Consider the following 112,519-nt stretch of genomic DNA (forward strand, 5'->3'; position numbering starts at 1 on the left):
GCACACCGTCGCGATCACCGTGAACAGCAGCGGGACCACCTTCTACGCCGACGGGCGTCGCGTCCTCACCACGGGTCAGGCCAACTTCTTCGCCGGCGCGGCCCCCCTCACCGCGCTCAACATCGCGCGGAACGTCGACAGTGGGCATCCCGGCGGCGCCGGGTTCTACACCGGCACCATCAAGCGCGTCGCCGTCTACGACCGGGTCCTGTCGGCGAGGGAGGTGGCCGCGGTGAGTGTGCGCCTCGACCTCGTCGACTTCGGCACGCTCTCCTCGATCCTCAACTCGAGTACTCCGGCCGTCTGGTTGACCACGGGTGACAGCATCACCCATGGCGCACTCTGGACCAACGGCTGGCGCAGCTACTGCGAGCACTTCCAGGAGCGACTGCGCTACGAACTCGGCAAGCCCAAGCACAGCGACTTCGTCATCGACACCGGAGTCAGCGCGAGCACCACCAACGACCTGGTGGCGAAATTCGCCGATCGCGTCTCCGTGTTCCGGCCCAAGGTCGTGTCGATCATGCTGGGTACGAACGACGCCGCCACCGCCTCGACCGGACGCGACGTGTACCGGGCCAACCTGCGCAAGCTCGTGGCGAACGTCCGCGCACTGCCCGGCGGAGCCGTACCCCTGTTGCAGACCCCCAATCCGGTCGACCTGAACCGGTGGCCGAACCACGCCGCCCTCGCGGACTACGCCACGATCATGCGCGAGGTCGCGGAGGAGTCGGGTGTCGTGCTCATCGACCACCACGCGCACTGGCTCGCGACCAACGGCGGCACGGTCCCTCTGAACCTCCTCGGCGACGGCCTGCACCCGGACCAGCGAGGCCATCTCTTCCTCGCCAAGAAGATGATCAGGGACCTGCGCGTCTTCGACCCCGCCAGCCGCGTGTGCTCCCTGACCATTCCGTAGGCGACAGGCCGCCGATGAGCGGAGCTATCGGCGTTCGTCCGTGCCGGCCACCTTGGCGGTGCTCACGGCGATGCGGTTCCAGGTGTTGATCGCGCAGACGACCGCGAGGACGTGCCCGAGTTCGGTCTCGTCGAACTCGGCGGAGGCCCGGGCGTACACCTCGTCCGGGACTCCGCCCGCGGAGACCAGGGTGACCGCTTCGGTGAGTGCGAGTGCGGCCTGTTCCTTGGGGGTGAAGTAGTGCCCGGCCTCGCGCCAGAGCGCGACCATGTGCAGACGGAGGTCGTCCTCGCCCGCCTTCAGGGCGTCGCCGACATGCATGTGGAGGCAGTAGGCGCAGCCGTTGAGCTGGGACGAGCGGATCTGGATCAGTTCGACCAGAGCCGGATCGAGCCCCTCGCGGGCCGCGCTGTCGAAACCGATGAGCGCCTTGAACGCCTTGGGCACGGTGGCGGCGAAGTCGACTCGGGGTGCTGTGGTGTTCTGCATGGTCACTAACCTAGGGAACCCGCAGACCCCCCGAGAGGTGCATTCACGTGGCGGAATCCTGGGTCAATCTGGCCGAGCGCATCGGTGCCGACCTGCACCTCGAGCTGGCCGGAACGGGTTCGCGCCGGGCCGCCCTCGCCCGGGCTCTGCGCGAGGCGATCCAGGAGGGGCGGCTGGCCGCCGGCGTACGGCTGCCGCCCTACCGGTCGCTCGCGGCCGACCTCGGCATCTCACGGAACACCGCCGCCGACGCCTACGCGGAACTGGTCGCCGAGGGCTGGCTGACCGCCCGGCAGGGTTCCGGCACCCGGGTCGCGGAGCGCGCCGCACCCGCCAGGGCCGTACGCGTGCCGAAGAAGCCGCCCACGGGGCCGGCCGCGCCCGTACACGATTTGACGCAGGGTCAGCCGGACGCCTCGTCGTTCCCGCGGAACGCCTGGTCGACCTCGACCCGCCGGGCGCTCACCGCCGCCCCGAACGACGCCTTCGGGCCGGGTGACCCGCAGGGCCGGATCGAGCTGCGCACCGCGCTCGCGAACTACCTCGCCCGGGTACGCGGCGTACGGACCGGCCCCGAGAGGATCGTGATCTGTTCAGGCTTCTCCGACGCGCTGAGGCTGCTATTCGGCGGCGGAGGCGTGCTGCGCGGAACGCTCGCCGTCGAGGCGTACGGACTGCCGTTCCACCGCGCCCTGCTGACGGCCGACGGGGTTCGGACGGTACCGCTCGGCCTGGACGAGTTCGGCACGAGAACGGAGGACCTCGACGGGCGCCGGGGCGTGCGGTCGGTACTGCTCACTCCGGCCCACCAGTTTCCCGTCGGCGGGCCACTCGACCCCGCGCGGCGCAACGCGGCGGTCGACTGGGCGCGCGCCCGGAGCGGTGTGGTGATCGAGGACGACTACGACGGCGAGTTCCGGTACGACCGCGAACCGGTCGGCGCCGTCCAGGCCCTGGACCCCGACCACGTCCTGTACGTCGGGTCGGCCAGCAAGAGTGTGTCGCCCGCCCTGAGGCTGGGCTGGATGGTGCTGCCGGAGCATCTGGTCGGTCCGGTCCTCGCGGCGAAGGGGAGGCGGGAGCGCTGGACCGGCGTGGTGGAGCAGCTCACCTTCGCGGACCTGATCACCTCCGGTGCCTACGACCGTCACGTCCGGCAGATGCGCCAGCGCTACCGAGAGCGCCGGAACCGGCTGGTCGCGGCCCTCGCCGAGCACGCGCCGCACATCGAAGTCACCGGAGTCGCGGCCGGGTTGCACGCCGTGCTGCGGCTGCCCCCGGGAACCGAGGCCGCCGCCGTGAACGCCGCCACCTGGCTCGGCCTCGCACTCGACGGCCTCTCCGGCTTCCGGCACCCCGCGACCGGGACCGCGCTCTTCGACGGGCTCGTCGTGGGTTACGCGACCCCGCCCGACCACGCGTACGCCGCCGCCCTGGACGCGCTCTGCAGGATCCTGCCGCCCCCACCGTGACCCACGGCCGGTGCGTTCAGCGCCGGGCGAGCTCCGCCTGCCAGACGGGGCTCTCGAAGTAGTGGTTGTCGAACTGCTCGGAGCTGTCGCGGATGTCCTGGACCGTGGCCTCGCCACGGTAGACGCGCTCCAGGAGCCGGTAGTAGTCGAACCGGTCCATCCCCGGAGTGAAGACGACGAGCATCTCGGCCGCACTGCCCGGAGCCGGCGCGAAGGCATGCGGCACCGTCGGAGGGACGGTCAGGAAGTCACCCGCGCCGAGCGTGAGGACCGTGTCGTCGAGCAGGATCCGCATGGACCCGTCGAGGACGTAGAACATCTCGGTGGCCCGGGTGTGGAAGTGAGCCGGGGCGCCCGGCGAGCCCTTCTGCAGCGTCGCGCGATTGGCGGTCAGCGCACCGCCGGTGGCGTTCGCGTCGGCGAGCAGCGTGATCAGGCTGGTCGCACCGTCCTGCAGGCTCTCGGCCTCGTCGGCGCGGACGAGGACGGGCTTCGGGGCGCTGGTGAACGTCATGGTCACTCCTGGATCTCCGTGGTTCCGCCGCCCGGTGCTCCCGGCGACACCACTGAATCTAGTCTCCGGAAAGACCCATGGCTGGGTGCATTGAGGCCATGGAATCTTGGGTCAATTCGAGCGGCGGGACGGTCTGGACGCTCCGTGATTCGTCTGGCCAACGGGCCAGTTGGCCGTTCTTCGTGGCTTCTGCCAGTGCGGGCCGGATGCCATGTGTGGAGAGACTGCCGATGTCGTCCGGGGCTCCGGGCGACTCACGGGAGGAGTGTGCGATGAGCACGCAGGAGATGTACGACGAGATCGGTGAGGCCTTCGAGGGGTTCAAGGCTCTGCCGCTCGCCCGGTACGTGGAGGCGCCCAGCTTCCTCGGCATGGTCGGGGATGTCGCAGGCCGGAGGGTCATCGATCTGGCGTGTGGTACCGGCTTCTACACGCGTGAGCTGAAGCGGCGCGGTGCGGCGGACGTGTTCGGCATCGACGTGTCCGGTGAGATGATCCGCGCCGCCGAAGGCATCGAGCAGGCGGCCCCGCTGGGGGTGCGCTACGAGGTCGGTGACGTGGCCGATCTGACGCCGGCGCGGGAGCCGTTCGACGTGGCGACCGCGGTGATGTTCCTCAACTACGCGCAGACCGTCGCCGAGTTCGAGCATCTGTGCCGCAAGGTGCACGGGAGCCTGAGGAGCGGGGGCGAATTCCTCATGCTCCACCAGACACCGGACTACGACTTCTCCGGGCCGTCGCCGCGTGAGTACGGATTCCTCACCGAGCTGACGGGCGAGGAGGGCGGCACCGGCCCGCGCGTCCGGATCACCGCGTTGCTGGAGGAGGCGCCGATCACGTTCACCGCCGGCCTGGCGCGGCGCGAGGTGTTCGAGACGTGTCTGGCGAAGGCCGGGTTCGGCGAGATCGAGTGGGTGCCGACGGAGGTGTCGCCCGCCGGCGTGGCCGCGTACGGTGACGCGTTCTGGGCGGACTACCGCGCCAATCCGACGTTCGAGATGCTCCGCTGCCGCGCCTGAGGCCCTAGATCGCGCCGGGAGCGTCCGCGTCCGCGTCGGTGGAAGCGGGGTCGGGGATCGACGTGGCCCACTCGGCCATCGTTTCGAGCACGGGGCGCAGCCCTTCACCGAGGGGCGTGAGGCGGTACTCGACGCGCGGGGGGATCTCGGGGAAGGCGGTCCGGGTGACGAGGCCGTAGGTCTCGAACTGGCGCAGGCGGCTGGTGAGGGTGTGCGGGCTGATGCGGGGGAGCGCCTGGCGCAGCTCGGTGAAGCGGTGCGGGCCGTGGAGCAGCTCGCGGACGATGAGGGTCGCCCACGGTCCTTCGAGGAGGGCGAGGAACCGGGCGACACCGCATTCGGGGAGGGGTGTGATGGTCACGATGCCACGGTAGCCCATTAGTGCAGTTGAAGTAACCGGTGCAGTGTGTGCACTAATGGATTCATGAGCTACGTGATCCACGGCGCCACCGGCGCCCAAGGTGCCCCCGTCGTCGCTGTCCTCGCCGCCTCCGGCGCGTCCGTGACCGCCCTCACCCGCAACGCCGACGCCGTCGTGGCGGGCGCGCGGGTGAGGGCGGTCGGCCTCGACTCCGTCGAAGGGCTGACCGAGGCCTACCGCGGGGCCGACGGCGTCTTCGTCCACCTCCCGCTCGGTGGGGAGGAGGACCGGCTGGCGTACGCACGCAATGTCGTCGAGGCCCTGACCGCAGCCCGACCGGCGCGAGTCGTGTTCTCCACGAGCGGCGGTACGCCCGTCGAGCTGGCCGACGGCGCGGTCGTGACGGTCATCGACGGCCTGAAGGCCGCCGGCCTCTCCCACGCGGTGATCGCGCCGCGGCTGTTCCTGGAGAACCTGCTCCTGCCGCCGGTCGTCACCGGTGCCCGCGAGCAGGGCGTACTCCGCTACCCGCTCCGCGGCGACTACGCCGTCTCGTGGGCTTCGCACCTGGACGTCGCCGATGCGGCGGTGGCCCTGTTCGGGCGCCCCGAAGTCACCGGCCTGGTCGAGATCGGCCACGATCCTGGAACCACCGGTCCCGAACTCGCCGAGGCCTTCGGGACCCACCTGGGACGCGACGTCACCTACGAGGCCCTCAAGCCCGCGGCGTTCGCGGAATCCCTCGCGCCCCTGCTGGGCAGCGGCGCGGCGGCCGGCGTGGCGGGTCTGTACGACTTCCTGGCCACGCTCCCGGACAACGCCATCGCGTCCCACCGCTCCGCCCGGCACCTGCTCGGCCTGGCCCCCCGCACCACGCTCCAGTGGCTGGCGGACGCCGGACCGGCCCCCTCCGGGGGAGGGGGCCGGTTCTAGGGGGCCTACAGGTAGTCGGTGTCGGGGTCGAGTCCGACCAGGACCCGGCCGTGGGCTTCCAGGCTGCCCAGGGGCGTCATCAGGCCGTGCAGGTACAGGCCTTCGATGTCGCGGTGGACCCGCTGGAAGGGCACGGCGCGCTGGATGATCGAGGCGCCGCTCACGTCGTGGAGGACGCCGACGGCCTCCTTGGCCAGCTGGACCGCGTACCCCATCTGTCCGCGGATGGCCACCCGCTGCTCCATCGGCAGTTGCTCGCCGGCATCGGCCGCTTCCTGCATGCGGCGCAGCCAGCCGGCCGCGAGGGCCTCGGCGGCGGTGATCTTGTTCGCCGCCGTGGCGACCTGGATCTGGGTGTAGGGGTGCTCACGCTGCTCGGCCCAGTGGGTGTAGGCGATGCCCCGTCCGGGGAGCCGCTCCAGGAAGAGTTCCAGTGCGGCGCGCGCGAGTCCGATGTAGACGGGTACGGACAGTCCCATCACCAGGGCTGTGAGGCCGTAGTTCCGGCCGGTCGCGCCGGTGTTGCTCCGGCCTTCGACGAGACCTTCGAGGGCCTCGACGGCCCCGGCGACACGGTGCGCGGGGACGAACACGTCCTTCAGACGCGTGGTCGAGCTGCCCGTGCCCGATGCGGACGAGACGTGCCAGTCGTCGAGGATCTCCACCTCCGACGCGGGCACGATGGCGAAGATCTCCTCGTCCTCCTGGCCGGGCCGCTCGACCATGGCGGCGTGGACGTTCCAGTGAGAACCGCGGATGCCCGTGTTGAAGCGCCAGCTGCCGTTGAGGATGTACCCGCCCTCGGTCTCCACCGCCGTCCCGGTCGGGGTGAAGCCGCCGGAGATGCGGACGGCGCCGTCGGCGAAGATCTCTTCCTGGGCCTTGTCGGAGTACTGCGTGGCGATCCATGCGCTGGAGATCCAGGAGCACAGGATCCAGCCGGTGGAGCCGCAGCCGCGACCGACCTCCTCGATGATCCGCGCCTGGTCCGCGACCGGCAGGTCGAGCCCGCCGAATCGCCTCGGGACGGCGATCCTGAAGACGTCGGCCTTCTCGAGAAGCTCGATGTTCTCGTCCGGGATCCAGCGGTTCTCTTCGGCCTTGATGCCGTTCTCACGGAGCCGGGGGACGATTTCTCGCACTGCGTCCAGTATCGAATCCGATTCAATTGCAGGCGTGGTCATCCTGACTCCTCAACTCTCATGGGCGCCGGTGTGCGAAATGCTTGCGGGACACGCTTTCGGCGCGGCCCTTCTCCGATTATGGGAGTGCTGGGTTCATGCCGAGTAATGTCGGGGTAATCGCCTTGTCCGCCAGAGACGATGAGCATTCCGTTACCGAAGGATGTGGCCTCCGCCCGGCGGGTGGCCCGCAAGGTCCCACCGCTCACCGCTCACCGTTTCAGGGCCGGCACCGAGTTCCGCCACGCGAAATGGGCGGTTGTCCCCAGCTCCCGCTGTTCGGGAACGTGAGGGCAACCGCCCGGACGGGCAGGCCGGTCAGACGCCGCGCCGGTACTGCGCCGTGAGCCCTTCGAGAACGGACACCGTCTCGTGCGGGCCGGGTGTGGCGAGCAGATCCCGATAGATGTCCGCGGCGCCCTGGCGGAACGACGGCTCGGTCAGGACGCGGTCGATCAGCTTCTGCATGTCGGCCGCGGAATGCGCTTCACGCCTGATCACCAGGCCCGCCCCGGACTCGGTCACGAACCGGGCGCTGAGCGGGCCTTCCATGCCCTGGTAGTTGTCCATGGCGACGATCTGGGGGATGTTCGCCGCGGCGGCGGCACACATGGTGCCGTAGCCGCCGTGGTGAATCAGTGCCGAGCAGGTCGGGAGAAGCTGGGCCAGCGGCACGTAGTCGACGGTGCGCACATTGTCGGGAACGTGATCGATCCCTTCCAGCTGCGCCTGGTTCAGGGTCGCGACCACGTCGACGTCCAGTTCGCCCAGCGCCTTCAGCAGATTGGCGATGAGCTGCTCGCTGTCCTTGGAGAAGACCCGGATGGAGGCGCCCAGGGAGAGCGCCACCCGGGGGCGTTCCGGCTTCGCGTACAGCCATGGGGGCAGGACGTCCGCTCCCGAGTACGGCACCCAGCGCATCGGCACCGTCCGCAGCGCGGAGGGGAGCCGGGCAGCGGTCGGCATGGGGTCGACGGTCCACTGGCCGTTGAGGAGTTCGTCGTCGACCTCGAACCCGTACCGCTCCGCCATCGGCCGCAACGAGGCGATCTGCGGCTCCTCGTCCGTCAGCGGCGGCCCGGGCTGCCCGGCGCGCTCGGTGTAGAGGTCCCTGGCCCACGTGAAGTGGTCCAGGCCCCACAGGAACCGGGCGTGGGCCGCGCCGGAGGCACGGGCCGCCACGGGTGACGACGGCATCGTGGGGTCCCACAGCACCAGGTCGGGCTGCCAGCTCCGGCAGAACCGGACCAGCTCGTCCAGCAGCGGCTGAGGATCCTGGGCGGTGACGTCCACGGGGCTGAAGTCGCGGATCGCGGGCAGCATGTAGTCCCGGTGGAACCGCCAGGCGTGCTCATCGGCGGGGTCGATGGCCAGCGCTCGTGTGATGCGGTCCAGGACGCGCGTCGTCTCCTCCGTCGGGGGCTTGCCCGCGCCGAGCGGCGGGGGAAGGGTCGACTCGTCGCCCAGTGAGACCGCGGTCAAGCCGACCGAGTTGACGGCCGGCGCGACGGCCGGATGAGAGGCCACGCACACCTCGTGCCCCGCGGCCTGCAGGGCCCAGGCCAGGGGCACGATCGGGTAGACGTGGGCCGTCGCCGGCCAGATGGTGAACAGGACACGCATGGGGGTCTTCTCCCTGGGGTGCGTTGACGGGGCTCCACCGCCGCACGGGGACCCGGCGGAGCGGGGCCGCTCCGTGGGCCGGTGCGCGGCGTCGTCATCCGGATGTGAGGGTGATCGCCTCAGTGGGGCAGCACGCGACGAGGTCCTCCACCGCGGCGATGTCGTCGGTGTCGTCGAGCTCGGTCGCCAGGGCGACGGCGTGGCCCTCGTCGGCGAGCCGGAAGAGTTTCGGATACGTGATGGCACACAGCCCGCCGCCACCGCAGACGGTGCGATCGATCGTCAGCTTCGCGGTCACGGCGTTCACCCCCCGGCCCGGTGGGACCTGCTCGCGCCCAGATCGACGGGGAGCGAGACGAGGCCGCGCAGCAGCCAGTTCTCCGCATAGGTGACCTGGTCGCGCGGGACGGCCAGCGACAGGTCCGGGAAGCGCTCGAAGATCGCGGGAATGGCGATCTGGGCCTCCATCCGGGCGAGGGCGGCCCCGAGGCAGTTGTGCAGTCCGTGCCCGAGACCGAGGTGGCGCGGCCCGCTGCGGGTGAGGTCGAGGCGATCGGGATCGGTGAACCGGTCGGGGTCACGGTTGGCCGACTGCAGCGCGGCGACGACCGGGGCGCCGGCGGGCAGCTTCGTACCGCGGAAGTCCATGTCCTCCTTGGCGAACCGGAAGACGCCCACGCACAGGGCCCCCTCGTAGCGGAGGAACTCCTCGACGGCCGTCGCCTGGATCTCGGGCCACTTCGGCAGCAGGCGCCGCTGGTCGGGGTGGTCGAACAGGGCGAGGATCGAGGAGCCGATCAGGTTCCGCGTGGTGTCGAGACCGGCCATGATCATGAGGGCGAGCATGGCGACGAGCTCGTCCTCGTTGAACCGCTCGTCCCCGTCGCGCGCCTCGATGAAGCTCGACATCAGGTCGTCCCCGAGCATCGAGCGCTTCTCGATGATCAGGGTGCGGCCGTAGTCGGCGATCTCCTCGAACGCGCGCTGCGCGCTGTCCTTGTTGTCGTCCGGGTGGAACGCGCGCTCGATCGCGTCGAGCATCTCGTTGTACTGGCTGAGCGGAATGCCGAGAATCTCTCCCATGACGGCCGCGGGAATCGCACTCGCGTACGCGACGGCGTCAGGGCTCTCCTGCTTCTCGAGCCGGTCGAGTTCCGCCTGGACGACGCGTTCGGTGGGCTCGCGCCACTGTGCGGTCCGGCGTGGGGTGAACGATCCCATGGCCAGTTTGCGGATGCGGGTGTGGTCCGGCGGGTCGAGCACGGTCATGATGCGTGAGACGACCGTGTCGGCGCCGAGGATCATGCCGGACTCTTTGAACTCGGAACTTCCGTGGACGGGCGCGAAGTTGCTGAAGCGCGGATCGGCGAGCACGGCCTGTACGTCGTCGAAACGCGACACGATCCAGGTGCGTATGTCGCCGACGGGAAACCGGAACTCGTGAATGGGCGAGTTCTCGCGCAGCCACGCGAAAGCCTTGTACTGGTTCTGGTAATACTCCGGCGTAAAGAGCGATGGCATCGAAGAAGTCATGGATAGATCTCCTGATTCCGGACGTTCGTCTGCATGGAACGTACCCAGCGGTCTCAAGTGCGCAGTAACGGCCCGATCACTGGCTTCTCCGCGCCGAAAGCGCCCCTGCGCCGCGCGGCCGGCGGGCCGTACAGGCACCAGCGGGAGCCCGCGACGCCGGCACGGCCCGGAAGAGGCCCGCCTAGCGGGTCACCGAAAGGGAAGCCTGCGCCGCGGCCTCGATGCCCCGCTCGATGGCGCCCTCGACGAACCCGGACCACCCGGTGGCGATGTCGCTGGTGGCGAACGAGATCCGTCCGTGGGGCTGCTGGACGGCACGCAGCAGCTTGGTCATCTGCCCCTGCTGCATCCAGGACCACGCGCCCTGGGAGAACTGCTCCTGGCCCCACCGGGCCGCCTTGACCGCCGTGACGCGGGCTTCCGGCACGAGGGACTGCACGGCGGCCTGCACCTGGGTCACGTTGCCGGTGTCCAATGTCGCGTCGGCGCTGAAACCGGCCATGAGAAGGCCGTTGGCGGTCTGCGCCCAGGGAACCGCGGTCAGCAGCGGGTGGCCCTCGGGCGGCTGGGCGACGAACCGGCCCACGTCGCCCTGGACGTTCATCATGAACTTCTGGCCCGAGATGACGGACATCGTCTCCTGGGTGGCGGTGGTGTGCGCGGCCGGCAGCGAGGGCGTGAACTGGATCGACTTCCACACGTTCACCGGAACGGCGACGACCACGGCCGCCGCCGAGTAGGACTGGCCCGCACGGGTCGTGACGGTGACCTTGGACCCGTTGTCGCAGACGGACCGGACGGGGGAGGCGAGCTTCAGCTGCGCGCCGGAGCTGTCCAGCATCCGCTTGAGGAGCGGGGTCATGCCGCCTTCGGGGCGGTAGGTGTTCAGACCGAGGTAGCCCATGTAGCTGTAGCCGCACAGGGCGTGGGTCTGGCACAGGTCGGCCAGGCCGCCGCGGGCCGCCCCGCCCTCGACCGCCGTGACCGGAGTGATCCAGTCCTCCTCCTCGGCCGTCAGGCGCATCTGCTGAAGCCGGTCCCGGAGGGTGAGCTTGTCGAGTTCCGCGACCAGGTCGGCGCGGAGGAAGGGCTGTTCGGGCTGCGGGAAGGCGTCCTTGGAGCCCGCGACAAGACGCTCGAAGAGCTCGCCCTGGCGCCCGAAGGCCTCCTCCGGCGTGAACGCCCTGAACTGGCCGGAATTGCGGAAGATGACCTTCTCCGGAGCGGGATCCTCCAGGATCCGGACCCCGTGGCGCTTGATCTCGGCCTGGATCAGCGGCTGCTTGGCATCGACCCAGGTGCCGCCCATCTCCACCATCTGCCCCTGGAACGTGGTGGTCCAGGTGCGCCCGCCGATACGGTCACGCGCTTCGAGCAGCAGAGTCTTCCTGCCCGCGGCCTGCAGCTCGCGCGCCGCGGTGACACCGGCGAAGCCCGCGCCGATGACGATCACGTCGAACGTGGCGTCCGCCTTCGTGCCGGCAGCGGCCCGCGCCGTGGAGGCAGCCGCGGTCGCCGTGCCTATTCCGGCCAGCCCGGCGACTTTGAGCAGTGTCCTGCGGCGCGGTGTGTAGGCGTGGCCCGGGCGGGGAATGGTGTTCTCCGGTTGCATGGCGCTCCTTGCGCTGGGTGATCCTCTGCTGGCCTGAATTCAGCCAGATGAGCGACCAGCGCCCGTCCATCGCTTCCCCATGCCCTGGTAACGGGGCGGTAATCGGCTGTCTCCCGGAGAGGCGCGGGCATTCACGTCGCACGGCACCTGGGACGCCCGCACCACCACCACGCCACGCGCATGCTTTCCGGTGCTTTCCGATTCTTTCCGGATGCACGACGAGGGGCCGTCGGCGAACCGACGGCCCCTCGAAGAGACGTGTGTGCTCAGACGATCACGCCTTGGGGTTCTTGATCCCCTCGATCAGCCGGGCGAGGCTGTCGTCACCGTGACCCGCCTCGACCTGTCGGTCGATCAGTTCGGCGATGGGCTTCATGACATCGGTGCCGATGCCCTGGTCCTCGCTGATGTGGATGATGTGGTCCAGGCCGCCCTTGTTGAACGCCAGGCTCTGCACGTCGGTGGTGTAGTCGCCCTTGTCGATGAACTCCGCCTGGCCGGGCAGGAACGTGGTCATCGCCTTCAGCCACGGCACGGCCAGCGCGGTGAACTCCTCGGCCGTCACGCCCTGCGTGCCCACCAGCGCCGCACCGTGGAAGAACCCGGCGAACATCGAGTACATCGACGCCAGCAGGCCCGTCTCCAGGAGCGACGCACGGGCGGCGACGTCACCGAGGTACGTCGAGGTGCCCAGCAGCGCCAGCGCCGCCTTGTGCTTTTCGAACACGGTGGACGAACCGGCGTACAGCAGCGACGCCTCTTCGGGGTTCCCGATCAGGTCCGGGGTGGCCATGATGGCGCCGCCGAGGAACGCGATGTTCTCCTGGGCCGCCCACGCGGAGGTCTCGTTGGCCTCCGTGGGGGAGAGGCTGGTCAGCACGAGCAGGCCTCGGCCTGCCAGCAGGCCGGCCACCGGGTTCAGGATCTCCTGGGCCGCGTCCCGGTCCAGAACGCAGACGACGACGAGTTCGCCCGCTTCGACCGCCTCGGCGGGGGTCGTGGCGAGGGTCGCGCCCTTGGAGACGAGGGCGTCGGCCTTGGAGGCCGTCCGGTTCCAGACGGTCGTGGGGTGGCCGCCCGCGAGGAATGCCCCGGCGATCGCCTGCCCCATCGAGCCGAGGCCGATGACAGTGACAGGTGTGGCCTCAGCGGGCTGGGGGGCGTACTCGTTCATGTTCGTGGTCTCCATCTTCCGCATGGGTTCGTTCTTCGGCCAACCGGGACGTCAGCCGCACGTGGGGGGTCGGATCGACTGCCGCACCCAGGGGCTGGAACGATCCTTCCGCCGATCTGACGGGTTGCCAAGTGCGCACTAATTTGTAAGCACTTACCTGGAGGTAAGGGAGGGGCGCACTCCGGCCACCGTGGGCACGGTGACCGTCCGCCGCGTGATCGAGCAGGTCAGGACGGCTTCCTGAACTGCTCGATCATCGCTGCGTAACTGTCCTTGCCGTGGCCCGCCGCGATCGCGCGATCCGTCAACCGCGCGACGAATTCCGGCAGTTCGACGGGGACACCGGTGGCCTTGCTCTCGTGGATCAGGTGGACCATGGTGGCCCAGTGCGTGTTGATCGTGGCGTCGTGCGCGGGGTACGCGCCCTCGTCGATCTGCTCCGCGTAGGCGGACACGAAGTTCGTCACCGCGCCGATCCACTGGTTGGCCAGCGGCGAGAACGTCGTCGCCTTCACCCCTGCCGTCTCCAGTAGCGCGACCCCGTGCAGGAAGCTGTTCAGGACACCCCACATGATGCTGAGCAGGGCCACGTCGTAGAGCGACGCCAGTCCGTGGTCGGCGCCGAGGTGGGTGGCCGCGCCCAGTCGCGCGAGCGTGGCCTCATGGGCGCCGAACACGTCCTCGGGGCCGCCGTAGAGCAGGACCGCGTGCTCCGTGCCGATGACGGGCGGGATGGCCATGATCGCGCCGTCGAGGTACGAGATGCCCAGGCCGGCGGCCCATTCGGCCGTCTGCCTGCCTCCTTCGGAGTGCCCCGAGGTGAGGTTCACCAGGGTCTTGCCCCTCAGGGCCGAGGCGACGGGCTCCAGGACCTCGCGCACGGCGTCGTAGTCGGTGAGGCAGACGATCACCAGCGGGGCCGCGGCGATCGCCTCGGCGACCGAGGGGGCGAGCGTGGCGCCCTGGGCGACGAGGCCGTCCGCCTTCTGGGGGGACCGGTTCCACACGGTCGTGGCGTGCCCGGCGCCGAGGAACGCGCCGGCCAGTGCCTGGCCCATGAGCCCGAGGCCGATGACCGTGACCGGGGTGTTGTTGTCCATGGCCATCACACCGTCCCGCCTTCAGGGCAATGCGATACCGAATGACTCTGGAAATCGGCGGTGTCTGCATGGAGACGCATAGAAGAGAGGCACCATTTTCTGTAATTCGAAGGGCGCTGGCACGCGACGCTCCCCATCGGTGAGCAACCAGAAGTTATCGGCCCACCGGAATCCGCCTCTCATCGAACGGTAACCAACGAGTCATCACCCGGGGCCACTTCGTCGCGTGCGCCCACGGCAGACGAGGGCCGTAGTGTTCATCGGGCATGGGGAACGGGGGAGCGGATCGCCGAGGGGGCTGTCGTGGACTGGTCGACAGGGCTGCTCGGTTTCACCGCCGGACTGTCGATCGCCGTGGCCACGGCGCCCGTGGGCGTTTCCGGGGCGGTTTTTCTGCTGCCCGTCCAGGTCAGCGTCCTGGGCGTGCCGAGCCCCGCGGTGACACCGACGAACCTGCTCTACAACGTCGTGGCCGGCCCCGGCGCTCTCTTCCGCCACTGGCGGGCCGGTCGGCTCGGAGGGCCGCTGACGCGGCTGTTGATCGCCGGCACCCTGCCCGGGGTCGTCCTCGGCGCGCTCATCCGTGTCTTCGCCGTACCCGGGCCGCGCGTCTTCCGCCTGCTCGTCGCCGCGCTCCTCCTGCCGCTCGGGTTGTGGCTGTGGCTGCGGACCGTGCGTCCGGCGCCGGCCCGAGACCCGCTCCTGCCCTCGCCACGCACCACGAGGATGCTGGCCTTGGTCGTCGGCGTGGTCGGCGGCATCTACGGGATCGGAGGCGGCTCACTCCTCGGCCCGATCCTCGTCGGTCGCGGAACTCCGGTCGCCACCGTCGCACCCGCGGCTCTGGCCGCCACCTTCGTGACCTCCATCGTCGGGGCGGCCACCTATGCTGCGCTCTCCCTGGCCGCCACGGGTGACGTCGCTCCCGACTGGCTCCTGGGCCTGTCGTGCGGGGCCGGCGGACTCCTCGGCGGATACCTCGGCGCACACCTTCAGCCCCGATTGCCGGAAACCGCCCTGCGCCTCCTGCTTGCCGCCCTTGCGGCCGGCGTCGGCGCGCTCTACGCGGCGCAGGTGCTGGGCTGACCGATCGCGCGGCGATCAAGACACCTGGGGTGCTGTCGCACGTCGTCAGGTCGAGGGCCCTACCGGATCCGGTGCTCGGTGCAGGTCAAGCATCATGTCAGCGTGAGCACTCCAGCAGCCTTTCTCCGAACCGGCGTCGAGGATACAACCTACCGGCGCCCCTCCGGTGTCCCCCTGGGGACGACGTGCGCGTTGAGGTCGGACCACACGGTCGAGCCCCGAGAGACCCGCGAGATGAACCGTGGTGGATTCGGCAAGGCGCTGTCACCGAACTGTGAAGCACGCGCGCGAAGCTGAAGTCCACCAGAGCACCGTTTCGCGCCATCATCGGGGGAGCACTCCATGAGAACGTTCAGCAGAGCCGTCGCCGTCGTCGCCGTCGTCGCTGTATCCACGCTGACCCTGACCGCCTGCGGTCCCGACGAGGACGGCGCCGCGGGTGGGGCCGACGTGCCGACGGCGACTCCCGCCTCTCCGTCGACGCCCGCAGAGTCGTCCGCCCCCGCCAAGCCGTCCGCCCCCGCCAAGCCGTCCGCGCCCGCCAAGCCGTCGGCATCCGCCAAGCCGTCTGCGCCCTCCAAGCCGGTGTCGCCGTCGGCCGACCCGGACTTCGACGTCTTTCCCTGCAGCACGTTCGACGTGACGTTCACCGCGAGCCTGGCAGAGCCCACGACCAGCAGCTACCTGCTGAAAGTCACCAACAAGTCCGGCAAGCCGTGCCGGGTGCTCGGCCACCCCGTCGTGACCTTCGGCGACCTGGACGGGCAGGCGACCGAGCGCGGTACGGCCCCCGGCATCGAGGAGGCCATCCGGCTCGCACCGGGCCAGACCGCCTACGCCGGCCTCATGGGCGGCCTGAAGGGCGCCGGGAGCAAGACGGTCTCCTCGATCGCGATGACCATGAACACCGAGTCCGACCTGAAGCAGGTCCCGCTCAAGGCCTCGACACCCGGGTTCAACGTCTCCGACGACAACTCGGTCACCGCGTGGATGGACAACGCCGAGGATGCGCTGAGCCTGTAGCCGGTCTCCTTCTCGGGTTTCCGTCTCGGGCGCCTCCGCCGCACGGCGGAGGCGAGTCCGGGGACGGGGAGCCGTCGGAGTGCCGGCCGTCGTCGGCCCGCACGTCTCATGCCGTGCCGACGCCGTTCCGCGCGGAGGACAGCCGAGCCTCCGCGCTGTCCAGGAGCGTCTCCAGGACGACCGGATAGGCGCTGCGATTCATCCGGGCTGCCAGCAGGTGTGCGGTGGCGGCGATGTGCGGATGCGTCTCGGCGGGCAGCCGGGCGTACGTGGAGGACCACATGTCCTCGTCCGCCTCCCGGACCTCGTCCTTGATCGCCAGCGCGCCCGCGTCCAGGGAGGCGAAGGCCAGGGCCAGGTCGATGAAGGCGTGGTACGCACCGACGGCGTCCGCCTCGCCGAAGCCCGCGCCGCGCAGGATCCCGAGGATCGTCTCGTCCACCTCGATCTCCCGGGGGCGGCCGGTGACGCGGCTGGCGGTCAGCAGGGCTGCCTGGGGGTGGGCGAGGTACGAGGCGTGAATGGCCAGGCCCAGAGCACGCAGGTCGGTACGCCAGCTCCCCGTGGCCGTCCAGCTGTCCAGGGCGCGCCCCATCAGCTCCTCGCCGATGGCCCGGGTCAGACCGTCCAGGCCGGCGAAGTACCGGTACAGGGTGCTCGGGTCGGCCCCGAGAGCGGCGCCGAGCCGACGGGCGGTCAGTCCGGCGCTCCCGTGCTCGCGCAGCATCCGCAGCGCCGTCTGCACGATCAGCTTCTCCGACAGCACGGAGCCCTGGCGAGTCGGCCGCCGCCTGCGCCGTTCCGCCTCAGGAACCACCTTCTTCGGCATCGCTACACCGCCCCATCGGTCCTTATGCCAACGCTGTAGACCTTAACCGCCGGGACCGTGTTGCATCGAGGTGTGCCCAGGCGTTCGCCGGGACCGTCGAGCGAAAGTGGTGTGTGACATGCGAGTCCTTCTCGTGGGTGCGGGCGGCGTCGGAACCGCCGTCACCCGTATCGCGGCCCGTCGTGACTTTCTGACCCACATGGTCGTGGCCGACTACGATCCGGCCCGCGCCGCGGCTGCCGTGGCCGCGCTCGACGACCGGGAGGGCCGGTTCAGCGCGCACCGCCTGGACGCCTCCGACGAGGCGGCGGTCCGTCGCCTCGTCGTCGAGGAGAACTGCGACGTGCTGCTGAACGCGACCGACCCCAGGTTCGTGATGCCGCTGTTCAATGCGGCGCTCGCCGCCGGCGTGCACTACGTCGACATGGCGATGTCGCTGTCCGTTCCGCACCCCACCGCTCCCTACGAACAGTGCGGGGTCAAGCTGGGAGACGAGCAGTTCGCCCTGGCCGAGGCCTGGGAGAACGCCGACCGCCTCGCCCTGGTCGGCATGGGCGTGGAGCCTGGCCTCTCGGACGTGTTCGCCCGGTACGCCGCCGACGAGCTCTTCGACGAGATCGAGGAGATCGGCGTCCGTGACGGCGCGAACCTCACCGTGGAGGGCTACGACTTCGCACCGTCCTTCAGCATCTGGACCACCATCGAGGAGTGCCTCAACCCGCCCGTCGTCTACGAGAAGGGCCGCGGCTGGTTCACCACCGCGCCCTTCAGCGAGCCGGAGGTCTTCGACTTCCCGGAGGGCATCGGCCCCGTGGAGTGCGTCAACGTCGAGCACGAGGAGGTCCTCCTCATGCCCCGCTGGGTGGACGCACGCCGGGTGACGTTCAAGTACGGCCTCGGCGACGACTTCATCGCCAAGCTGAAGACCCTGCACGACCTGGGGCTCGACTCCACGGCCAAGGTCACCGTCCCCGGCGCGGACGGGCCGGTCCAGATCTCCCCGCGCGACGTGGTCGCCGCCTGCCTGCCCGACCCCGCCACGCTCGGTGACCGCATGAGGGGCAAGACCTGCGCGGGCACCTGGGTGAAGGGAACCAAGGACGGCACGGTGCGGGAGGTGTACCTGTACCACGTGGTCGACAACGAGTGGACGATGCGCGAGTACGGCTCCCAGGCGGTGGTCTGGCAGACCGCGCTCAACTTGGTGATCGCCCTGGAGCTGATCGCGGACGGAACGTGGAAGGGGAGCGGCGTCCTCGGCCCCGAGGCGCTTCCGCCCCGTCCGTTCCTCGACCTGCTCGGCGCGTACGGATCTCCGTGGGGGCTGCGCGAAGAGCGCTGACCCGCCTGTTCCCGCAGCGACCCGGGCGTCAGGGCTGCCGGTCCAGGACCGGACCGGCAGCGAAGCCCGTCACACGTCGCCCAGGAACCCGGGATCGGCCGGCCCCATCTGCCGGGCGAAGTCCGCCGCGACTCCCAGCACCTCGCGCATCGGCACGGGCTGCCGACGCGTGGCGGCGAGATCGGCGTGAGCTTCCTCGGACCACAGGAACGGATACACGGAAAGACCCTGCCCGAAAGCCAGGGCCGCGGCCTCCTCACGCCAGCCGGGCCAGCGCATTCCGTCGTAGAACACCTCCAGCCTGCCCGAGAGCAGCCAGGAGACCCACCCGGAGTGGCCCATCTCCATGGCCTCCCACTCCAGAGTGTCGGGAGCGAAGTAGGTCATCTGCCCCGGTGCCCCGGGGCGGCCCGCTGCCGCGGGATCGCCACCGTTCAACGCGAAGACCCCTCCGACGATGTCGTGGCCGACGACGAGACCTGTCGCCGGATGCCAGCCAGGGTCGAACTCCGTGGGGAAACGGTTGACCTGCGCCAGACTCGGGAGCCGCCCCTCCGAGGCCGAGGCCGGGACCGAGATCGAACCCCCTCCGAAGACGCGCAGCCACCCGTTGTCCACGAGCACCCCGCCGGTTCCCCACGCCAGTGCACCCAGCACCGATCGCGCGCTGACCTGCATCTGCAGAAGGCATCGGCGGCCCTCGTCGATGTCTCCGGGCAGCACCTGAACCGGCACGGAGCTCGCCCCGAACATCCCCTGGAGCTCCGGCCACGCCGGCTCGTCCACATCGACCAGCTCATCGATCCCTCGCATCCGACGATGGTCGCACCTGGGGGTATCGCCTCCTCATGCGGGTGGACCGCGCCCACTCGGAGGCCGGGGCGATGGATCGGTGAGCGACGGGGAGGTCAGCCGTCCGACGGTGGCGACGGGGAGACACCTGTGCGGATCTCGTCCAACGAGTCCTGCAGCAGGACCTTGGCGCGGGTGAACCAGTCCGTCAGTACGGCGACCTCGTCAGGGGTGTAATCCGCGAAGAGCAGGCCGAGGCGCTCGTAGAAGGGTCCGTACGCCTGGAGGATGCGCTCCAGCGCGGACTCCTCCATGACCAGCCGGACCTTCCGGCGGTCCTGCGGGTCCGCCTGGCGGCGGATGTACCGCGCCTTCTCGAGGCGGTTGAGGACGCCGGTCACCGCACCGGTGGTCAGCCGGGCCCGGTCGGCGAGATCGCCGGCCACCAGGGACTCGCCTGCCGTAGCGGCTTCGACGAGGAAGCCGAGACAGGTCAGATCTGTGACGTTGAGGCCGAGGAGCCGCGCGATGTCCTGCTGCCCGAACTGCGCGGTCGCGATCATCCGGTCCATCGCGTACAGCGCCTGCTCCGCTGTCGCCGCCGGACGTGCCTTGCCCTGCACCACATATCCCCTTAGCATCTAAGTAAATTATCTCGCGAGGTAAGACATATATGGCGAGCCATGCGGACCACGGCTCGCCACCCGAGCATCCCATTTCCCGAGGAGGCGCCCGTGAGCGCGCACGGAGACCACGACCTGGGCCACACGGTCGCCGGCTGGACAGGCACCGGCATCGCCACAGTCGGTTGTACGGGGATGGGTGTGGCGTTCGCCGTCCACTCGACCGCCGGGCTGCTGCTGGGCGGCGCCGTCGTGGTCCTCGCCGCGCTGACCACCTGGTGCCTTCATCTGGCGGGATGGGGCAAACCCACCGGACCGCGGCCGGCCGGTCAACAGCACTGGCGCGTCCGTGACACGACGGCCCGCCGGGGCCATCCCGACTGCCTCGGCTGCCGCTTGGCGGGACGCAACCCCGCCGAGGTCCCGGCGGTCGCGGTCGAGCCCGCACTCGCGGGGCGGACGACGTAGCGAGGTTCTGTCCTTGTGCGGCTGACCCTCCATCGCCAATTCTCCGGCGAGCAGCACGGTGCGTCAGCGATCCCGAACCCGACTGACCGGAAGGGAGTGCATCCGGGGGTCGCCCGTACGCGGGGCACCGACGAGCCCACTCTCCAGCCGGGACAGAGTGCTCTCCGGCACGCCCGTCGTCGCCGCGAGATCGGCGAGGGTGATGCCGCGGGCGCGGCGCAGCGTACGAAGGCGCGGCCCCACCGCGCCGAGCACGCCGTCGTCCGTCGCGTGATCCATCAGGCCATCTTGCAGTGACCGCAAGATTCCGTGAGACGGTGACGGGCCTGCCGCCCGGTGACGCGTCGGACCTCGGCTGCGGCACCCCCGTCGGCCTGGATCGGGCAGCCGTCCTCCGCTCCGCCCCGCTCGCACTGCGCCCGGGCCGGCGGCTACTGGTCGTCGACCACGGCTCGGTCCCGCCCTGGTCGTGGGACCGGGGTTCCGACGTTCGCCGTCCGACCGCGCGCGAAGCCGCGGCGGGTATCGGACTGGCCCCTCGGACGTGGACGGTCGAGCGTGCCGACGCGCCCCGGCGGATCGCGGCCGGCCCGGACGGACGCACCGCCGAGGTCACCGGCCACGTCCTCCTCGTCCGCCGCACCGACGGACAGCGTGGCCGGCGTCCTCGCCCGCTGCCGAGACGCGTCGTTCGGCCGTCAGGCCGAGGCCACGACCTCGCCGGCCGTGATCTGGGGAGGGTTGGGGAGCAGCGAGGCGAGGTTCTCCGCCACGAAGTCGGCGGCCCTCGCGATCGATTCCTCCGCGCCGGACCGGTCCTGGAAGACGCTCGTCGAGACCATCACCCCGTCCCCGGCGTCGACCCAGTAATAGGCCACGAAGCCGGAGACCTGGCGCATGAGCGGCACGAAACCCTCGTTCACGAGGCGTCCCGCCTCTGCCGCATCGGTCACCCCTTCGTACCTCCGGACGGCTGCGTACATCGCCAAAGCTCCTCAATGCAGGGTTCGTCTGGTGCTGAGGAGTCGTACCCTGCGACAACCGCCCGGACCATGAAGCATCCGACAATCACCTGAAGAGCCGACGGCCAACCGGTCGTTGCCGCCCGCCCCGCGCCACGAGCACTGTCAGACCTCGCTCCTACGATCACCGCATGCCTGATGCCTTCACCGTCCTGTGGACCCATGACACCTGCCGTGCCCTGCGCAAGGCCGGCCGCGTGGGCGAGCGTCCGCCCGTCGCCTACTCAGGTGTCCACCAGTCACTGCCGACCTGGTCGGGTGCCCGTGCCGGTGACGAGGTGTACGCACTGCACGTCAACCGGTGCGAGGTGTTCGTCGTGTCCCGCATGCGAGTCCTGGACATGGAACACGGCGCCTGCTGCGGGACGCCCGCGGTGACATGGCAGGACCCGCGCTTTCCCGGACACGACGACTGGTCGATGCTCGGCGCCGGCGGCTGCGGCGCCACCGCGGTCCACGTGGACGCGACTCCCGTACGCTTCGACACCCCTGTTCCCGGCGAACTGCTCCCGACCCTCACCTGGCGCAACGCCCGAGGCAGGACCCGTCACCTCAAGTACGTCGTGGACGGCCGCCTCGAACGCTCGGTCAGCCTCCAGGGCTTCTACCGCCTGACCCCCGAGTCCGCCCACGCACTGGCAGAGCTCGCACCCCGTACCCCGTGAACGGCAGACCTCCTGCCCGCCGGCGTGAACGTACGGCGACCGGCATCGCGCGGTGAAGGAACCGGCCAGCGTGTCCAGGTCCGCCTTGAGGCCTCCGGGCCCGGCGGACCACCAGGGCGTTTCGGGGCCGCTCGGCCAGCCGGGTGGGCTCGGCTCGACGGGCTTGCGCAATGCGGCCGGAGGGGCGGCCGGGGCGTAACCGTGTCTCCAGCCCTTCGTACACGAACGCCAAGGAGTACACAGTGGGTGACATCGACGCGGTGGTCACGGGAGCCGGAGGATTCATCGGCGGGCATCTGACCCGAGCGCTGCTCGCCGAAGGGCGCAGCGTGCGGGCCGTCGACCGCAAACCGCTCCCCGAGTGGTATCAGGTGCACGACGGTGCGGAGAACGTGGAGGGGGACGTCTCCCGGCTCGACACCTGCACGGGTGTGCTCGCGGGCGGCGCCCGCGAGGTCTACCACCTGGCCGCCGACATGGGCGGCATGGGCTTCATCGAGAGCAACAAGGCCGCCTGCATGCTCTCCGTTCTCTCCAGCACCCACATGCTCCTGGCCGCCAGGGAAGCGGGCGCCGACCGCTACTTCTACGCGTCGTCCGCGTGCGTGTACGCCGCTGACAAGCAGACCGACGTCGACGTGCTCCCCCTGCGCGAGGAGGACGCCTACCCCGCCATGCCCGAGGACGGCTACGGCTGGGAGAAGCTGTTCAGCGAGCGCATGGCGCGGCACTTCCGCGAGGACTACGCACTGGCCACGCGCACCGCTCGCTACCACAACGTCTACGGCCCCAACGGCACGTGGACGGGCGGCCGCGAGAAGGCGCCGGCGGCCGCCTGCCGCAAGGTCGCCCTCGCCCGGCTCACCGGAGAGGCCGAGATCGAGATCTGGGGTGACGGCGAGCAGACGCGCAGCTTCACCTACATCGACGACTGCGTCGAGGGCACGCTGCGGCTCACCCGCAGCGAGTGCACCGATCCCCTCAACATCGGTTCGGACCGTCTGGTGTCCATCAACCAGCTGTACGCGATCGTCGAGGACATCGCCGGCGTCAGGCTGCGGCACCGCCACGTCCCCGGTCCGCTCGGGGTGCGCGGTCGCAACAGTGACAACACCCGGATCGGCAAGGAACTCGGCTGGGCCCCGGAGTCGTCTCTCGTCCAGGGGCTGGAGACCACCTACCGCTGGGTGTACGACCAGGTGAAGGCGCAGCTCGAAGGGCGGCCCCACCAGTGCTGACGAGCGCGCCGGGCGACCCGGTGAGGGTCGACGTGCTGGGCGTGGGGGTGAGCGCGGTGAACCCGGAATCGGCAGTCGCCCGGATCTCACGCTGGATCGAGACCGGAGAGCGGTCCTATGTCTGCGTGACGGGCGTCCACGGTGTCATGGAATCGCAGCGGGACCCCGCTCTGCGCCGCATCCACAACGCCTCGGGACTCACCGTCCCCGACGGTATGCCGATGGTCTGGGCCGGTCACCGCGCCGGTGCGCCCTGGATGCGTCAGGTACGCGGTGCTGACCTGATGCTGGCCGTTCTGGAGCGGGCCGCCGAGCGCGGCTGGTCCTCGTACCTCTACGGCGGCGCGGAGGGAGTTCCCGAACTGCTCGAAGGAGCTCTGCTCCGGCGGATTCCCGGTCTGAAGATCGCCGGATGCCACTCACCGCCCTTCAGACCGCTGACGGTCGAGGAGGACGAGGCCGTCGTGCGCCGCATCAACGACAGCGGAGCCGATCTGGTCTGGGTCGGGCTGTCCACCCCGAAGCAGGAACGGTGGATGGCCGAGCACCGCGCGAGGCTGGACGCCGCCGTACTGTGCGGAGTGGGCGCCGCTTTCGACTTCCACGCGGGCCTCGTCCCCCAGGCTCCCGAATGGACGCGGCAGCGCGGGCTGGAGTGGTCGTACAGGCTGTACAAGGAGCCCCGTCGGCTCTGGCGGCGCTACCTCCGCAACAACCCTGCCTACGTGGTGCGTACGGCCTTGCGGCCGCCGAAGCTGCTCGGACGCGGCGAGGCCTGAGGGCCGACCCTCAGAGCCTCGGGGCCCCGGGCGAGGTCCGATGCCGGCCGGCGCATCCTCTCGCGCCGTCCGGTATCGCCGCGCCTCCATGACCGAGTGCCGGACCGGGCCCCGAAAGCCGGTTCAGTACGCGCCCCTGGAGCTCAGGACCGCCGCGACCGTACGGACGAGAATGGCGAGGTCCAGGGCGATGGACTGGTGCTTGACGTAGTGCAGGTCGAGCCGGACCATCTCCTCCCAGGCGAGTTTCGACCTGCCGCTCACCTGCCACAGTCCCGTCAGCCCGGGCACCACCGAGAGACGGGTGCGGGCGTCGCCCGTGTAGCCGGAGTCCGCGAGGATCAGCGGACGCGGGCCGACGAGGGACATGTCGCCCCGCAACACGTTCACCAGCTGGGGGAGTTCGTCCAGCGAGAGCCGTCGCAGCCATTTCCCCTCAGGCGTGATCCTGGGATCGTGGCGCACCTTGAAGAGATGGCCGTCCGATTCGTTGAGTGCCGCGAGAGAGTCCCTCTCGGCGTGTGCCCCGACCCGCATGGTGCGGAATTTGAACATTTCGAAGGGGCGGCCGTTCAGTCCTACACGGACCTGCCGGTAGATCACTCCGCCGGGTGAATTGAAGACGATCACGAAGGCGATGACGCACATCATGGGGGCGGCCAGCAGGAGCAGAACAATGCTGCCGATGACATCGATGATTCGCTTGGTGGGCATGCTGCATCCGTTCGCGGAAACGTGGAAGAATTCGTCACGAATGGGTTGACCGGGCGGTAGGGCTTCTCGCGATTTCCTACCTCTGTCGCCTGCCGCGATGTCTCACGCGATCGCGATGCCGCGGCGCCCCGACGGGGCGGCAGTTCTTCAGCCGGACCGTCGACGGCGCGGCCCGAGGGCGTGCAGCCCGAGGGCTGCGCCCGCGAGGAGAGCCGCCGGGCTGCGGGGCCTGAGCCAGCTTTCGTCGTGGCGGTCCTGTGCGCCGAACGACCGGTACTTGTACGTCTCGTCGCCGCGCAGGAAGTCGAAGGTCTCCACGCCCGCCCCGGCCACCGTGGCGATGGCCTCGTACAGCAGGACGGTGCCGAGACTCATCCGCGCGTACGCCGCGTCCCAGCCGCCGTTGTAATAGGCGAACGTGTTCTGCCACAGGAACCCGTAGACGGCCCCCACGGCGATGCCGTCCCGCTCGGCGAGCAGGGCCGCGGGCCCGCGACCGGGACCCGCGCGGGCCTGCAGCCGCAGATGGAAGCCCCGCCGTCCGGGCCCGAAGGCCGTCGTGGTGCCCTTCACGTCCTGTCGCTCGCGGTGGAGCCTCATCACGGTGTCGGTCACCTCGGCGGTCATCTCCTGCGGAGGGACCCAGCGGAAGGAGACACCGGCCGCGGCGAGCTGCCTTCGGCGCCGCGCCATGAGCTGCCGGAGGCTCCGGGAACCGACGGCACTGTCCGGCCCGATCGTCAGGCGCGGGCACGTCATGGTGGTGATCCGACGGGTGCCGGGCGGCAGCAGCCCGGGGTCGGCCTGCGGATCCGTCGCGGGGAACCAGCAACTGCCGTGTCCGATACGCGCTTTGAGAAAGGCCCGGACGTCGTCACGGCGGTGCGGCAGTGCGGGCAGCAGTCCGTGGTCCGCCGCGTCGGCGCCGGCTCCGAGCAGGGTCCAACAGGTCACCGGGAAGGGGAGCCGGCGGTGCAGCCGCTCGCGGACGCGTACCAGGGGGACGACCGCTTCCACGCGCCCGCCGGGCCCGGTCCACACGGCCACCTCGGCGGAGGCGGCCGGATCCATGGCCTGCCACGAGCCCAGCACCCAGTCCGGGGTGATGAAGTACGAGGAGCCGGGGACACCGCTGACCAGCTCGCGCCACGCGTCTTCCAGCGGCGCCAGGCTGCACGGGGTGCGGTGCACGTGGAAGCCGGCGGTGGCGGGCGCCCGGGGGGTCGCTGTGCGGATCATCTGTGTCTGTCCTCGAGGAGCTGGACGAGACCGTCGGCGAAACGCCGGCTCATCTCCTCGACGGTGTACCGGCCGGCGTCCTTCCGGCATTCCTCGCGCAGAGCGCCGAGCCGTCCGGATCCGGTGAGGAGCGCCGTCACGGCGTCGGCGTACTGCTCCGGGTCGTCCGGTGCGACGACGGCGTTGCGGCCGTGTTCGAGGTATTCGAACTCCGGGGCGTGCCAGGGCCACGGGGTCGTGACGATGGGCGTCTGCAGGACGAACGAGTCGACCGCGCACAGCCCCACCAGGCCCGGCATCAGCATGACGTCGGACACCGCGCCCAGCAGCGCCTTGCGGTCACCGAACGCCTGGCCGACCGGCACCACCACGGGCCGCCGTGCCGCCGCCGCGTCGACGATGTGCCGCTCCTGCCCGGTACCGGCCACCAGGAGCCGGAAGCCGGGCAGACGGTCGGCGATCCTCTCGGCCGCCTCGACGAGGAACGGGATGCGCTTGCCCGAGCTGAGCGCTCCGACGAACAGGCCGGTGCGGCCCGCCGTGAGGCCGTACGTCCGGCGCACCTCGGCGCTCTGCTGCTCGGTCACACGGCGGTACGCGTCGCCGAGCGCCTTGGTGTCGACCGCGTTCTGTACGACCGTCACCCGCTGGCGCGGGAACCGGTGCTCGGTGACGGCTCGCGCCCCACCGGCGGTGTAGGAGAAGAACCAGCGGGCACGTCGGGTGAGGGAGTACTTGAGCGACTGCTCCAGCCCGGACTGCGGCCGGGTGTACGTACGGCCGTGGTCCCACATCGCGACCGCCGGCCCGCGGCCCGTCAACTGCCGGAGCAGCAGGGGATACAGCTCCATGTTCCGAAGCGCCTGGTCGACCACCACGACGTCTGCCGACCGGGCGAGCCCGCCCAGATGCTTGTGCACGAGCGGCCGGCCGGCCACCCATGCGGTCCGCTGCTTCAGCCGCACCGCGCCTTCCATGTGGATCACGTCTCGACGTGCTTCCTGATCTCCGCTGTACGGCGCACCGTGCGCGATCAGGAGACGGACGCCACGGGCCTCCAGATCCTCTTCGAGGCGCCGATAGAAGGAGCGCCGGAACTCGGAGAGGAAGGGAACCAGGAGCACCACTCGTGGGCGGTCCGTGGGGTGGCGTGTCGATCGGGACTTTCTTTCCATGCTGGATAAATTGCCATGAACGCAGTGAAGGGCAAGTCAGACAATCGGCAGCCGAGTCGGAGAAGACTCATTAGGAGTATTCATGCAGAGCAGTGAGCTGGCCCGTCGAATCGCAGCAAGTCAGCTTGCGCACTACGCCGCATTTCCGGGACGACTCGCGAAAGTGGCCCGGCACAACGCCCGTGTCGCCAAGCAGACGGCGTCCTGGCTGGTGCGCTCTCGTGAGTACGTTCACTACACCTACGATCTCGAACCGCTGAACATGGAGCACCTGGCCTGGTTCGTCAGTACGGTCACGGGCACCCGGGTGGACGTCGTGCGCGGGTACCTGACGGAGCTTCGGGATGATGCCGAACTGCGCCGGATCATCACCGACGGCCTGGCCGCCGGCCCCCGGAGCGCCATCACCGACCGGGTGGTCCGGTACGGCCGAAGGGTCGGCTGGTACGCCATCGTCCGGGCGCTGCGTCCGGAGTTCGTGGTGGAGACCGGCACCAATCGCGGCATGGGGAGCGCGGTGATCGCCGCCGCGATGATGAAGAACGGCCGGGGCCGCCTGGCGACCGTCGACATCGACGACCGTTCGGGCGAACTGATCCTTCCTCCGTACGACCGGGTGATCGAGCACGTGGTGGGTGACTCGCTCGAATTCCTGGCGAGCCCGGTGGTACGGAGCCGGCCGATCGACCTGCTCTTCGTGGACACCGGACACACCCCGGAACACGAGCGCGCGGAACTCGCGGCGGCGACTCCTCTGCTGGCCCCCGGCGCGGTCGTGGTGGCGACGAAGACCTACTGCTGGCCGGAGCTGTCGCGCTGGGCCGAGGAGCAGCAGCGCGAGTTCCTCCACTTCAACGAGAAGCCGCACGACCACTGGTACCGGGGCGTCGGCATCGGCGCGTCGTTCCCCGCCCTGGTCCGGGCGTGAACCCGGCGGTCAGGGCCAGGCTCGCGGGCTGGTACGCGCGGTACGACTCCTGGCAGGCCCCCGACGCGGTGCTGCGCCGCTCGCCGGCCCAGACGTGGTTCCACCGCCGGGCCGCGGACCGACTGGCCGTCCTCGGCTATCACGGCGTGGACGACCCGACGACCTTCGCGGCCCACCTCGACCTGCTGCAGCGCTCGTTCGTGCCGGTCTCCCTTGAGCAGGTCGAGGAGGCCGCCCACGGCGGCCGGAGGCTCCCCGCCCACAGCGTGCTCGTCACCTTCGACGACGGTGACCGCAGCGTGTACACGCACGCCCTGCCGATGCTGACGGCGCGCGGCATCCCGGCCGTCTGCTTCGTCATTCCCGGCCTGGTGGATGCCAGAGCCCCGTTCTGGTGGGACGAGGCGGAGCACCTGGTCCGGAACGGCGGCACGACCCACCGGATCCCACCCACCCGGCCCGAGTTCACCCCGCACACCCTGAAGCTGCTGTCCGAACGTGACCGCCGGCTCGCCCTCGCGGAGCTGCGGGCCACGGCCACCGTGCCCAGCCCGCGCCCCCACCAGCTCACCGCCGCCGAGCTGCGTGCCCTGGAGGCGGGGCGCATCGTCGTCGGCAACCACACGCTGACCCACCCCTGCCTCGACCGTTGTGACGACGACCAGGTGCGTACGGAGGTACTGCAGGCGCACGAACGGCTCACGGAGCTGCTCGGCCGCCCGCCGTCCTCCTTCGCGTACCCCAACGGAAACGTCGACGAGCGGGCCCACCGCCTGCTCGCCCGGGCCGGGTACCGCTCCGGCTTCCTGTACAATCACCGTCTCGCCGCTCCGGGGGCCCGCCACCCGTTGCGGATCGACCGGCTCGTGGTCTCCAGCCGGACCAGTGTGGACCGGCTGGAGACCATTCTCTCCGGGCTGCACCCCGCCCTGTTCCGCGTCGGGCGCACGGCCGCCCGCGCCGTCGCGCGAGCGGGTCAGCCGCTCATCAGCAGGTCCTGACCGGCCGTGAGCGCTGCCGCCACCTGGCGCAGCGCCCGGTCGACACGAGCCGCGCAGACGCGCAGCTCGTGCAGGGGGCGGCCGTCGGGGTCCGCGACGTCGTCCGACTCCGCCGCCACGGGGGCGCTCCGGCCGCGGGCGGCCGCGGCGCAGGCCACCGCGTCCGCGGGGCCGCTCCCGAAACGCCGTCCATCCGTGAGGCGCACGAACTCCTCGAGCGTGAAGCACCGTCGCAGCGCCGCGGGCCGCAGCTGTACCGCGGCCTCGCGGTGCTCCCGGGCCAGCCCGAGGACCACGTCGGCCGAGCCGACCAGCTCGGCCGACAGCCGTGTGGCCGTGAACCCGGCCGCCCGCCCGCCGAGGTCCTCGATCACCGCCGCGCTCCGGGGGCTCAGCGGAGCCCCCGGCCGCGCCGCGGTTCCGGCGCTGACGATCCGGAAGCCGTCGGCGGCCGCGCCCAGGTGCACGGGGAGCAGCCGCTCGGCGATCGGCGAGCGGTAGAGGTTGCCCGTGCAGACGAACAGCACCGTGAACAGGGTCACTTCGCGGTTCCGATCGTGTGGGTCTCCGCCTTCCGCGGAGGCACGAGAAGGTCCTCCGGGCCGGAGGGGCGCTCCCCGTAGCCGTACCCGTAGCCGTACCCGTTGCTCTTCAGCTGGACCATGCTCAGGACGCTGCCGAGAACCGGTGCGCTCACCGAGTGCAGGGCGTCGACCGCGGCCCTCACGCGCTCGGCAGGAGTGCGCCGGGCTCGTACGACCAGGACCGTTCCGTCGACGACCGGGGCGAGTCCGACGGTGTCGGCGACAGGCAGCAGGGGGGCGCTGTCGACGACGACGATGTCGAAGTCCTCGGCCAGGTCCCGCAGGATCTCCCGCATGCGGTCGGAGGCGAGCAGCTCGGCCGGGTTCGGGGGGATCGGTCCCGACGTCAGCACGCTCAGGCCGTGTTCGCCGAACTGCTGCATGACCTCGGAGGCGGTCGCCGCGCCGATGAGGACGCTGGTGAGGCCGGCGCCCTGGACGAGTCCGAAGGTCTTGGCGACACACGGGTTGCGCAGGTCGGCGTCGACCAGACAGATCCTGGCGCCGGTCTCGACGAGGGAGAGCGCGAGGTTGGTGGCGGTGTTGGTCTTGCCCTCGCCCGGCAGCGGGCTCGTCACCATGATCACCCGGGGCCTCTGGTCGACCTGGGCGAACTGCAGGTTGGTCCGCACCAGCCGGAAGGCTTCCGCGCGGGCGCCGTGGGCCGCGGGGCCGGCCGCGAGTGGCTTGTCCGGCGCCTCCTTGTCGAACGGGATGGTGCCCAGTACCGCCACCCCGGTGACCTCGGCCATCGCGGGGCCGGTGTGCAGGGTCGTGTCGAGCGTGTCGCGCAGGGCAGCGAGGCCGACACCGGCGAGAAGCCCGGCGAACAGCCCGACCAAGGCGTTGAGCAGGGGCCTCGGGCTGACCGGAGCGGTCGGGGGCTCGGCATCGCGGGTGACCCCGATGCTCACGGGGGAGCGGTTCTCTCCCTGCGGTGTCTCCAGCTGCACCAGTTGCCTGCTCCCCTCGCTCGCGACGGTGTTGGCGATCCGCGCGGCCAGCGCCGGGTTGCGGTCGGTGACGGTGATGTCGATCAGCACGGTGCCGAGCTTGACCTCTGCGCTGATGCGCTCGGCGAGCTTTTCCGGTGCCATCCGCAGGCCGAGCCGCTGGACGACGAGTCCGGCGATCCGGGGGCTGGTGATGATGTCGGCGTAGGACTCCACGCGTGCCTGCGAGAACGTGTTGCCCGCGTTGAGTTCCGTGATGTCCGACGTGGTGCGGGCGGAGACGAAGATCTGACTGGTGGCTCGGTACTGGGGAGTGGAGAACGAGGTGAAGGCGATTCCGGCGCCGAGACCGACGAGAGCGAGAGCGGTGATGGAGAGCCACCGCAGTCGCAGGGCCTTGAGGAAACCACGCAGATCCAACGTGCGCCCCTTCGGAGGTGAGGAACTTGAGGGTGATTGACGGGGACCGAGGCCACTCGTGGCCCGGCCCATGCTGGTACCGATGACCACCGCGACCGGCATCATCACGAACAGGTAGACGAGCAGATTGGCGGTGGCGACGTTGAGGCTCAGCCCGACCACGGCGAGCAGGGCCGCCTGGTGGATCGCCCAGTCGTCCGCGCTCCGCGCGGCGCGCCTGCGGCGGTACACCCCGCGTCCGATCACGAGGATCGCCAGCGTCCACAGGGCGAGACCGAGCAGTCCCAGGTCGTGCCAGAGCCTCAGGTAGTCGTTGTGCGGATGGCCGACGACGCGCTCCACACTGCCGATGCCGTGGCCGAGCCACGGAGCCTCCCTGACCGAGGCCCAGGTGGTCTCCCAGAGCCACGAACGACCCGAGGTGCCGATCTCCACCCCGGCGAAGGTCTGCATGTCGTTCTGGGTGAAGCGGTCCTGCAGTGGCCGGTACCAGTCCACCACCAGGTACGCGACGACAGCCATCACCGTGCCGAGTACGACGGCCCGTCGGAACTCACCCCGGCCGCGGCCCTTGAGCACCAGCCCGAGGGTCAGGATCAGGCACACGGCCGCGGACGTACGGGACAGGGACAGGATGTCGGCGGTCACCAGCAGGCACGGCGCGAGCCAGCCCCGGCGCGAGCGCTCCGCCAGCGGCACGGCGGCGACCATCCCGATCCAGATGACCTCGCCGAACAGGCGCCCGGGATACAGCGCGCCGGTTCCCGGCCCGTACAGGACCACCGTCACCAGATAGACGAGGGCGGCCACCACGGCCGCGCCGCGCAGCCAGCGCAGGAGCTGCAGGGGTGTCTCCGTCGAGGTCCATGCGGCGGCCAGTGCCGTCACGGCGACGAAGGACACGTACACCAGGGTGTTCTGGGCGGCGGCCTGGGTCCGCTGATGGACCGCCGAGGCGAGCACATGGCCGACGAAGAGCCACAGGGGAAGCGGCACGCCTGCCGCCGGCCCGAGAACCGCCGAGCGGAGAGCGGGGGAGAGGACGGGCCGGCGCAGGACGGCGTAGGGCAGCGCGACCACGGCGGCCAGGAAGATCAGTACGGTGGCGGGGCCGTTCAGTCCGAACTGTGCGGGGATGCCTCCCAGGAGGGTCCAGAAGGCCGCCATGGCGATCAGGGTCATGCGCGGTCGTGCGTCCACCACAGACCGCATCGCAACAGCTCGTGGCATAACGGGCATTTTATCTATGGGTGGGCCCGGGGATGCGGTGGAGGGCCGTACAGCCGCGCCCGAACGTCCCACGGACGGACGAGCCCCGTGCACGTCCGCCGGACGATGCGCATCGCTGCCGCGACGATCTCGTACGTTCAGGGGATGTCCACCGACGCCGCGGCACCCGAGTCGCGCACCACCCTGGTCGCCCTGGTCTGGAATTACTCCTCGGCGATCGCCGCCGCGGTGCTCCAGCTCTGCTACACCGCCTACACCGCTCGCATGGTCCTTCCCGAGAGCTTCGGCGCGTTCGCCGCCGCTGCCGCCGCCACGACCGTACTCGGGTACGTCGCCGGAGCGGGCCTCGCGACCTACCTGATGCGGGCCGAGGAGCTGACCCGTCGGACCGTCCGGTGCGCGTACCGCGTCTCCGTGCTGAGCGGTGTGCTCTGCTGCGCCGTGAGCCAGGCGCTGGCGCCGCTCGCGGCCACCCTGTGGGGGTTGCCCGAAGTCGCTCCCATGGTGCAGCTCTACGGCGTGTACTTCCTCGCCCAGCCGGCCTCGCAGGTGGCCGTCGCGGCACTGCGCCGGCTGGATCGCGCACGGTTCTGCGCGCTCACCGAGACCGTGGCCCAGTTCGCGGGCATGGCGGTGGGCGCTGTCCTGCTGGCCCTGGGCTGGAGCCCGTACGGACTCGTGGCCGCACAGGTGGTGACCCCCGCGGTGACGCTCGTGGCGGCGGCCGTGCGGCTGGCGCGCCTGCCGCTCGCGGAGGGCCCCCCGGTGCCGCCTCGCGAGATGCTCCGCATCTCCGGAGCCTTCGCCGGCTACGGAATGATCCAGATGACGGCGGCCGACGTCACGCTCCTGGCCGTCACCCGGTTCCTCGGACCGGCCGCAGCGGGGCAGTTCTCCCGCACGACGCTCGCGGTGGGGCTGCCGGTCGCGATGCTCTGCCAGAGCCTGAGGCGTGCCGTCATGCCCTCACTGGCCCGCATCAACGCGGACGGACGGCCGCTCGGCACGGTGCTGCCCGACGTGCTCAGCGCGACGTCCGCGGTCGCGTGCGTCTCCTTCGGCGTACTGGCGGGTGTGGGCCCCGCCGCGCTGAGCCTCCTGCTCGGTCCCGGATGGGAAGCGGCGGGCGCGCTGGTTCCCGTCCTGGCGGCAGGCGCTCCACTCGTCCTGCTCTGCCAGGTCAGCTACGCCGTGGACGAGATCCGCAAGGGGATGGGCAGTCTGCTGCGGACCCAACTGCTCGTCCTGGCGGCCACGGTGGTCCTCGTGGGCCTCGCGGTCGTCGCCGGCCAGGGCATGGCCGGCCAGGGAATGGCGCTCGTCGCCCTGGCCGCGTCCGTCGCGGCCGGCATCGGTCACCTGGAGCAGCTCGTCCGCTGGCAGCGGGCCGGTCTGTGCCGCCTGACGTCGCTCGTCCGGCCGTACACCGTCCATGCGGCCGTCGGCATCGCGCTGTACGGCAGCGGCCGGCTGGCGACGGGCTACGGCACCGGCCCGCTGGAACAGGTTCTGCACGGCCTGCTGGGCATGGTTCCGGTGGCCCTGGTGTGCATCGTGTTCCGTCGCAGGCTCCCGCTGTATGCGGCGGCCGTCTCCCGCGGGATGATCACGGGGCCTGTCGGCTGATCCGCCCCCCCCGCACGTCACGGGTTGGAGGCCGGCGACCCCAGGGCCTCCCGGTAGAGCCGCTCGGCCTGCCGCAGCCAGGCGCGTTCGGTGAAGTACGTGTCGAAGACGCGGCGGGAGTGCGCGCGCAGCCCGGGGAACCGTTCGGATGCGTCGGTCAGGACGGGCGCCAGCGGTTCCTGCCAGCCGACGGTCGCACCGGTCCCGAGGGAGCGGACGGACTCGGCGACCGACGAACCGTCGAAGGCGAGGATGGGCAGCCCGGCGGCCAACGCCTCGACCTGGACCAGGGGAGCGCCTTCCAGGCAGCGGCTGGGGAAGACGAGGCCGAGGTACGACGGCAGTCGTCGGCGCAGTTCCGCGCGGTCCAGGCGGCCGAGGAACCGCACCGACGAGGGGGCCGTCGCCCGGGCGGGGTCCAGGAGTTCGCCGTCGCCGACGATGTCCAGCGGCACCGACTCCGGCCAGCGACGGAGGAGGTCCAGGACGCCCTTCTCCGCGCTGAGCCGACCGGCGAAGACCCACCGCTCGCGGGGCGGGCCGTCGGCGCAAGGGGCGGTGCACGGCCCCGGATCGTCGACGAAGTTGGGGATCAGCGCGACGCGGTCGGCATCGATCCGGGCCCGGAGGTACATCCGGCGGCTGAGCTCGGACACCACGACCAGCCGGTCGGCGCGGCGCAGCAGTGGATCGTCCGTCGCACCCCGTCGGTTGGCCCACGCCAAGGGTGCCGTGGCGAGCCTGGAGTCGCGGTAGCAGCCGTGCCGGACACCTGCCCAGCGGTCGCCGTCGAGGCAACGGGTGCACGTCGTGCCGTCACGGGAAAGGGTCGCGCCGGCGCAGAGCGGACGGTAGTTGTGCAGAGTGGCGACCAGGGGGCCGTCCCAGGCGCGCACCCAGCCGCGGCCGAAGTTCGGAAACAGGTTGTGGACGTGCACCAGATCGGGGGCGAAGTCCCGCAGCGCGGCGACCGGGCTCCGACCCCTGCCGGTGGCCACCCGCGCGGTGGCCCGTACCGCGTAGAAGCGACGCGCGGCGAGCGCATCGGTGTGGGCGGCCACCAGAGCCACTTCGTGCCCTGCGGCACGAAGGGCGCTCACCTGGTCGCGTACGGCCTCGTTCTCGCCGCTGGGCTGCCCGGAGGCGTAGAAACTGTGCACGACGGCGATGCGCAGCGGGTTCGTCCGGATCACGCCGGGTGGGGGTGGTGGTGCCGGCATCCGTGCCGCCTCCTGCTTCAGTCGGTCGTCGACAGGGCGGCGGCCACGCCCCGTTCGGGACGGTCCTCGGCGGAGGAGGACATCGCCGGCGGCCTCCGGGCGGCCAGGACGACGCGATAGAGCTCCTCGGCCGCTCGGGCCTTCGCCGTCCAGGTGTGCTTCCGTGCCCAGGCCAGTGCCGCCGCCCGCATGCCGTGGTGTGTCTCCTCGTCCGCCAGTACGGCGCTGAGCGCGTTCGCGAGGCGCTGCGGCAGATCGGCGGGGTCGCCCAGCGGTACGGAGACCGCCCCGCCGGGGGCCGAGAAGTCGCCGATGCCCTGGTGACCGACGTGGACCTCCGGCAGCCCCCTCGCCCATGCCTCCAGCGACTGGGTGCCGAACGAGTCCCGCAGACTGGTCATCAGAAAGACATCCGCGGCGTCGTAGGCCGTGCGCAGATCCGTCCAGGGCACCTCACCGTGGAAGACGACGGACTCGCTCACTCCCAGACTCCGGGCCAGTCGCTGAAGCGAGGGCCGCAGCGGTCCGTCGCCGAAGAATTCGAGGCGCGCCCGAGGATGGTCCGCCCGGACATGGGCCATCGCCCGCAGCGCCAGTTCGGGAGCCTTGTGCGCCGTCAGTCCGCCGACCCACAGAATGGTCGGCGGCGGGCGAAGGCCGGACCCGGTGGGCGGGGCGGGCGGCTCCTGTCGGATCACCGACTCGTGGATCCCGTCCGCCAGCATCAGAGTCGCGTCGGCGCGACCCAGACGGCGAGCGCGCCGCTCCGTGTCCCAGTTGGTGACCAGGACAGCCGCAGCCTCGCGCAGCGTCGCACGGCACAACGGCCGACGGCTCAGATGGCGAACGCGCAAGGTCCGCACCACTTCCTGCAGATACGCCTGGCCCAGGTAGCGCCGGTGGCTGTGGGGAGCGACCTGACCACCGCCGACGGGGCCGAACACCAGGGGCGGCCCCAGGCGGTGCAGCGCACAGCCGCCCTGGAGGGACACGTACGAGACGTGGTGCACCAGATCGGCCCGGTCGAGTCCACGGGCACGCGCGTGGGCCAGGGCCCGGCGCTGCCAGCCGTCGTAGCGCAGGAATTCCCGGGCGCTGTCGCGAACGAAGCCCGGCAGCAGAGCAGCCCAGGACGGGAGGTCGGGCACCGGGACGACGTGGAGCCTGATCCGCTTCCCGACGTCCCCCAGCTCCGCTGTCCGAAGCCTGATCTGGCGCTCGTTGTCCCGGTCGGGGTGGGTCAGCACCTCTACGGTGTGTCCGCGTTCGGCAAGCGTCTGGGCCCATCCCCAACCGACGGCCGGTTCACTGCCGCGTGTGGGATCGCAGCCGTACGCGACCAGGACGATGTGCAGCCCTCGTGGCGCACCGCCGCGCTCCGAGGGCTGCCCCGCCTCGTGTGCCTGTTCCTGGCGCATGACCCTCTCCGTCCGCTGCGGGACCCCCGAGGTGCAGCGGCACGTGGCCGACGAGCGCGTGGCGGTCATGGTCGAGCCGACGCCGGAGATCGCGTGCCAGCCTAGGAAGCATGGCGATCGAAAGCGTCACCATCGAGGCGTTTCCGGGGTGATTGCCCCATTCGGCAGAGGGCCGGGCGCTCAGTCGCGGCAGGGCGAGGCGTGCTTCACCGTGGTTCTCAGCGGTGTCACCAGAGCCTGCCGGAGAACCGTCGGGGGCCGGTCGGCGTCGGGCTCGCGCAGGTGCAGCACCAGCGTGCGGCTCGACTGCCGGGGCAGCTCCAGATCGAGCGTGAAGACCGGGTGGCCCCGCTCGACACCGGGGATCAGCTCGATCCGGCGGCCGTCGAGAGTGGCCCCTTCGAGGGTCGCTCCCTGGCCGGCGTAGTAGTCGACCAGCAGCCGGTTGTCCCCCGGGAGGGTCCGGTACGGCGGAGCGTCGACTCTTTGCGTGACGTACTCGGGCAGGCCCGAGGCCGGCGCCCTGTTGGTGAGCGTCACCGTCGCGGTGACCGACCGGCCGCCGTCCGTGCAGGCACCCGGCGCCCAGACGAGACTTCGGTCCAGGTAGTAGTCCAGTTTGGTGCCGGCCGCGTTGTTCACCACCAGACCCGCGAAGGGGCCGGGCGAGTCGGGCAGGGCCCCTCCGAACGCCCCCGACATCAGCAGCCGCTCCTCGTCCGCGTTCGCGCTCCACACCTGCACACGGCCTTCCCGCTGGACGTCGCGGAGGGCGCCCAGGAGGGCGGGAAGCAGTTTCGGGTCCTCGATCGCGCCCATCAGCCGTTCGGCGGCGGCCCGCGCGGCCTCGACGAAGAACGCCTTGCGCTCGGCGGTGTCCGAGTACGTCGCGTAGCTGGTCCGCTCGGTGAGATCCGTGGCGTTGTCGGCGGTGAGTGCGGTGCCGTCGGGCAGGCGGGCAGGCCCGGTGACGCGCAGAAGCAGGCCCAGGGTGCCGGGGTCGACCGCGATCGCGCCGTCGACGTGCTGACCGGTGCGCGCGCGCCAGTACCCGGCCCAGATGTGGGCCGCGTAGGGGAAGTGCGGGCTCATGTTGGAGTTCGCCCAGGCGCTTCCGGGCTCGTTGCTCCCGTAGCGGTCGGCGAACTCGGCTCCGAGGTTCACCTCGGTGCGCAGTCCGTCCAGCTCGGTGTTGTTGCCGAAGCGCTCGAAGGACAGCCTGCCCCGGTCGGCCCGCAGTACGGCGAAGGCTCCCGGGAGGCCGCCGGTGCCGCGGGCCTCGGCCGTGTTCTGGAAGGCGAGGAAGTAGCGGCGCGGTCCGTGCGCTCCGAGCATCGACGGCATCACGCGGGCCGCGACGGCGGCGTCGCGCGTTCCTGTGGCGAGCCGGTCGAGCTGATCCGAGAACTGGGCACGGCCGCGGTCGCTCGCCGGCAGCCAGCTGGAGCGGGGGAGACGGGCGATGTCCTCCCGCACCTCGGCCGCGACGCGCGCGGCTCGCTCGAACGCGGGCGCCTCGCTCTCCAGCCCCACAAGGGCGTCTGCGACACCCTTCGCCTGAGCCCCGGCCGAGAGCCGGGGGACGGCTCGCACCAGCGGCGGCATGACGTCTCGGGCCAGTCTGTCCGAGGCGAGCGCGATGCCGCGCCCGGTCTCGAACGGCCTCCCCAGGAACGGCAGCTGCGCGGCGGTGTACCAGGCAGGTCCGGTGGTGAGGTCGTGCGCGCGTGCGGCATGCGCGGCCGCCGAGCGCAGCAGACGCTCCTGATCGGACTCCGCCGACGAACCTGCGGCGACCCCCGGGACGGAGCCGGACCCCGGGGACGCCGAGGCGGCGAGCGACTCCCGGAGCGCGCCGAGGTCGTGTTGCGCGGCGCGAAGCTCGGCGACGGCGAGCCCGCCCGTGACCACGATCCAGGCGCCCGCCGCCGAGGGGAGGACGGCGGCTGCGAGCAGTGCCTTCCTGACCGTAGGGCGGTGGATGTGCCGACGCACTCCACGGGCGTCCCGGTCACGCCCGGGACGCCCGCGGAATGTCATACGGAGGCGCGGTGCCGTCATGAGTGGCGACGGCGGCGCACGACGAGCACGGTGCCGACACCGGCCGCGACCAGGGCGGCCGCGACACCACCCAGGATGATCTCGGTGTTGTCGTCACCGGTGTCCGCGAGGTGACCCCCGTGTTCCGGCTTGTCCGGGTGGTCCCAGTGATCGGGCTTGTCCGGGTGATGGGGCTTCGGTGGCTTGGGCGGGTAGGGATGGTGCGGCTTCGGCGGGTACGGGTGGCCCGTCGTCGAATGCGACGGGTAGGGGTCGTCCTCGGCGAACGCGGTCCCCGCACCTGCCAGGGGCGCTACGGCGAGCGCGGCGGTTGTGACGGCTGCGGCCACAACCGATCGCCATCGTGGCGATGTCGTCATCTTTCTCCACTCTCCTCGACTTCGGTACGGCGTGCCGGTTGCTGCCTGGGCAGGGTCGGCACACAGATGACCTAGGGCGGATCAGTAGATAGATAGGATTTTCATGGCATGAATAACGTGAATCAGGTCAGAAGCCATCGGATGGTGCAGCGCGTTCACCCGCCCGCAGGCCGGCGTCCCGGCGTCGGCGTCAAGGCGCACCGGAGCGGGTACGGCGGTCTCAGGCCACCAGCTCGTAGATGCTCCGGGCCGACAGCCACAGGCCGACCAGCACGGAGAGCGTGACCACCAGCTGTTCCTGATGCCGCTCCAGCCAGCTCATCAGCGCGTTCAATCGGGCGTTCGCGGCTTCGGGCGCCCAGACCGCGTACATCTCCATGACGATGAGGCTGAGAGTGGCCAGCAGGCAGTAGCCCGTCAGTGCGAGCCAGTCGGTGAGGGTGGAGAGGTCCGCGTCGAGGGCGGTCGCGGCACCCGCGCCCACCAGACCCCAGGGCTGCAGCACCCATGCCAGACCGGCCGCCGTGACCGCCGACGCGTTGTCGATCCGGGCGGTCCAGCGGGGCGGGCCGTGCGGGCGGGGCGGCCGGCGGTGCCGGTAGCCGCCGTACAGCACCAGAGCCAGGCCGATGGCGAGTTTCACCGCGACCGCGGCGGTCGACGGCGCGCTGTGACGCGCCGGGGGCTGACCGCCGGTCAGCAGCACCACGACAGCGATCACCGCGATCAGGTTGGCCAGCCACGACAACAGGAACGCCAGACCCTGGCGAACGCCGCGCCGTGAGGAGAGCAGCAGGATGAAGGCGCTGTTGTGCAAGGGCCCCAGGGTGATGGCCGTACCGATCACCAGCAGGTCGAGGGCCATCGGACCAGCCGCTCCTTGGTCTCGAGGGTGTCCGCCGCGAAAGGACGGGGGCCGGCCGGTGGGGTGCTGCGTTGCTGTGGACCGCGTTCCGACTCTGCAGGGGGCGGCACGGCCGGTCAAGCTGCCACGCCCGTGACGCCCGGGAAGGTCAGAGGTCGCTGTCGATGCCCGTGACGGCCGGCGGGCCGAGGGGTGCGTCGGCTTCCGCGATCCCGGCGCCCTCCAAGGCGGATGCGACCAGACGGGTGGCGTCCAGTTCGGCCTCGTACCGGTCCCGGGCATCGATCTCGAGGCGGATCGAGAAGGTGCCGTCCCCGTTCAGCGTGAGGAGGTCCAGGCCCTCACTCTCACTCACGTCCGTGTGCTGGGACGCCAGCTTCCGCTCGAGAACCGAGCGCGCGGAATCATCGATCCCCGAGAGGAACGTGCCGGGAACAGTGATGACGAACGTGGTCATGGCGACTCCTCGCGTAGGTCAGAGTGTGCGTGGCGTACTGCTTCCCCCGTCCGTCGTGCCGAAGCCGCCGGTACGCCGGCCGGCCCATCGGCCGGCGAATCCGGCGCTCACCGCGGCGCTCCTCGGGCACGACCGGGATCAGCCCACCAGATCCGGTGCGCGCAGCATCTCGGGCGGGATGCCCCACGCGTCGACGAAATCGACCGCCAGGGGCCGGACCTTGCGGCAGAGGTCGTTCACCTCCCGGCTGATCGCCTTGGAACGCTGGACGGTCAGCCGGCCGTGCTCCATGAACCACGCCCGGTCGGCCTCGATCGTCGACAGGGCGAACAGGTCGCACAGCAGGGCCAGGGCCACCCGCTCGTCGCCGTGGGGCATCGCTCGCACCTTGTCGACGAAGGCCTCCGTCACCAGGCGTTCGACGTGGGCACGGGCGAGCGCGATGACATGGTCCTGCACCTGGGAGAAGACGGCGCCGGGGTCGCGCTTCTGGTCGATCCCGCGTTTGATCCGGCGGGCCAGCCCGGCGAGCATGTGCTCCTCCCGGAAGCGGACCATGGCGAGCTGATACTCCGAGTCGCGCAGCCCGGCTTCCCGGTCCCACTCGTCGCCGCCGGGCAGCAGGTCGCGTACCCGCTCGAGCAGTTTGTGGGCGGAGGTGCGCTCGATGACGGTGTCCACGGCGAGGTTGGTGAGGTAACGGACCATGCCGAGCTGGTCGAGGTCCTCGAACTCGCTCGCGTAGTCGGTGAGCAGACCCTTGGCCACGAGCTGCAGCAGCACGTGGTTGTCGCCCTCGAAGGTGGTGAAGACGTCGCTGTCGCTCTTCAGCGCGGCGAACCGGTTGACGGCCAGGTAACCCGCGCCGCCGCAGGCCTCGCGGCACTCCTGGACGACGCGGGTGGCGTGCCAGGTGGCGAGCGCCTTGAGGCCCGCGGCCCGTGATTCGAGCCGGCGCCGTGCCTGTGCGTCGTCCTCGATGCCGGAGAAGACGTCGTGCAGCTGCGAGCGCACGCCGTCCTGCGCGAAGTGCAGAGCGTACGTCCGGGCGATGAGCGGCAGCAGCCTGCGCTGATGCAGGCCGTAGTCGAGCAGCACCTGCTCCTCGGCGCCCGAGGTGGCCTCGAACTGCCGTCGCCGCGCGCCGTACTTCGTGGCGACCGCCAGGGCGACCTTGGCGACACCGACCCCGGCGCCGGCGACGCTCACCCGGCCCTGCACCAGCGTGCCGAGCATGGTGAAGAAGCGGCGGTTCGGGTTCTCGATCGAACTTTCGTAGACGCCTTCGGCGCTGACGTCGGCGAACCTGTTCAGGAGCGCCTCGCGCGGGATCCGCACACCGTCGAACCAGATGCGGCCGTTGTCCACGCCGTTGAGACCCATCTTGCGGCCGTCGTCCTCGATCCGGACGCCGGGCGCCGGCTCGCCGCCGACCCGGACGGGCACGACGAAGGCGTGCACGCCCTCGGACCGGCCGTCCACCTCCAGCTGGGCGAAGACCACGGCCAGCTCGGCGTCGCGGGCCGCGTTGCCGATGTAGTCCTTGCGCGCCTGGTCGTCGGGGGTGGTGACGACGAACTCCTGGCGTGCGGCGTCGTACCGCGCGACGGTGCCGAGCGCCTGAACGTTGGAGCCGTGACCGGTCTCGGTCATCGCGAAGCAGCCCATCAGCTCCCCGGTGATCAGCCCCGGCAGACAGCTCTCGTGGTGGCGCTCGGTGCCCAGGTGCAGGATCGCGCCCCCGAAGAGCCCGAACTGCACACCGACCTTGACCAGCACGGACAGGTCACCGAAGGCCAGCGTCTCGAACGCGGCGATCGAGGCCCCGACGTCGCCGCCTCCGCCGTACGCGGCCGGGAAGCCCATGCCGGTCTGGCCCGTCGCGGCCATCTCGACCACGATCTCGCGCACCCGCTCGCGGAACGCGTCCACGCCGAGCTCGTCGGCTTCGTCGAGAACGGAGGCGTACGTCGTCAGATTGCTCCGGACGAGGCCGCGAATCCCGGCGTACTCGCCGTCGAGTACGGCGGTCAGTGACCGGACGTCGATGCCGGGCTGTGCGGAGCCGGTCGTCGTGGAGGGTGAGTCGTCGAGGGCCATGCCGCTTCGCTACCCCGCCGCGGCAAGATCAACCGACGCCGGCCGAGTGGTGGGCCGGAGCCCCCTGGTGGGGAGGGGCGTCGTCGACAGGGGTGGCTCCGGCCGTCAGACTGTTCGCGGAGGTGACGCGAGTGGTGGAAGAGCCGGTGGAAATGCGGGCCGCTGTCCGGGAGACGTACGGTCCGGCCGACCTCAGTGCGGTCCCGGTGTTCGCCGGAGGGTTCATCAACTTCGGGTACTGGCGCTCGATCGACCTCGCCGGACCGATCACGGTCGACGACCGGGTCCGCAGTCAGCGGGACATGTACCGGCACGTGCTCGACGCCGCCGGTCCGCTCGCCGGCCGGCGGATCGTCGAGATCGGCTGCGGGCTGGGTGTCGGCTGTGCGCTCGCCCTGCGCGAGTACGGACCGGAGCAGGTGACCGGTATGGACATCCATCCGCAACAGCTGGACCGCGCCCGCCGGACCAACGCGGAGCTGCTGGAGACCTCGCCGGCGGGGCTCCGGTTCGTCCGCGGTGCGGCGGAGGAAATGCCCTTCACCGAGGGCGAGTTCGACTGTGTCTACAGTGTCGAGGCGGCCCAGCACTTCGACGACATGATCGCCTTCACCCGGGAGACGGCCCGCGTACTGAAGCCCGGCGGGCGGGTGGCCGTCGCGAGCTTCTTCACCCCGGACGACGATCCGGGCAACGGAGCCCGGCTCGCGTCGTACCTGGAGTCGTACGCCGACGGGCTGGACATCGCTCGCCCCGTCACGCTCGTGACGGAGGCGTTCACCCGGGCGGGCCTGACGGACGCCCGGGCCGTGTCCATCGGGCCCGATGTGTGGCAGGGCTGGGACCGCTGGCTGTCGGACCAGTGGAAGCCGGGCACCTGGCCGCGCAACTTTCTGAAGGCCTACGAGCAGGGCAGCCTCGACTACTACGTCGTCACGGCCAGGCGTCCGCAGGCCTGAGCCCGAGACCCGGACCCGCCGTCACGCGCCCTCGCGGCCCATGCGCGGGCGCGCTTGGCCTATACCAATTGCCCGAGTCCCCGTAGTCTCCTCCGTGGCCAGCGGTCCCCCATTCCCCCCACCCCGGCCGCGCGCTGGTGCGGGCGACGCCGCTCTCGACGTCGCCCCGAGCCGTCGGGTCTCCCCTTCGCCGCCTCCAGGAGGATTACGGTGAACATGCGCACGAGAAGCTCGGCGATCATCTGCACTCTCGGTCTCGTCGCCTCCCTCGCCCTGACCACGGCCTCGGCGGAGGAGCGCGATGCCCGGCGCTCGGCCGCGAGGAGCGCCGATGCCGCGACCGTCGCGCGCGCGGCGAAGATCGCGCTCACCCACGTCGCCACCGCGCGCAATCCGACCGCCGGCGCAGCCGGCCCCGGCGGCACGCTCTGGATCGCCGAACGGGCGGGTACCGTACGGGTGTTGGGCGCCCAGGGGCTCGGCGAGCCGGTGCTCGACATCTCTGCCGAGACCACCACCGACGGTGAACGCGGCCTCCTCGGCATCGCGTTCGACCACGCACGCGCCCACCTCTACATCTCGTACACGAATCTCGAAGGCACCAGCACCATCGACGAGTTCGCCGTACGGAAAGGCAAGCTCCGGCCGGAGACCCGGCGCACCGTCCTCACCCAGACGCAGCCGTACTCCAACCACAATGGCGGCGACATCAAGTTCGGCCCCGACGGATACCTCTACATCGCGTTCGGGGACGGGGGAGCGGGCGGCGACCCGCACGGCAACGGGCAGAATCTGGACACCCTGCTCGGCAAGCTGCTGCGGATCGACCCGCGTGGAGGCACGCCGTACGCGATCCCCACGGACAACCCCTTCGTCGACGACGCGAACGCGAGGGACGAGATCTGGGCCTACGGGCTGCGCAACCCGTGGCGGTTCTCCTTCGACTCGCGCACGGGTGACCTGCTGATCGGGGATGTCGGCCAGAACGACTGGGAGGAGATCGACTGGGCGCCCGCGAGGAGCAACGGCGGCGAGAACTACGGCTGGTCCCAGATGGAGGGCAACCACCCCTTCCGGGGCGGCACCGAACCGGCGAACCACGTGCGCCCGGTCCACGAGTACGCCCGAACCGGTCTCGGCTGCTCGGTGACCGGCGGGTTCGTCTACCGGGGGAGCGCGATCCCGGCCCTCAGGGGGCAGTACGTGTTCAGCGACTACTGCGACGGCACCATCCGTTCCCTCGCGCTGAAGAACGGCAAGGTGACGGCGGTGAACGACCTCGTCGTCAACGGGGGCGAGGTCATCTCCTTCGTGGAGGGCCGCGCGGGCGAGCTGTACGTCCTCGCGCTGGGCGGCAACATCGCCCGCATCGACCCGGCGTAGCCGACGGCCCCCGTGCCGTCCGGCTCGCCGGAGGGAGGCGAAGCCGGACGGCACACGCTGCGGGGCGGAAGCGGCTACGACCGCGTCGCCGTCCCGCAACCCCCGTCCGCCGCCGTGCCCTCGGCCATCGACGTGCTGCGGTCGTAGGGGTCCACGGTGGATCCGTTCCTCTCCGCGTCCGCGCGCGAACGGTCGAAGTCGGGGGTGAGGAAGCCGGTGACGGGGCCGCAGCCGCCGTTGGTCATGTCGACCTTGTACGAGACGAGGGAGAACGTCCCCGGCTCGGTGACGATCTTCGCGGGATCGTCCCAGCTGACGACCACCTCGCGCCGCACGATCGTCCGGACGACGTCCTCGCTGCCGGCCTGCGCGCGGACGACGGGGTACACGTAGGTGACGTCCCCCGTGACCCGTACCGAACCCTTGGGCCCCTCTTCGAAGGTGAGCCGGCCACGGACCTTCACGGTCTCGCCGACGAGCCGGGTCGTGGACGGGTCGAACCGGCTGAAGAGCAGGACGGGGTCGCTCTCCCGGTCCGGCTTGCGGAACGCGGAGCCCAGGAAGGCCTGGACGTCCTGCTGGTGAGGGTTGATCAGGGAGATCGCCCTCGCGGGACGCTTCCCTTCGAGCACCTGCCGGTCCAGGTTCGACCAGGAGAGGAAGTCCCGCGTCCGCTCCAGAGCGCGTCCGACCTGGTCGCTGTTCATCCAGCCCGTCGCCTTGGGGCGCGGTATGCCGACCCCGGCCACGCCGTCCGCCCAGCGCGCCGCCGGTGAGCCGAGGAACGGCTCCGCGAGCGTCGCACGCTCCGGGGTCTCCGGCGGGGGTGCCTGGTCGGGGCGCCCTGATTCCACGGCAAGCGGCTTGAGGTCCCCCGCGCCGAACCAGTCGGTGAGGAGCCCGGGCGTCAGCGAGGCCGCCAGCACCGCCGCCGCGGCGACCATACCGGCGACGTACCATCCCTTCCCCCGACGGCGAGGCCGGGCGGGCCCGGACGCGCGCCATACCGGTGGTGCACCGGCGGACCGCCCGGGCGACTCCGCCGTCCTGCCACGTTCCTGGGCCGACGGCTCCCTGGGTGCATCCGCCGTTCCGGCCACCGAGTCCCGAAGGAACCGCTCCCACTCCTCATCGGGCACGGCAGAACCGCCCCGCCCCCCGCCCGCGCTCACTCCGCACTCCTCAGCTCTGCGTGATCCGGCTTCCCCATGATCGTGGACCCGATGATCGCACAGCCGTTCGTGCCAGGTGGATCTCCCCGGCACGCAGAGCGGTCACTCCCTGCCCTCTCCCCGCGCCTCGCTCATGCGGGCGAGGGCACCCGCTCGGAGCGCGGCGGCGGACCGGGCGGTGTGCCCTCACCGAACGGCCGTCCCCCGAGTGCGTCCCGGCCGTGCGGGGTGAACCAGCCGCTCGTGTCAGGGCCTTCAGGGACGATCCCGGTCGGGTTGATGGCGTGGTGCACCACGTAGTAGTGGGCCTTGATCTGGTCGAAGTCGATCGTGTCGCCGAAGCCGGGCGTCTGGAACAGGTCCCGCGCGTAGGCCCACAGGGCCGGCAGCTCCGTCAGTTTCTGTCGGTTGCACTTGAAGTGACCGTGGTAGACGGCATCGAACCGCACCAGTGTCGGGAAGAGCCGGACATCGGCCTCGGTGATCGTGTCACCCACCAGGTAGCGCCGGCTCGTCAGTCGCTCCTCCAGCCAGTCCAGGCGGTCCCACAACCGCTGGTACGCCCTGCCGTACGCTTCCTGCGAGCGTGCGAAACCACACTTGTAGACACCGTCGTTCACGTCCTGGAAGACCTTGTCGGCCACGTCGTCGATCTCGTCGCGCCGGGCCTCCGGGTACAGCTCCGGCGCGCCGTCCCGCTGATGCGCCGCCCACTCATGGCCCAGGTCGAGTGTGATCTGCTCGAAGTCGTTGGTCACCACCCGGCCCGTGGACACCTCCACGAGCGCGGGCACGGTGATGCCCAGCGGATAGCCGGGCTCACGGGCGAAGAACGCCTCCTGCAGCCGTTCGATGCCCAGCACCGGGTCCTTGCCGCCCGGATCCAGATGGAACGACCAGCTCCGCTCGTCGTGCAGCGGCCCGGCGACGCCCATCGAGATCACGTCCTCGAGACCCATGAGGCGCCGGACGATCGCCGCCCGGTTCGCCCACGGACACGCCCTGGCGATGACCAGGCGATAGCGCCCGGGCTCCACGGGAAAGCCGTCGCGGCCGTCGGCCGTGATGCGTGTCGTGATGTAGCGCTTGTCCCGCTTGAACTCACCGTCACCAGCCATGCTCCGAGCCTAGCCAGGGTGAGCCCCGTGCATGCCTGTCACCCCGGCGCGGTTCCCCGCGGGGTCACCGAGGCTCTGGAACCGGATCCAGATCGAGATCCAGCCAGCGCCTGCGCCCCGGTCCGGTCGGGTGGGTACCCGTGACCCCCATGACCACCGAGTAGAGGCTGGTCTCCGCGGCGATGAAGAGGCGGTTGCGCTTGGCGCCGCCCCAGGTGATGTTGGCGACCGCCTCCGGGACGTCGAGCCGTCCGATCAGCGTGCCGTCGGGGTCGTAGCAGTGCACCCCGTCGTCCATCGCGGCAACCCAGAGCCGGCCGCCGTCGTCGAAGCGGAGGTTGTCGAAGCGTGCGGCCCCACGGGCCGCGGCCGCGGCGAAGACCTCGCCGTCGGACAGCGTGCCGTCATCGCGTACGTCGAAGACCCGGATGAAGCCCGCCCGGGTGTCGGAGACGAAGAGCTGCCGTTCGTCGGCCGAGAAGGCGAGTCCGTTCGGGGCGCCGAAGCCGTCGGCGACCAAACGCACGTCACCGGTGGCCGGGTCGATGCGGTAGACGTTGTTGGAGCCGATCTCGCTCTGCGCGCGATGCCCCTCGTAGTCGCTGGTGATGCCGAAGTCGGGGTCGGAGAACCAGATGGAGCCGTCGGACTTGACCGCCGCGTCGTTCGGGCTGTTCAGGCGCTTGCCCTGCCAGCGGTCGGCCAGCACCGTCAGGGTGCCGTCGTGCTCGGTTCGTGTCACCCTGCGGTTGCCCTGTTCGCAGGTGACCAGCCGGCCTTCGCGGTCCAGGGTGTTGCCGTTGGTGTGACCGGCGGAGCGACGGAAGACACCGACGGCGCCGGTCTCCTCGTCCCACCGCAGCATCCGGTCGTTGGGGATGTCGCTCCAGACCAGCTGCCGCCAGGCGGGCACGTAGACCGGCCCCTCGGCCCAACGGCAGCCGGTGTACAGGACTTCCAGGCCGTCATCGCCGTTCATGCATCGGCCGGAACGGAACCGGTCGTCGAACATCTCGTACAGCGCGGGGCGCTCAGTGGTCATGCTGGTCCTCCCCATCCAGGCATGTGCCGAATACAGTTCGGCACACGGGAGAGACTGGCGGATGAGCTATGGTCTGAGCAAGGTCTGTTCGAATGGAGAGTTGTGGATCACATCGATCGCTCCCTGCTGGCACTGCTGCAGGAGGACGCCACCCGGTCCTACGCCGCGCTGGGCCAGGCCGTCGGTCTCTCCGCGGGCGCCGCCCATGAACGTGTACGGAAGTTGCGCGAGCGCGGCGTCATCCGGCGCACCGCGGCGGACGTGGATCCGGCGGCGGTGGGCGGCGGGGTGCTGGCCTACGTGACGGTCGACTCGACGTCCTGGATGGGAGACACCGCCGAGAGCTTCGCCGCCCTCCCCGAGATCCTGGAGGCGCACATCATCGCCGGCAGCGCATCGGTCCTGGTGAAGGTCAGGACCGCGACCACCGAGCAGCTGCAGGACGTACTGCGCCGGATCTACGCGATCGACGGAGTGAGCGGCACCCAGGCCACGGTGGTCCTGGAGACCTTCTTCGAGCGGCCGGTCTCCCCGTTGACGGCCGCTCAGGGGTGATCGGCGGTCCCCGGCGCCCGACCTGTTGTCAGGCGTCACTGTTACGTTGACGCGAGGATCTTGCCTGGACCTCTGGAGAGGGCGCATGTACGACGAACGGCTCGCCGAGTTCTCCCGCGAGCGGCTGGGCGGCCGTCCCGTACCCGACGATCTGCGCGTGCTGCTGGTGGCGCAGTGGGAGGGCCGTACCGACTTCACCCACCTTCTCGACCTCGACTTCTTCGAGGCGGGAGAGGTCCACCCGCTCCTGGACACCAGCTATCTGAGCGAGAAGGAACTCGCGGACCCGGAGATGCAGGCCGTCAACGCCGGAGCCGCGGAGATGGCCGCGTACGCCAAGCTCGTGGCGAAGGGCGGCAGTGGGTGGATCGGCTACTGGCTGCACCCCGGCGAACCCGCCGACCGCGCCTGGCGCCTCATCGAGCTGGACACCGAATTCACCTTCTCCGGCCTGGTAGGCCTCACCCTGACCGAAGGTGCCGCGGCCGATCAGGCAAGCAGGCGGGGCGAGCCCGACGAGCGCACCGCGTTCACACGCCTGGCCGCCGAACTCGCCGGGCTCGGCCTGCCGCTGAGCACACAGGACTACGACGCCCTCGATGACACCGCGTCCACGGTGGACCCGGAGGAACTCATGGAGCGGCTGATCGAAGCCGAACGAGGGAAGCGCGGTCTTCGCTGAGAGATCCGGCACCGCTCGGGTGTTGCCGGCGCCTGGAGACGATCCTGAGCGGCAGAATTTCTGACCGTCGTTGTCGACAACGCAGGAGGAACACGTGGCTCAGCTGCTGAGAGTCCAGAACTTCAACGTCTCGAGTGACGGAATCGGCGCCGGTGAGGACCAGACCCTGGAGCGGCCGTTCGGCCATGTCGATCCCGGGAGGCTGTTCGCCTGGGCGGGCGCGACGGCGAGCTGGCCCATGCGCACCGAGCCCGGGGGCAGCCGGGGTCTCGACGACTACTTCACGCGTGACTACGCCCGCAACATCGGCGCCGAGATCATGGGCCGCAACAAGTTCGGGCCTCAGCGTGGCCCGTGGCCCGACCTCGAGTGGCAGGGCTGGTGGGGTGACGAGCCGCCGTTTCACACTCCGGTGTTCGTCCTGACCCACCACGGACGTCCGTCGTTCACACTCGGCGACACCACGTTCCACTTCGTCGAAGGCGACCCTGCCACGGTCCTGGAGCGGGCCAAGGAGGCTGCGCAGGGCAAGGACGTCCGACTCGGGGGTGGGGCGAGCACCATCCGGCAGTTCCTCGATGCCGATCTCGTCGACACCCTGCACGTGGTGGTCTCGCCGGTGAAGTTCGGCTCGGGAGTGCGACTCTGGGAGTCACCCGACGAGCTGCTCGACCGCTTCCATCTGGACGTGGTGCCGAGCCCGAGTGGGGTGACGCACCACTTGTTCTGGCGGAAGTGACGGTCCGCACAGCCTGGCGCGCGGCCGGGCGGTCCGTTCAGATGGTGCGGACCGAGCTGAAGTCGACAGCCCGGTCCGCCTCCTCCAGCACCCGCGCGGCCACCTGCCTCGCCTCCGCCGGCACGTCTCCGCGCTCCCGGACGAGAGTCGCGTAGATCGGAGCGTCGGCTGCTGCCCGGCCCATGGGGTCGTACTGGTTCACTGCGCTGGTCCTTACCTGCGGTGGAATCAGCTCATGAGTGTACGGGGGCCGCAGTCCGCCCCGCGCGATGCGGGTCAGACCCTCCGCCACTTCGCCTGGCCGAACGAGAAGACGCCGAACAGGACGAGCCCGACCGCCACGGCCACGAGCAGCCAGGGGCCGGCAGGCGTCTGGGCGAACGACCGGATCGCGTCATCCATGCCCTTGGCCTCTGCCGGGTCGAACTCGACGGCCGCCTTGACCCCGAACCAGCCCACCGCCGCGAAGACGCAACCCCGCCCGACACCGCCGACCACGCCGGTGATGTCCATGAAGCGCTGTGCCTTGCGGGACATCTGTCCCCACGTCAGGTGTTTGCGGTACTTCCGCATCACCGCGCTCCCCGCCATCCACAGACCGGCCGACGCGAAGCCGACGGCCACCGCGCCGACCCACCACTGGCCGCCCGGCAGCCCGAGCAGCCGACCGGTGATGTCCTGGCTCTGCTGGTCGCTCGACCCCGCACCGCTGTCCCGGGAGCCCGCCGCGAAGGAGAACACGAGGAAGGCGGTGACGCCGTAGAACACACAACGTGCCCCCGACATGGCCCGCTTGGCCGCTCCGTCCCCCTTGGGGCCGGCGGCACCGAACACGGCCTCCGACAGCCGCCAGAGGGCCATGCCGGCGAGGCCCAGCCCCAGCGCCCAGAGCAGTACGGCGCCGAACGGGGTCCCCGAGACTTCGGTCAGTGCCCCGCCACGGTCCGCCTGCTCGCCCGTGCCTGTCAGACCGATCCGTACAGCCAGCGCACCGACGAGCAGATACAGCACCCCACGCGCCACGAAACCCATACGCGCCCCGCCACGGACGGCGTCGCCACGGGCCACCTTTCTCGCCACGGCGGACGAGCTCGCTGCGGTCATGTCCGGTCACTCCCCTCCAGGTCAGGAGCATCGGGTTCCCCGGCTTCGCCGGCCCAATCCCGGCTCCGCTCCGTCAGGGACTCAGCCTTCGGCGCGGGCCGCCTTCCTGGCCCAGAGGATGAGGGGCACCTGGAGGGGGAGGCGGGCGTAGGCGAGGGTCCTGGCCGCGGTGGGGCGGTCGCGCCAGTCGTACGCCATCTTCACGTTGGCCGGGAAGACGGCCGCGAAGAACACGGCCGTCGCTCCGGCGCTCACCCGGCGTGTCGCCGGAATCGCGAGCCCTGCGGCCAGCATCAGTTCGGCGACTCCGCTCGCCTTCGTCCAGGCCCGAGGACTGCCGGGCAGTGCCTCCGGAACGATGGCGTCGAACTGCCGCGGTGCGACGAAGTGGGCGGTGCCCGCCGCGGCCAGCAGGCCGGCGAGCAGAAGAGCGGGACGGGCGGGCCGAGACATGGGAGCTCCTTCGGGAAGCGGCGGACGCCGACGTGTTACCGGCGAGTATGTACCAAGCGCATGCGGCCGCTTCGGTGGTATGGCGATGTCGGTGAGGGCGACTTCGCCACCCGGCGTCTGCCGGGAGCCGGGGTGTGTCCAAGGGCGTGAATCGGACAGAGAGGGAATGAACGGCGTTCCGCCGAGACCGTCTACTGGCCAGTACGAACGACTTCCCGGCGCATGCGGGTGTGCAGTGAATTCGCGCCGCTTTTTCTTCCCGGAGTGTGGGGTGAAGGGTGTCGCCCCTTCAGGGTCCACCCCCTCTGGAAGCGCACCGCGCGACGCAGGGACCGCTCTGATCAGGGTGAGGACGTTGACCCTTCAGTAACTTGGCGCTACTTTCGCTGCGTCCACCGAACGGCCCTAACTTCTTGCCACGGGCCCGCGCGACCCCATGCCTTTTGTTCGGCTCTTTTGTTTGACCGAAATTCTTCCCGGGCAATGCATCGCACATTCGGAGAATTATGACGTCAGCAGAGTACGTCTCGGACCTGGTCATCGGAGTGACTCCTTTCGGCGAGCCCGACGCGCGACTCGCGGCCGCCGTCACGCGCGGCGGAGGGCTCGGCGTGCTGGACCTGGGCGCCGGCGACCGTGCGGCCAGGGAGGCGTGGGGCGATCTGCGCAGGTGGCTCCCCGAGCGTCACGGGATCCGCGTCGGGCCGCAGTGCCGATTACCCGTCGACAGCCTGGCGCGCGGCCCCCTGCCGCACACCGTGGTGCTCGGCCTCGGTGTCTCCTGGCGGCCCGGTGACCTGCCCGACGGTGTGCGCGTGCTGGCCGAGGTGACATGTGCGGACGAGGCCCGGGGCGCCCTGGACGCGGGTGTCCACGGACTCGTCGCCCGGGGCAGCGAGTGCGGTGGACGGATCGGCGAACTCGGCACTTTTGTCCTGCTCCAGCTACTCCTCGACCTGGTCGGCCCCGACGGCCCGCCGGTGTGGGCCTGCGGCGGCATGGCGCCGGACACGGCGGCCGCCGCCGTGGTGGGCGGAGCCGCGGGGGTGGTGCTCGACACCCAGCTCGTGCTCCTCGCCGAATCGGCCGTTCCCACGCCCGTCGCGTCCCTCCTGCGAGGGATGGACGGCTCCGAGACCACCGTCCTGGGCGGCCACCGGTTCCTGCGCCGCCGCCTCCCCGGAAGCACGCCCGGGAAGGACGTGCCCGACGATCCGAAGCGCGTGGCGGCCCTGCTCGGAGGCCGGGACCCGGAAACACAACTGCTGCCCGTCGGCCAGGACGGTTTTCTCGCAGTCCGTTTCGCCGAACGGTACGGCGACGCCGCGGGCGCCGTCCGCGCCGTCGCCGACGCGGTGTCGGCCGCCGTCGAGGGGGACGGAACCGCGGACGTCCTGCGTCCCGGATCGCCCATGAGCCGCGCACTGGGCACCCGACTGCCGATCGTCCAGGGCCCCATGACCCGGGTCAGCGACGGTGCCGGCTTCGCCGCCGCGGTGTCCGACGGCGGAGGCCTGCCCGTCGTCGCCCTCGCGCTCGCCGGCCGCGACCAGGCCCACGCCCTGCTGGCCGAGGCGGGCGCCGCACTGGCCGGCCGGCCCTGGGGCGTCGGCGTGCTCGGCTTCGCCCCCGAGGAGACGCGCGCCGCCCAGCTGGAGGCCGTACGCGCCCACCGGCCCACGCACGTGATCATCGCCGGGGGCCGGCCGTCGCAGGCACAGGACTTGGAGGCCGACGGCATCAAGGCCTTCCTGCACGTGCCCTCGCCCGGGCTGCTGCGCCAGTACCTGGAGCAGGGCGCCCGGCGGTTCGTCTTCGAGGGCGCCGAATGCGGCGGCCACGTCGGACCCCGCAACAGCTTCCCGCTCTGGGAGGCCCAACTGGCCGTGATCGGCGACTGGACGGACCAGGACCCACAGGGCGCGGCAGGGGTCGAGGTGCTGTTCGCCGGTGGTGTCCACGACGCCCGCTCCGCCGCCATGGTCGCCGCCCTCGCCGCCCCCCTCACCGTACGGGGCTGCGCGGTGGGCGTCCTGATGGGCACCGCCTACCTGTTCACCGAGGAAGCCGTCACGTGCGGCGCCCTGCAACCGCTCTTCCAGAGGCAGGTCCTCGCCGCCGAGCGGACCGCCCTGCTGAGGACCGCCCCCGGGCACGCGACCCGCTGCGTCCCCAGCCCGTTCAGCGACGGCTTCGGTGACCTGGAGGCCGCCCTGCGCGCCGAAGACGTCCCCGGGCGCGAGGTGTGGGAGCGGCTGGAACGCCTCAACGTCGGCCGGCTGCGCATCGCCAGCAAAGGCGTCGAGCGCACCGCCGCCGGAGACCTGGCACCCGTGGACGAGTCCCGCCAGTACGCCGAGGGGATGTTCATGGCGGGCGAAGTCGCGGTGCTGCGCACGACGACCACCACGATCGCCGCACTCCACACGTCTGTCACCGACGACGCGGCCGCCTTTCTCGGCAGACGGTCGGCCGGCCTCCGCGAGCGCCTCGCATCCGACGCGGACCGGGCCGCGGCGCAGGTGACCGCGGCCGTGCCCGCCGCCGCCCCCCTGGACGTCGCGATCGTCGGCATGGCCTGCATGTTCCCGCAGGCGCCGGACCTGGCCGCCTTCTGGGCGCTCGTCCTCGACGGGCACGACGCCGTCACCGAAGTCCCCCCGGAGCGCTGGGATCCCGCCGTGCACCACTCCACGGAGGCGGGGGCCATGAGCGCCTCCCGGTGGGGCGGCTTCCTGCCCCGGATCCCCTTCGACCCGCTGCGGTACGGGATCCCGCCGGCCTCGCTGGGCAGCATCGAGCCCGTACAGCTCCTGGCGCTCGAAGCAGCCCGGCGCGCCCTCCTGGACGCCGGGTACGGGGAGGAGGGGCGGGAGTTCGACCGTACGCGGGCCGGTGTGGTCTTCGGCGCCGAGGCGGGCAGCGACCTCGCCAACGCCGCCACCCTGCGCGCGGTGCTCCCCTCCTACTACGGTCACCTCCCCGCCGAGCTGGACGAGCAGTTGCCGCGGCTCACCGAGGACTCCTTCCCCGGCATGCTCGCGAACGTCATCTCCGGGCGGGTGGCCAACCGTCTGGATCTGCGCGGCGCCAACTACACCGTCGACGCGGCCTGCGCCTCCTCCCTCGCGGCCGTCGACGCCGCCTGCAAGGAACTGGTCCTCGGCACCAGCGACCTGATGCTGTGCGGGGGCGCCGACCTGCACAACGGCATCAACGACTACGCCCTGTTCACCTCCGTGCACGCGCTCTCCCCGACCGGCCGCTCCCGGCCCTTCGACGAGAGCGCCGACGGCATCGCCCTCGGTGAGGGCGTCGCCTGCGTCGTCCTCAAGCGGCTCGCGGACGCCGAACGCGACGGCGACCGTGTGTACGGCGTCATCAAGGGGGTCGGGAGCTCCAGCGACGGCCGCTCCCTCGGGCTGACCGCCCCGCGGCCGGAAGGACAGCGGGCCGCGCTGGAACGCGCCTACCGCAATGCAGGGGTCTCGCCCGCGCAGGTCACCCTCATGGAGGCGCACGGCACCGGCACCGTCGTGGGTGACCGCACCGAACTGGGCGTACTCACCGACGTGTTCGACCAGGCGGGTGCCGCACGCGGAGCATGCGTCCTGGGGTCGGTGAAGTCGCAGATCGGACACACCAAGTGCGCCGCGGGACTGGCCGGGCTGATCAAGACCGCGCTCGCCCTGCACACCGGGGTACGGCCGCCCACCCTGCATCTGGAGCGGCCCCTCTCCGTGTGGAAGGAGGACGCGAGTCCGTTCGTCTTCCACCGGGAGGCACTGCCGTGGCCCGCCCCGCCCGGACAGCGGCTCGCGGGCCTGAGCGCCTTCGGCTTCGGCGGGACCAACTTCCACGTCGTCCTCGCCGCGCACGACGGCGACGCGCCGCCGCCCGTCCACGCCCGGGACCTCTGGCCGGTGGAACTGTTCACCTTCCGGGGCCCCACGCGTGCGGCGGCCCGCCACGCGGTCGCCGAGCTGCTCGACCTCGCCGCCGCGGCCGAGGCGGGCACCGCCCCGTGGCGGCTTCGCGACCTCGCCGCCACGGCCTCGCACCGCGCGGGCCGCGCCCACGGGCGCGTGCACACGGCCTTCGTCGCCCACGACGTGGCCGGGCTGTGCCGACAGCTCGGGCACGCCCTCTCCGCCCTGGACTCGGAGGTGTCCGACGGGGCTGCCGCGTCCCGCCCCGCAGGGCACGAGGGCGCGACGGGGGTCCGGCCGGCCACCGGTCCGGGAGGCCCGCCGTTCGGGGTCCACCTCGCGGGGGAGGAAGCCGTCGCCCCCGGCCTCACGGCGTTCCTGTTCCCGGGGCAGGGCAGCCAGCGCCCGGGCATGTCCGCGCACCTGTTCACAGCCTTCCCGGAACTCGGCCGGCGGCTGCACACCGGCGACGGGGCCCACATCGCCAACACCCTCTACCCGCCCGACACGTTCGACGACTCCGCGCGGGAACGCGCCCGGCGGGCCCTGACGGACACCCGGGCCGCCCAGCCCGCCCTGGGCATCGTCGAACTCGCCGTGCACGACCTCCTCGCCCGCTCCGGTGTCCACCCCGATCTGGCCGCCGGCCACAGCTACGGCGAGCTGGTCGCCCTGTGCGCGGCGGGCGTCCTCGACCCCGACGCCCTGCCCGGCCTCAGCGCAGCGCGCGCGGCGGCGATCCTCGACGCGGCCGGCGACGACCCCGGTGCCATGGCCGCCGTCGCCGCCACACCCGAGCAGATCCACGGGGCCCTCGGCAGTCCGCTGCCGGACAGCCTTGTCGTCGCCAACCACAACGCCCCACGGCAGAGCGTCCTGTCCGGCCAGACGGCCGCCGTCGAAGCGGCACTGGTGAGGCTGCGGGACGCCGGACACGGCGCGAAGCGGCTGCCGGTCGCCTGCGCCTTCCACAGTCCGCCGCTCGCCGCCGCCGGTCCCGTCTTCCGGCGGGCCCTTGAGCAACAGCTTCTGCACACACCGGAGTTCCCGTTGTGGGCGAACCGCACCGCCCGCCCCTACACGTCCGACCCCGACCTCGTACGCGACGAGCTAGCCGCCCAGATCGGCGCCCCGGTGCGTTTCGTGGAGCAGATCGAGGCGATGTACGAGGCCGGTGCGCGCACCTTCGTCGAGGTGGGGCCCGGCCGCGTCCTGACCCGCCTCGTCACCGACATCCTCGGCGGGCGCCCGCACCGTGTCGTCGCCTGCGAGCCGCGTGCCGACAGCGGCCTGGCCGGCCTCCTGGACGCGCTCGCCCGGCTCGCCGCCGCCGGGCTTCCGGTGGCGACGGACTGGATGTTCCGGGGCCGTGACGCCGCCGACATCGACCGCGACGGCGGCATCGACGGCGACGGCGGCAGGGGCGACGAGCAGGCAACCGCACCGCGCCGACCCGGCTGGACGGTGGACGGGCACCTCGTCCGCACCGCCGCCGGCGATCCGCTCCCCGGCGCCCTCGCGCCGGCCAGACGAGTCGTGGAGACGCCCGTGACATCGAACCCCGGTCAGACCCCGGCCGGTGAGGCCGATGCCCTGATCGCCGAATTCCTCCGGACCAGCCGGGACATGATCTCCGCGCAACGCGACGTCCTGCTCGCCTACTTCGGCGTCGCTCCGGGAGAAAGCCCCCCTCTGCGTGTACCGACGGCACCTCAGGAGCCGGTTGGCCGCCCGGCCGCCGTGCCGCCGTACGCCGAGCTCGCCGTGCACACCCCCGTCCCCGCGCAGACGCTCGCACCACCTCCACCGGCGGCGGCCGGAGGCGCCCCAGCCGGGGACCTCTCCGAGGAGGGGGTGCTGCGCACGGTCCTGGAACTCATCAGCGAGCGCACCGGCTACCCCCTCGACATGGTGGAGCCCGGCCTCGACCTGGAGGCCGACCTGAGCGTCGACTCCATCAAGCGCGCCGAGATCGCCGGTGAACTGGCCAGACGCCTGGGCGCCGCCGCCGGCTCCGCGCCGGTTCTGGACGACGGGGAGTTGGAGGAGCTCACGGGTGCCCGGACGGCGTCGGCGATCGCGCGCTGGATGTTCAGCCGCGTGGCCGGCCCCGGTGGGCAGGCCTCCCCGGCCCCTGCCGGACCCACCGCTCCCAGCCTGGCGCCCGGCCCCACCGCATCCGGACCCGACGGTGCCCCGGACGACGCGCCGCGTATCGCCGCGCCCCGCCGCCTGCGGATGCTGCCGGTGCCCGTTCCTGTTCCCGCGCCGGAACCGGGAGCCGGACCGGACGTGCCGGCCGGGTCGCGGTACGCCCTGCTCGGCGACGGCACCGGTTCCTTCCGCGGTGTCGCGGCGGAACTGTCCGCCCGTCTGACCCGACTGGGCGCCGAAGCGGTCGTCCTGGACGGCGATGTCGCGCCGGGCGAGGTGGACGATTCTCTGGACGGTGTCGTCCTCCTGGCGGCCCTGGGGGAGGACGGCGCACCGTTCCTGCCCGCGGGATTCACCCTCGTACGGGAGCTCCTTCTGCGCGCGCCCCGACGGCTGCTCCTGGCCCGCGCGGCGGACGGGGTCCGGGCCGCCGGAGTGGACGGCCTCCTGCGGACCGCCGCCCGGGAGTACCCGGCCGTGGGCGTACGCTGCGTCGCGCTGGACCCGGGAACCGCCGAGGCCTCCGCCCACGCGGCGGACGCGCTGGTGGCCGAACTCCTCGCGGACGACGCCCTGCCCGTCGTCGTACGCACCCCGGCCGGGCGGTTCGCCCCCGAGCTCACCGCGACGCCGCTCGGCGCGCTCGGCACCACGGGAGCCGGCCCCTCGGGCGAAGGCGCCGCCGAGGCGGAGGCGCTGGGCCTCGACCGGGACAGTGTCGTGATCGTCGTCGGCGGAGCCCGCGGAATCACGGCGCGGTGCGTGGGCGCCTTCGCGACCGCCTCAAGGTGTCGCATCGAGCTCCTGGGGCGCACTCCGGCGCCCGACGGGCCTGAGGCCCCGGAGACCGCAGGCGCCCCCGACAGATCCGCACTTCGGTCCGTACTCGCGGGCACCGGGCGTTACGACAGCCCCGTCGCGGTCGAGCGTGCCGCCGACCTGATCCTGGCCCGGCGTGAGGTGAGCGCGACGCTGGACGCGCTGCGTGCCGCGGGCAGCCGGGCCCGGTACCGAAGCCTGGACTGCCGGGACTCCGCCGCCGTGCTCCAGGCGGTCAAGGAGATCCATGCCGAGTACGGCCGCGTCGACGGCGTGATCCACGCCGCCGGGATCATCGAGGACCGGCTCATGGAGGAGAAGACTCCCGAGTCGTTCGGGCGCGTGTACGGCACCAAGACCGACAGCGCGACGGCGCTCCTCGCCGCCGTCGACCAGCTGCCCCGGCCGCCGTCGTTCGCCGTGCTGTTCGGCAGCGTCGCCGCCGTACTCGGCAATCGTGGTCAGGCCGACTACGCGGCCGCCAACGACGCCCTGGAAACCATCGGCGCCGCCTGGGCCGCACGGACGGGCCGACGTGCGCTGACGGTCCACTGGGGTCCGTGGGCACCGTCCGACGACCACACCGGCATGGTCGGTCCCGAGCTGGCCCGCAGCTACGCGCGGCGCGGGATCACGCTCATCGATCCGGAGGAGGGCGCCCTGGCGCTGTTGCGGGAGCTGGCCTGGGGCGAGGAGACGGTCCGCTCGGTCGTCCACACCGCTTCGGAGTGGTGAGATGGCCCTCCCGGCTCAGCAAGGGGCCGCCGCCGCGCCGGTCTCGCACACGGACGCCGCTCACAGGCCACTCTCGTACGCAGGTGCCGCCCATGCGCCCGTCGCCATCACCGGCATGGCGGTGATGCTGCCCGGCGCACCCGACCTGGCGACGTACTGGCAGAACCTCACCGCCGGCGCCGACATGATCGGCGATGTGCCCCCGGGGCGTTGGGACCCTGCGTACTACCACCCGGGCAGCGCCTCGGAACCGGCCGCGGCCGACCGGGTGTACTGCCGGCGCGGCGGCTTCGTCGACGCCGTCGCGGAGGTCGACGTCACCCGGTTCGGCATCATGCCGACCTCGGTGCCCGGTACGGAGCCGGACCAGCTGATCGCCCTGCACGTCGCGGCGAGCGCCCTTGCGGACGCGGGCGGTACGGAGCGCCTTCCCGACCGCGACCGGGTCGGGATCGTCCTCGGCCGCGGTGGCTACCTCACGCCCGGCCTGGTCCGCCTCGACCAGCGTGTCCGTACGGCCCGGCAACTCGTCCGCACACTCGGTGATCTGGTGCCCGGCCTGGACGAGGAGCAACTGGAGCGCGTACGGGAGGCGTTCACCGACCGCCTCGGGCCCGGCCGGCCGGAGGACGCCATCGGTCTGGTGCCCAATCTCGCCGCCTCCCGCGTGGCCAACCGTCTCGATCTGCGCGGTCCGGCCTACACCGTCGACGCGGCGTGTGCCTCGTCGTTGCTGGCCGTGGACCAGGCGGTGGCCGCGCTCGTCTCCGGACGCTGCGACGTGATGCTGGCCGGAGGTGTGCACCACTGCCACGACATCACGTTGTGGAGCGTCTTCGCGCAGCTGCGCGCGCTCTCGCCCAGTGAACGGATCCGGCCCTTCCACCGGGGCGCGGACGGCATCCTCATCGGTGAGGGCACGGGAGTGGTCGTGCTCAAGCGTCTCGCCGACGCCGAGAGGGACGGCGACCGCGTCTACGCCGTCATCCGGGGCACCGGTGTCAGCAGCGACGGCCGCACCTCAGGGCTGGTCAATCCCGATCCGGCCGGGCAGACCCGCGCGGTCCGGGCCGCGTGGCGGGCCGCCGGACTCGATCCCGCAGAGCCGGGATCGCTCGGTCTGCTGGAGGCCCACGGCACCGGCACCCCGGCCGGTGACGCCGCAGAACTGGCCACCCTGCGTGAGGTGTTCGGGCCGCCGGGAACGGCGTTGCCGGGGTCGGCGGCGACGGACCCCGCGGGCCCCGAGGACCGGCCGAACCGGGCGGATCTGGCGGATCTGGCGGACCGGGCCGATCCTGGGGGCCGGCCGGTGATCGGCTCGGTGAAGTCCATGATCGGGCACGCCATGCCGGCGGCGGGCGTCGCGGGACTGGTCAAGGCCGCCCTCGCCGTCCATCACGGCACGCTGCTCCCCACCCTGCACTGCGAGGACCCGCATCCGGCGCTGGCCTCCACCCGGTTCGCCCCGATCTCCCGGGCGGTTCCTTGGGTGAACGGGCCCGGGCGGCCGCGCAGGGCCGCCGTGAACGCCTTCGGCTTCGGTGGCATCAACGCCCACGTCGTCCTTGAACAGGCGCCCGCGGCCTCAGGTGGCCCGTCCCTCATGGCGTCGCCCCGCGCCGCCGGGGCGGGGCGGCGCCGGGCCGTGGTCGAGGAGAGCGAACCCGTGCTGCTGCTCAGCGCGGCGACACCCGGGGAGCTCAGCGCGCTGCTGGACGCCGCCGACCCGCGAACCCCGCCCGGCGGAGACGCAGGACCCGTACGCCTGGGCATCGTCGGCGCGACGCCCAAGCGGCTCGCACTGGCCCGCCGCGTCGTCGCCAAGGGGGAGGCCTGGCACGGTCGCAACGACGTCTGGTTCCGACCCGGCCCCCTGCTCGGCGGCGGGCCGAGGGGCGGGACCGCCTTCCTTTTCCCCGGCCTGGAAGGGGAGTTCGCGCCCCGCGTCGACGACATAGCCGACCACTTCGGGCTGCCCCGGCCGCCCCTCCCCGCGCCGCCGCTGCCGGATCCCGACGCCCGGGTGCGCGAGCCCGGCGGCGGCCTCGGCCGGCACGGGCTGGGTGTCGTGGCCGTCGGACGGCTGCTCGACACGGCCCTGCGCCGCATCGGCGTCGTCCCCGACGCCGTCGCCGGGCACAGTGTCGGCGAATGGACCGCGATGGCCGTCGGCGGGCTCTACGAAGAGGCGGCCGTCGACTCCTTCATGACCGCCCTCGACCCCGAGTCGGTCCGCGGCGTCGACCTCGCGTACGCCGCCGTGGGCGCCCACGCGGACCGGGTGACCCGCCTCCTGGCCGAAGGCGGTCACCGGTCCGTCGTCCTCTCCCACGACAACGCCCCGAACCAGTCGATGGTCTGCGGGCCTCCCGAGGCCGTGGAGAGGTTCGCGGCCGGACTGCGCGCCGAAGGCGTCCTCGTCCGCGTCCTGCCGTTCCGCTCCGGCTTCCACACCCCGATGCTCGAACCGCGCCTGGGGCCCATCAAGGCGGCCGCCGGCGGAATGCGGCTGCGGGCCCCTCACGTACCTGTCTGGTCGGGCACGACGGCGTCCCCTTTCCCCACGGAGGAGGCCGCGGTCCGCGCCCTGTTCGTCCGCCATCTCCTCGAACCGGTCCGCTTCCGGCAGCTGACCGAGGCTCTGTACGGAGCGGGTATCCGGGTCTTCGTACAGGCCGGGCCGGGGCAGCTCGGTTCCCTCGTCGGTGACACCCTGGCCCGTCGGGACCACCTGGTCGTCGCCGCCAACTCCCCGCACCGCTCCGGCCTCGCGCAGCTCCGAAGGGTGGCCACCGCGTTGTGGACGGCCGGGGCGGAGACCGACCCCCGTCGCGTGGACACGTCGCGGGCCCGTGGGGGTGGTGTCCCGTCGTCCCCGTCCGTCCCGGCGGCCGCCGGCCGCCGTGTCCGTCTCGACCTGGGCGGCGCACTGGTGAACCTGGCGCCGGACCCGGCGCTCGCGGCCGCGCTGACCCGGGATCCGGCCGCGGATCCGGCTGCCGCTCTCCAACCCGTCGCGACCGTGTCGCCGCTGGCCGGCGAACTGTCGGCGCTGCTGAGGGAGACCGCGCAGACGGCCGCGACCCTGATGACCGCGGCGGGCACGCCCCGGCCGCCCGTGCCCGTACGGCCCGTGCCCGTACCGCCCGTGCCCGTACCGCCCGTGCCGGAACAGGCCGTGCCCATCTCGCCAGGGTCCGCGTCGCCAGGGTCCGCGTCGCCAGGGTCTGCGTCGGCCGGGTCCGCGTCGGCCGACGCGGGGGTGCCCGGCTCGGTCCGGCACGAGCACGTGCGGGTCGGGGTGGATCAGATGCCGTACCTGCTCGACCACTGCTTCTTCCCGCAGCGCGCCGGCTGGCCGGACGTCGCCGACCGCTGGCCCGTGGTGCCGGCCACCACGATCGTGGCGCACCTGATGGCCGCGGCCGAGCGGGCCGTGCCGGGCAGCGTGGCCGTGGCGGTGCACGACGCGTGCTTCGACCGGTGGCTCACGGCCGCCGATCCCGTGGACGTGCCCGTCACCGTGACCTCGCGGGGGCCGGACCGGGTCGCGGTGTCGTTCGGCCCCGACGCCAGCGCCGTGGTGGAGCTGGCGGACCGTCACCCCGAGGCGCCACCCGCCCCTCCGCCCCCCGACCCCGGCTCCGAGGGCGTGCCCGCGCACACCGCCGAGCAGGTCTACCGCGAGCGGTGGATGTTCCACGGTCCGTCGTACCAGGGCATGACGCGGCTGACCGCCATCGGCGACCGGCACGTTCGCGCCACGCTGACCACGCCGCCGGCACCCGGAGCCCTGCTGGACAACGTGGGACAGGTACTCGGCTACTGGATCATGGCGACGCACACCGAGCGCACCGTGGTCTTCCCGGTGCGGATGCGACACATGCGCTTCTTCGGGCCTCACCCGGCCCCCGGCACACCGGTGGAATGTGTGATCCGGATCGTGTCCCTCACCGACACGGTCCTCGAGGCGGACGCGGTACTCACCGTCTCTGGGCGGGTGTGGGCGCATCTGACCGGCTGGCAGGACCGGCGCTTCGACAACGACCCCCACACCCGGCCCGTGGAGCGGTTCCCGGACCGCAACACCCTCTCCTCCGCTCGCCCCGGCGGCTGGTCACTGGTCTTCGAGCGGTGGCCCGACCTGGCCTCACGGGAGCTGATCATGCGCAACGCACTGGGCGGCCCCGAACGCTCGGCGTACGCGGAGCGGTCACCGCGGAGCCGCCGCCAGTGGCTGCTCGGCCGGATCGCGGCCAAGGACGCCGTGCGCCGCCTGCTGTGGGCGGGCGGGGAGGGGCCGGTGTACCCCGGTGAGCTCCTCGTCGGCAACGAGGTGTCGGGTCGTCCGTACGTCACCGGCCGCCACGGACGGGAACTCCCGCCGCTGGACGTGTCGATAGCCCACTGCGCCGAGGCCGGCGTCGCCTTCGCGCGGCATCCGCCCACGGGCGGGGGCGAGGGCGCCGGAGCCCCGGGGTGCGGCGTGGGCATCGACATCGAGGAGGTCGCCGAGCCCACCGGGTCGACCGTCGCCACCGTGCTTTCCCCCGCCGAACAGGAACTGCTGAAGGCCCGCCAGGCCGTCGGCGGAGACGGAGGCGGCAGGGGAGGAGGGCAGGCGGCGCTCTGGTTCACGCGCTTCTGGGCGGCGAAGGAAGCGGTCGCCAAAGCCGAGGGCACAGGTCTGGGCGGGCGGCCGCGCGCCTTCGAGGTGACGGGCGCGGAAGGGAACCGGCTGACCGTGACCGTGCACCCGCCGAACGCGCCCACCCGTACGTACCGGGTGAGCTGCGAACGCGTCGCCAATCCGCCCGGGCTGCCACCGCGCGCGTACGTCGTGGCCTGGACCACCGGCCCGGACCCGGAGCAGCCGGGGGCGGGCACCGAACGTGACGAGAGGGATCAGACGTGACGACCACCCAGTCCTCCGAGTCCGCGCGGGCGGACGAGGCAGCGGTTCTCGCCGAACTGACGGACATGATCGAACAGGTCCTGGTGGAGTACGAACTCGACAGCACCGAGATCACCATGGAGACCCGCTTCGGCCGCGACCTCGAACTGGAGAGCATCGACCTCGTCACGCTCGCCGGCCTGCTCCAGGACCGCTACGGCCGTAGCGTCAACTTCGCCGAGTTCGTGGCCTCCATGGAGCTGGAGGAGATCATCGAGCTCGGTGTGGGCCGGCTCGTCGAGCACATCTGCATGTGCCTGAAGGCCGAGGGGCGGGACTGAACCATGGCGATCGTCGACACCGGCGACGTCCGGTTGCACGTCCAGCGTCTGCCCGCCCGCCCCGCCGAGGATGCTGCCTCCACCCAGGACGCCACGGTCGTCCTGCTCCACGGGCTGCTCACCGACAGTCTGGCCAGCTACTACTTCACCGTCGCTCCGGCCTTCGCGGCCGCCGGCCTGGACGTGATCATGTACGACCACCGGGGCCACGGCCGCAGCGGGCGGCCGGAGCGCGGCTACACGCTAGGGGCGTTCGTCGACGACCTGGACACACTCCTGGACCGACTCGACATCCGTAACCCGGTGCATCTGGTGGGCAACTCCTTCGGCGGTACGGTCGCGTTCGGGTACGCGCTGCTCCGGCCGGAACGGGTCGCCGGCATGGTGGTGATCGAGTCGGAGCCGGCCACCCCGTCCTGGGCGGTCAAGCTCGGAGGGCTGCTGGAGCGGGTCCGCCACGAGATGAGTGTGAACGAGGGCGCCGCCCTCGACTGGATCACCGCCCATCACGGCGGTCACACCGCCCGGTTGGCGAAATCCGCCGGCAGGCTCGTCCGTGACACCACCCTCGCCTGGGACATCCCGGCGAGCGCGGTCCTGGGCGACGACGACGTGCGCGCGATCCGCTGCCCGGTCCTCGCCCTCTACGGTGCCGACTCCGATCTGGCCGCCCAGGCACCGCGGATGCGGTCGCTGTTGCCGCACGGCGCGACCGAGTCGCTCCCCGGCCACCAGCACTCGGTCCTGGTGGAGGCGCCCGGCCGGGTACGCGATCTCGTCCTGGACTGGGTGGGCCGGCACCCGTGGCCGGCCGAGGGCCACGCGGTGCGTGCCCGGTGAGCCGTTTCCTGTTCGTCGTGCCGCCGCTGGTCGGGCACATCAACCCGGCCGTGGGTGTCGCGGCGGCGCTCACCTCCCGGGGTCACCAGGTGGCGTGGGCGGGGGAGCCGCTCCTCGTCCGCCGTCTCGCGGGCAGGGACGCGACCGTCCATCCGTGCCCGCCGGACGGGGCGGCCGCAGGGGGATCGGAGCAGAGCGTACGGCCCTCGGAGATCCGCGGCCCTGAGGCGCTGCGGTTCCTGTGGGAGCGTTTCCTCGTCCCGCTCGCCGAGGCGATGGCGCCCGGCGTACGGCGGGCGGTCGACGCCTTCCGGCCCGACGTGGTCGTCGCCGACCAGCAGGCACTCGCAGGCGCCCTCGTGGCCGAGGACCTGGGGCTGCCGTGGGCCACCTCGGCGACGACCTCGGCCGAGTTCACTGACGCTCTGGCGTCGATGCCCCGCGTCGCCGCCTGGAACGCCGCCCTGCTGGGTGAGCTTCGTTCCCGGATCGGCGATCCGGCGGGGAGCGGCGATCCGCGTTTCTCCCCGTACCTCGTGCTCGCCTTCAGCACCCCGGAGCTGGCGGGGCCTCCCGCGCGGGGCGGCGACCGGGTGCGCTGGGTCGGCCCGTCCCTGACCGCCCGGCCTTCCGCCGCCGCGTTTCCCTGGAAGCGGCTCGATCCGCGACGGCCACTGGTCCTGGTCACCCTGGGCACCGCCAACACCGATGTCGGGGCGCGTTTCCTGGACCGGGCGGCCCAGGCACTGCGGGCCCGGTCCCACCGGGTGCAGGCCGTCGTCGTCGATCCGGAAGGCACCCTCGGCACCGGACCCGGAGATCGCGATGTCATCACCCTGCCCGTGGTCCCCCAGCTGGAGTTGCTCGCGCACGCCGACGCCGTCGTCTGCCACGCGGGGCACAACACGGTGTGCGAGGCGCTGTGGCACGGCGTCCCCCTGGTCGTGGCACCGATCCGGGACGACCAGCCGGTCGTCGCCGCGCAGGTGGCCGACGCGGGGGCCGGCGTAAGGATCCGCTTCGGCCGGGCGTCCGCGGACACGATCGGGGCGGCCGTCGACACGGTCCTGACCGATCCACGTCCCCGGGACGCGGCCCACACCATCGCGCGGGCCTTCCGCAGCGCCGGTGGCGCCACGGCTGCCGCCCGCCATCTGGAACGACTGGCCGACGGCCGGAAGGAGGAGGCATGAGTTCCGTGTCCCGCATGGCTCGTACGCTGCGGGTGGCCGCGCTGCGTTCCGCGTACGGCAAGGATCTGGCCGAGGGCACCGCCGGCTTCTTCGCACCGCGCGCCCTGGTGTGTCCCTGGTGCGGCTCGCCCCGGCTCGGCGAGCATCTGCGCACCACGGACCTGCTCCAGCACAAGCCCGGCGTGTTCATCCTCGACCGCTGCCACGACTGCGGCCACCTCTTCCAGAATCCCCGGCTGAACGAGCGCGGACTCGCCTTCTACTACCGGGACTTCTACGACGGCCTCGGCGAGGAGCGTCTGGGCGGGCTGTTCGGCGGGCGCACCGCGGCCTACCGCTCCCGGGCGAAGTCCCTGCAGCCGTACCTCGCGGGAGCCGCCGCCGAGTGGCTGGACGTCGGCACCGGACACGGCCACTTCTGCGAGAACGCCCGGAGCGTCCTCCCGGCAGTCGCCTTCGACGGCCTGGACCGCTCCGAAGGCGCTGAACTCGCCGAGCGGGCCGGCCGCGTTCGCCGGGGCCACCGGGGAACGTTCCCCGAGCTCGCCGAGCCGATGGCCTGCTCGTACGACGTGGTGAGCATGTTCCACTACCTGGAGCACTCCACCGACCCCTGGCGGGAACTGGAGGCCGCGCACACCGTGCTGCGGCCGGGCGGGCTGCTCGTGATCGACGTACCGGATCCCGAGAGCCGGTTCGCGCGGCTGCTGGGCCGCTGGTGGCTGCCCTGGCTCCAGCCGCAGCATCTGCACCTCGCACCGGCGGCCAACCTGCGCCGCCGGCTGACCGAGACGGGGTTCACGGTCCTCGCCGAGGAACGCACCGAGGCGCACGACGCGGTCGACCTGGTGGCCGCCACATGGATCGCCCTGGACGCGCTCGCCCCACGGGAGGACCTGCCGTGGCTGTCCTCCCCACCCGGGCCGTGGCGCCGCGCTGCGAGGACGGCCGTCCTGCTCGCCGGGATCCCCCTGCTGCTGGCGGCCACCACCCTGGACCGGTTGGCGGCCCGCCCGCTCGCCGGCCGGCTGCGGCTGACGAACGCCTACCGACTGATAGCCAGACGGGGACCGGAGGCCGACTCGGCCGGCTCGCACGTGGCCTGACCTGTCCCGGGGCGGGCGGTGGCCGATGGCGCCACCGGCCGCAGGGACCCCGGCCGTCGCCCCATGTCCGGGCGTGGGTCAGCAGGGAGACGAGACTGGTCGTCCGTGATGGGCATAGGCTCTGTTGGATGCAGCGAGCTGAGGTTCTGAAGCGAGTGATCGGCATCCTGACGGAGGCTGCAGAGATCCGTCGCGCCGCGGAGGCCGGTGAGGAGGAGAGCAGCTCCGAGTCCGGGTCCAGCGTGGTGACGCAGATGCTGAACGAGATGCTCCCCGCCATCAGAGTGCCGGCCGATGCCACTCCGCAGGAGGTCGCCCGGCTTGTCGCTTCCGCTCTCGGACCCGCGTTGCAGACCATGGTCGCCGGCTTCACCCTGGCGTTCACCAGCCTGGCCATGACGCACGACAGCGGACGGAGCGACATCTCCTCGACCGAGGTGCTGCAGACGCTGGCCTTCCAGGTGGAGGCCGGGCTCTTCGACGAAGGCCCCTGAGAACGCCCCGGTGGCGCCCACGTGCGGGCGATCGTGCAGGCTGGTCGCATGCCCAGTCGCGTAGAGACGTACCTAGCCCATCTTGATCGGATGTCAGGGGGGAGCGAGCCTCGGTTCTTCCCTGTCGAGTCGACCAAGCAGGGCCTCCCGGGTGTCACGGAGATCGTGTACGACGACCTCCCGGCAGGACTTCTCACGACGCTGACCTACGGCGTGTCGCTGGCAGAGCACCCGGACTGGCGTCACGGCTCGCCCGAGCTCTGTCTCAGCGTGAACTCGACCAACGTGATCTGGGCCCACGCCGTGGGCTTCCTTGCCGAGCAGCTCCGTGGCACCTGCCCCTTCAGTTACGGCAGCACCATCGACTTCGGAGAACGAATCGTTCCCGAGTCGGACATGACGGCGTTCTGCGTGTTCGCGCCGATGGTCCTCGACAGAGACGACTACCTGGGCATCGACGTCGGTGTTCCAGGACATGAGGGTCACGACGTCATCAACATCCAGGGGATGTACCCGATCCACGAAGCGGAACGGCAGTTCATCGACGAGCGTGGGCTCGAAGAATTCTGGAAAGGCGACTGGGAGCCCGCTGACGTGCTGCGACGCCCCACGGTCTGATCGGCGGAGGCCCAGCGGAAATGGCGCGGCGCTGTCCGTGGCAGTGGTGACACCATCCGGTGCCATGGCAGACGACAGCACCCGTGCGTTCAGGCGGGTATGACGGCGCTCATCGTCCGGATTCCGGAGGCGGAGCCGGCGGTCGGCAGGTCGACCCCTCAGCCCGGGCCGGGGAGACGCCGTCATGGAAGAGATCGAGGCCGACCTCTCCGGCAAGCTCCCGTTCACGTCGCGCGTCTCGGTCGAGCTCATCGTCCACGACGGGACGAGGTGGCGGGAACGAGCGTCGTTCGCGCTCGGAGAATGAAACGACGAGGGGCCCGGCCAGGCCGGACCCCTCGTCGTGTCTCCCCGTCACGGCCGCCGCCGAGGCGGCTGCGGGGCAGGGGAAGGACCGATCAGTAGGCGGAGTCGACGTTGTCGATGGAGCCGTACTTGTCGGCGGCGTAGTTGGCGGCGGCCGTGATGTTGGCGACCGGGTCGGTCAGGTCGTGCGGGGTGCCCGGGACGTGGTAGGCGTCGAACGTGGGCTGGATGACCTGCAGCAGGCCCTTCGACGGCGTGCCGTTCTGCGCGTTCACGTCCCAGTTGTTCTGGGCGTCGGGGTTGCCGGAGGACTCACGCATGATGTTGCGGTGCAGGCCCTCGTAGGTGCCGGGGATGTCCTCGGACTTCATGATGTCCAGGGCTTCCTTGATCCAGCCGTCGAGGTTGTCGGCGTACTGCTTCTTCGCCTTCTTGGCCTTCTTCGCCACCGCAGCGTCCACCACCGACACCTGGGACGCCGAGGCACTCGCCGATACCGGGGCGGCCTGAGCGGGCGAAGGGGCCAGCGTGAGCGCCGCTGCCGCGGCACCCGCGGTGGCTATGCCTGCGACGGACAGCTTGCGGAATCGGGTGACGCGGCGGGTGGTGTTCTGCGTGGGGGCGGTCATACGCGAGTGACTCTCCATCTTGGGACGACATGGGGATGCGGGCCGAACGCGGCACGTGCAGGAAGCTGCTCTCCGCGAGGCGGCTGGCGGTCGGGCGAACGCGTTCTGCGCTCCGGCCCGTCCGGGATCCCCGCAACGTCAGCCATGGTTAGGGGCCCGCCGAGTGCGGCGCAAGGATGTGACGTACTACCCCATCACGTAGCAAATGCCCCGAAGGTCGTGCGCAGGCCGCCAGGGGACGGCGCCGCGGTACCCCGCAGTACTACCTCCCCTAGAACGTGACGTGGCTCCTGTGCGGGGCATCACAGCCACGCCTCCCGCCCGGGCGCCCGCATGACTCACCGGTCAGTCGGGATCACACTCCGTGCGCCACTCCGCTTCTCGGGCCACGGAAGATCCCCGCCCGCGCCCGTGCCGCCGTCTCCCGCAGCATGAGCACGGCGGCCGCCGGCGCCGGGGGCCCGGAGCCGTGCGTCGCCAACGACGCGCCCGCCCGGCGTACCGCGTCGAGGCGGAGGCCCTGGACGCCCACGAGGGCCCGGATGAAGGGCCGAAACGGCGGGTCCACCACGCCTGCCAGAGGGGCGGCCACCGCGAGGCCGGTGGCGGCCCGGTCCGCCTGCTCCTGGACGAGCCGGCCCAGCGCCGCATCGGGCCGGGTGAGGTCCGCGCCATGGCGTACCACCGCGTCGGCGGGGACGCCGGTCCGGCCCCCGCGCACGTCGTCGGCCAGATCTTCCAGGAAGTCGATGCGCTGCATCGCGCCGATGAGACGGTGACAGCCGTCCGTGAACGCCGCCGCCCGTGCCGGCGCGTCCGCGGGGGCGAGGAGACAGGCCGTGAGCATCAGCGCGGGTAGCGAGTACTCCCGCACATACCGCTCCAGCTCCTCCTCGTCCGCGATGGTCCGCCAGGCCACCTCGCGCTCGCAGCCCCGCAGGAACGCGTCCACGTGGGCGCGCATGCTCGGGTGCCGCTCGGCGGTGTTCACCAGACAACGCAAGACGGGCAGCGTGGAGTCACCCTCGGCGAACGCCTTCCGTACGAGCCCGCCCCACTCCTCGAGCGCGGCCGCACGAACGTCCGGTGCCCCGCGGTCGATCCGGTCGTCGGTGTCGTGCATGAAAGCGACGGCGGCCACGACGTGGGGCAGCAGCGCGGCGGGGAGCAGCAGCCGCGCGGCCGCGTACTCGGCCGCCGCGAACCTCCGCACCGCCCGGCGCTGTTCCGTGTAGTCCCGCCGTAGCGGCTCCCTGACCCCGGCCCGGTCGAGATGTCGCCTCCACATACCGATCCCCTCTCAACACCGGCTGAGAGCCTACGACGTCGCCTGATCCGAGTCCGGCATCACCCTTCCTGCCCCTCCCCGACGCTGTCGGCAGCCGGGCTCGCTGCCACGTCGACCGGGGCGGGCTGCGCCGGCACGGGCGGATTCAGGAACTGGCGGGCCTGCAGCTCGTACATCTCGCGGAACAGTCCGGCCGCGGCGGTGGGGTCCATGAGCTCGGTGAAGGTGCCGTGCTCGACGACGCGGCCCTCGTCGAGTACGTAGATGAGGTCGGCATGCCGGACGCTGTGGAGGCGGTGGGTGATCAGGACCGTGGTCTGGCCCTCGCCCGACAGCTGGTGGATCTGGTCGAAGACCCGTTGCTCGGCAGCGGGGTCGAGCGCGCTGGTCGGCTCGTCCACGATCAGGAGGGTGCCGCTGCGGTAGCGGGCTCGGGCGAGCCCGATCTTCTGCCACTGCCCGCCGGAGATCTCCTGGCCGCCCTTGTAGCCGCGGGAGAGCAGACTGTCCAGGCCGCGGGGGAGACCCCTGACCACCTCGTCGGCTCCCGCGTGGGCCGCGGCGGTCTCGATGGTCCGGTCGTCCATCGCGGCGTGACTGCGGCCGATGCCGATGTTGACACGGGCGGTGAACGGCCAGCGGAAGAAGTCCTGGGCGACCATCGCGACGCGGTCGAAGACCTGTGCGCGGTCGGCTTCGGACGTACTCACGCCGCCCCACAGCACCCGGCCCGAGTCGGGGAGCCGAGCACCGCTCAGCAGCCGGACGAGGGTCGACTTGCCCGAGCCGTTCCTCCCGACCAGGGCCACGGTCCTGCCCCGCGGGATGACGAGGTCGACCTCGTACAGGGACGGCTTGTCGGCACCCGGATAGGTGAAGGTCACCCTCTCGAACCGGATCTCCTCCGCGTCCTCGGGCAGGGCGCGCCCGCCGGAGGGGATGGCGCGCCGGAGCGCCTCCTCGCACAACGTCTCCAGGTCGGCGACGAACAGGGCCTCCTCCTGGACGTCGGTGACGCGCAGGACCAGGTCGGTGATGCTCGCCGCCCCCGTACGGATCGCCAGCACCGCCGTGCCGGCGACGGCAAGGCCCGTCTGCCCGTGCCACAGCAGCAGCCCGAGGACGCCGTAGGTGGTGAGGGTCGCGACGCCCCGCGCCGAGTCCGCGACCAGGTTGGTGCGGGCGCCCGTCCAGGCGAGCCGGGTCTGCTCCCGCTCGCTCGTCTCGGCCATCTGCCGGAAGTGCTTCAGCAGGAAGGGGGCCGCGTCGTGGACCCGGATCTCGGCGGCTGCCTGCTGGTTGATCAGCAGCTGGCTGATCAGCTTGGCGGCCCGCACGTGCTGGACGAAGCGGTGCCAGCTGATGTACCGGTGCCGGGCCATGGTCAGCGAACCCCAGGCGCTCGGCAGCGCCATCAGGGCCAGGAGCGGCAGAAGGACCGGGTGCAGGACGGTCAGCACGCCGGCGGCCGCGATCAGTGAGATGGCGGAGGTGACCACGGCGGTGCAGTAGCCGACCATCCTCCGTGCCGAGTCGGCGCCCCACTGGGCGGAGTCCATGAGCTTGTGGAAGCTGTCGTCCTCGATCGCCTCCAGCTCCACCCGCGCCACCAGGCCCAGATAGCGCTCGGTCGCCACCCGCTGAGCCTTCGGCTCCAGGATCCCCGTGGCGGCGGACGACGCGGACCGGCACACCGAGCCGATCACCGCGAGGACGGCGACCAGGACGAGCCACGGCAGCGCCGCCCGGAGCCGGCCGGTGATGTCGCCGGCTGCGAGCAGCTCGACGAGCAGGGCGTTGACCGCGATCAGGGACACGGCCTGGGCGATGCCCCGGGCGACCTCGCTCACGGCGACCGTGACGAAGGCCCGCGGGTCGGCCTCACGTGCCAGCCGGACGGCCACCGCGACCTGCCTCGGCAGCGAGCCGGCCATCGCACGCAACCCCAGCTTCAGCCAGGCACCGTCGTGGGCGCCCCACCCGTAGTCGTACGTGAGCTCGCCCCCGAACAACAGCTGCTCCGAGTCCGACGGGCCGCCCGCCGCGGCCGCCAAGGGGTCACTGCCGACGCTCGTCATGCCCCCCACCTCGTGTCCGGATGTGCCGGGCGGAAGGCACCGGAGGTGCGGAGGGCGGATGCGACGCCGGGCCGGAGGCGACCGGGCGCGGCGTCGGCGGTGGGAGGGAAGGGAGTCAGGGTGGCGGGCACGGGGTACAAGGCGGGCTCCATGAGAAGTAGTTGGGGCGTCGCGTGGCTCAACGACGCCGCCCGGCGTGTCGAACACATGTGTTTCGGACGCAGCCAGAACCCCGTGAGCAGGCGAATGTGCGTTCGTGCTGTATGCATCGACCCCTGCCGGAAGAGGGCGGTGGCAGCACCCACCGATGGCCGAAACGCCGACACCGACCGTCAGACCCCCGGCTCGTAGGGACGGAAGCGGTCCGGGACCGTGCCGGCGCGGGCCCGCGGCGCGCGTTAAATGGCTTGAGCTCGGGCGGCGGGGCGGACAGGATCGGTGAGCACCGATGAGTTCTTCCCGGCGCCGCGGTCTGTCGGTGTGACCGGCTTTGCGCGGAGGACACTCACACGACGGAAGGCGCCATGCTCGCACCACACGCAACACCCGCCCACTCGCCCGACCGCGTCACTGCCGTGCTGCGGATCCTCGTGCTGTCCACGTTCGTCGTCCTCCTCAACGAGACGATCATGGTCAACGCGATCCCGCGGCTCATGCGCGAGTTCGAGGTCACCGCGGCAGCCGCGGGGTGGCTTTCCACGGCCTTCATGCTCACCATGGCCGTCGTCATCCCGGTGACCGGGTGGTTCCTCCAGCGCGTGACGACCCGGACCGCCTTCGGCCTCGCCATGGCGCTGTTCCTCGCCGGTACGGCGCTCGCCGCTGCCGCGCCCGCCTTCCCCGTGCTCCTGGTCGCGCGCGTCGTCCAGGCCAGCGGCACCGCCGTCATGATGCCGCTGCTCATGACGACGCTGATGACCCTCGTGCCCCCGCAGGACCGCGGCCGTGTCATGGGCAACATCACCCTCGTCATCTCCGTCGCACCCGCCCTCGGTCCTGCGGTCTCCGGTGTGCTGCTGCAGCTGGGAAGCTGGCGCCTGCTGTTCCTGGCGGTCCTGCCCATCGCCGCAGCCATGGCGATAGTCGGTCAGCGCAGACTGGTCAACATCGGCGAGCCGCAGGCCGGCCCGATCGACTGGCCGTCCGTCCCTCTGGCGGCGGCGGGCTTCGGCGCCCTGGTCTACGGCCTGAGCGGCCTCGGCGCCGGGGACGGCGCCTCGGCGGTCCTGCCGCCGGAGGCCACGACCCTGGTCGGTGCGGTGCTGGTCGGCCTGTTCACCTGGCGGCAGCTGGCTCTGCAGCGCTCGTCCACGCCGCTGCTGGACCTGCGCGCCCTGACGTTCCGCCACTTCTCCGTGGCACTCGGTCTGATGTGCCTGTCCTTCATGGCGCTCATGGGTGCGTTCATCCTGCTGCCGATCTACCTGCAGGAGGTGTGCGGCCTGACCTCACTGCAGACCGGGCTGCTCCTCATCCCGGGCGGCCTGACCATGGGCCTGCTCGGACCGCAGGTCGGAAAGCTCTACGACCGGCTCGGCGCGCCGAAGCTGGTCGTCCCCGGAGCCGTACTCACGGCGCTCTGCCTCGCGCTGTTCGCCTTCACGGGTGAAGAGACCTCGCCGTGGGTCGTCCTCGCCCTGCACGTCGCACTGAGCGCCGGCATGGCGTTCGTCTTCACCCCCGTCTTCACCTCCGGCCTGACCGTGCTTCCGCCGCACCTCTACCCCCACGGCTCCGCCATCCTGGGCTCGCTCCAGCAGGTCGCGGCCGCCGCGGGCACCGCCCTGGTCATCAGCGTCATGTCGGGACGCGCCGCCGCCGCGGCAGCCGATGGCGCCGGCCCGACGGAGGCCCTGGCCGCGGGCATCCGGTGGGGATTCGGCATCGGCGCCGTACTCGGCGGGCTGACGGTGCTGGTCGCACTGCTCGTCCGTACGCCGCCCGTTCCTCAGCCGCCCGTGGAGCCGGAGGCCCAGGGCGAGGACGGCACCACGACGAGCAAGACCGCCCCCACACCCACCTAGGGCGTGATCCGAAAGGCAGGCCCCAGGGCCTGTCTTTCGGAACAGGCCGGGCTCGCCACAGCCCGGCCCTCCTCAGACCACGGAGAGCAGGTCCACGACGAAGACGAGCGTGGAACCGGCCGGGATCAACGGCGAGGGGGACTGGTTGCCGTAGCCGAGGCGCGGGGGCACGATGATCTCGCGCCGGCCTCCGACCTTCATCCCCCTGATTCCGCGGTCCCAGCCCTTGATGACCCTGCCGCCGCCGACGGCGAACTTGAACGGCCGGCCCTGGTCCCACGAGGCGTCGAACTCCTTGCCGGACTCGAAGGTGACCCCGACGTAGTGAACCTGGACAACCCTGCCCGGCTTGGCCTCGGGCCCGTCCCCGACGACGAGGTCCCGGACGGTCAGTTCGGAGGGAGCCTCGCCCTCCGGAAGGTCGATCTCGGGCTTCGTCGGTTCACTCATGTCCTGCCGCCTCTTTCCTCTCCACCGGCGGTCCTCGTACGGGCCGGCCGGGCGCACGGTGACACCCATGCGGTAGAGGATCACGCTACCGAGAAGACCGATCGGCCGACGTGCTTCACGTGACGGGTGCTCGTCGTCGACAGCCCTGCCGCGGGCCGTGGCCGCGTCCGGCCGCCCACCGCGGACACCTCTCGGACGGGACCCTTAAAATGACGGCGCGTCGACGGCGCCGCCGTCGACGTCGCACGCGGTCGGTCCAGTTGTGCGGTCTCTCGTCCGTGAGCCGTCCGACCGTACGCGTCTGGGTAGCTGTTCTTACGGGGGAGAATTTCGGTGTTCGGAATCATCAGGCCATGCCGTCATCGGCTGGGCGAGGGCTTGCGTACCGAGTGGATGGCGCACCTGTGCGGGCTGTGCCTGGCGTTGCGCGGTGAATACGGGCAGTTCGCGAGGGTGGCCACCAACTACGACGGTCTGATCATCTCGGTGCTGACCGAAGCGCAGTCGGAGCGAACCGCAGACTGGCGGCGAGGGGCGGGTCCGTGCCCGCTGCGCGGGATGCGGTCGGCGGACGTGGCGCAGGGCGAGGGCGCGCGGCTGGCGGCGACGGTGTCGCTGGTGCTGGCCGCCGCGAAGATACGGGACCACGTGGCCGACGGCGACGGCCTGTTGCGACGCCGCCCGGTGGCGCTGGCGGCACGCCGGATCGCCCACGGCTGGGACCGTGCGGGCGCCGCAGGCGGCGAACGGCTGGGCTTCGACACCGCGGTGCTGCTCGGGGCGGTCGAGCGCCAGCCCCGGATCGAGCGGTCGACCGGCCGGGGCGGCTCGCTGCTCACGGTCACGGAGCCCACGGAGACGGCGACCGCCGCCGCGTTCGCGTACACCGCCGTACTCACGGACCGTCCGGCCAACGCGGAACCGCTGGCGGAAGCCGGCCGCCTGTTCGGCCGACTGGCGCATCTGCTGGACGCCGTGGAGGACCTGGACGCGGACGAGGCGTCGGGGGCGTGGAACCCGATCGCCGTGACCGGCGCGGACCGCGCCGAAGTACGCAGGCTCTGCGACGATGCCGTTCACGGGATCCGGCTGTCCCTGTCCGACGCCGAGTTCGTCGACGGGCGGCTGGTACGGGCGCTTCTGGGCGGTGAGCTGGAGCGTGCCGTCGATCGGGTCTTCGACCCCCGGCATCGTCATCATCGGCACGGCCGTCAGGCGCGGGGCCTGCGCATGCTGCCCTGGCTGGGCCGCCGTACGGAGACGGAAGCGCGCCCGGAGACCGGCACGGACGCGGCCTGCGGCGTCGGCGTGCTCGCGGCCGCGGCCCCGGAGGGCGTGCCGACGGCCTCGGGCCGGCCGCCGGAGGGACTGTGCCGACGCTGTCGCGAACAGCGCCGCCTGTGCGCCGACTGCAGGCTGTGTGCCAACTGCTGCCGCTGCGACGACGACGCGGACCCGGGAGACGGAGAGTCCTGGCAGTTCGGTGAAGGCAACCGCAGCGGCGGCTCAGGCCGGGACGCGTCCGGAAGAGACGGTTCCGGCAGGGACGGTTCCGGGGGTGACGGCTGGTTCGGCGGGGGCGGCGGCAACTCGGGTGGCTACTCCGGGGGTTCCGGCGGTTCCGGCGGCGGCCACTCGTCCGGTGGCTCGGGTGGCTCGGGTGGCTCCGGTGGTTGCGGCGGCTCGGGTGACGGCTGCGGCGGGGGCTGCTGCAACCCGTGCAAGTGCTGCTGCGACTGCTGCGACTGAACGACGGACGAGCCACGCGGGGGAGCGGCCCACCAGGATTCCTGGTGGGCCGCTTCATTTCGTGCGGTGCGGACGCGTGCCGATGCCTCCGTTCGCGTCAACATCAGGCTGATTCCATTCGAAAACCTTCGTACGGCACGGGTGTTGCCGGGTGCCGTTCACTTGGGCGTATTACTCTTCCTTGACTCGCACTTGGGCTTGCTTTGGTGAAGCCTGATGATGGCTCAACCGGAGGGAGGCGCGCCCAGATGTGGTCCGTCCGCGTGTCCGCGGCCCTGCGCGCAGCCCTCCTTCTTCTCCTCGCCCTCGTCTGCGCGGGTCTCCCGCTCACCCCCCTCGCGTCCGCGACACAGCTTCCCCGGCCCTGCGCCCAGCAGGTCGCGCCGACCTCGGCGTTCGAGTCCACGCACGCGGGGGGCGGCGAGGCCGGCATCCCCGGCGGCTCCGTCCTCCACCGTGACCGGCGGCGGCCCGTCACCGCGACCGCAGGCCTTCCCGGCCCGCCGCCGGTCGCGCGCGCCGTCCCGCTCGCGGATCCGCCGGCCGTCCGGCCCGGTGGCACGGACACACGCCCGAGACCGCACGACCGCCACGACTCCTCCGCCCTGCAGGTGTTCCGCTGCTGACAGGCAGTTCCGACCAGCGCCGACCTGTCAGCCCGACGCGCCGCCACGGCGCGCCAGGAGGAATCATTCATGCAGCCCCTCATCGACAACGCCCGCCGATTCGGACAGCGCCCTGAGGAGTTCGCCGCGCACGCCGCGGGCCAGTCCCCGGCCGTCCTGTTCATCACCTGTTCCGACTCCAGGGTCGTACCCGCCCTGATCACCGGCGCCCGGCCGGGCCAGCTCTTCGAACTGCGTACGGCGGGCGGCATCGTGCCCCCGTACGGCACGGGCAACCCCAGCGGGGAGGCCGCCACCGTCGAGTACGCCGTCGAGGTCCTCGGCGTCGAGGACATCGTCGTCTGCGGCCACTCCCACTGCGGCGCGGTGGGTTCCCTCGTCCGCGGCGACGACCTGAGCGAGGTCCCCGCCGTACGGGACTGGCTCGCCCACGCCGCCCCCGACGGCGCCCCGGGGGTCGCAGACGACCCGGCCGTCACCGATGCCGTCCAGGGCCACGTCCTCGCCCAACTGCTCCGCCTGCGCTCCTATCCGCCCGTCGAGCGACGGCTGTCGGACGGCCGGCTCCGGCTGCGCGGCTGGTTCTACGAGGTGCACACCGGTGCCGTCCTGGAGTACCGCTCCGGGGCCGACGCCTTCGAGGCGCTGTGAGGAGGGACGTCCCGATGCTCCGCTCCTTCCCCTTCCTGCGGCAGGACGTCGCCGCCTCGCTCGTCGTCTTCCTCGTCGCCCTCCCGCTCTGCCTCGGCGTCGCCGTCGCCTCCGGCGTACCCGCCGAACTGGGCCTCATCACCGGCATCGTCGGCGGTCTCGTCACCGGCCTCATGCGAGGCAGCAGCCTCCAGGTCTCCGGCCCGGCCGCCGGCCTCACCGTCCTCGTCCTCGAAGCGGTCCGCGCCTTCGGCCTCGCCGCGCTCGGCGTCATCGTGCTGGCGGCCGGCGTGCTGCAGATCGCCATGGGCCTCCTCCGGTGGGGCCGGTGGTTCCGTGCGATCTCCCTCTCCGTCGTCGAGGGCATGCTCGCGGGCATCGGCCTGGTCATCATCGCCGGGCAGCTCTACGCCGCCGCGGGCATCCCCGCCCCGGACTCCGGTCTCGACAAGCTCACCGGTCTGCCGGGAGCCCTGGTCGAGGCAGTGGGCAGCCGCACCGCCCTCGTGTCGCTCGCCGTCGGCGCCGGCACGGTCCTCCTCATCGTCGGCTGGCGACGGATGCCGCCCCGGGCCCGGGCGGTCCCCGGAGCCCTGGTGGCGGTGTCGCTGGCCGCCGTCGCGACCGCCGTGTTCGGCCTTCCCGTGGAGACCGTGCGGGTCAGCGGCGTGCTCGAAGCCGTCCACCTGCCGGGGACGGAGGCCCTTTCCTCCCTGGCCGATCCGGCCCTCCTCGGCACGGTCCTCGCGTTCGCCCTGATCGCCTCCGCCGAATCGCTGTTCAGCGCGGCGGCGGTCGACCGGCTCCACGCGGGGCCGCGCACGGACTACGACAAGGAACTCGTCGCCCAGGGCGCGGGCAACACACTGTGCGGTCTGCTCGGCGCGCTGCCGCTCACCGCGGTCATCGTGCGCAGCTCGGCCAACGTCGAGGCCGGCGCCCGGACGAAGGCGTCCCGGGTCCTGCACGGTGTCTGGCTGCTGCTCTTCGTCGCCCTGCTGCCCGCCGTCCTCGCGTACATCCCGCTGGCCGCGCTGGCCGGGATCCTCGTGCACGCCGGCTGGAAACTCATCCCCTTCAAGGGCGTCCTCACGCTGTGGCGGCGTCACCGGGGCGAGGCCCTCGTCCTGGTGGCGACGGCGGCGGCGATCGTCTCGGTCGGCATGTTCGAAGGCGTCCTGATCGGCCTCATGCTGTCGGTCGGGAAGGCCGCGTGGGAGGCCTCACAGCTGCGTATCGAACAGAACGACGACGGACGTGGCGTGGTCCGCGTACGGATTCAGGGGACGGTCACCTTCCTTCGGCTGCCCCAGATACTCGACAGCCTGGAAGCCCTGCCGAGCGACCGGCGGGTGGTCCTGGACCTCTCCGGTGTCCACCACCTCGACCACGCCTGCCGGGCCGCGCTGGAGGCCTGGGCGGAGCGGCACGGCGGCGCCGACGCCGAGGCCGTCCGCGCGGCCACGGCCCCGAACCGCCGCGAGGACGCGGCCGCAGCCTCGGTGGGCACCTCTCCCTGACACCGGAGGACCGCCGGAAAGGGACCAGCCGGGCAGTCGGCCATGACCAGGGGGGCAGTCGGGCAGCCAGTCGGCCGCCCGGCTGCCTCGCCCGTTCGGAGCACGCCCTGTCGTGGTGGGGAGGCTGTTGGAGCAGGGTGGCCCTGTGAAAGCAGGGCGGCGCCTGCGGGGATGGGACGCCGTACCTTGCGGTCCGCAGGATCCGCGCGAGAGGGAGATCGCACTTGACCCGGAACCCCGACTCCAAACCCGCAGAACCGGGGATCGTGGCGGGCAACGCCGCGATCCTGCGCCGGTTTCCCTTCGACGACACCCGCGATCTCGACCAGGCGCGGCGGGGGTTCATGGGAACCGCCCGTGAGGCGGTGATCCGTGACGCCGAGGGAAGCGCGGTCTGGGACCTGGAGGCCTACGGGTTCCTCGACGCGGAATGCCCCTCGACGGCCAATCCGAGCCTGTGGCGCCAGAGTCGGCTGTCGGCCGAACACGGCCTGTTCGAGGTGGTCGAGGGCATCTACCAGGTGCGCGGCTTCGACCTGTCCAACATGACCGTGGTCGAGGGGGAGCGCGGCATCCTGGTGATCGACCCCCTCATCTGCGCAGAGACCGCCGCCGCCGCACTCGCCCTGTACCGCGAGCACCGCGGGGACCGCCCGGTCACCGGCGTCCTGTACACCCACAGCCACGTCGATCACTTCGGTGGCGTACGGGGAGTCGTGACCGATGCCGACGTCGAGGGCGGCGTGCCCGTCATCGCGCCCGAAGGGTTCCTCAAGCACGCCGTCAGCGAGAACGTCTACGCCGGGACGGCGATGGCCCGCCGCGCCGCGTACATGTACGGTGCCGCGCTGCCCAAGGGCGAGCGGGGGCAGATCGGCGCGGGGCTGGGCCAGACGACCTCCACGGGCACCGTCGGGCTCATTCCGCCGACGCTGGACATCACGCGCACGGGCCAGACGGAGTCCGTGGACGGCATTCGCATGGTCTTCCAGATGACGCCGGGGACCGAGGCGCCCGCCGAGCTGAACGTCCACTTCCCCGACCACTCGGCGCTCTGCATGGCGGAGAACGCCACCCACAACCTGCACAACCTACTGACGCTGCGTGGCGCCGAAGTCCGCGACCCGAGGGCGTGGGCCCGCTACCTGACGGAAGCGGTCGACCTCTTCGGCGACCGCACCGACGTCGCGTTCGCCTCGCACCACTGGCCCGTCTGGGGCCGCGAGCAGGCCATCGAGTTCCTCACCGAGCAGCGCGACGTCTACGCCTACCTGCACGACCAGACCCTGCGCATGCTCAACCAGGGCTACACCCCCCTGGAGATCGCGGAGGAGATGGAGATGCCACCCGCCCTCGTGCGGGCCTGGCACACGCACGGCTACTACGGCTCGGTCAGTCACAACACGAAGGCCGTCTACCAGCGGTATCTGGGCTGGTTCGACGGCAACCCGGCGCACCTGTGGGAACATCCCCCGGTCGAGAGCGCCAAGCGGTACGTCGAGTTCATGGGCGGCGCCGACGAGGTCCTGCGGCGCGCTCGCGAGTCGTACGACTCCGGTGACTTCCGCTGGGTGGTCCAGGTCGTCGACCATGTGGTCTTCGCGGACCCGGACAACGCCTCGGCGCGTGACCTCCAGGCCGACGCCCTGGAGCAGCTCGGCTACGGCAGCGAGAACGGCACATGGCGCAACTTCTTCCTCACCGGGGCGCTGGAGCTGCGCCACGGGACGGTGGGGACCCCCGCGACCACCGTCGCCCCCGACCTGCTGCGTGCCCTCACGATCGAGCAGCTGTTCGACGCCGTCGCCATCCGCGTCGACGGACCCCGTTGCTGGGACGTGGACATCTGTGTGCGCTGGAACGTCACCGGACAGGACCCGCTGACCATGCGTCTGCGCAACGGCGTGCTCACCCACGTGTCCGGCACCGGACCGGCGGCCGCACCGCCGGACGTCCGGTTGACGCTCGCCGAGGACGATCTGCGCGCTCTGCTCCTCGGCGAGGCCTCCGCCGCCGATCTGGTCCAGGAGGGGAGGCTGACGGTCGACGGCGATCTCGGCCGGCTGTCCGGGCTGATGAGCCTCCTCGGCGAACCCGACCCCGACTTCGCCATCGTCACGCCCTAGGAGCCACGCCCCCCCCCGGGAGCCACGCCCCTGGGAGCCACGCCCCAGGGCGTTGTTCCGGCACGCAGCCGACCAGCGCCGTGTCCGGTCAGCCCGCTCAGGTGCGCCGCTCGGACGGCCACGGGGGACCGACCGGCCCTATCCGTGCCCTCTGCCCGGTGCGAGCGTGGGAGGGGTTGCCCCTGGGGCGCCCTCCGAGCCCCCGGGACGCAGCCGGAGGAGGAGCCATGACCAGCGACATTCCCACCCGGCCCGAACCGGGTGCTGTCATCGCGGGGGTCGACGGATCGCCCTCCGCCGGAACTGCCGCGCTGTGGGCCGCCGCCGAAGCCGACCGCCGGGGCGGCACCCTCCCGACTCGTCCCACCCGCCCTCCTCGCGCGGGGTGAGAAGACATGAACGACATCCTGATCGGGGTAGATCCGCGCGAGCAGTCCATCCCCGCTCTCGTCTGGGCGGCGGACGAGGCCGTCCGCCGGGGACTGCGGCTGCGCCTGGTGGTGGCCGTCCCGCCCGCCCACGACCGCCTCGGGTACGACGCCTTCTCCCACCACAGCGCCCTGCGGCTTCGGGCGGAGTCTGCACTCGCGAATGCCGAGGACCTGGTCCGGACACTCCACGGCGAGCTGCGGACCACGACCGAGCTCGTCGACGGCGTGGCCGCGACGGTGCTGTGCGAGAGGGCGGAGGGCTCCGCGCTCGTCGTCCTGGGATCGCGGCGCCTCGGACGAGCCGCCGAGTTCCTCGGCGAGAACTCGGTGTCCGTCCCGCTCAGCGCGCGAGCAGCCTGCCCCGTCGTCGTGGTCCGGGAACCGGAGCACACCGCGATCCACCCCCGGACCCTCGTCGTCGGTGTGGACGGCAGCGATTCGTGCCGGTCGGCCGTCGCGTACGCCGTGGAGGAGGCGAGCCTGCGCGAGGCCCGCCTGCGTGCCGTCTGGGTCTGGCCGCGTCCTGTCCTCGCCCACGACGGCGGCGGCTCGGCACTGGCCGAGCGTCGCCGCCTGCTCGGCGAGTCCGTGGCCGGCTGGGCGGAGCGGTACCCGGACGTCGTCGTCGCCGAGGAAGTTCTACGGGGACATCCGGTCGAGCGGCTCGCCATGACCTCACAGGAATCCCTCGCCGTGGTCGTGGGGCGCAGGGGGCGTGGCGGCTACTCCGGCCAGCGTCTGGGCTCGACGGTCCACGGCCTGCTGCACCACGCCAGATGCCCGGTGATCACGGTCCCGCGTCCCGGCGGCAGTTGACCCGCGGACGACCTGGTGGTCGCGCGCGGACTGCCCGAGTCACCTCCGGGACCGGGACGTACGGCCAACCGCTCCGTATGGGCCGGTCGGTCCACCTCGGACACGGCCCATCCGGCCCTCGTCCGTCGACCCCTTCGGCACTTCGGCCGGTACGCCTCCGACAGGAGAGTGGACATCGGAAGCCGCCAGGCCCCGCACCGGAGGCCACCGTGACACAGCACGTGGCGCACGCCGAAACCCACCCGAGGAGCACACGATGACCGGAGACAAGGCGGCACGCAGGCACCCCGGCCGCCACAGCCACATGCCCGACTTCAACGACTGGTTCAACCGGGAGTTCCCGGGGCTGCCGGGCTGGCGGCCCGGTTCGGCCGCGCACTCCATCCCGGTCGAGATGACCAGCGGGGAGAGGGAGTACGTCCTGAAGGCGGAACTGCCGGGCATGGACCCGGACAAGGACATCAGCATCACGGTCGACGACAACCTCATCACCGTGAGCGCGGAGCACGGCGAGACCACGGAGGACAAGGAGCACTCGGAGTTCCGCTACGGATCGTTCCGCAGGACGGTCCGCCTCCCGGGCACGATCCCGGCCGACGGCGTGGACGCCGCGTACGCGGACGGCATCCTCACCATCCGTGTCCCGATGCCCGAGGAGGAGATGCCGACCGGGCGGGTCATTCCGGTGAGGCGCGCCGACGCCAAGACCGAGGGCAGGACCGAGGGAGAGACGCGATGAACGCCAAGCGGGTCCTGGTGGCGTACGGCAGCAAGGCCGGTTCCACCGCCGGAATCGCCGAGGAGATCGGCAGGACGCTCCGGGACGACGGCTTCGACGCCGTCGTCCTGCCGGCCGACACCGTCACCGACGTCAGCGGTTACGACGGAGTCGTCCTCGGTGGAGCCCTCTACGCCGGGCACTGGAGCGGCAAGGCCCGGCGGTGCGCCCGGCGCAACGCCGAGCAGCTGCGGCACCGGCCCGTCTGGCTCTTCAGCAGCGGTCCGGTCGACCGTTCCGCGGAGGACCACGACATCCCGCCCGTACGCGGGGTCGCCCGGCGGATGGAGAAGATCGGAGCGCGTGAGCACATCACCTTCGGCGGTGCGCTGACCGCCGAGACCTCGGACCCGGTCGCCCGGCACATGGTGAGCCGCGGCAGGGGCGGGGACTTCCGCGACCCGCAGCGGATCCAGGCGTGGGCACACCACATCGGCACCGAACTCGGCGCCGCCCCATGAGCGATGCCGCTCGTGGCTCTCGGCGGGCCGCGTCACCCGGAGGTGCGACATGGTCCATCACAAGGGGCCGGACCCCGGACGCTCCGCGTCCGGGCGGGGGCCTGCCGGACGGAGTGCCTTGGTCCTCGTCCTCATGATCGCCCTGATCTGCGGTGCGGTGGCGGCGGGGATGCTGTGGAACGCACGAGCCGAGGCCGACCGTGAACTCGCCGCCCACCGCCACCGGGTGACGGCGACCACCACCGAGCGGGCCAAGGAGCAGCCCGGCGCCGCACGCTACGGCGCGGATCCACCGTCCACGGCTCGGGCGGCATGGGAGTACCCCGACGACGTCCGGCGGTCCGGGACCGTCTCCGTCCCTCCCCGGACCCCCGAGGGGCACACCCTGACGATCTGGGTGGACGACACCGGAGCCCCCGCACGAGCCTCTGACGGCGCCGCCGACCGGTCGCTGACCTCACTCGCGGGAGGAGCCGCGGTCGCGGGCGCCGTGGGGACGGCGGGAGTCGGTGTCCTCTTCCTCGTACGACGCAGAAGCGAGGCGCGCAGCCTCGAAGCATGGGATCGGGAGTGGGAAGAGGTGGAGCCGGTATGGTCCGGGCGGCTCCGCAGGGGCGGCGGCGCCGGGAACGGCGACGAGTGACCGCCCGGAAGCCACGGCCGTCGTCCTGTGAAGCCACGTCCGTCGTCGTGTGGCTACTCCCGAGCGTGCTTATGGCTGCTCATGATCCGGGGCGGTGAGCGCGCAGCGTACGTCCACCACTCCCTCGACGGCGCGCGCCAGGCGTGCCGCGAGCGGGATGCGCGCCCTGTCGCGGACCTCGCCGGACAGGGTCACGACCCCGGCGTCGACGCGCACCTGGATCTGCCCGGCGGAGAGCGGGAACAGGGGGTCGACGACCTCGCTCCGTACCTCGGCCGCGAGGTCGTCGTCCGGGCGGAGGAACACCTTGAGCAGGTCGGCTCGGCTCACGATCCCCCGGACCGTCCCGGCCGCGTCGACGACAGGCAGCCGCTTGACGTGGTGGGCGGCCATGAGGCGGGCCGCCCGGGGCAGGGACGCGTCGGGAGGGACGGTGACCGCCGGCGAGGTCATGAGGTCCTGCGCGCGGCGGGAGCCCGCCTTCGCGGTGTCGTCGAGACGCCGCATCTGCTCGACGAGGCCGAGGCGGTGGTCGTGGAACTCTTCCTTGACGAGGAGATCGGCCTCCGAGACCACTCCGACGACACGCCCTCCCCTCTCGACGACAGGTACGGCCGACACCTTCCACCGCTCCATGGCGGCGACGATCTCCTTGAAATCCGCGCCCGGCAGGACGGCGACGACCTTCGTGGTCATGACGTCCGCGACGACGAACGGGTCTGGGGGCATCGCTCTATCCTTGGGTGAGGAGCCTGCTGCCGGTGACCGGGCCTGTGTCGGCCCTCGCCGGACCCTCCTTCGCGGCCCGGGCCGGTCGTCCCGGCCCGTCTCCACCCTCGCACCGCCGGGAGCCCGCGGCAGGGGGCCGACGGGCTCCTCTTGGGGCCTGACCGGCCCATGCGCCGTGGGCTCCGGCCGGGTCAGCCTGACAGTGCGGCCTCTGGGAGGAGACCCAGGGGCATCCAGGGAGGAAGGCGGCCGTCATGAAGGCACTCGTGTTCCAGGGACCGGGCCGTATCGCCTGGCAGGACGTGCCGGACCCAGGCATCAAGGACACGGCCGACGCGATCGTCCGCGTCGACGCCGTGACCATCTGCGGCACCGACCTGCACATCATCAAGGGCGACGTGCCGGAGGTGGAGCCCGGGCGCGTCCTCGGCCACGAGGCCGTGGGCACCGTCGTCGAGACCGGCGGCGACGTCCGTTCCGTACGGCCGGGCGACCGCGTGCTGATCTCCTGCATCTCGGCCTGCGGCCGCTGCCGATTCTGCCGCGAGGGCCGTTACGGGCAGTGCCGTGGTGGCGGCGGCTGGGTCCTCGGGCACACCGCCGACGGTACTCAGGCGGAGTACGTCAGGGTGCCGTTCGCCGACCTGTCCGTGTACGCCCTCCCGAACACGGTCGACAGTTTCGACGCCGTCCTGCTCGCGGACATCTTCCCCACCTCCTACGAGGTCGGTGTCCTGAACGGTGGCGTAGCGCCCGGCGACACGGTCGTCGTGGTCGGCGCGGGCCCCATCGGCCTCGCCGCCGTCGCCACCGCAGGCCTCTACAGCCCCGGGCGCATCGTCGCCGTCGATCTCGACGCGTCGCGACTGGCCGCGGCACGCAAACTCGGAGCGGACGCCACCGTGAACGCCGACGAGGGCCCCGAACAGCTCGTCGAGGACCTGACGGACGGCCTGGGCGCCGACGCCGTGATCGAGGCCGTGGGCGTTCCGGAGTCCTTCGAGATGTGCACCAGGATGGTCCGGCCGGGCGGCCGGGTCGCCAACATCGGCGTCCACGGCAAGCCCGCGGTCCTCCACCTCGAAGACCTCTGGATCAAGGACGTCACGATCGTCACCGGACTCGTGGACACCTCGTCCACGCCCATGCTGCTGCGCATGCTGGCGGCCGGGCGGCTGCCGGCGGCGGAACTGATCACCCACCGCTTCGAGCTGGGCGAGATGGAGGAGGCGTACGAGGTCTTCGGCCGCGCGGCCGAGACCGGAGCCGTCAAGGTCGCGCTGGGCGGCCCGCAGCACACGGCCGTGAGCGTCCCGGGTCCGACGGCCACCTGATGGACGGCAGAGGACCGAGGCGGCAGCCGCCCCGCGGTGTCGTCCTCGACACCGACGGCGTGCTGCTCGACTCCGCCCGTCTGCACGCGGCGGCATGGAAGGCCGCGTTCGACGCCTGCCTCGACGAACTGGTGCCCGGCAGCGGGACACACCCGCGCGGTGAGACGCAACCGCCCTTCGACGCCGACGCCGAGTACCGCCGGCTCGTCGACGGCAGGACCCGGTACGACGGGGCCCGGGCCTTCCTGTCGGCCCGTGGCCTGCGCCTCCCTCCGGGCCGGCCCGACGACCCGCCCGGTTGTGGCACGGTCTGGGCCGTCGCGGCACGCAAGGAACAGGCCTTCCAGACCGTGCTCCGAGCCGAGGGTGTCGAGGCCTTCGCGGACACCGCGCCGGCACTCACCGCCCTGAACGCGAAGCACGTACCGTGCGGCGCGGTGTCCGCGTCCCGGCACGCCCGGATGTTGCTCACGGCGGCCGGGCTCGACCGGTTCCTCACGGTCGTGGTGGACGGCGAGGACTCGGCCCGGCTCGGCCTCGCGGGAAAGCCCGACCCCGCGCTCTTCCTCCACGCGGCCGGTCTCCTCGGAACCCGGCCCGAGGACACCGTGCTGGTCGAGGACGCGGTCGCCGGAGTCGCGGCGGCGCGCCGCGGGCACTTCGGGCTCGTCGTCGGAATCGACCGCACCCCGGACCGGCGCACCACGCGCCGCCTGCGGGAGGAGGGCGCCGAGACGGTGGTCCCCGACCTCGTCGCGCTGGTGCGGCGGGTGTGGGGAGCGCGCGGATGACCGCCGGGTGGAGCTGGGACTACGACGGCTACGAGCCGCAGCGGGAGCGCCTGGCCGAAGCGCTCTGCACGCTCGGCAACGGACGGTTCGCCACGCGCGGATCCGCCCCCGAATGCGCGGCGGGCCCGGTCCACTACCCGGGGACCTACCTGGCCGGCTGCTACGACCGGCTCACCTCACTCGTCGCCGGCCGGAGCGTCGAGAACGAGGACCTCGTCAACCTCCCGAACTGGACGCTCCTGCGCTACCGGTGCCTCCCGGACGACGGCCCGCCGGGCGCATGGCTGAACCCGGACTCGGAAACGCTGCGCCACCACGACGTCCACCTCGACCTGCGCGCCGGCGTGCTCACCCGCCGACTGGTCTTCCAGGACGCACGAGGTCGCGGACTGCGCGTGACCCACATCCGGATCGTCCACATGGGGGACGCGCGGATCGCGGCCCAGAGCAGCGCCTTCCGCGCCTACGGCTGGAACGGTGCCGTCGAGGTCGAGTCCGTCCTCGACGGCACCGTCCTCAATGCCGGTGTCGAGCGCTACCGCGAGCTCGACGGGCGCCACCTCACGGACCACCGGACCGGGTTCGAGCCCGGTGGGGTCGCCTGGCTCTCCTGCCGTACGGTCGAGTCGGGCATACGGATCGCCATGGCCGTCCGCACGGCGACCCGGCCCGCGCGCCCGGCGCGGGAGGACGCGACGGGGGACCGCACCGTTCAGACGTACCGCCTGCCCATCGGCCCCCGCCGCTCCGCGAGCGTGGTGAAGACCCTGGCCCTCCACACCTCTCTGGACCGGCCCGCGGGCGAGCCCCGGGCGGTGGCCGTCGACTCCGCCGCCCGCGCTCCGGCCTTCACCACCCTTCTCTCCACGCACAAGGCTTCCTGGCAACGGCTCTGGGAACAGGGTGAGTTGCGTGTGCCCGGGGAGGCGGGACGGGTGCTGCGTCTGCATCTCTTCCATCTGCTGCAGACGCTCTCCCCGCACACGGCCGAACTCGACGTGGGCGTCCCCGCCCGGGGGCTGCATGGTGAGGCCTACCGGGGCCACGTCTTCTGGGACGAGCTCTTCGTACTGCCGTACGTGACCCTGCATTTCCCCGAGGTGGCCAGGGCTCTGCTCATGTACCGCCATCGGCGGCTGCCCGCAGCGCGTGCGGCGGCGAGTGGAGCGGGTGGGCGGGGAGCCATGTACCCGTGGCAGAGCGCCGGTTCGGGACGCGAGGAGACCCAGGAACTCCACCTGAACCCGCGGTCGGGCCGCTGGCTGCCCGACCACTCCCACCTGCAGCGCCACGTCGGCTCGGCGATCGCGATCAACGTCTGGCGGTACGCGCGGGCCACCGGGGACCGGGGCTTCCTCCACTCCGCCGGGGCGGAGATCCTGCTGGAGGTCGCCCGCTACTGGGCCGGTGCCGCGACGTACGACGCCGGGCGCGACCGGTACCGGATCCGCGGTGTCGTCGGGCCGGACGAGTACCACGACGCCTATCCGGACGCGGCGAGCCCGGGCATCGACGACAACGCGTACACCAACGCGACCGCCGCCTGGGTCCTCGCCCGGGGCCTGGACCTGCTGGGCGAGCTGCCCGAAGCCCGGTGCGAGGAACTGACCGGCGGCCTGTCGCTCGACCGTGAGGAGCTCTCCCGGTGGGAGGAGGTGTCGCACCGTCTGTACGTGCCTTTCCACCACGGCGTGGTGAGCCAGTTCGAGGGCTTCGGAGACCTGGCCGAACTGGACTGGGGTCACTACCGCGACCGGTACGGCGACATCCGCAGACTCGACCGGATCCTGGAGGCCGAGGGCGACACGGTGAACCGGTACCAGGCGTCGAAGCAGGCCGACACCCTCATGCTCGGCTACCTCTTCCGGCCCGAGGAACTGAGGGATCTCTTCGGCCGGCTCGGTTACACCCTGGACGACGACGTATGGCGGTCGACCGTCTCGTACTACCTGCGGCGGACCAGTCACGGATCGACGCTCAGCAGCCTGGTCCACGGCTGGGTGCTGGCCCGTCAGAAAGGTGCCCAGGCGTGGGACCACTGCCGGGAGGCCCTGCTCGGCGACGTGGCCGACGTCCAGGGCGGAACAACCGGTGAGGGCATCCACCTCGGCGCGATGGCGGGCACCGTCGACCTGGTCGAGCGCGGGATCACCGGGCTGGAAGCCGTGGCGGAGGGATTGCGTGTCGCTCCCGTGGCACTGAGGGAGATTCCCCGGTTCGCCTTCACCGTGTGCCTGGCCGGCCATCGAGGCGTACGGCTGCGCATGCTGCCCGGCCGGCTCGGTGTCCGACTGCCGGACTCGGCCCCGGCTCCGCTCACCATCCTGCTCCCGGAGAACCGACGGGGCACCGTCGACCCCGGGCAGGAACGCTGGTTCCGGCTCGGGTGACGGGTCGGACGAACTCGGGTGACGGGTCGGACGGATTCGGGTGACGGGTCAGACGAAGCTGAGCACCTCGGAAACGGGGCGGCGGGGAGTGGCCCGGCCCTCCGGGCCGTAGCCCAGGCGGATCACCATCTGGACGAATCCCGTCGCGGACAGGGGATCGCGGGCGGTCGAGCGGAGTTCGGGCCACTCGAGCGGCTGCGACATCAGGGACGAGGAGAGTCCGTCGAGTGTGGCCCTGAGCAGGACGCGCTGCATCGCCTGGCCTGCCTTCAGCCAGTCCTCCGGGCCGTCCGTGGCCGTGCCGAGCAGCACGATCTGCGGCCTCTTCTCGAACACGGCCGAACCGCGGTCGGCGACACGGCGGTGCGAGCCGAAGTCCCGTACGGGGGAGGTCACGTCGTACTGCCTGGGGCCGAAGGCGTACGACGGGACACCCTCGGTCCCCGGGCCCTCGCCCGCAGTGCCGGTGCGCGTCCAGGCGGAGATCTCCGTGCGTACCGCCGCGTTCGCGGCCTCGAACAACTCCGCGTCGTGGACGAGATCCAGGACGGTGTCGGTGTGCCACGTTCCGGGAACGACGAGACGGCAGCCCTCCAGGAGCGCCGCCGCGCACAGTCCGTCGATCACCTCGGCGGGGATGCGCTCCTCGGAGAAGGGGAAGCGGCTGGTGTGGCGCCGTCTCAGGGCGGGGTGGAGCGACCTCAGGTCGTCGCTCTGCGCGTCGGCCGGACGGAACCGTACCGTGGCGAGGGCCCAGGTGTCCTCGGGGTCGGGCAGCAGCCGTGTGGCGGCGTGCAGAGCGTGGTGGGCCGCGGCGACCCGGAGGCTGAACAGGGCGGCGCCGCAACCGAGATGAAGGGCGCGCCCGTCGGGGTCCTGATACGGCATGCTGCGGCCGGGGTCGCCACGCAGCTCGACGATGCCGGTGTCGGCCCGGTGGACGAAACTCCAGGGCTGCGCGTTGTGCATCGACGGTGCCGTGACGGCGTCCTCGACCAGCGAGGTCACGAGTGTCGGGGTGAGGGCGGTGGCGGACACGGTGCATCCTTCTGTGAGCGGGTTACCAGGGCATGTCATGGGCGGTCCGCGCCGGCGGCGTGAGCCGCGAGTCGTCCACGCGCGCGGACAGCCGGTCCACGACGGCGACGACGCCGTCCACCTGTTCGGTGAGCTTGAGGACCATCGGGACCTGGCTCCGGCGCGGCAGGCGGCCGCCGAGGGTCACCACCCCGTCCAGGACGTGCACGTCCACGGCGTCCCCCGGCAGGGCCATGGTGTCCGCGAGGACGTCCTCCCTCACCCGACGGCGTATCTCCGCGTCAGGTCGCAGGAAGACGCGGAGGAGATCACGCCGGGTCACGATCCCCACCAGCCGCTCCTCCTCGTCGACCACGGGGAGGCGTTCCACACCGCGGCGCACCATCAGACGGGCTGCGTCCGCCACCGTCTGTTCCGCATGCACCGTGATGGCGGGGGTCGTCATGAGGCCGTCGGCGGTGAGCTCCCGGCGGGCGAGGAGATCGCTCTCGGAGACGACACCGAGGACGCGGTCGTCCGCGTCCACGACGGGAACTCCGCTGATGTCGTGCGCGGCCAGGAGCTTCGCCACGTCCCTGAAGGACGACGAACCGATCGCGGAGACCACCTCGTCCGTCATGAGGCCGCCGACCTTGGTCTGTCTCATCGTCGCGCCTCCGCAGTCGCCCGTCCGGATGCCTTCGCCACCACCGTCCCTCGCCCACCGCGGACGGGCGAGGGGCCGAACGGTCCAGGGTCGGGGCCGACCGGGCCCGCGCCCGGCCCCGACGCCGGGGCCAGGGACCTTCGGTCCCCGCCGCTGCCCCTTGCGGCCCTCCTGCCGGACCGGGAGCGGGTGTCAGTGTGGGAGGAGCCCCGCGGGCCGGTGAGGAGGAGCCATGAACGGCACCACGGAAGCGCTCGTTCTCGGTACGGTCGTCGTCGGTGTCGACGGATCGGCGTCCGCGCGGGCGGCGGCCATGTGGGCGGCGGGGGAAGCGGTCCGGCGGGGCAGAGGCCTCTACCTCGTCCACGCGACGGACATCGCGCGCCACACACCGATCCTCTCCGAGGACGAGATCGCTCGCCTCGAGCGGACCGGCCGGGAGCTCCTCGGCCGGACCGCCGAGGCCGTCGCGGCGCGCCATCCCGGACTGGCGGTCATCGGAGAACTCGACCGGGGCGAGCCCTCGGCCGCACTGCGGCATGTCGCCGCCCTGAGCAGCACGATCGTCGTCGGACACCGGGGCCGAGGCGGGTTCTCCTCCCTGCTGCTCGGTTCGGTGGGACTCGAGACCGTGGCGAACGCCGACACACCCGTGGTCGTCGTGCGCGGGGCCGAGGAGGCCGCGGAGACGGGCGCGGTTCTCGCGGCGGTACGGGACGGAGCCGACCTGGGCTGTGCCCGGGCGGCCGCCCGCGAAGCCCTGTTGAGAAAGGTGCCGCTGCGGCTTGTGCACATCGGGAACGGGACGCGGCCGGCCGGTACGCGCGCGGTGCCGGGCGACGGCGCGGAGACGGCGGTCCGTGAGGGCGTCGAGAACGTCACCCGTGAACAGGCCAGCCCGTTCTCGACGCTCGCCGACCGAGTCCGGGAGGACTTCCCCGAACTCACGGTGTACGCCGACGGTGACAGGGGCCGCAGCGTCCCGGGACGGCTCGTCGACGCGTCGCGCCGCGCCGGCCTGCTGGTCGTCGGCGGACGCCGGTCGCCCGGACACCCAGGACCGGCCCTCGGGCGGACCACGCTCGGCGTGGTGCAGCACGCCCACTGCCCGGTGGAGCTCATTCCCCGTCACGGACCCGGACACGGGAGTACCTCATGACCAGCACCACGGAGCGCCGTGACATCGTCGTCGGGATCGATCCCCTCAGGAACTGGCACCTCGCTCTGGCCTGGGCGACGGACGAGGCCCACCGGCGCGGGCTGGGACTGCGCCTCGTGGTCGTGGTCCCGCCGCGGCACGACACGCAGCACGTCGACGACACACCTCGGCACTCGGCGCAACTCCGGGCCGGCGCGGAGGTGCTCACGACGGCCGCGGCATGGGTTCACGTCCGGCAGCCGGATGTCCACGCCGCCACCGCCCTTCTCGACGGTTCTCCTTCCGGGATGCTGGCCGGCCTCTCCCGGACCGCGTCCCTGGTCGTCCTCGGGTCCCGCCACCTCAGCCGGACCGAGGAGTTCCTCAGCGCCGGCTCACTCGTCGTTCCGGTGACCGCGCGGGCGCACTGCCCGGTCGTCGTCGTGGGCGACGCCGAGCACATCACCCAGCAGCCCGCCTACCTCGTCGTCGGTGTCGACGGCAGTGAAGCCTCGCGCGCCGCCCTGGCCTGGGCCTTCGCGGAGGCCGACGTCCGGCGGTGCTCGCTGCGGGCCCTCGCCGTCTGGCAGCCGCCGGTCTTCGCCCTGCACGCCGCGGACACGATGCTGCCCGCCGAGCGCCGGCTTCTCGCGGAGTGCACCGCCGGATGGCCGGAGAAGTACCCCGACGTCCGGCTGACCCACGAGGTGGCCGTCGGCTCTCCCGTCGAGGTGCTCGCCGGCGCCGCCGAGCACGCCCTGGCGGTCGTCGTGGGCCGTCGCGGTCAGGGCGGCTACAGCGGCATGCGTGTCGGCTCCGTCGTCCACGGGCTGCTGCACCGCGCCCACTGCCCGGTGATCACCGTTCCCGCCGGGTGAGTCGGCCACGCGGCGGGACGCTCTCACCCGCGTACCCCTCGGCTTCCGCGTCGTACGGACCGCTTCTCGCCGCGCCCGGCCGACAGGAACCGACGGCACAACCGGACTACGGTGAGAGTGCGCGGGCGGTGGACCGTGCGTCCGTCGTAGCCGGAGGTGTCGATGGGTCGTGAGGGCCCCGAGCCCGCGGACGGGAGGCTGCCGCGGCTCAGACTCGACGAGCTGCTCGACGAGGTTCAGGTGCGCATCGAAGCGGTGCGGGGCACCAGGGACCGGCTCAACGGGCTGCTCGAAGCCGTCATGTCCGTGGGCCGCGAACTCGACCTGCCGCAGGTGCTCCGCGGCATCGTGGAGGCGGCGGTGACCCTCGTGGACGCCGAGTACGGAGCCCTGGGTGTCATCGGCGACGACAACAGACTCTCCGAGTTCGTCCCCGTCGGCATCGGTGACGAGTTGCGCGAGCAGATCGGCGACCTGCCCTCGGGACACGGGATCCTCGGCGAACTGATCCGCAACCCCCATCCGCTGCGCCTGTCGGAGCTGTCCCAGCACCCGGCCTCGTACGGATTCCCGCCCCACCACCCCCCGATGCACTCGTTCCTCGGTGTCCCCATCAGGGTCCGCGACGAGGTCTTCGGCAACCTCTACCTCACCGAGAAACGCGGAGGGGTGGACTTCGACGCCGAGGACGAGGCGGTGGTCACGACCCTGGCCGTCGCAGCCGGCGTCGCCATCGAGAACGCCCGGCTCTACGAGGAAGGCCGGCTGCGTCAGCGGTGGCTGGCCGCGAACTCCGACCTGACCAGCGCCCTCCTCTCCGGGGTGGAGGAGTCCCAGGTCCTCGACGGGATGCTGGAACAGGCGGTGGACATCGCCGGCGCGGACATGGGGGTCTTCTACCTCGTGGGCACGGGCGGCGAGCTGCGGGGCTCGCTCGCGTGCGGCAGGGGAGCCGAAGCGCACCGGGGCGTCGTCCTGCCGAGCAGCGAGGGCACCCTGGTCGAGGCGGCTCTCGCGCAGGAAGGCCTGGTCATGGTGGGCGACGTCGAGAACGAGCCCCGCATCACGGTCCAGCCCGAGCGGTGGAGGGGGCTCGGACCGGCGGTCGCCGTGACGGTCGGCACCAAGGAGCGACTGAGCGGGGTGCTGATCCTCGCCCGGCGCCAGGGGCGGCCTCCTTTCGCGACTGCCGAGGTCACCGCTCTGCCCGGATTCGCGGGACAGACGGCACTGGCGCTCGAACTGGCCGACCGGCGCCGCGACGCCGAGCAGGTGAGCCTGCTGGAGGATCGTGACCGGATCGCCCGCGACCTGCACGACCTGGCGATCCAGCGCCTGTTCGCCACCGGGATGACGCTGCAGAGCGCCCGGCGGTTCGTCGAGCACCCGGAGGCGGTGGACCGGCTGACCCGGGCCATCGACGATCTGGACGCCACCATCAAGATCATCCGATCGACCATCTTCGGGCTCAGGGAGCACGAGTCTCCGGGAGGTGCCCCGAGACTCCGAAACCGTGTCGTCAAGGCGGTGGACGTGGCCGCGCCCATGCTGGGGTTCGCCCCGGCCCTGCGCATGGAGGGCCTGCTGGACACCGACGTTCCTCCCGAGGCGGCCGACGAGGTGCTCGCCGTCCTGGGGGAGGCGCTGACCAATGTGGCGCGGCATGCCCGGGCCCGCAAGGTGGAGGTCACTGTCGCCGCCGACGAGGGCGTACTGACGGTTGAGGTGTGCGACGACGGAGTGGGCATGCCGGAGGGCGGCAGCCGGAGCGGACTGCGGAACCTGGCCGAGCGGGCCGGCAGGCTCGGCGGCACCTTGTCGGTCCGTGGGCGGGCCGAGCCCGGAGGCGGCACGGAACTGGAGTGGCGGATCCCCCTGCCGACGGAGGACCCGTGAGCGCGTCACCGCGGGCGCGTCGCCGCGGGCGCGTCACCTCTCCTCGGCGTCGTGTTCGTGGACCTGAGCCGCGATGACGGCTGCCTGGACACGACGCTCGACGCCGAGCTTGCCCAGCAGCCGTGAGATGTGGTTCTTGACCGTCTTCTCCGAGAGATAGAGGCGTTTGGCGATCTGCCGGTTGGTGAGTCCCTCGCCGATGAGTTCGAGTACCGATCGCTCCCTTTCGGACAGCACCGCGAGCCGCTCGTCCTCCGGCGGCTTCGCCGCCTCGGGGTCGCGCAGCGACCGCATCAGCCGGGCGGTGGTGGCAGGGTCGAGCATCGACTGGCCCGTGGCGACGGTCCGTACCGCCGACACCAGATCGGACCCCTTGATCTGCTTGAGCACGTACCCGGCGGCGCCGGCCATGATCGCGTCGAGGAGCGCGTCCTCGTCGTCGAACGACGTCAGCATGAGACAGGCCAGCTCGGGCATCCGCGAGCGAAGCTCGCGGCAGACGGCGATGCCGTCACCGTCGGGCAGCCGGACGTCGAGCACCGCCACGTCCGGCCGGAGCGCGGGCCCCCTGGCCAGCGCCTGCCCGGCCGTCGACGCCTCTCCGACGATCTCCATGTCGGGCTCGTCGTCGAGCAGGTCGCGAAGGCCCCGGCGGACGACCTCGTGATCGTCGACGAGGAAGATCCGCGTGGGTTCGGTGGCTGCCGGCAGATCGGTCATGGCGACCCCTGTGGTCGGGCGGGTAGACACCTGCTCCCCTAAGGATTGTCCGTCATCAGGAGCCTCGCCCTCCACGGGGCCACCGCCCGTACCGTCGGTGAACGCTGCGGATCCGGTACGTCCCCCGCGGCGCGGACACCTCAGACGGTGCCCGAGCGGAGGTCGTCCAGGACCGTGCGGGCCGCCCGCGCCCCGGATGCCAGCGCGCCCTGGAGGGAACCGGTCGCCCGGTGGTCCCCGCACACGTACCGGCCGGGCGCCCACCGCGCGGTACGGGAAAGCGGCGTCGGACCCGGCATCGCCGGCAGCGCATCGGTGACCGTGACGCTGTGGACCAGCTCCCAGTCGGCCGTGTTCGCTCCGTACACCTCGCCCAGGGCACGTAGCAGGATCGCCGTGTCCGCCGCGCCGGGGGATCCGAGCACCGAGGTGGAGACCAGGGCGCGGCCGTCGGTGGAGAACCCGGGCTGGACGGCGGTGAGGACGCAGGTGTTGAGGAACCTGCGCCGCGAGTCGACGACGAGGACGGGCTCCTCCGACGGAGGCCGCGCCGCCGCGTGGTACACCGTGGTGACGGTCCGCCCGTCCGGGACGCGAAGTCCCGGGAGCAGCTCCGCCGCGACCCGTTGCCCGGTCGCGACGACGACGGCGCGGGCCGGCACCTCACTGCCGTCCGCGAGAGCCACGCCGCCGGGCGTCAGGGCGGCGACCGGGGTCTCGGTACGCAGCACGCCCTGCGGCAGCCGCGACGCGAGCTGGTCGGGCACGGCGCCGATCCCTGCGGCCGGCAGGCAGAGCGTGCCGCGCAGCATGCTCCGCCACACCAGGTGGAAGAAGCGCGCCGAGGTCTCGAGCCGGTCCTCCAGGAAGACGCCGGAGAGGAACGGCCGGAAGAACGTCTCCACCAGTCGTGGCGACACGCCCGCCGCGGCCAGGGCGTCGCGCGTGGTGCCGTCGGTGCCGCGCCGCAGCACGGACGCCGGTGCCAGTGCGTCCCGGGCCGACAGGGCGGAGAGGGCGAGCAGGTCACGACCGGACGCCAGCCGTCCCGGGAGCAGGTCCCGGCTCTCCTTCGGGCGCCGGCTCGGGTCGGTGAACCGGCGCGGCCCGTCTTCGGTGTGCACGAGCACCCCGGGGGTGAACGGCCGCAGCCGCAGCGCCTTCAGGTCGATACGTCGCTTCACCTGCGGATACGACGTGTTGAAGACCTGGAAGCCGCGGTCCGCGGTGAATCCGGCGACCCGGTCGGTGCGCATCCGCCCGCCCACCGCGTCGCCGGCCTCCAGGAGCGACACCCGCAGGCCCTCCGCACACAGGTCACCGGCGCAGGCCAGGCCGGCGGCGCCTGCTCCGACGACCACCACGTCGTACGGTCCGCTGTTCGTCGTCCGCTCCATGCCGTCCTCTTTCCGTGTGGTGACCCGAGCAGGCCTTCTCAAGGCGGTGTGTCCGCCTGCGCGCGCTCCCGCTCCTGCTCCAGGAGGGCGGACAGGTCCCGCAGCCGGTCGAGACCACGCACCGCCCGGGACATGCGGGCATTGCGGCCGAGACGGTCCCGATGCCGGTGGAGGAAGGCCCAGTACCCCGCCGTGAACGGGCAGGCGTCCTCGCCGGTGCGCCGGTCCGGGTGGTAGGGGCAGGGCCCGCACAGGTCGCTCATGCGGTCGATGTAGGCCCCGCCGCTGGTATACGGCTTCGTCGTCATCCGGCCGCCGTCGGCGTACTGCGACATGCCGACCACGTTGGGCAGCATCACCCAGTCGTACCCGTCGACGAAGCTGCGGTGGAACCAGTCCGTCACGGCGGCCGGGTCCCAGCCGCGCTGGAGGGCGTAGCTGCCCAGGACCATCAGGCGCGGTATGTGGTGCGTCCACCCCGTGTCCCTGACCTGGCGCAGTGCTGTCGCCACACAGCGGGCCGACACGGCGTCCGCGTCCAGTTCGTTCCACCAGTCGGGCAGGTGACCGGTGTGGCCGAGCGCGTTCGACGACCGGTAGTCCTCGCCGAAGTACCAGTAGAGATGCCAGACGTACTCGCGCCAGCCGGCGATCTGCCGGACGAACCCCTCCACCGAGTTGAGCGCGGCCTCACCCGCCCGCCAGCAGGCCTCCGCCCCCTCCACGCACTCGGCCGGGTCGAGCAACCCGAGGTTCAGGGACGAGGACAGCAGGCTGTGACTCATCGTGGCGTCGTCGGCGAGCACGGCGTCCTCGTGCGCGCCGAACCCGGCGAGCCGGTGGCCCAGGAAACGCCGCAGCGCGGCCAGGGCCTCCCGGCGGTCCGCCGGGAACGCCCGCGGAGCGTCGCGGCCGACGAAGGAGACGTCCCCGTCGCGCTCCCAGCGGTCCAGGTCGCGCCGGACCTCCTCGTCGACGGCGTCCTCCCGGGGCCGGTACGGCGGTGACGCGCCGAGCGACCGGGCCCCGCGCGGCGGCGGCCGACGGTTCTCGTGGTCGAGGTTCCAGGTGCCGCCTGCCGGCTCACCGCCCTCCATCAGGAGATCGTGGTCGCGCCGGACCTGGTGGTAGAAGGCCTCCATGCGGAGTGTGTGCCGGCCGCCCGCCCAGGCGGCGAAGTCCTCCTGACGGACCAGGAACCCGCGCGGAGGCAGCACCGTGACGTTGTCGAGCGACCGCACGAGGCGCAGGGCCGCCCGTGAGGTGGGGTGGTGCACCGTCACCGGTTCGCGGCCCACGGCCTGCCGGATTCCTTCCCGGTACGTGTCGGTCCGCAGGTACGTCACCCGGTCACCGAGCTCGGCGGCGCGGTGCCGCATCGCCGACAGGATCAGGTGAGCCTTGGCCCGGTGGAAACGGCGGCGTCTGAAGACGGACCGCGATTCGATCATGACCACGGGCGCGTCACGGGCGGGCCCGTCGTCCCCTGCCTCGAGGAAGGAGGGACCCAGCTGATCGCCGAAGAGCCAGTGGGGGTTCGCCATGCCGCATCCGTCCGTGCGTGAGCGGTGCTCCGTCCCTTCACCTTCTCCCCGCAGGCACCTGCCGGATGCGGCAGGCACCCGCGCCCGGTCATCGGGACGGATCAGGCAGTCGCACCGCGATGAGCGTGCGCAGCGCGTCCATTCGGCTGGTGGAGGCCACGCGTGTCGTCGTCGGGGATTTCCTGTCCGCTAGCGTCGGCGATGACGCAGGTCACCGAAGTGACGGCTGCTCCGTTTCCGGCTTTGCGAGGCGTGTTCCATGACCCTGTCCATTCGTAACCAGCTCCCCGGCACCGTCACCGCCGTCACCTCGGGCGAGGCCATGGCGTCCGTGAGGGTGCGCCTGGCGGGCGGTCAGCACATCACCGCCGCGATCACCGCCGACGCCGTCCGGGACCTGGGTCTGGCGGAGGGCTCCGCGGTCAGGGCGCTGGTGAAGTCGACGGAGGTCGCCCTCGCGACCGGTCCCGTCGACGGCATCTCCATCCGCAACCAGCTCGCGGGCTCGGTCACCGAGGTGGCCACCGGTGGGGCGATGAGCTCGGTGAAGGTCTCCGTGGACGGCGGAGACCTGACCGCCGCGATCACCAAGGACGCCGTCGAGGACCTCGGCCTGAGCGTCGGCACGTCCGTCGTGGCGCTGATCAAGTCGACCGAGATCTCTCTCGCCTCCGCCTGATCACCCGCCTCAGGCCCAGCCGGACGTCTCCGGCCCTCAGAGGGCCACGACCGTGGCCTCGGTCGCCTTGACGCTGGTCCAGACGGACACGCCGTCGGCGAGGCCGAGTTCGGCGGCTGCCTGCGGGGTGATCTCGGCGACGAGGTCGGGGGCTTCGTCGGAGGTGACGAGGACCCGCAGCCGGCTGCCGCTCGCGGTGATCTCGCGTACAGTCCCGGGCCAGACGTTACGAGGGCTGCCGGCGGGCTTCTCGCGGTGGACGGCCACCGCTTCGGGGGCGATGACGGCGACGGCTTCGGTGCCGGGCTCCAGCGGGTCGGCGGTGATCAGGGTGCCGCCCGCGTCGAGTGCGAGGCCGTCGGCCGTGGCTCTGCCGGCCCAGGCGTTGCGGCCCAGCATCCTGGCGACCCAGGGGGAGCGGGGGTGCCGGGTGACCTCGCTGGGGGAGGCGTCCTGCAGCGCGCGCCCTTCGTCCAGGACGAGGACGCGGTCCGCGAGCGAGACGGCCTCGACAGGGTCGTGGGTGACGATCAGGCAGACGCCCCCGAACCCCGCCAGGTGGGAGCGCAGGGTGTGGCGTACATGGGCGCGGGTGGTCTGGTCGAGCGCGGCGAGTGGCTCGTCGAGGACGAGGAGCCGGGGGCGGGCGGCGAGGGCCCGTGCCAGGGCGACGCGCTGGGCCTGCCCGCCGGACAGCTGATTCGGCTTACGGTGAGCCAGGTGGCCGACGCCGAGCCGGTCGAGCCAGCCCTGGGCCTCCCGCCGGGCCTCGGAACGGGGCACGCCCTGGGCGCGCAGACCGTACGCGGTGTTCGCGCGTGCCGTCATGTGAGGGAAGAGCGCGCCGTCCTGCGGCACCCAGGCCACCCGTCGTCGGTGCGGCGGCAGCCCGGTGACGTCGGTGCCGCCCAGGGTCAGCTCCGCGTGTGCCCGGTGCGTCAGGCCGAGCAGGGCGCGCAGGAGGGTGGTCTTCCCGGCGCCGTTGGGGCCGACGACGGCGATGGTGGTGCCGGGTCCGGCGTCCAGTGTCAGCTGTGTGAAGCCGGTGACGTCGGCGTGCAGCGCCCAGCGCTCCCCGGACGCGGCGACCGGCTGCGTGACCTCCGTCGCCGGCTCTGCCGCGACGGGTTCCGCGCCGGGCTCGGGTGCCGTGCGGCGCGTGCGGTCGGCCGGGGTGCCCGTCCACCGTCCGCGCAGGGCGACGAGGACGCCCATGGCGATGGCGAGCAGCAGCAGCGAGACGGACGTCGCGGCTTCCGGCTCGTCCTGGAGGAGGAGGTAGACCTGCAGCGGCAGGGTCTGAGTGGTGCCCGGCAGATTGCCGGCGAACGTGATCGTGGCGCCGAACTCGCCGAGGGCGCGTGCCCAGGTGAGCGCCGCGCCCGCGACGACTCCTGGCGCGACCATGGGGAGGGTGACGGTGAAGAACACGCGGACCGGTGACGCGCCGAGCGAGGCCGCCGTCTCCTCGTAATGGGGGCGCAGCCCGCCGAGCGCGCCTTCCAGGCTGATGACGAGGAACGGCATGGCGACGAACGTCGCCGCGACCACGGCGCCGGAGGTGTGGAACGGGAGCGTGATGCCGAAGGTGTTCTCCAGCCACGGCCCGAGCAGCCCGCGCCGGCCGAAGGCGAGGAGCAGCGCGACACCGCCGACCGTCGGCGGCAGCACCATGGGCAGCAGTACCAGCGAGCGGACGAACGCCTTGCCGGGGAAGGGGACACGGGCGAGGAGCCAGGCCAGTGGCACCCCGAGCACCAGCGACAGCCCGAGCGCCCAGAAGGAGACGACGAGCGACAGCTTCAGGGCCTCGACGGTTCCCGGCGAGCTCAGATGGTCGGCGAGTTCGCCCCACTCGGTCCGGACGAGGATGCCGAGCAGAGGCAGGGCCAGGAAGGCCACGGCCGCCAGCGCGGGCAGCGCCAGTGCGAGGGGCGGATGGGCGCGGGACGTACGTACGCCTGCTCTTTTCATCGATGACCCCGAAGAGATGAAGACAAAGGGAGGAGGGGCTGCCCGTTCCCCCGGGACGGGCAGCCCCTCACGATCCGGCAGATCCCGGGTCCGTCACGGCTTCTGGAAGCCGGCGTCCTGCAGGATCTTCTGGCCCTCGGGCGAGGACAGCCAGGCCACGAACGCGGCCGCCGCCTCGGCGTTCTCGGAGTCCTTCAGCGTGGCGGCCGGGTACTGGGCCACGGCGTTCTGGGCGTCGGGGATCTCGACGGCGTCGACCTTGTCCTTGGCGCTCTCGGCGTCGGTCTTGTAGACGAGACCGGCATCCGCCTCGCCCAGTTCGACCTTGCTCAGCACGGCGCGGACGTTGGGCTCCTGGGAGACCGGCTTCACCGTGATCTTCTGGGCGTCGAGGATCTGCTTGCTGTACTTGCCGGCCGGCACCTCGGGGGCCGCGAGGACGACCTTGAGCTTGGTGTCCGCGAGGTCCTTCAGGTCGTCGACCTTGTGCGGGTTCCCCTCGCCGGTGGCGATGACCAGGCGGTTCTTGGCGATGATCGCCGGGGTGCCCGTGTCGGCCTTCACCTTGTCCATGCTCTTGGTGTCGGCGGTGACCAGGACGTCGGCGGGCGAGCCCTGGGACACCTGGGCGACGAGCTCCTGCGAGCCGGCGAAGGAGAACGTGACCTTCGTGCCGGGGTGCGCCTTCTCGTACGCGGCGCCCGCCGTCTTGAACACGTCGGTCAGCGAGGCGGCCGCCAGAACCGTCAGGTCGGCCGCGGGCGCGGCGCTCGCGGAGCCGGAGGCGGTTGCCCCGCCGGTGCCCTTCTTGGTGTCGTCGCCGGACGAGCAGGCCGCGAGCGGTACGAGCAGCGCGGCGGTGAGCGCGGCGCCGGCGGCACGACGTCCGGCGACGGTCAGGGTGAGGGACATGAGGGTCTGAACTCCTTGGGGACGAAAGGAAAGTGCGGGGGCCGGTCGCGCCGACGGCCGAGGTGTCTCGGTACTGCGTGAGGGGTCAGGTGCGGTCGATGTGCACGCTGGTCGACTTCACGCGGGCGGTGGCCTGCATGCCGACTTCCAGTCCCAGTTCCTCCACGGCCTCACGGGTGAGGAGGGAGACCAGCCGGTGCGGACCGGCCTGGATGGTGACCTGGGCCGCGATGTCGCCGAGCTTGATCCCGGTGACGATGCCGGGGAACGCGTTGCGCGCGGAGGTGTACGACGCGTCTTCGTCGTCGTCGCCCTGCGCGATCTCCACGGAGAACGCCGCCAGCGACTTGCCGTCGATGACGCGCCGGCCGCTCTCGTCGCGGTGGGTGGCGACTCGGCCCGCGTCCGCCCAGCGCCGCGCGGTGTCGGGGCTGACGCCCAGAAGTCGCGCGGCCTGACCGATGGTGTAGGACTGCATGTGCGACACCGTAGGGCGGTCTTACTCGTATCTGCAACTACATCGTGGGAGCCTCCATCGCGGATGAGAGGTGGGGTGGAGGAAGGGACGAGGAAATCCGCCGGGGGTCTCAGCCCTCGGACGGACGGCTTCCGGGAAGCCGAGGGGCGCCGATCCAGATTCCGGTCACGGCGCTGACGTAGCGCGCGCCGCAGCGGTCGGACGGCACGACGAGCTGGGTGCCGGCCACGTCGAGCTCCTCGTCGTCCATGCGGGTCGCGAGCAGGACGGGTGCGTCGCCGAAGTCGGGGTCGATCTCCGCCCAGGAGAGGACGGTGTGGTGGCCGTCGCCTCCGCTCACGGCCAGCAGGAAGCGGGAGCGCTCCTTGCGGCGTACGGGGTCGAAGCCCGGTTGGGCCACGGCCGCGACCTCGCGCAGGAGCGGTCCGGCGAAGGTGTGGTGCTGCGGTCCCGCCGTGGCGCAGTCGAAGACCACGTCGGCCCGGTGCTGCTCCCAGCCCTGACGCAGGTCGGCGACGGTGAGGGTGGCCGGGTGGGCCACGTCCCCCCAGAGGTCGAAGGTTCCGGCACGGGCGGGAAGGGCTGGGGGCGCGGAGTGGGGTGGGGCGCTCGGTCGGCTCATCGTCAATCCCCTCGGGGCGTTCGGTGCAGCGGCTGCGCGCAGTGATACCCGACCGCCGGAGCGGAGAACCATGTTTGCCAGTCGATATCGACACTGCTCCCGGCATTTGTGAGCTTGCTACGAGTCGCCTGCTCACATCCTCCCGGCCTTTCGACCGACGTTCCGCGCCTGCCGGTCGAGCGCGAGCCACACTCGGTCGCGGGTCACGGGCAGCTCGGTGAAGCGGATGCCGGTGGCGTCGCGGAGCGCGTTGGCGAAGGCGGGGGCGACGGGGTTGAAGGGACTCTCACTCATGGACTTGGCGCCGAGCGGGCCGATGGCGTCGGACGTCTCGGTGAAGTGCACCTCGGTGCGGGGGACGTCGGCGTACTGGGGGAGCCGGTAGCGGCGGAAGGCGGCGGTGGTGACCTCGCCGCGCTCGTCGATCCTGACGGCTTCGAACAGCGTCGCGCCGAGGGCCTGGGCGACTCCGCCCTCGACCTGGCCGCGGCACTGCATGGGGTTCATGACCTTGCCGGCGTCGGCGGCGTGGACACTGCGCAGGATGCGGATCTCCCCCGAGCCGGGGTCGACGGCGAGCCGGAACCACTGGGCGTTGAAGGCGACCGAGCGCGGCGAGCCGCCCCAGTGCCCGTCCGCCGCCAGCTCCTCCGCCGCGCCGAGGGCGTGCCCCGCCTCGTACAGCTCCTTGAGCGTGACGACGCGTCCCCCGCAGTCGACGGACTCGGCCCCGAGCACGCACAGGTGCCGGGCGACGCCGCTGTGGCGGGCTGCGAGGGTGCGCAGCCGTTCGGCGAGCGAGGTGGCGGCCAGGAGGACGGCCTTGCCGGCGACGACGGTGCCGGCCGAGCCGAAGGCGCCGGTGTCGTGGCGTACGACGTCGGTGTCGGACTGCCGGACGGTCAGCCGGTCCTCGGTGGTGTTCAGGGCGCCGGCGGTGATCTGCTGGTGAACGGTGGTGGTGCCGTTGCCGAACTCGGCGGTGCCGACGGCGATGTCGTACGTGCCGTCCTCGAGCAGCGACACACGGGCATCGGCGTAGTGGCCGCCGGGCGGGCCGGTGGCGATCATCGCCATCCCGGTGCCCTGCCCGACCAGCCAGCCCTCGGGCGCCTGCTCGGCGCTGCTGTCCTCGGCGATGGCCTTGCGTACGACCGACAGGCACTGGTCGAGGCCGTACGAGGCGATGTGCAGGTCCTCCTCCTCGCCGATGGGGCTGTGCATGCCCTCACCCGGGCCGATGATGTTCTTCTCGCGGAGGACGAGCGGGTCCATGCCGAGCCGGCGTGCCAGCTCGTCCATCACGGACTCCACGGCGAAGGTGACCTGGCCCAGGCCGTAGCCGCGGAAGGCGCCCGCCGGGACGACGTTCGTGTAGACGGAGTAGGCGTCGACCTTCTTGTGCGGGGCGCGGTAGACGGCGAAGGACTCGCCGACGCTGTGGAACATGACCGCCGGACCGTGGTTTCCGTACGCGCCGGTGTTGGCCACCACCCGCATCTGCACGGCCGTCAGCGTTCCGTCCCGCCGCGCTCCGACCTTGATGCCGATGGTGAAGGGGTGCCGGGTGGTGGCGCCGTAGAACTGTTCGGCGCGGGTGTACTCCAGCTTCACCGGGCGGCGGAGCTTCAGCGCGGCGAGCGTGACGACGTCCTCGGTGAGCATCTCCTGCTTGCCGCCGAATCCTCCGCCCACGCGGCCCGCGACCACCCGGACCTCGTCCTCCCGCAGGCCGTACAGCGCGCACAGGGCGCGGCGGGTCAGGAACGGCGTCTGGGTGGAGGACCGTACGGTCAGCCGTTCACCGGTGCCGTCCTCCTTCGGCTCGAAGTACGCGACGCAGCCGTGCGTTTCGAGGCTGGCGTGCTGCACCCGCTGGGTGCGGAAGGTCTCCTCGTGGACGACGTCGGCCTCGGCGAAGCCCCGCTCGACATCGCCGATCTCGCCGTGCACCTCGCCCGCGACGTTGTTCTCGACCCGGGCGATACGCACCTCCGGCCCCTTGCCTTCGTGGATGACGGGGGCGCCGGGACGCATCGCCTCTTCCGGATCGACGACGTACGGGAGTTCCTGGTAGGTCACCTCGATCGTGCGGCAGCCCTCCTCGGCGGCCTGCTCGCTGTCGGCGACGACGGCCGCGACCCGCTGGCCGACGTACCGGACGACCTCGTCGAGGACCCGGGTGTCGTCGGGGTCCTCCGTGGGGTGCTCGTGTCGCGCGGAGGAGTACAGCGTCGCCGGCGCGTCCTCGTGCGTGAGCACGGCGACCACCCCGGGTACGCGCAGCGCGGCCGATGTGTCGATCGCGACGATCCGGGCGTGCGGGTGCGGGGACCGGAGCAGCTTCATGTGCAGCAGGCCCGGGACCTCGACGTCGAAGGTGTAGCGGGCGGAGCCGGTGACGACCTGCGGTCCGGCGGGCGCTCCGACGTTCCTGCCGACGGCCTCGCCCGCGCACGGGCGCTCGGTGTGCTTCACACCCCGTACCGAGTCCTCGATCGCGCGGTAGCCGGTGCAGCGGCAGATGTTGCCCTTGAACGCGCGCGGCAGGTCGTCGAGCTTGCCGTCGTCGTACTCCGTGCCCCTTTCGGCTTCGAGCGCGGCGGTGGTCATCAGGAAGCCGGCGGTGCACATGCCGCACTGGTAGCCCTGCGCGTCGAGGAACTTCTGCTGTACGGGGTGGAGTTCACCGCCCGGAGAGGCGAGCCCCTCGACGGTGGTGACGGTACGGCCCTCGGCCCGCACGGCCGGGTACAGGCAGCTGTGGACGGGCTCCCCGTCGACGTGCACGGTGCACGCGCCGCAGTCCCCGGCGTCGCAGCCCTTCTTCACCCCGAACCAGCCGCGCTCGCGCAGATAGGTCCGCAGACACTGACCGGCGCGGGGATCGTCGTCGTGCGTCCGGCCGTTCACGCGCAGCTGGAATCGCTCGGTCTGCGGGCTCATCGGACTCCTTCTTCCGTCGGGCTGGTGAGTTCGCGGCGGACCTCCTCCGCGAGGCGGAGCCCCATGTGCCGTCGCCACGTGGGCAGTCCGTGGATGTCGTCGAACCATTCGCCGGGACGGACCGCATCGTCGATCGCCAGGCGCAGCTGCTCGCGGTCCGGCGGCAGGGGGAACCAGAGCCGGAAGGGCCGTACGGTCGCCGCGCTGACCGTCACCGCCAGCGAGCCGTCCACCGGGTCGAGCGTGCCGATGACCAGGGCGCCGGAGCGGCCGAGCCCGTAGAGCGATGCCTGCCGGAACGCCGTACGGCACTCCAAGGCCCGGCCGGGCAGCGTCACCGAGCGCAGCAGCTCGCCCTCGGCGAGGTCCTTGACCCCGGCGCCGACGATGAAGTCGGCCACCTTCACGCGTCGCGTCGAGCCGTCTTGCGCCTGGAGCAGGCAGGTGCCGTCGAGCGCGGCGGTCAGCGAGATCATCGGCCCGGCGGGCAGGCCGTTGCAGAGGTTCCCGCCGACGGTCGCCATGTTCCAGATCTTGAACGAGGCGAGGAAGGCACGGCAGCACTGTTCGAACAGCGGGGCCGCGGGGGCGTCCAGCTGCCGTCGCCCGAAGCGGGAGAGCTGCGCGATCGTGCATGTCGCCGCGATCTCCAGGGAGCCGTCCGCGTGCCGGGTGAGCGGTTCCCAGCCCATCCGGCTCAGATCGATCAGCCGGCGCAGGTGTGGCTGCGGCTCGGAGAACAGGTACGTGCCGCCGCCGAGCCACGCGTCGCCGGGCCGCCACGGCTCGCGCCGTCGCGCGTCCCTCACGTCCGTGATCGTGTTCAGATCCATCCCATCCACGCCTTCCGACCGATGTCTTCAGGCCAGTGAAGCCGGGCGCGAGCGACGGAACGACTGGACGCGAACCTGGAAAACGTCCACCTCGCGACGGTGCGCCCTGGAGGATCAACCAAGAGCTGTTCTGCCTCTCTGCTTTGGCATCTACGATGACTCGTCTCGCATTCGCCTCGTGAATGTGGGGGCGGGCTGTCCCGCGACCGCGCAAGGAGTCTCGTATGCACGTCGACCACCTCCTCCGTCTCGACCGACTGGACCTCTCCCTCGTCTGGGGCGACGAGGCGTTGCTCGGCCAGGAGATCGGCGGCGTGACGGCGACCGACCTGGAGGACCCGGCGCGGTTCCTCCAGCCCGGAGAGATCGTTCTCAGCGGACTCGTGTGGTGGAGCCGGGAAGCCGGTGCGGAGAAGACCGAGCACTTCGTGACGGCTCTGCGGGAGGCGGGCGCGGTGGCGCTGCTCGCGGGGGAGGAGACCCACGGCGAGGTGCCGCGGGAACTGGCCGAGGCGTGCAGACGGCACCGCGTCGCCCTGATCGCCGTACCGGCCCACACGAGCTTCCGGGCCATCACCGAAGCGGTCTACCTCAGACAGTGGGGCGACCTCAGCCGCCGCCCCACGGATCACTACGCACTGCCGGAGAACGTCCGTCTGGACCTCGACCGCGCTCTGGAGAACGGCGCGACGACCGGTGAGCTGCTCGACCGGGCCTTCGCCCATCTCGGAACGCCCGCCTGCCACCTGCTCACCAGCAGCGGCCGTACAGTCGCCCGGACCAGCGCCGCCCGGGCGGAACTGCCTGCCCGTCAGGCCGCCGAACTCCTGCGCGGCGGGCACGGCACGACGGTGCGTGTCGAGGCCGAGGGCACGGCCTTCGACACCTGGCACCTCTATCTGCCCGAAGCCGGCCAGGTACCTCCGCGTGTCCTCCAGGAGATCGCCGAGTTCCTCGGACGGCACCGGCGCCGGCAGGACCGGAACCGCGCCGCGAACCGGGCGGCCTTCGAGGACCTCGCGGATGCGGTGGGCGCATCGTACGCGGACGCGCACCGCGTGCGGAGCGCGCTGGCGGCCTGTGGCCTCGGTGACGCGGAGGCGTACACGGTGGTCGTCGCGGCCTTGGAACCGTACGGGGAGACAGGCTGCGGCGCCGCGCTGAGGGAGGCGCTGCAGCACCTGCCGACCGCCACCTTCGCGGTCGTCGACCGACTCGGCGGCGAGGCGGTGGCGGTCGTCGCGCACGACGGGGAGGAAGCAGCCGGTATGAGGGAGAGGCTGGGCGACGTGTGGCCGTTGATCCATGCCTGCCGCCCGGAGACCGCGCTGCACGTCGGTGTCAGCGCGCCCGCCCCCGCGTCCGCGGGACTGAACACCGCGCTCACGCAGGCCCGTTACGCGCTGGCGGCGGCGCGCACGCAGGGCCCCTCCTCAGCGCGCGTCTCCGGTCTCGGTGATCTCGACGGACTGCGCAAGCTGATGGCCGGGATCCCCTCCGACGTGCGGAACGTGTACCGCGAGACGACCTTGGGGCCGCTCGTCGGCGCCGGCCGGGGGTCGAGCGCGATGCTCCTGGAGACCCTGGAGGTCTTCCTGGCCAACGACTGCTCGTGGGCGAGGACCGCCGAGGCCCTCCACATCCATGTCAACACGGTCCACTACCGGGTCGAACGCATCGAGGCCCTCACCGGCAGGGACCTGTCGCGACTGGACCACAGGGTGGACCTGCACGCGGCACTGCTCTGCCGCTGACGGCACGTGGCAGAAGGGTCAGGGCACGTCGATGTGCACGCTCGTCGACTTCACCCGGGCGGTCACGGTGACCCCGACGTCGAGCCCCAGCTCCTCGACCGCCTCCCGCGTCACCAGCGAGACCAGTCGATGCGGACCCGACTGGACCTCCACCTGCGCGGCCACGTCGTCGACCCGTACGGCGGTCACGATCCCGACGAAGGAGTTCCGGACCGAGGTCGGCACGTCACCCTCCGGGACGGCATGGAGTCCGGCGCCCCGCTCGTGGGCGAAGCGGGCCAGGGCCGTGCCCTCGATCACCCGATGGCCGGACCCCTCCCGCGCGATGCCCAGCTTGCCGCCGTCCGCCCACCGGCGAACGGTCTCCGAACTGACTCCGAGCAGCTGCGCGGCCTGCCCAATGCTGTACGACGGCACACCCGCACCATAAGCCACGTCACCGCCTCGACGTCGCGGTGGGCTCGTACGGCTGCCCGGGCGCCCCGAGAGGCGTGATCCTTCACAATCTCCGCACTCCCCATTCTGATCGATTCGATCGCAATCGATCGATACGCTAGCGCCAAAGGCGTACGGTGACGCCTCCGTACCGCTCCAGGGGGAGCCATGCGACACCATGTCGACCATCGCCACGACCGGGTCCTCGAACTGGTCCGGGAGCGGGGCAGCATCCGCGTCACCGAGCTCGCGGCCGAGCTGGGTGTCTCCCCGGTGACCCTGCGCCGGGACGTGGACATGCTCGCCAACCAGGGCAAGGTGCAGCGCATGCACGGCGCGGTCGTCTGGCCGGGCGAGGCGGCCCGTGCCGAACAGCCGGACACCGGTGGCCGGGTGATCGGAATGATCGTGCCGACGACCAGGTACATCTTCGGCGACGTCGTCAGCGGCGCCCGCAGGGTCGTCGAGGCGCAGGGGGGCCGGCTGGTGCTCGGGGTGTCCGGGTACGTCGACAGCGAGGACCCCGTCCAGGCCGAGCATCTGCTGAACAGCGGTGCCGAGGGCCTGCTGGTCGCGCCCAGCTGGTTCGTCGGGGCGCCCGCCGGCGGCCAGGAGGAGTGGCTGATGGCCTGCGAGGCGCCGACCGTGCTGGTGGAGCGTACGGCGCAGGCCGCCAACCCGGCGGCCCTGCTCGACCGGGTGCGCACCGACCGCGCGCACGGAGCCGCGCTCGCGGTGAGCCATTTCGCCTCGCTCGGCCACCGTTCGGTCGCCGCCGTGCTCCAGGAAGGTCCGCACGCCGCGGGCATCACGTCCGGCTACCTGGACTCGGTTCGGTCGCTCGGCCTGGAGACCGTACCCGGGTCGCCGTGCGTCCGGATGTCGGGGCAGGAGTACGACGAGGTCGCGGAGTACCTCGTCGAGGCCGTCGGGCGGCACGGCGTCACGGCGGCCCTGGTGCACAGCGACGAGGACGCGATCGTGCTGGTCCCGCGGCTGCAGGCGCGCGGCATCGCCGTCCCGGAGGACCTGGCCCTGATCGCGTACGAGGACGAGGTGGCGAACCTGGCGGACGTCCCGCTGACGGCGGTCGCCCCACCGAAGCAGGCGGTCGGCGAGCTGGCGGCGAAGCTCCTGCTCCAGCGCCTGGCCGAGCGGAGCACGGGCAGGGAGCCCGAGCCGCGCCAACACGTGGATCTGCTGCCGAAGTTGAGGGTGCGAGCCTCCTGCGGTGCTCTGCGGGCGTCTTCGGGAACCGAGTGATCTTCTTGATCGTGAAGCGATCATTTTGATTGTCTTGTGCGTTTGCTCTTGACGGTGATCGAGTTGGCGAAAAAGATATGCCTCGTTCGCCTCTCTCCCCTCGAGGTTTCCGTAGGAGCCGTGCCATGCCGCGCACTTCACGTTCGTTCCGTACAGCCGCCGCCGCCACCCTCGCCGCTCTCGGCCTGCTCGCCACCGCGTGCGGTGGCGGTGAGGGCGACTTGGCCGACTCCGCCTCCGACGGCAAGCCGGTCACCCTCACCTACTGGACCTGGACGGGCGGCGCCAAGGCCACGGTCGACGAGTTCAACCGGACCCACAAGGACATCCAGGTCAAGTTCACCGAGATTCCCGGTGGCGCGGAGGGCTACGGCAAGCTGGCCAACGGCGTGAAGGCGGGCAACGCGCCCGACGTGGCCACCATCGAGTACCAGATGGTTCCGGAGTTCGCGAGCCAGGGATACCTCGTCGACCTCACGAAGCCCGCCGGTGGCACCGTCAAGGAGAAGTTCCCCAAGGCCATCCAGGACCTGGTGACCTTCGGCGGCAAGACCTGGACCGTTCCGTTCGACGCCGCGCCGCAGGTCTACTACTACCGCACGGACCTGTTCAAGAAGTACGGCATAGAGGTCCCCAAGACCTGGGACGAGTTCAGGGCCGCCGCGGAGAAGGTCAAGAAGGCCGACAAGAACGTCCGTCTGGCCAACATGACCAAGGCCGACCCCGCCCTCCTCGCCGCGCTCTCCTGGCAGGCCGGCGGCAAGTGGTTCAGCACGCAGGGCGACGCGTGGAAGCCCGGCGTCGACGACGCCGCGTCCAAGAAGGTCGCGGCCTACTGGGACGACATGGTCAAGAACGACCTCGTGCAGACCTACACCGGCTGGAGCCCGGAGGAGACCAAGGCCCGCGTCGAGGGCAAGACGCTCTCCGTCCTCGGTGCCTCCTGGTCCGCGGCCGGCATGAAGACCAACCTGCCGGACCTGAAGGGCAAGTGGGCGGCCGCCCCGATGCCGCACTGGGGCACCCCGGCCAGCGGCAACTACGGCGGCAGCTCCTACGGCGTGCT

At 71.7% G+C, this 112,519-nt stretch carries 98 protein-coding genes and 2 pseudogenes (2 of these 100 cut by a window edge); 50 read left to right on the top strand and 50 right to left on the bottom strand.

What is annotated here, in order from left to right; all coding sequences use genetic code 11:
- On the top strand, positions 1-919 hold the 3' portion of the coding sequence (locus ACFVGW_RS08700; RefSeq protein ID WP_385851360.1) for a GDSL-type esterase/lipase family protein. 380 nt of this gene lie to the left of the window's left edge; the window shows 919 of its 1,299 coding nt (coding positions 381-1,299); its start codon lies beyond the left edge, outside the window; its stop codon occupies positions 917-919.
- A gap of 24 nt (positions 920-943) precedes the next feature.
- Here the strand turns inward: ACFVGW_RS08700 and ACFVGW_RS08705 are convergent, their stop codons facing one another.
- Positions 944-1,408, bottom strand: coding sequence for a carboxymuconolactone decarboxylase family protein (locus ACFVGW_RS08705; protein ID WP_385851361.1), 465 nt, complete (start codon positions 1,406-1,408; stop codon positions 944-946).
- A 47-nt stretch (positions 1,409-1,455) separates the two neighbouring features.
- On the opposite strand from ACFVGW_RS08705, the gene ACFVGW_RS08710 reads away from it, so the two are divergent.
- Complete coding sequence (locus ACFVGW_RS08710; protein WP_385851362.1) at positions 1,456-2,880, top strand: PLP-dependent aminotransferase family protein; 1,425 nt, start codon at positions 1,456-1,458, stop codon at positions 2,878-2,880.
- Positions 2,881-2,896: 16 nt separating this feature from the next.
- Here ACFVGW_RS08710 and ACFVGW_RS08715 read toward each other — a convergent pair whose 3' ends face one another.
- Complete coding sequence (locus ACFVGW_RS08715) at positions 2,897-3,394, bottom strand: cupin domain-containing protein (RefSeq protein ID WP_383289467.1); 498 nt, start codon at positions 3,392-3,394, stop codon at positions 2,897-2,899.
- Positions 3,395-3,666: 272 nt separating this feature from the next.
- On the opposite strand from ACFVGW_RS08715, the gene ACFVGW_RS08720 reads away from it, so the two are divergent.
- Positions 3,667-4,413, top strand: a complete 747-nt coding sequence (locus tag ACFVGW_RS08720) for a class I SAM-dependent methyltransferase (RefSeq protein ID WP_385851363.1) — start codon at positions 3,667-3,669, stop codon at positions 4,411-4,413.
- A gap of 4 nt (positions 4,414-4,417) precedes the next feature.
- On the opposite strand, the gene ACFVGW_RS08725 is transcribed toward ACFVGW_RS08720, so the two are convergent.
- Positions 4,418-4,774, bottom strand: a complete 357-nt coding sequence (locus tag ACFVGW_RS08725; RefSeq protein WP_385851364.1) for a winged helix-turn-helix transcriptional regulator — start codon at positions 4,772-4,774, stop codon at positions 4,418-4,420.
- A 63-nt stretch (positions 4,775-4,837) separates the two neighbouring features.
- Here ACFVGW_RS08725 and ACFVGW_RS08730 point away from each other — a divergent pair, with 63 nt between their 5' ends.
- Positions 4,838-5,707: an SDR family oxidoreductase gene (locus ACFVGW_RS08730; protein ID WP_385851365.1), complete on the top strand. Its 870-nt coding sequence runs from the start codon at positions 4,838-4,840 to the stop codon at positions 5,705-5,707.
- A gap of 5 nt (positions 5,708-5,712) precedes the next feature.
- Here the strand turns inward: ACFVGW_RS08730 and ACFVGW_RS08735 are convergent, their stop codons facing one another.
- From ACFVGW_RS08735 to ACFVGW_RS08765, 7 genes are all read right to left on the bottom strand, one after another.
- Positions 5,713-6,891 carry an acyl-CoA dehydrogenase family protein gene (locus tag ACFVGW_RS08735; protein ID WP_385851366.1) on the bottom strand — a complete coding sequence of 393 codons (1,179 nt, stop codon included), beginning with the start codon at positions 6,889-6,891 and terminating at the stop codon, positions 5,713-5,715.
- A gap of 315 nt (positions 6,892-7,206) precedes the next feature.
- Positions 7,207-8,511 (bottom strand): nucleotide disphospho-sugar-binding domain-containing protein, encoded by a 1,305-nt coding sequence (locus ACFVGW_RS08740; RefSeq protein ID WP_385851367.1) that lies wholly within the window; start codon positions 8,509-8,511, stop codon positions 7,207-7,209.
- 94 nt (positions 8,512-8,605) lie between these two features.
- The gene (locus ACFVGW_RS08745) at positions 8,606-8,809 is read right to left on the bottom strand and encodes a ferredoxin (protein ID WP_383289448.1); all 204 of its coding nucleotides are present in this window, start codon (positions 8,807-8,809) and stop codon (positions 8,606-8,608) included.
- Positions 8,810-8,814: 5 nt separating this feature from the next.
- Positions 8,815-10,044, bottom strand: a complete 1,230-nt coding sequence (locus tag ACFVGW_RS08750; protein ID WP_383221522.1) for a cytochrome P450 — start codon at positions 10,042-10,044, stop codon at positions 8,815-8,817.
- 181 nt (positions 10,045-10,225) lie between these two features.
- A complete protein-coding gene (locus ACFVGW_RS08755) occupies positions 10,226-11,656 on the bottom strand; it encodes a flavin monoamine oxidase family protein (protein WP_385851368.1) in 1,431 nt (476 codons plus the stop codon).
- 274 nt (positions 11,657-11,930) lie between these two features.
- The gene (locus ACFVGW_RS08760) at positions 11,931-12,854 is read right to left on the bottom strand and encodes an NAD(P)-dependent oxidoreductase (protein WP_385851369.1); all 924 of its coding nucleotides are present in this window, start codon (positions 12,852-12,854) and stop codon (positions 11,931-11,933) included.
- 203 nt (positions 12,855-13,057) lie between these two features.
- Positions 13,058-13,930 carry an NAD(P)-dependent oxidoreductase gene (locus tag ACFVGW_RS08765; protein ID WP_385851370.1) on the bottom strand — a complete coding sequence of 291 codons (873 nt, stop codon included), beginning with the start codon at positions 13,928-13,930 and terminating at the stop codon, positions 13,058-13,060.
- Between the two features lie 303 nt (positions 13,931-14,233).
- Here ACFVGW_RS08765 and ACFVGW_RS08770 point away from each other — a divergent pair, with 303 nt between their 5' ends.
- Both ACFVGW_RS08770 and ACFVGW_RS08775 read left to right on the top strand, forming a co-directional pair.
- Positions 14,234-15,016, top strand: a complete 783-nt coding sequence (locus ACFVGW_RS08770; RefSeq protein WP_385851371.1) for a sulfite exporter TauE/SafE family protein — start codon at positions 14,234-14,236, stop codon at positions 15,014-15,016.
- A gap of 342 nt (positions 15,017-15,358) precedes the next feature.
- Positions 15,359-16,039, top strand: coding sequence for a DUF4232 domain-containing protein (locus ACFVGW_RS08775; protein WP_385851372.1), 681 nt, complete (start codon positions 15,359-15,361; stop codon positions 16,037-16,039).
- A gap of 106 nt (positions 16,040-16,145) precedes the next feature.
- On the opposite strand, the gene ACFVGW_RS08780 is transcribed toward ACFVGW_RS08775, so the two are convergent.
- A complete protein-coding gene (locus ACFVGW_RS08780) occupies positions 16,146-16,868 on the bottom strand; it encodes a TetR/AcrR family transcriptional regulator (RefSeq protein ID WP_385851373.1) in 723 nt (240 codons plus the stop codon).
- Positions 16,869-16,986: 118 nt separating this feature from the next.
- Here ACFVGW_RS08780 and ACFVGW_RS08785 point away from each other — a divergent pair, with 118 nt between their 5' ends.
- Entirely contained in the window at positions 16,987-18,210 is a 1,224-nt protein-coding gene (locus tag ACFVGW_RS08785; protein WP_385851374.1) for a saccharopine dehydrogenase family protein, read from the top strand.
- A gap of 69 nt (positions 18,211-18,279) precedes the next feature.
- On the opposite strand, the gene ACFVGW_RS08790 is transcribed toward ACFVGW_RS08785, so the two are convergent.
- Together ACFVGW_RS08790 and ACFVGW_RS08795 are read right to left on the bottom strand one after the other, a co-directional pair.
- The gene (locus ACFVGW_RS08790) at positions 18,280-19,023 is read right to left on the bottom strand and encodes a DUF2625 domain-containing protein (protein ID WP_385851375.1); all 744 of its coding nucleotides are present in this window, start codon (positions 19,021-19,023) and stop codon (positions 18,280-18,282) included.
- Between the two features lie 95 nt (positions 19,024-19,118).
- Positions 19,119-19,643, bottom strand: coding sequence for a MarR family transcriptional regulator (locus ACFVGW_RS08795; RefSeq protein ID WP_385851376.1), 525 nt, complete (start codon positions 19,641-19,643; stop codon positions 19,119-19,121).
- A gap of 93 nt (positions 19,644-19,736) precedes the next feature.
- Between ACFVGW_RS08795 and ACFVGW_RS08800 the strand changes: the two genes are divergently transcribed.
- A complete protein-coding gene (locus ACFVGW_RS08800; protein WP_385851377.1) occupies positions 19,737-20,093 on the top strand; it encodes an HGxxPAAW family protein in 357 nt (118 codons plus the stop codon).
- A gap of 78 nt (positions 20,094-20,171) precedes the next feature.
- Here ACFVGW_RS08800 and ACFVGW_RS08805 read toward each other — a convergent pair.
- A pseudogene (locus ACFVGW_RS08805) lies at positions 20,172-20,372 on the bottom strand (helix-turn-helix domain-containing protein); the annotation flags it as partial.
- Between the two features lie 23 nt (positions 20,373-20,395).
- Here ACFVGW_RS08805 and ACFVGW_RS08810 point away from each other — a divergent pair.
- Positions 20,396-20,737 (top strand): annotated as a pseudogene (locus ACFVGW_RS08810) (SAM-dependent methyltransferase); the annotation flags it as partial.
- Positions 20,738-20,791: 54 nt separating this feature from the next.
- Here the strand turns inward: ACFVGW_RS08810 and ACFVGW_RS08815 are convergent.
- On the bottom strand, positions 20,792-21,076 hold the full coding sequence (locus tag ACFVGW_RS08815) for a hypothetical protein (RefSeq protein ID WP_385851378.1): 285 nt from the start codon (positions 21,074-21,076) through the stop codon (positions 20,792-20,794).
- A gap of 170 nt (positions 21,077-21,246) precedes the next feature.
- Here ACFVGW_RS08815 and ACFVGW_RS08820 point away from each other — a divergent pair, with 170 nt between their 5' ends.
- The 3 genes from ACFVGW_RS08820 (at position 21,247) to ACFVGW_RS08830 (ending at position 23,797) form a co-directional block, all read left to right on the top strand.
- Positions 21,247-21,780, top strand: coding sequence for a hypothetical protein (locus ACFVGW_RS08820; RefSeq protein ID WP_383289419.1), 534 nt, complete (start codon positions 21,247-21,249; stop codon positions 21,778-21,780).
- 242 nt (positions 21,781-22,022) lie between these two features.
- Entirely contained in the window at positions 22,023-23,018 is a 996-nt protein-coding gene (locus ACFVGW_RS08825; RefSeq protein ID WP_385851379.1) for an NAD-dependent epimerase/dehydratase family protein, read from the top strand.
- On the top strand, positions 23,012-23,797 hold the full coding sequence (locus ACFVGW_RS08830) for a WecB/TagA/CpsF family glycosyltransferase (protein ID WP_385851380.1): 786 nt from the start codon (positions 23,012-23,014) through the stop codon (positions 23,795-23,797). Before ACFVGW_RS08825 ends, ACFVGW_RS08830 begins: the two co-directional genes overlap by 7 nt.
- A 123-nt stretch (positions 23,798-23,920) precedes the next feature.
- On the opposite strand, the gene ACFVGW_RS08835 is transcribed toward ACFVGW_RS08830, so the two are convergent.
- The 3 genes from ACFVGW_RS08835 to ACFVGW_RS08845 all read right to left on the bottom strand — a co-directional run bounded on the left by ACFVGW_RS08835 (position 23,921) and on the right by ACFVGW_RS08845 (position 26,877).
- A complete protein-coding gene (locus ACFVGW_RS08835) occupies positions 23,921-24,511 on the bottom strand; it encodes a sugar transferase (protein WP_385851381.1) in 591 nt (196 codons plus the stop codon).
- A gap of 147 nt (positions 24,512-24,658) precedes the next feature.
- Positions 24,659-25,750, bottom strand: a complete 1,092-nt coding sequence (locus tag ACFVGW_RS08840; protein ID WP_385851382.1) for a GNAT family N-acetyltransferase — start codon at positions 25,748-25,750, stop codon at positions 24,659-24,661.
- Positions 25,747-26,877: a glycosyltransferase family 4 protein gene (locus ACFVGW_RS08845; RefSeq protein ID WP_385851383.1), complete on the bottom strand. Its 1,131-nt coding sequence runs from the start codon at positions 26,875-26,877 to the stop codon at positions 25,747-25,749. The genes ACFVGW_RS08840 and ACFVGW_RS08845 overlap by 4 nt, the downstream gene beginning before the upstream one ends.
- A gap of 211 nt (positions 26,878-27,088) precedes the next feature.
- Here ACFVGW_RS08845 and ACFVGW_RS08850 point away from each other — a divergent pair, with 211 nt between their 5' ends.
- Together ACFVGW_RS08850 and ACFVGW_RS08855 are read left to right on the top strand one after the other, a co-directional pair.
- Positions 27,089-27,853 (top strand): class I SAM-dependent methyltransferase, encoded by a 765-nt coding sequence (locus tag ACFVGW_RS08850; protein ID WP_385851384.1) that lies wholly within the window; start codon positions 27,089-27,091, stop codon positions 27,851-27,853.
- Entirely contained in the window at positions 27,850-28,854 is a 1,005-nt protein-coding gene (locus ACFVGW_RS08855) for a polysaccharide deacetylase family protein (protein ID WP_385851385.1), read from the top strand. The genes ACFVGW_RS08850 and ACFVGW_RS08855 overlap by 4 nt, the downstream gene beginning before the upstream one ends.
- Here ACFVGW_RS08855 and ACFVGW_RS08860 read toward each other — a convergent pair.
- Both ACFVGW_RS08860 and ACFVGW_RS08865 read right to left on the bottom strand, forming a co-directional pair.
- Positions 28,830-29,396 (bottom strand): low molecular weight phosphatase family protein, encoded by a 567-nt coding sequence (locus ACFVGW_RS08860; RefSeq protein ID WP_385851386.1) that lies wholly within the window; start codon positions 29,394-29,396, stop codon positions 28,830-28,832. The two genes, ACFVGW_RS08855 and ACFVGW_RS08860, sit on opposite strands and share 25 nt — an antisense overlap.
- Entirely contained in the window at positions 29,393-31,993 is a 2,601-nt protein-coding gene (locus ACFVGW_RS08865; RefSeq protein ID WP_385851387.1) for a polysaccharide biosynthesis tyrosine autokinase, read from the bottom strand. Before ACFVGW_RS08865 ends, ACFVGW_RS08860 begins: the two co-directional genes overlap by 4 nt.
- A gap of 192 nt (positions 31,994-32,185) precedes the next feature.
- Between ACFVGW_RS08865 and ACFVGW_RS08870 the strand changes: the two genes are divergently transcribed.
- Positions 32,186-33,667 carry an oligosaccharide flippase family protein gene (locus ACFVGW_RS08870; protein WP_385851388.1) on the top strand — a complete coding sequence of 494 codons (1,482 nt, stop codon included), beginning with the start codon at positions 32,186-32,188 and terminating at the stop codon, positions 33,665-33,667.
- 17 nt (positions 33,668-33,684) lie between these two features.
- Here the strand turns inward: ACFVGW_RS08870 and ACFVGW_RS08875 are convergent, their stop codons facing one another.
- The 7 genes from ACFVGW_RS08875 to ACFVGW_RS08905 all read right to left on the bottom strand — a co-directional run bounded on the left by ACFVGW_RS08875 (position 33,685) and on the right by ACFVGW_RS08905 (position 42,147).
- The gene (locus ACFVGW_RS08875) at positions 33,685-34,887 is read right to left on the bottom strand and encodes a glycosyltransferase family 4 protein (protein WP_385851389.1); all 1,203 of its coding nucleotides are present in this window, start codon (positions 34,885-34,887) and stop codon (positions 33,685-33,687) included.
- A gap of 17 nt (positions 34,888-34,904) precedes the next feature.
- Positions 34,905-36,305, bottom strand: a complete 1,401-nt coding sequence (locus ACFVGW_RS08880) for a glycosyltransferase family 4 protein (protein ID WP_385851390.1) — start codon at positions 36,303-36,305, stop codon at positions 34,905-34,907.
- Between the two features lie 180 nt (positions 36,306-36,485).
- Positions 36,486-38,300: a DUF4012 domain-containing protein gene (locus ACFVGW_RS08885; protein WP_385851391.1), complete on the bottom strand. Its 1,815-nt coding sequence runs from the start codon at positions 38,298-38,300 to the stop codon at positions 36,486-36,488.
- A 62-nt stretch (positions 38,301-38,362) separates the two neighbouring features.
- Positions 38,363-38,695 carry an LAETG motif-containing sortase-dependent surface protein gene (locus ACFVGW_RS08890; RefSeq protein ID WP_383221476.1) on the bottom strand — a complete coding sequence of 111 codons (333 nt, stop codon included), beginning with the start codon at positions 38,693-38,695 and terminating at the stop codon, positions 38,363-38,365.
- 250 nt (positions 38,696-38,945) lie between these two features.
- The gene (locus tag ACFVGW_RS08895) at positions 38,946-39,590 is read right to left on the bottom strand and encodes a GAP family protein (RefSeq protein WP_385851392.1); all 645 of its coding nucleotides are present in this window, start codon (positions 39,588-39,590) and stop codon (positions 38,946-38,948) included.
- Between the two features lie 148 nt (positions 39,591-39,738).
- A complete protein-coding gene (locus ACFVGW_RS08900) occupies positions 39,739-40,047 on the bottom strand; it encodes a hypothetical protein (protein WP_385851393.1) in 309 nt (102 codons plus the stop codon).
- A 138-nt stretch (positions 40,048-40,185) separates the two neighbouring features.
- The gene (locus tag ACFVGW_RS08905; protein WP_385851394.1) at positions 40,186-42,147 is read right to left on the bottom strand and encodes an acyl-CoA dehydrogenase; all 1,962 of its coding nucleotides are present in this window, start codon (positions 42,145-42,147) and stop codon (positions 40,186-40,188) included.
- A 152-nt stretch (positions 42,148-42,299) separates the two neighbouring features.
- On the opposite strand from ACFVGW_RS08905, the gene ACFVGW_RS08910 reads away from it, so the two are divergent.
- A complete protein-coding gene (locus ACFVGW_RS08910) occupies positions 42,300-43,106 on the top strand; it encodes a class I SAM-dependent methyltransferase (RefSeq protein ID WP_385851395.1) in 807 nt (268 codons plus the stop codon).
- Positions 43,107-43,316: 210 nt separating this feature from the next.
- Positions 43,317-44,489: a PQQ-dependent sugar dehydrogenase gene (locus ACFVGW_RS08915; RefSeq protein ID WP_385851396.1), complete on the top strand. Its 1,173-nt coding sequence runs from the start codon at positions 43,317-43,319 to the stop codon at positions 44,487-44,489.
- Positions 44,490-44,563: 74 nt separating this feature from the next.
- On the opposite strand, the gene ACFVGW_RS08920 is transcribed toward ACFVGW_RS08915, so the two are convergent.
- The 3 genes from ACFVGW_RS08920 to ACFVGW_RS08930 all read right to left on the bottom strand — a co-directional run bounded on the left by ACFVGW_RS08920 (position 44,564) and on the right by ACFVGW_RS08930 (position 47,821).
- Positions 44,564-45,433: a hypothetical protein gene (locus ACFVGW_RS08920; RefSeq protein ID WP_385851397.1), complete on the bottom strand. Its 870-nt coding sequence runs from the start codon at positions 45,431-45,433 to the stop codon at positions 44,564-44,566.
- 359 nt (positions 45,434-45,792) lie between these two features.
- On the bottom strand, positions 45,793-46,779 hold the full coding sequence (locus ACFVGW_RS08925) for a glutathione S-transferase family protein (protein WP_385851398.1): 987 nt from the start codon (positions 46,777-46,779) through the stop codon (positions 45,793-45,795).
- 64 nt (positions 46,780-46,843) lie between these two features.
- The gene (locus ACFVGW_RS08930) at positions 46,844-47,821 is read right to left on the bottom strand and encodes an SMP-30/gluconolactonase/LRE family protein (protein ID WP_385851399.1); all 978 of its coding nucleotides are present in this window, start codon (positions 47,819-47,821) and stop codon (positions 46,844-46,846) included.
- 102 nt (positions 47,822-47,923) lie between these two features.
- Between ACFVGW_RS08930 and ACFVGW_RS08935 the strand changes: the two genes are divergently transcribed.
- From ACFVGW_RS08935 to ACFVGW_RS08945, 3 genes are all read left to right on the top strand, one after another.
- Entirely contained in the window at positions 47,924-48,376 is a 453-nt protein-coding gene (locus ACFVGW_RS08935) for an Lrp/AsnC family transcriptional regulator (protein WP_385851400.1), read from the top strand.
- A gap of 85 nt (positions 48,377-48,461) precedes the next feature.
- Positions 48,462-49,058 carry a hypothetical protein gene (locus tag ACFVGW_RS08940; RefSeq protein ID WP_385851401.1) on the top strand — a complete coding sequence of 199 codons (597 nt, stop codon included), beginning with the start codon at positions 48,462-48,464 and terminating at the stop codon, positions 49,056-49,058.
- Between the two features lie 94 nt (positions 49,059-49,152).
- Positions 49,153-49,797, top strand: coding sequence for a dihydrofolate reductase family protein (locus ACFVGW_RS08945; RefSeq protein ID WP_383221457.1), 645 nt, complete (start codon positions 49,153-49,155; stop codon positions 49,795-49,797).
- A 37-nt stretch (positions 49,798-49,834) separates the two neighbouring features.
- On the opposite strand, the gene ACFVGW_RS08950 is transcribed toward ACFVGW_RS08945, so the two are convergent.
- The 3 genes from ACFVGW_RS08950 to ACFVGW_RS08960 form a co-directional block, all read right to left on the bottom strand.
- Positions 49,835-49,999, bottom strand: coding sequence for a hypothetical protein (locus ACFVGW_RS08950; RefSeq protein ID WP_352190666.1), 165 nt, complete (start codon positions 49,997-49,999; stop codon positions 49,835-49,837).
- A 74-nt stretch (positions 50,000-50,073) separates the two neighbouring features.
- A complete protein-coding gene (locus ACFVGW_RS08955; RefSeq protein WP_385851402.1) occupies positions 50,074-50,901 on the bottom strand; it encodes a DUF1206 domain-containing protein in 828 nt (275 codons plus the stop codon).
- A gap of 81 nt (positions 50,902-50,982) precedes the next feature.
- On the bottom strand, positions 50,983-51,354 hold the full coding sequence (locus ACFVGW_RS08960; RefSeq protein ID WP_383221455.1) for a hypothetical protein: 372 nt from the start codon (positions 51,352-51,354) through the stop codon (positions 50,983-50,985).
- Between the two features lie 506 nt (positions 51,355-51,860).
- Between ACFVGW_RS08960 and ACFVGW_RS08965 the strand changes: the two genes are divergently transcribed.
- The 9 genes from ACFVGW_RS08965 (at position 51,861) to ACFVGW_RS09005 (ending at position 68,787) form a co-directional block, all read left to right on the top strand.
- Positions 51,861-58,991, top strand: a complete 7,131-nt coding sequence (locus ACFVGW_RS08965; protein ID WP_385851403.1) for an SDR family oxidoreductase — start codon at positions 51,861-51,863, stop codon at positions 58,989-58,991.
- 1 nt (position 58,992) lies between these two features.
- Positions 58,993-63,909, top strand: a complete 4,917-nt coding sequence (locus tag ACFVGW_RS08970) for a beta-ketoacyl synthase N-terminal-like domain-containing protein (RefSeq protein WP_385851404.1) — start codon at positions 58,993-58,995, stop codon at positions 63,907-63,909.
- Entirely contained in the window at positions 63,906-64,229 is a 324-nt protein-coding gene (locus ACFVGW_RS08975) for an acyl carrier protein (RefSeq protein WP_385851405.1), read from the top strand. Before ACFVGW_RS08970 ends, ACFVGW_RS08975 begins: the two co-directional genes overlap by 4 nt.
- A 3-nt stretch (positions 64,230-64,232) precedes the next feature.
- Positions 64,233-65,069, top strand: a complete 837-nt coding sequence (locus ACFVGW_RS08980; protein ID WP_385851406.1) for an alpha/beta fold hydrolase — start codon at positions 64,233-64,235, stop codon at positions 65,067-65,069.
- Positions 65,066-66,262, top strand: a complete 1,197-nt coding sequence (locus tag ACFVGW_RS08985; protein ID WP_385851407.1) for a glycosyltransferase — start codon at positions 65,066-65,068, stop codon at positions 66,260-66,262. The genes ACFVGW_RS08980 and ACFVGW_RS08985 overlap by 4 nt, the downstream gene beginning before the upstream one ends.
- Positions 66,259-67,368, top strand: coding sequence for a class I SAM-dependent methyltransferase (locus ACFVGW_RS08990; RefSeq protein WP_385851408.1), 1,110 nt, complete (start codon positions 66,259-66,261; stop codon positions 67,366-67,368). Before ACFVGW_RS08985 ends, ACFVGW_RS08990 begins: the two co-directional genes overlap by 4 nt.
- Positions 67,369-67,496: 128 nt before the next feature.
- Positions 67,497-67,862, top strand: coding sequence for a hypothetical protein (locus tag ACFVGW_RS08995; protein ID WP_385851409.1), 366 nt, complete (start codon positions 67,497-67,499; stop codon positions 67,860-67,862).
- Between the two features lie 165 nt (positions 67,863-68,027).
- Positions 68,028-68,480 (top strand): suppressor of fused domain protein, encoded by a 453-nt coding sequence (locus tag ACFVGW_RS09000; RefSeq protein WP_385851410.1) that lies wholly within the window; start codon positions 68,028-68,030, stop codon positions 68,478-68,480.
- 184 nt (positions 68,481-68,664) lie between these two features.
- Positions 68,665-68,787 carry a hypothetical protein gene (locus ACFVGW_RS09005; protein ID WP_385851411.1) on the top strand — a complete coding sequence of 41 codons (123 nt, stop codon included), beginning with the start codon at positions 68,665-68,667 and terminating at the stop codon, positions 68,785-68,787.
- A 91-nt stretch (positions 68,788-68,878) separates the two neighbouring features.
- Here ACFVGW_RS09005 and ACFVGW_RS09010 read toward each other — a convergent pair whose 3' ends face one another.
- The 3 genes from ACFVGW_RS09010 to ACFVGW_RS09020 form a co-directional block, all read right to left on the bottom strand.
- Positions 68,879-69,415 carry a transglycosylase SLT domain-containing protein gene (locus ACFVGW_RS09010; protein ID WP_385851412.1) on the bottom strand — a complete coding sequence of 179 codons (537 nt, stop codon included), beginning with the start codon at positions 69,413-69,415 and terminating at the stop codon, positions 68,879-68,881.
- Between the two features lie 355 nt (positions 69,416-69,770).
- Positions 69,771-70,703: a squalene/phytoene synthase family protein gene (locus tag ACFVGW_RS09015; protein WP_385851413.1), complete on the bottom strand. Its 933-nt coding sequence runs from the start codon at positions 70,701-70,703 to the stop codon at positions 69,771-69,773.
- A gap of 59 nt (positions 70,704-70,762) precedes the next feature.
- A complete protein-coding gene (locus ACFVGW_RS09020) occupies positions 70,763-72,781 on the bottom strand; it encodes an ABC transporter ATP-binding protein (RefSeq protein ID WP_385851414.1) in 2,019 nt (672 codons plus the stop codon).
- A 524-nt stretch (positions 72,782-73,305) separates the two neighbouring features.
- On the opposite strand from ACFVGW_RS09020, the gene ACFVGW_RS09025 reads away from it, so the two are divergent.
- Complete coding sequence (locus tag ACFVGW_RS09025) at positions 73,306-74,805, top strand: DHA2 family efflux MFS transporter permease subunit (protein WP_385851415.1); 1,500 nt, start codon at positions 73,306-73,308, stop codon at positions 74,803-74,805.
- Positions 74,806-74,877: 72 nt separating this feature from the next.
- On the opposite strand, the gene ACFVGW_RS09030 is transcribed toward ACFVGW_RS09025, so the two are convergent.
- On the bottom strand, positions 74,878-75,255 hold the full coding sequence (locus ACFVGW_RS09030) for an FKBP-type peptidyl-prolyl cis-trans isomerase (protein WP_383309251.1): 378 nt from the start codon (positions 75,253-75,255) through the stop codon (positions 74,878-74,880).
- 378 nt (positions 75,256-75,633) lie between these two features.
- On the opposite strand from ACFVGW_RS09030, the gene ACFVGW_RS09035 reads away from it, so the two are divergent.
- From ACFVGW_RS09035 to ACFVGW_RS09080, 10 genes are all read left to right on the top strand, one after another.
- On the top strand, positions 75,634-77,004 hold the full coding sequence (locus ACFVGW_RS09035) for a DUF5685 family protein (RefSeq protein ID WP_385851416.1): 1,371 nt from the start codon (positions 75,634-75,636) through the stop codon (positions 77,002-77,004).
- A gap of 248 nt (positions 77,005-77,252) precedes the next feature.
- Entirely contained in the window at positions 77,253-77,630 is a 378-nt protein-coding gene (locus ACFVGW_RS09040; protein WP_385851417.1) for a hypothetical protein, read from the top strand.
- Between the two features lie 69 nt (positions 77,631-77,699).
- Positions 77,700-78,281 (top strand): carbonic anhydrase, encoded by a 582-nt coding sequence (locus ACFVGW_RS09045; protein ID WP_385851418.1) that lies wholly within the window; start codon positions 77,700-77,702, stop codon positions 78,279-78,281.
- Positions 78,282-78,295: 14 nt separating this feature from the next.
- Entirely contained in the window at positions 78,296-79,801 is a 1,506-nt protein-coding gene (locus ACFVGW_RS09050) for a SulP family inorganic anion transporter (protein ID WP_385851419.1), read from the top strand.
- 224 nt (positions 79,802-80,025) lie between these two features.
- Positions 80,026-81,927 (top strand): alkyl/aryl-sulfatase, encoded by a 1,902-nt coding sequence (locus tag ACFVGW_RS09055; RefSeq protein ID WP_385851420.1) that lies wholly within the window; start codon positions 80,026-80,028, stop codon positions 81,925-81,927.
- Between the two features lie 227 nt (positions 81,928-82,154).
- Positions 82,155-82,316 carry a hypothetical protein gene (locus ACFVGW_RS09060; RefSeq protein WP_385851421.1) on the top strand — a complete coding sequence of 54 codons (162 nt, stop codon included), beginning with the start codon at positions 82,155-82,157 and terminating at the stop codon, positions 82,314-82,316.
- 6 nt (positions 82,317-82,322) lie between these two features.
- Positions 82,323-83,174, top strand: a complete 852-nt coding sequence (locus ACFVGW_RS09065; protein ID WP_385851422.1) for a universal stress protein — start codon at positions 82,323-82,325, stop codon at positions 83,172-83,174.
- Positions 83,175-83,430: 256 nt separating this feature from the next.
- Positions 83,431-83,913 (top strand): Hsp20/alpha crystallin family protein, encoded by a 483-nt coding sequence (locus ACFVGW_RS09070; RefSeq protein WP_385851423.1) that lies wholly within the window; start codon positions 83,431-83,433, stop codon positions 83,911-83,913.
- Positions 83,910-84,413: a flavodoxin domain-containing protein gene (locus ACFVGW_RS09075; RefSeq protein WP_385851424.1), complete on the top strand. Its 504-nt coding sequence runs from the start codon at positions 83,910-83,912 to the stop codon at positions 84,411-84,413. Before ACFVGW_RS09070 ends, ACFVGW_RS09075 begins: the two co-directional genes overlap by 4 nt.
- Before the next feature lie 118 nt (positions 84,414-84,531).
- Positions 84,532-85,056: a hypothetical protein gene (locus tag ACFVGW_RS09080; protein WP_385851425.1), complete on the top strand. Its 525-nt coding sequence runs from the start codon at positions 84,532-84,534 to the stop codon at positions 85,054-85,056.
- A 69-nt stretch (positions 85,057-85,125) separates the two neighbouring features.
- Here the strand turns inward: ACFVGW_RS09080 and ACFVGW_RS09085 are convergent, their stop codons facing one another.
- Positions 85,126-85,785 (bottom strand): CBS domain-containing protein, encoded by a 660-nt coding sequence (locus ACFVGW_RS09085; protein ID WP_385851426.1) that lies wholly within the window; start codon positions 85,783-85,785, stop codon positions 85,126-85,128.
- A 254-nt stretch (positions 85,786-86,039) separates the two neighbouring features.
- On the opposite strand from ACFVGW_RS09085, the gene ACFVGW_RS09090 reads away from it, so the two are divergent.
- Genes ACFVGW_RS09090 through ACFVGW_RS09100 form a run of 3 tightly spaced genes read left to right on the top strand, consistent with a single transcriptional unit; the run spans position 86,040 to position 90,300 of the window.
- Positions 86,040-87,119: a zinc-dependent alcohol dehydrogenase family protein gene (locus ACFVGW_RS09090; protein WP_385851427.1), complete on the top strand. Its 1,080-nt coding sequence runs from the start codon at positions 86,040-86,042 to the stop codon at positions 87,117-87,119.
- A complete protein-coding gene (locus ACFVGW_RS09095; RefSeq protein WP_385851428.1) occupies positions 87,119-87,910 on the top strand; it encodes an HAD family hydrolase in 792 nt (263 codons plus the stop codon). Before ACFVGW_RS09090 ends, ACFVGW_RS09095 begins: the two co-directional genes overlap by 1 nt.
- Positions 87,907-90,300 carry a glycoside hydrolase family 65 protein gene (locus ACFVGW_RS09100; RefSeq protein WP_385851429.1) on the top strand — a complete coding sequence of 798 codons (2,394 nt, stop codon included), beginning with the start codon at positions 87,907-87,909 and terminating at the stop codon, positions 90,298-90,300. The genes ACFVGW_RS09095 and ACFVGW_RS09100 overlap by 4 nt, the downstream gene beginning before the upstream one ends.
- A gap of 48 nt (positions 90,301-90,348) precedes the next feature.
- Here the strand turns inward: ACFVGW_RS09100 and ACFVGW_RS09105 are convergent, their stop codons facing one another.
- Both ACFVGW_RS09105 and ACFVGW_RS09110 read right to left on the bottom strand, forming a co-directional pair.
- Complete coding sequence (locus ACFVGW_RS09105) at positions 90,349-91,338, bottom strand: Acg family FMN-binding oxidoreductase (RefSeq protein WP_385851430.1); 990 nt, start codon at positions 91,336-91,338, stop codon at positions 90,349-90,351.
- 22 nt (positions 91,339-91,360) lie between these two features.
- On the bottom strand, positions 91,361-91,984 hold the full coding sequence (locus tag ACFVGW_RS09110; RefSeq protein ID WP_385851431.1) for a CBS domain-containing protein: 624 nt from the start codon (positions 91,982-91,984) through the stop codon (positions 91,361-91,363).
- A 232-nt stretch (positions 91,985-92,216) separates the two neighbouring features.
- Between ACFVGW_RS09110 and ACFVGW_RS09115 the strand changes: the two genes are divergently transcribed.
- The 3 genes from ACFVGW_RS09115 (at position 92,217) to ACFVGW_RS09125 (ending at position 95,896) form a co-directional block, all read left to right on the top strand.
- Positions 92,217-93,143 (top strand): universal stress protein, encoded by a 927-nt coding sequence (locus ACFVGW_RS09115; RefSeq protein ID WP_385851432.1) that lies wholly within the window; start codon positions 92,217-92,219, stop codon positions 93,141-93,143.
- Positions 93,140-94,000: a universal stress protein gene (locus tag ACFVGW_RS09120; RefSeq protein WP_385851433.1), complete on the top strand. Its 861-nt coding sequence runs from the start codon at positions 93,140-93,142 to the stop codon at positions 93,998-94,000. Before ACFVGW_RS09115 ends, ACFVGW_RS09120 begins: the two co-directional genes overlap by 4 nt.
- A gap of 162 nt (positions 94,001-94,162) precedes the next feature.
- Complete coding sequence (locus ACFVGW_RS09125; RefSeq protein WP_385851434.1) at positions 94,163-95,896, top strand: GAF domain-containing protein; 1,734 nt, start codon at positions 94,163-94,165, stop codon at positions 95,894-95,896.
- Between the two features lie 33 nt (positions 95,897-95,929).
- On the opposite strand, the gene ACFVGW_RS09130 is transcribed toward ACFVGW_RS09125, so the two are convergent.
- The 3 genes from ACFVGW_RS09130 to ACFVGW_RS09140 all read right to left on the bottom strand — a co-directional run bounded on the left by ACFVGW_RS09130 (position 95,930) and on the right by ACFVGW_RS09140 (position 99,557).
- Positions 95,930-96,616 (bottom strand): response regulator transcription factor, encoded by a 687-nt coding sequence (locus ACFVGW_RS09130; RefSeq protein ID WP_352190940.1) that lies wholly within the window; start codon positions 96,614-96,616, stop codon positions 95,930-95,932.
- Positions 96,617-96,756: 140 nt separating this feature from the next.
- On the bottom strand, positions 96,757-98,013 hold the full coding sequence (locus ACFVGW_RS09135) for an NAD(P)/FAD-dependent oxidoreductase (RefSeq protein WP_385851435.1): 1,257 nt from the start codon (positions 98,011-98,013) through the stop codon (positions 96,757-96,759).
- Between the two features lie 38 nt (positions 98,014-98,051).
- A complete protein-coding gene (locus tag ACFVGW_RS09140; RefSeq protein ID WP_385851436.1) occupies positions 98,052-99,557 on the bottom strand; it encodes a cryptochrome/photolyase family protein in 1,506 nt (501 codons plus the stop codon).
- Between the two features lie 259 nt (positions 99,558-99,816).
- Between ACFVGW_RS09140 and ACFVGW_RS09145 the strand changes: the two genes are divergently transcribed.
- Positions 99,817-100,236 (top strand): molybdopterin-binding protein, encoded by a 420-nt coding sequence (locus ACFVGW_RS09145; RefSeq protein WP_385851437.1) that lies wholly within the window; start codon positions 99,817-99,819, stop codon positions 100,234-100,236.
- A 36-nt stretch (positions 100,237-100,272) separates the two neighbouring features.
- Here the strand turns inward: ACFVGW_RS09145 and ACFVGW_RS09150 are convergent, their stop codons facing one another.
- The 6 genes from ACFVGW_RS09150 to ACFVGW_RS09175 all read right to left on the bottom strand — a co-directional run bounded on the left by ACFVGW_RS09150 (position 100,273) and on the right by ACFVGW_RS09175 (position 108,001).
- A complete protein-coding gene (locus ACFVGW_RS09150; RefSeq protein WP_385851438.1) occupies positions 100,273-102,210 on the bottom strand; it encodes an ABC transporter permease in 1,938 nt (645 codons plus the stop codon).
- Positions 102,211-102,303: 93 nt separating this feature from the next.
- Positions 102,304-103,122: a molybdate ABC transporter substrate-binding protein gene (modA, locus tag ACFVGW_RS09155; RefSeq protein ID WP_352190936.1), complete on the bottom strand. Its 819-nt coding sequence runs from the start codon at positions 103,120-103,122 to the stop codon at positions 102,304-102,306.
- Positions 103,123-103,207: 85 nt separating this feature from the next.
- Positions 103,208-103,600, bottom strand: coding sequence for a helix-turn-helix transcriptional regulator (locus tag ACFVGW_RS09160; RefSeq protein WP_352190935.1), 393 nt, complete (start codon positions 103,598-103,600; stop codon positions 103,208-103,210).
- Positions 103,601-103,709: 109 nt separating this feature from the next.
- Positions 103,710-104,222 carry a molybdopterin-dependent oxidoreductase gene (locus ACFVGW_RS09165; RefSeq protein WP_385851439.1) on the bottom strand — a complete coding sequence of 171 codons (513 nt, stop codon included), beginning with the start codon at positions 104,220-104,222 and terminating at the stop codon, positions 103,710-103,712.
- Between the two features lie 132 nt (positions 104,223-104,354).
- Complete coding sequence (locus ACFVGW_RS09170; protein ID WP_385851440.1) at positions 104,355-107,168, bottom strand: molybdopterin-dependent oxidoreductase; 2,814 nt, start codon at positions 107,166-107,168, stop codon at positions 104,355-104,357.
- Entirely contained in the window at positions 107,165-108,001 is an 837-nt protein-coding gene (locus ACFVGW_RS09175; protein WP_385851441.1) for an FAD binding domain-containing protein, read from the bottom strand. Before ACFVGW_RS09175 ends, ACFVGW_RS09170 begins: the two co-directional genes overlap by 4 nt.
- A 224-nt stretch (positions 108,002-108,225) precedes the next feature.
- Between ACFVGW_RS09175 and ACFVGW_RS09180 the strand changes: the two genes are divergently transcribed.
- The gene (locus tag ACFVGW_RS09180) at positions 108,226-109,755 is read left to right on the top strand and encodes a PucR family transcriptional regulator (protein ID WP_385851442.1); all 1,530 of its coding nucleotides are present in this window, start codon (positions 108,226-108,228) and stop codon (positions 109,753-109,755) included.
- A gap of 18 nt (positions 109,756-109,773) precedes the next feature.
- On the opposite strand, the gene ACFVGW_RS09185 is transcribed toward ACFVGW_RS09180, so the two are convergent.
- On the bottom strand, positions 109,774-110,172 hold the full coding sequence (locus ACFVGW_RS09185) for a molybdopterin-binding protein (protein WP_383228979.1): 399 nt from the start codon (positions 110,170-110,172) through the stop codon (positions 109,774-109,776).
- A gap of 186 nt (positions 110,173-110,358) precedes the next feature.
- Between ACFVGW_RS09185 and ACFVGW_RS09190 the strand changes: the two genes are divergently transcribed.
- Positions 110,359-111,453, top strand: coding sequence for a substrate-binding domain-containing protein (locus ACFVGW_RS09190; protein ID WP_383228950.1), 1,095 nt, complete (start codon positions 110,359-110,361; stop codon positions 111,451-111,453).
- 125 nt (positions 111,454-111,578) lie between these two features.
- A protein-coding gene (locus ACFVGW_RS09195) for an ABC transporter substrate-binding protein (RefSeq protein WP_385851443.1) crosses the window boundary here: on the top strand, positions 111,579-112,519 show its 5' portion. Its footprint extends 370 nt past the window's final position; the window shows 941 of its 1,311 coding nt (coding positions 1-941); its start codon is at positions 111,579-111,581; its stop codon lies off the right edge, out of view.

The sequence above is a fragment of the Streptomyces sp. NPDC127129 genome, assembly GCF_042671585.1.
Lineage (GTDB): Bacteria > Actinomycetota > Actinomycetes > Streptomycetales > Streptomycetaceae > Streptomyces.

What these genes read in the sequence shown, in the direction of transcription:
- ACFVGW_RS09090 (WP_385851427.1), top strand. Translation starts at nt 86,040, where the DNA reads ATGAAGGCACTCGTGTTCCAGGGACCGGGCCGTATCGCCTGGCAGGAC.
- ACFVGW_RS09150 (WP_385851438.1), bottom strand. Translation starts at nt 102,210, where the DNA reads ATGAAAAGAGCAGGCGTACGTACGTCCCGCGCCCATCCGCCCCTCGCA.
- ACFVGW_RS08840 (WP_385851382.1), bottom strand. Translation starts at nt 25,750, where the DNA reads ATGATCCGCACAGCGACCCCCCGGGCGCCCGCCACCGCCGGCTTCCAC.
- ACFVGW_RS08730 (WP_385851365.1), top strand. Translation starts at nt 4,838, where the DNA reads ATGAGCTACGTGATCCACGGCGCCACCGGCGCCCAAGGTGCCCCCGTC.
- ACFVGW_RS08965 (WP_385851403.1), top strand. Translation starts at nt 51,861, where the DNA reads ATGACGTCAGCAGAGTACGTCTCGGACCTGGTCATCGGAGTGACTCCT.
- ACFVGW_RS09180 (WP_385851442.1), top strand. Translation starts at nt 108,226, where the DNA reads ATGCACGTCGACCACCTCCTCCGTCTCGACCGACTGGACCTCTCCCTC.
- ACFVGW_RS08815 (WP_385851378.1), bottom strand. Translation starts at nt 21,076, where the DNA reads ATGTACGCAGCCGTCCGGAGGTACGAAGGGGTGACCGATGCGGCAGAG.
- ACFVGW_RS09130 (WP_352190940.1), bottom strand. Translation starts at nt 96,616, where the DNA reads ATGACCGATCTGCCGGCAGCCACCGAACCCACGCGGATCTTCCTCGTC.
- ACFVGW_RS09165 (WP_385851439.1), bottom strand. Translation starts at nt 104,222, where the DNA reads ATGAGCCGACCGAGCGCCCCACCCCACTCCGCGCCCCCAGCCCTTCCC.
- ACFVGW_RS09040 (WP_385851417.1), top strand. Translation starts at nt 77,253, where the DNA reads ATGTGGTCCGTCCGCGTGTCCGCGGCCCTGCGCGCAGCCCTCCTTCTT.
- ACFVGW_RS09085 (WP_385851426.1), bottom strand. Translation starts at nt 85,785, where the DNA reads ATGCCCCCAGACCCGTTCGTCGTCGCGGACGTCATGACCACGAAGGTC.
- ACFVGW_RS09145 (WP_385851437.1), top strand. Translation starts at nt 99,817, where the DNA reads ATGACCCTGTCCATTCGTAACCAGCTCCCCGGCACCGTCACCGCCGTC.
- ACFVGW_RS09115 (WP_385851432.1), top strand. Translation starts at nt 92,217, where the DNA reads ATGAACGGCACCACGGAAGCGCTCGTTCTCGGTACGGTCGTCGTCGGT.
- ACFVGW_RS09010 (WP_385851412.1), bottom strand. Translation starts at nt 69,415, where the DNA reads ATGACCGCCCCCACGCAGAACACCACCCGCCGCGTCACCCGATTCCGC.
- ACFVGW_RS09120 (WP_385851433.1), top strand. Translation starts at nt 93,140, where the DNA reads ATGACCAGCACCACGGAGCGCCGTGACATCGTCGTCGGGATCGATCCC.
- ACFVGW_RS08715 (WP_383289467.1), bottom strand. Translation starts at nt 3,394, where the DNA reads ATGACGTTCACCAGCGCCCCGAAGCCCGTCCTCGTCCGCGCCGACGAG.
- ACFVGW_RS08920 (WP_385851397.1), bottom strand. Translation starts at nt 45,433, where the DNA reads ATGGTCGCCGCGGCGGCGGTGCTGGCGGCCTCGCTGACGCCCGGGCTC.
- ACFVGW_RS08835 (WP_385851381.1), bottom strand. Translation starts at nt 24,511, where the DNA reads ATGCCCACCAAGCGAATCATCGATGTCATCGGCAGCATTGTTCTGCTC.
- ACFVGW_RS09005 (WP_385851411.1), top strand. Translation starts at nt 68,665, where the DNA reads ATGGAAGAGATCGAGGCCGACCTCTCCGGCAAGCTCCCGTTCACGTCG.
- ACFVGW_RS09030 (WP_383309251.1), bottom strand. Translation starts at nt 75,255, where the DNA reads ATGAGTGAACCGACGAAGCCCGAGATCGACCTTCCGGAGGGCGAGGCT.
- ACFVGW_RS08990 (WP_385851408.1), top strand. Translation starts at nt 66,259, where the DNA reads ATGAGTTCCGTGTCCCGCATGGCTCGTACGCTGCGGGTGGCCGCGCTG.
- ACFVGW_RS08765 (WP_385851370.1), bottom strand. Translation starts at nt 13,930, where the DNA reads ATGGACAACAACACCCCGGTCACGGTCATCGGCCTCGGGCTCATGGGC.
- ACFVGW_RS08750 (WP_383221522.1), bottom strand. Translation starts at nt 10,044, where the DNA reads ATGACTTCTTCGATGCCATCGCTCTTTACGCCGGAGTATTACCAGAAC.
- ACFVGW_RS08755 (WP_385851368.1), bottom strand. Translation starts at nt 11,656, where the DNA reads ATGCAACCGGAGAACACCATTCCCCGCCCGGGCCACGCCTACACACCG.
- ACFVGW_RS08775 (WP_385851372.1), top strand. Translation starts at nt 15,359, where the DNA reads ATGAGAACGTTCAGCAGAGCCGTCGCCGTCGTCGCCGTCGTCGCTGTA.
- ACFVGW_RS09175 (WP_385851441.1), bottom strand. Translation starts at nt 108,001, where the DNA reads ATGGATCTGAACACGATCACGGACGTGAGGGACGCGCGACGGCGCGAG.
- ACFVGW_RS08995 (WP_385851409.1), top strand. Translation starts at nt 67,497, where the DNA reads ATGCAGCGAGCTGAGGTTCTGAAGCGAGTGATCGGCATCCTGACGGAG.
- ACFVGW_RS08865 (WP_385851387.1), bottom strand. Translation starts at nt 31,993, where the DNA reads ATGACCCTGATCGCCATGGCGGCCTTCTGGACCCTCCTGGGAGGCATC.
- ACFVGW_RS09140 (WP_385851436.1), bottom strand. Translation starts at nt 99,557, where the DNA reads ATGGCGAACCCCCACTGGCTCTTCGGCGATCAGCTGGGTCCCTCCTTC.
- ACFVGW_RS08780 (WP_385851373.1), bottom strand. Translation starts at nt 16,868, where the DNA reads ATGCCGAAGAAGGTGGTTCCTGAGGCGGAACGGCGCAGGCGGCGGCCG.
- ACFVGW_RS09075 (WP_385851424.1), top strand. Translation starts at nt 83,910, where the DNA reads ATGAACGCCAAGCGGGTCCTGGTGGCGTACGGCAGCAAGGCCGGTTCC.
- ACFVGW_RS08970 (WP_385851404.1), top strand. Translation starts at nt 58,993, where the DNA reads ATGGCCCTCCCGGCTCAGCAAGGGGCCGCCGCCGCGCCGGTCTCGCAC.
- ACFVGW_RS08895 (WP_385851392.1), bottom strand. Translation starts at nt 39,590, where the DNA reads ATGGCCCTCGACCTGCTGGTGATCGGTACGGCCATCACCCTGGGGCCC.
- ACFVGW_RS09015 (WP_385851413.1), bottom strand. Translation starts at nt 70,703, where the DNA reads ATGTGGAGGCGACATCTCGACCGGGCCGGGGTCAGGGAGCCGCTACGG.
- ACFVGW_RS08875 (WP_385851389.1), bottom strand. Translation starts at nt 34,887, where the DNA reads ATGCCGGCACCACCACCCCCACCCGGCGTGATCCGGACGAACCCGCTG.
- ACFVGW_RS08980 (WP_385851406.1), top strand. Translation starts at nt 64,233, where the DNA reads ATGGCGATCGTCGACACCGGCGACGTCCGGTTGCACGTCCAGCGTCTG.
- ACFVGW_RS08785 (WP_385851374.1), top strand. Translation starts at nt 16,987, where the DNA reads ATGCGAGTCCTTCTCGTGGGTGCGGGCGGCGTCGGAACCGCCGTCACC.
- modA (WP_352190936.1), bottom strand. Translation starts at nt 103,122, where the DNA reads ATGTCCCTCACCCTGACCGTCGCCGGACGTCGTGCCGCCGGCGCCGCG.
- ACFVGW_RS08760 (WP_385851369.1), bottom strand. Translation starts at nt 12,854, where the DNA reads ATGCGGAAGATGGAGACCACGAACATGAACGAGTACGCCCCCCAGCCC.
- ACFVGW_RS09170 (WP_385851440.1), bottom strand. Translation starts at nt 107,168, where the DNA reads ATGAGCCCGCAGACCGAGCGATTCCAGCTGCGCGTGAACGGCCGGACG.
- ACFVGW_RS09060 (WP_385851421.1), top strand. Translation starts at nt 82,155, where the DNA reads ATGACCAGCGACATTCCCACCCGGCCCGAACCGGGTGCTGTCATCGCG.
- ACFVGW_RS09020 (WP_385851414.1), bottom strand. Translation starts at nt 72,781, where the DNA reads ATGACGAGCGTCGGCAGTGACCCCTTGGCGGCCGCGGCGGGCGGCCCG.
- ACFVGW_RS09160 (WP_352190935.1), bottom strand. Translation starts at nt 103,600, where the DNA reads ATGCAGTCCTACACCATCGGTCAGGCCGCGCGACTTCTGGGCGTCAGC.
- ACFVGW_RS08880 (WP_385851390.1), bottom strand. Translation starts at nt 36,305, where the DNA reads ATGCGCCAGGAACAGGCACACGAGGCGGGGCAGCCCTCGGAGCGCGGC.
- ACFVGW_RS08960 (WP_383221455.1), bottom strand. Translation starts at nt 51,354, where the DNA reads ATGTCTCGGCCCGCCCGTCCCGCTCTTCTGCTCGCCGGCCTGCTGGCC.
- ACFVGW_RS09045 (WP_385851418.1), top strand. Translation starts at nt 77,700, where the DNA reads ATGCAGCCCCTCATCGACAACGCCCGCCGATTCGGACAGCGCCCTGAG.
- ACFVGW_RS08955 (WP_385851402.1), bottom strand. Translation starts at nt 50,901, where the DNA reads ATGACCGCAGCGAGCTCGTCCGCCGTGGCGAGAAAGGTGGCCCGTGGC.
- ACFVGW_RS08910 (WP_385851395.1), top strand. Translation starts at nt 42,300, where the DNA reads ATGCGGGCCGCTGTCCGGGAGACGTACGGTCCGGCCGACCTCAGTGCG.
- ACFVGW_RS08905 (WP_385851394.1), bottom strand. Translation starts at nt 42,147, where the DNA reads ATGGCCCTCGACGACTCACCCTCCACGACGACCGGCTCCGCACAGCCC.
- ACFVGW_RS09095 (WP_385851428.1), top strand. Translation starts at nt 87,119, where the DNA reads ATGGACGGCAGAGGACCGAGGCGGCAGCCGCCCCGCGGTGTCGTCCTC.
- ACFVGW_RS09100 (WP_385851429.1), top strand. Translation starts at nt 87,907, where the DNA reads ATGACCGCCGGGTGGAGCTGGGACTACGACGGCTACGAGCCGCAGCGG.
- ACFVGW_RS09025 (WP_385851415.1), top strand. Translation starts at nt 73,306, where the DNA reads ATGCTCGCACCACACGCAACACCCGCCCACTCGCCCGACCGCGTCACT.
- ACFVGW_RS09135 (WP_385851435.1), bottom strand. Translation starts at nt 98,013, where the DNA reads ATGGAGCGGACGACGAACAGCGGACCGTACGACGTGGTGGTCGTCGGA.
- ACFVGW_RS08720 (WP_385851363.1), top strand. Translation starts at nt 3,667, where the DNA reads ATGAGCACGCAGGAGATGTACGACGAGATCGGTGAGGCCTTCGAGGGG.
- ACFVGW_RS09070 (WP_385851423.1), top strand. Translation starts at nt 83,431, where the DNA reads ATGACCGGAGACAAGGCGGCACGCAGGCACCCCGGCCGCCACAGCCAC.
- ACFVGW_RS09125 (WP_385851434.1), top strand. Translation starts at nt 94,163, where the DNA reads ATGGGTCGTGAGGGCCCCGAGCCCGCGGACGGGAGGCTGCCGCGGCTC.
- ACFVGW_RS08705 (WP_385851361.1), bottom strand. Translation starts at nt 1,408, where the DNA reads ATGCAGAACACCACAGCACCCCGAGTCGACTTCGCCGCCACCGTGCCC.
- ACFVGW_RS08820 (WP_383289419.1), top strand. Translation starts at nt 21,247, where the DNA reads ATGCCTGATGCCTTCACCGTCCTGTGGACCCATGACACCTGCCGTGCC.
- ACFVGW_RS08790 (WP_385851375.1), bottom strand. Translation starts at nt 19,023, where the DNA reads ATGCGAGGGATCGATGAGCTGGTCGATGTGGACGAGCCGGCGTGGCCG.
- ACFVGW_RS09050 (WP_385851419.1), top strand. Translation starts at nt 78,296, where the DNA reads ATGCTCCGCTCCTTCCCCTTCCTGCGGCAGGACGTCGCCGCCTCGCTC.
- ACFVGW_RS09190 (WP_383228950.1), top strand. Translation starts at nt 110,359, where the DNA reads ATGCGACACCATGTCGACCATCGCCACGACCGGGTCCTCGAACTGGTC.
- ACFVGW_RS08925 (WP_385851398.1), bottom strand. Translation starts at nt 46,779, where the DNA reads ATGGCTGGTGACGGTGAGTTCAAGCGGGACAAGCGCTACATCACGACA.
- ACFVGW_RS08740 (WP_385851367.1), bottom strand. Translation starts at nt 8,511, where the DNA reads ATGCGTGTCCTGTTCACCATCTGGCCGGCGACGGCCCACGTCTACCCG.
- ACFVGW_RS08795 (WP_385851376.1), bottom strand. Translation starts at nt 19,643, where the DNA reads ATGCTAAGGGGATATGTGGTGCAGGGCAAGGCACGTCCGGCGGCGACA.
- ACFVGW_RS09110 (WP_385851431.1), bottom strand. Translation starts at nt 91,984, where the DNA reads ATGAGACAGACCAAGGTCGGCGGCCTCATGACGGACGAGGTGGTCTCC.
- ACFVGW_RS09065 (WP_385851422.1), top strand. Translation starts at nt 82,323, where the DNA reads ATGAACGACATCCTGATCGGGGTAGATCCGCGCGAGCAGTCCATCCCC.
- ACFVGW_RS08735 (WP_385851366.1), bottom strand. Translation starts at nt 6,891, where the DNA reads ATGACCACGCCTGCAATTGAATCGGATTCGATACTGGACGCAGTGCGA.
- ACFVGW_RS08930 (WP_385851399.1), bottom strand. Translation starts at nt 47,821, where the DNA reads ATGACCACTGAGCGCCCCGCGCTGTACGAGATGTTCGACGACCGGTTC.
- ACFVGW_RS08900 (WP_385851393.1), bottom strand. Translation starts at nt 40,047, where the DNA reads ATGACCACGTTCGTCATCACTGTTCCCGGCACGTTCCTCTCGGGGATC.
- ACFVGW_RS08940 (WP_385851401.1), top strand. Translation starts at nt 48,462, where the DNA reads ATGTACGACGAACGGCTCGCCGAGTTCTCCCGCGAGCGGCTGGGCGGC.
- ACFVGW_RS08870 (WP_385851388.1), top strand. Translation starts at nt 32,186, where the DNA reads ATGTCCACCGACGCCGCGGCACCCGAGTCGCGCACCACCCTGGTCGCC.